Here is a 115343-nt window from a genome sequence, read left to right as displayed (position 1 = left end):
TTTTTAATTCACGTTAACTGGCCGGCACATACTGAAATTTATCATCCTTATTTGCGGGGAGCTCAAAATTTGCGCCCGGATAGGAATTTAGCGGTGGCGGTGGCTGGGGAAATTTAGACTTGGCGATTGTGAATGTCGATCGCCCCGACAACTCAAAAAGTCAAACACTCGTAGACTCACGGGCCCCCAGAAACCGGGTTTTTTCCTCAGAAGACGCCCTACAGCCGACGAAAACCGCAAAAACCCGGTTTCTGGGATTTTGTCGCCCCGACAACTCAAAAAAGGCTCTCGTCGGATTTGACTCTCTTTCTTGTTGACAAATTGCAGGTTAAATGAGGATGTTTTATGAATAGAACAAACTTACTATCTCGAATCTCGATCGATCCCAATATCGGCTATGGTAAACCCTGCATTCGGGGACATCAAATCTGGGTTTCTGTGATTCTAGATTGCCTAGCTAGTGGCTCGACTATTGAGGAAATAATTCAGCAGTATCCTAGTATAGGGCGAGAGGATATTCTTGCTTGTATTGCCTATGGTGCTGAAATAATTGAGCGAAATAGCGAACCTCACCAGTTAGTAAGTCTCAAGCCCGATCGAGTGATTTATGCCGAGTTTTCAGAAATGGCAAACGATCTAGAATATCAAGCAGAAGCTTTGGCAATTTGTCAAGAATTTGAGACAGCCGACTGGGAAGCATTGCTAATAGGTGAGTCGGAATATGAGACGCGGTGAAGTTTATGATGCTGATTTTGAACCTGTTCAAGGTTCAGAGCAAGGAGGGACTCGCCCAGCGATTATTGTTAGCAACGATTCGATAAATGCGTCGAGTCAAGTTGTGCTTGTGGTTCCTTGTACCACTTATCGCCCACCACGCCGCATTTATCGGAGTCAGGTACTGATAATTGCTCCTGATGGAGGATTCGATCGAGACTCAATAGCACTTGGAGAGCAAGTTCGCGCTTTGGCGAAAAGTCGCCTTTTACGTAAACGCGGGACACTTTCTGAGTCTACTGTGGTGCAATTGGATAGCGCTTTGTCGATCGCCTTGGATTTATCTAATCAATAGACTTGGCGCCTGTGAAAGTCGATCGCCCCGACAACTCCAAAAGTCAAACATTCCTAGACTCACGGGTTCTGAGAAACCGGGTTTTTTCCTCAGAAGATGCCTTACAGCCGACGGAAACCCCAAAAACCCGGTTTCTGGGATTTTGTCGCCCCGACAACTCAAAAAAGGCTCTCGTCGGATTTTACTCTCAAGGGGTTGACAAGTTGCAGGTTAAGGTGTATGGTGAGTTTGCGAGTTGCAAAGCTCGATCGCTCCAGAACGTTGAAAATTGCATAGTTTTTTTTTGGATCTGCGGCTAGTTTCAGTGTCGCAGATCGGCAATCGACGCACCTCGGGCGATCGGCAAAACCCTGATTTTTTCGTTGGGGTGCGTCGATTACTCTGATACCAAGGGTTACGGCTTGCAAGCAACTGAGCTTATTGCAGGTTTTAGGGTCTTATTGACAGGTAAAAAATGGTGCGTCGATTTGAGGCTTGAAACCCTTTCTGGGTAAGGCTCCCTGGCCGAAGAGTCTCCTTTACCACTTCCCCGCGAGGGGATTGAAACGCCTGCATTGACACCTTAAGTCTACAGAAAGACCAGTCTCCTTTACCACTTCCCCGCGAGGGGATTGAAACATTTTTGCAACGCACCCTGAAGTTTTTTAAACTTGTCTCCTTTACCACTTCCCCGCGAGGGGATTGAAACACATGCTAGACTAGGTAACTAGAACTAGATGTCTAGTCTCCTTTACCACTTCCCCGCGAGGGGATTGAAACGCTCATTCTCGAGCCCATGCTGGGCACCCTCTTCAGGTCTCCTTTACCACTTCCCCGCGAGGGGATTGAAACCTCATTGCATCCTCTATAGATTCAATAGTTTCGTTTGAGTCTCCTTTACCACTTCCCCGCGAGGGGATTGAAACTGTTCGTTTACCACGGAGCAGTGATTTGTATCACTCGGTTTGACCGAGTAAAGTCTCCTTTACCACTTCCCCGCGAGGGGATTGAAACAATTGTTCGTCGCGGTTTAGCTGCTACTTTGTGTACTGTGGTGTCTCCTTTACCACTTCCCCGCGAGGGGATTGAAACGCTTAGAAAAACTTGAGTAACTAATGCTGCTTCAGTCTCCTTTACCACTTCCCCGCGAGGGGATTGAAACTTAAACTGTTCAAAGCTTAGGTTGGCTTGATTGGCAAGATGTCTCCTTTACCACTTCCCCGCGAGGGGATTGAAACCAGTGAGTAAAATATCATGAGCGTTGGTGTCGGCATTATGTCTCCTTTACCACTTCCCCGCGAGGGGATTGAAACGCAAGGACTTCCCCTCACCCTCGGTTCCGTAAACTGTCTCCTTTACCACTTCCCCGCGAGGGGATTGAAACTCTGTTCCTGGTACCTAAATAGCGAAAGTGCTATGGTCTCCTTTACCACTTCCCCGCGAGGGGATTGAAACTTAACGCTCAGACTGTTGTTAACAACAACGGTTCTGCTCCTGTGTCTCCTTTACCACTTCCCCGCGAGGGGATTGAAACAGCTTGGAGGTCTTCCTTCAAAGTGGCTGGCACAATTGGGTCTCCTTTACCACTTCCCCGCGAGGGGATTGAAACTTCCAAGCGGCAAGCCATCGTACTCTTGTTGGCAGCCAAGAGTCTCCTTTACCACTTCCCCGCGAGGGGATTGAAACAGTATAGCCCCACCGATTTATATCAGTTAAGCTTTGCGTCTCCTTTACCACTTCCCCGCGAGGGGATTGAAACCCTTGTATAACTCGAAAGTGAGCTTCGCAAGGTATTGTCTCCTTTACCACTTCCCCGCGAGGGGATTGAAACTTCACACAATTCGACCATAGTTTTCGTTTTTAGTAGTGTCTCCTTTACCACTTCCCCGCGAGGGGATTGAAACTTCTTCTTACCCAAATTATTCAGAGCTACAATATTGTAGTCTCCTTTACCACTTCCCCGCGAGGGGATTGAAACAAAAAGCTAATTCTTATGCGGCGGCGTTCTTTGGTCTCCTTTACCACTTCCCCGCGAGGGGATTGAAACATTTTGTCATATTCTACATACCTTGGTTATTTGACCGTCTCCTTTACCACTTCCCCGCGAGGGGATTGAAACGCTTGTGTTGGGGTGCAAGGATTTAAATCCGGTGCAGTCTCCTTTACCACTTCCCCGCGAGGGGATTGAAACGGTTATAAATGGGGTAATTTGGAAACTAGACGATACCGTCTCCTTTACCACTTCCCCGCGAGGGGATTGAAACTTCAAATTGCTGGGTCTCGTGACTCCAAAAAGTCTCCTTTACCACTTCCCCGCGAGGGGATTGAAACTTTAAGCCTCTCCATATCTTCCTGTTTGATTCCCTCGTCTCCTTTACCACTTCCCCGCGAGGGGATTGAAACTTTTTTTGCCATCGCTACCAGTGCCCGACATGATTGCGTCTCCTTTACCACTTCCCCGCGAGGGGATTGAAACGTACCATTGTCCTTCATAACTTTGAAGATAAAGTATTGTCTCCTTTACCACTTCCCCGCGAGGGGATTGAAACGTTACAGTATAATCTAAAGATTTATACCATTTCAGTTGTCTCCTTTACCACTTCCCCGCGAGGGGATTGAAACCTTGTGTTAGCTCCTCGAATTTTTTCTGCTGAGTCTATCTCGTCTCCTTTACCACTTCCCCGCGAGGGGATTGAAACATTCCTAGAGATAGGATACCGCTGAATAAAGCTGGATTAATGTCTCCTTTACCACTTCCCCGCGAGGGGATTGAAACCATTATTCCGGCTGCGTTTGGCGAGTAACCAGTTTCGTGTCTCCTTTACCACTTCCCCGCGAGGGGATTGAAACACTGTTGGGGCCTTCCGACCCTGCCATACAGATCATCGTCTCCTTTACCACTTCCCCGCGAGGGGATTGAAACGGTCTGTGTAACTCTCTACTATTGTAAAAGCGGCTAAGTCTCCTTTACCACTTCCCCGCGAGGGGATTGAAACTTTACCGAAGGCACGGCATGTCTGCGAAGTATTGACAGTCTCCTTTACCACTTCCCCGCGAGGGGATTGAAACTTTTTCCTGAGACACACATATTGTCTCCATCTTCCCATTCTCGTCTCCTTTACCACTTCCCCGCGAGGGGATTGAAACATTACGCGAATCTCCGCCGTCTTTATTGCTGCTGAGAGAGTCTCCTTTACCACTTCCCCGCGAGGGGATTGAAACCTCTAAACCATTGACACTAATAGTCTTAAACATTCCGTCTCCTTTACCACTTCCCCGCGAGGGGATTGAAACTTTTGGCTTGATGCCTTGCACCATATATTTCCTTGGAAATGTCTCCTTTACCACTTCCCCGCGAGGGGATTGAAACACTTATCACCTACTGGGTCTATTTGTTTTTTGTTTCTTGTCTCCTTTACCACTTCCCCGCGAGGGGATTGAAACTTACTAGCTAGGAGCTTGTAAAATAGGGAAGTTTTGAGTCTCCTTTACCACTTCCCCGCGAGGGGATTGAAACTAAAATTACCACCATCTTTCAAGTACATTTGAGCTTGGTCTCCTTTACCACTTCCCCGCGAGGGGATTGAAACTACTTGAGCTGCATTGCTTCCCAGTTCTGTTGCAAGTGTCTCCTTTACCACTTCCCCGCGAGGGGATTGAAACATTTCGGTATCGGTTTGGATATTCCGATCAGTCGCAATGGTCTCCTTTACCACTTCCCCGCGAGGGGATTGAAACTTGCGGATGTACCAAGAAATAAAGCCATGATCGTTTCGTCTCCTTTACCACTTCCCCGCGAGGGGATTGAAACCACATCTGCTGGAAATTTTTCCATTTCTTTGCAACGCCAGAATTTATGCACTCCGACGAAAGAAACCGGGTTTTTTACCGAATCTGTGGACTACAACCACATAATTTTCGTAAAAAAACCCGGTTTCTGGGCCCCTACTTAGCTTCTTTACCACTTCCCCAAGAGGGGATTGATATCAAATCCCGTGGCATCGGAATTAATCTTACCCACAGTCAGGAGACGGCAGTACCTTTCGTCGTGTCAACTTAAGGTAAAACCGATAGTCCGTCAGGGGTTGAAACCCCTCCCTCAAAGTGAAAGTCCTCTAAAAGAGGACTAATGAGTTCTTCAGTCCTCTTTTAGAGGACTTTAGCTATGAGACAGGGAATTCATTCCCTGGCGGAGTGCCGGGTGGGAGGAGTGGCGGCAGCGCCTTTGGTAGTGTCAACTTAAGGTAAAACCGATAGTCCGTCAGGGGTTGAAACCCCTGCCTCAAAGTGAAAGTCCTCTCAAAGAGGACTAATGAGTTCTTCAGTCCTCTTTGAGAGGACTTTAGCTATGAGACAGGGAATTCATTCCCTGGCGGAGTGCCGGGTGGGAGGAGTGGCGGACTAAAAGCTTAAGTTGACACCACCAAAGGCAGTGTCGTTTCCCTACTCAAACCATTACCCCCAATTGCATTTGCCTTCTTCCTTCTGCCATACAAAAAAAACCCGGCCTCTCAAAGAAACCGGGTTTTTTGTCAATCAGACGCTTTCTTGTGATGCAGCCTAATCCCTAAAAAAATGTCATATATAAAACTCCAAAAGTCCTTTTTCCCTTCCAATATTCCCAAAGTTTGAGGAGAACCTTTCTCATCCAACAGCGGCTTGACAGCCTCATAAGCAGGCTTGTAATTGTACCAAGGAATAGAAGGCCACAAGTGATGAATCAGATGATAATTCTGCCCCAAAATCAAGATATTTAGAATAGGACTAGGATATACTCTGGCATTTTTCCAACGATCGCGATCGTGAAACGGACGGTGCGGCAAATAATCAAAAAATAACCCCAACGCCAACCCCACCACCAAAGCCGGAGAAAACCAAAAATTCAGGACGTAACCTAAATGGTCGTACTGAATCGAGATATAGACGATCGCGATCACAAACAAACGGCTGAGAAACCATTCCAATAATTCGTATTTCCGCCACAGCTTGCGCTTAAAAAAGAAAATCTCGTGGTAAAAAAACCTCGCAGCAATCAACCACAAAGGCCCGCCGGTCGAAACATAATGGTCTGGATCGTTATCTGGGTCATTAACGTGGGCGTGATGCTGCATATGTACCCGCGTAAACACCGGGAAAGCAAAACCCAACATCAGCGCGCTACCGTGTCCCAAAATAGCATTGATCGTCCGATCGCGATGGGCTGCATTATGAGACGCATCGTGAATCACAGTTCCAGCCATGTGCAAAGCCAACACGTTCAGCGAAAAACAGCACCACTGCGGCCATCCCCAGCACCAGAAACCCAAGTTAGAAATCACGAGAATCGCTACTGAACTCAAAAACAGCAGCAGTGTCGGATTAAAGTCACCGGGAGGACTCAGAAACTCTTTCGGCACTGTCAGCGGCCGTCCTGCCTCCGACATCTTTGTTAGCACTCCATAATATTTCACACTTGCGTAGTATAAGATACAAGCCTCTAAATAGTAAACTTTTGTGAAATAACTGTATCTAATCTCGATCGCCCGTCGTCTGCATATAAATCAGAGTTTGTTGCTTGGCAAGCTTACCGATGTTACATTCGCACAACGCTCTTGGGAAACCAACAAAAATGAATGGGTATATCTGTATATTTGTCAAGGCCTAAATCTAAAGTTATTTTGAAGAAAAGCCGATCGAACAGAAAAGATTACCGATCGGTAAAAAGTCAGATATTCTATATATTGTTCAATACCTACTTTTTTGACGACTATCAAAATTTTTAAGACTTCAGACTAGCGTCATTGCTTGTAGTGCAAAGAAGAAACGTTAGCCGAAATTTAAACAAGAAATCCACCTGCCTCCCCAGAACACCGCTGATGCAATTGCCAAAAGCCCTACGCCGGACTAAAATCGTCGCCACCATTGGCCCAGCAACTTCCGACCCACAAGTGCTGCGCCAGCTTATAGAAGCAGGTGCCACAACTTTGCGACTCAACTTTTCCCACGGAACAGAAGAAGACCACCAGCGCAGCATTCGCTTAATCCGGCAAACATCCTTTGAACTCAACCAGCCGGTAGCCATCCTCCAAGACCTCCAAGGCCCGAAAATTCGTTTAGGGCGCTTTGAGACAGGCTCTATAGTTGTCAAAAACGGCGATCCTTTCATTCTCACCAGCCGCCAAGTTCCCGGCACCGAGCTCATTTCTTCCGTCACCTACGACCCCCTAGCAGACGAAGTTCCAGAGGGAGCAGTGATTCTGCTAGACGACGGCAAAGTGGAAATGCTGGTGGAAAAAGTAGACCGCGCGGCGCGGGAATTGTACTGCCGCGTCGTCGTCGGCGGGCCGCTTTCCAACAACAAAGGCGTGAATTTTCCGGGAGTTTACCTGTCAATTAAAGCGCTGACAGATAAAGACCGCAAAGATTTAATGTTCGGCCTCGACCAAGGTGTCGATTGGGTGGCCCTGAGCTTTGTGCGAAATCCCCAAGATGTGCTCGAAATTAAAGAGCTCATTGCTAGTGCGGGCAAGCAAGTACCGGTGATTGCCAAGATCGAAAAGCACGAGGCGATCGAACAAATGGAGGAAATTCTCACCCTTTGCAACGGCGTGATGGTCGCCCGCGGCGATTTGGGAGTGGAACTACCCGCCGAAGACGTGCCGATTTTGCAAAAGCGGCTGATTGCTACGTCCAACCGCCTGGGTATTCCGGTAATTACCGCTACCCAGATGCTCGACAGCATGGTCAACAATCCCCGTCCCACCCGCGCCGAGATTTCCGACGTGGCCAACGCGATTCTGGACGGAACTGATGCAGTGATGCTGTCCAATGAAACTGCTGTCGGCAAGTTCCCCGTCGAAGCGGTGGCGACGATGGCAAGAATTGCGGTGCGGATGGAGAGGGAAGGAATTAAGCGGAATATTAGGAATGTAGAAGATATTGGTCGATCGATCCCCAACGGCATCAGCCAAGCAGTCAGCCAAATTTCCGAACAGTTGAACGCGGCCGCCATCATGACGCTGACCAAAACCGGCGCTACAGCCCGAAATGTCTCGAAGTTCCGACCGAAAACTCCGATTTTGGCAGTTACTCCTCACGTAGACGTAGCCCGACAACTGCAATTAGTATGGGGAGTAAAACCCTTGCTGGTGCTGGATTTGCCCTCCACAGGCCAGACATTTCACTCTGCCATGACAGTCGCCCAGGAAAAAGAGTTAGTGTGCGACGGAGATTTAGTGGTGATGACCGCCGGTACTCTGCAAGGGGTTGCCGGATCGACGGATTTGATCAAAGTTGAAGTAGTGACAGCAGTTTTAGGCAAAGGCACCGGTGTCGGTTTGGGATCGGTGAGTGGCCTAGCCAGGGTTGCTCGCACTGCTGCGGATGTAGGCAATTTCCACCCTGGAGAAATTTTGGTAGTGGAACACACAAGCGTCGCTTTTGTGGAGATGATTCGGAAAGCCGCAGGTGTGGTAACGGAGGAGGACAGTTTGACTTCTCACGCCGCGATTATCGGTTTGCGCTTGGGCGTGCCAGTCATGGTGGGCGTAAAGAATGCGACGCGGGTAATTCGGGACGGAACTATGCTGACGCTGGATATGCAGCGGGGTTTAGTTTATTCTGGGGCCAGAGGTGGCTCAACTGACACGGAAGTGACAGTTTAACTGTTGGTGAGCTAGGAGTTGTGGAATTTTGAATTAAATTCTACAACTCGTTGCTTTTTTCGCTTAGGTTGTGCTATAATTCAAAATTGTCTGTGCCGATGTAGCTCAGGGGTAGAGTATTCGATTCGTAATCGAACGGTCGTGGGTTCAAATCCCACCATCGGCTTTAGGGTTTGTCGAGTGTCAAATTATTTGTCTGCGTTGACAGATTGTTGTACTTATTGACAAATTAATACGATCGCTCAGCTTGGGCTGAGGGGAAGTTTGTTGTGCAGGTGTGGTTAGATGTGATTTATGGGCGATCGCGTGAGAGAGTAAAGGAGTAGGGTGCGATCGCTCCAAATGGTAGAGCTTGATATGGAGAGGGCGATCGTATGACTGAAAACAGGTGAGCCTGTGATTCCGGTATGGTTATATCAGATACAGCATTTGGCAAGTAGGTTAGCAGGGGAGAACGAGAGTGCTATTGCCCTATTGCCTCTGTTGGGAGTGCTATTGCCTCTGTTGGAATAGTGCGCCTTGTCAGAGATACCAGGCTAGAGATACCAGAAAAAAATTTAGCTTTTAAGCCTTTCTCAGGTTAAGATTAAGAAACAATAAAAGCCACTATCTAGAAAAATGCCTCTCGCACCACCCCCAAAAGCAAAAGCCACTATCCGCTTGATGGGTCAGGAAATGGAGAATTGTGAAGTCCCCATCGAAATTTTAGTGCGTGTTCTAGGTGGATTGCAACAAATTATTTACCTACTCGCTACTGTCGAAGAAAAAGGGACAGTGAAACAACGATTTAAAGTGCCTTTGGAAATGCAGCAGCGTTATGCTTTACGTGCTAGCATTCCTCAACCTGGAAGCTATACCCTTCCAATTGTGCTGAACTCAGGTTTTAATAGTCACTTGGGCAATTATACAGAAATTATGGAAAAACTGGAGTATTTTTTTTCCAGTTTAATCCATTCAAACTTTAAGCAAATTCAGGATATTTTCCCAGATTCAAAACTCAGGAATAGAGCTTTATTAGAAAGTAAAAGAATCCTACCAAAAGCCGGAGAAAATTGGAGTTTAGGATTTTCACGACCTGATAGACCTGAATTAAATCTCACCAACGGATCTACCGCTTATATCAATGGCTGGCTCAATCAAGAATCCTCTGAAGATACTGTAATGACAGTCACAGGAGAACTAATTCGCATTGACTTTGATAAACGCACGGTAGTTTTAAAGTATCCACCTACTCACCAGGAAATCGAATGTTTTTACCTGGAAGAGTTAGAAGATTCAATGATTGAAAATCGTCGCCAGCTAATGCAGGTAACAGGTCAGTTTACTTTGGATGCTGAGGGTCATCCTACTAAACTAACAGATGTTACCAGAATAGAACCCGTAGAACTATCTCCCATTATTTTGCGAGAAATTTCCTGGTTGGAGAGAAAGCTTATTTGCAAAAATCCCCTAAGACTGACCCCTAAAATGGATGAAGATACCAGTCAATTATTTGTGGTTGAAGAACCTAACATAGGGATTCACGTTTTTGCTTATACTCGTGATGATTTAATTTATGAAATTAATGAACAAATTGTGATGATGTGGGATGAATATGCCAAAGCGAGTGTTGAGGATCTAGCCTCAGATGCTCAACATTTAAGAAAGCAGTTACTCAACCAAATTGAAGAGGTCTAGAATGCCACGCCCGAAATCAAAAGTTGAGTCTGGATTATTAAAAAAGGGATTTCAAGAGTCAGAAGGAGATCATCATTATTTCATTTACTTTACCCAAGATGGCAAAAAAACACGAGCAAGGACTAAAACAAGCCATACAAAGAAGATGAAGGATATTCCCGATAGTCTTTTGGGGGAGATGGCAAAACAGTGTTATTTAGCAAAGCAACAATTTTTAGATTTGATTGATTGTCCACTGACTCAAGAAGACTATGAAAAAATTCTCCAAGCCAAAGGAATTATAAATACTTCTGATACTTCACCATTTCCCCAAACTCCAGAAAACAATGCTGACACTGGCCATCCACCCAAAGGGCCGACACCTTAAACCGCGCCCCACAATGAGGACACTCCGATCGCAACCTTAACCCCTGCTTTTCGCACCCCTGCGTTTGCTGAAACTGCAACTCAATCTTGTGACAAGGGGACTCGGCATAACACGCCCCACATAACCTTGGAGGCTCCAACTTCCCCAACCCAGTCGGCGTTAACTCACTCGCCCGCCGAAACCACCCCAAAAGAGGACTTACATTCCTGACTAGAAACCGGGCATCGTATTACTTTGGGGGCCGGGGGAGGCGAAAACTCAGGGGACTGAGGATTTGATTGAGAGTTCGCAGTTGTTCAGCAGTACCCAAACAAATCAGCATATCTCCTCCTTCGATCGCAGTTTCTCCAGTAGGCCCCACAATCAAAGTTCCGCCAGCGCGCCGGACTGCTAAAACCAAGGCCCCCGATTGCGATCGCAACTTGGCATTTCTCAAAGTTTGCCCGACGTAGACACAACTATTGGGATCGACCAAAAATTCCTCCATGTAAAAAGAACTATCGGTGCCCGTCAAAACACCGTCTAAAAAATCCATAACTTGAGGCCGCAAAGCCGCCGCCGCCATGCGTTTTCCCCCGGTAATGTAGGGGGATACGACTGCATCGGCGCCGCCCCGCTGCAACTTCTTTACCGCTTCTTCTGTGGTGGCGCGGGCGATCGCCCGTACCTTCGGATTCAGAGTTTTCGCCGACATGACAGTGTATAAATTCTCGGCATCCGAAGGCAAAGCTGCTACTATGCAAATTGCGCGATCGATCCCCACATTCACCAAAGTTTCGTCCAAAGTCGCGTCTCCTTGCACAGCCGTGTACCCCAGTGCCAAAGCTGCCTCAACCGACTGCACCGCTGAATCTATCACCACAAAAGAGATATATTCGGCCTGAAATTCCAAGGCAATTTGGCGGCCAGTGCGCCCAAAACCGCAGAGAATGTAATGCCCGATCAAAGAATCTACCAATCGTCGCTGCTGCCTAATTCTTGCTCCTTCTTGAAAATATCCTTCAATCAGCGCTTCTGTAAAGCGGTTGACGATGAAACCAATCACAATCACGCCCATCAAAATCAGGCATATAGTAAACATTCGCCCGCGTTTGCCGAGGGGGTGAAGTTCACCGTAGCCCACAGTTGCTAGGGTAAAGACTGTCATGTAAGCCGCATCTAGCAAAGGCCATTTTTCCATCTGCCAATACCAGAGAGTACCCGTGCATACAATGCCCCCAAGGGCGATGACTCCGTTTCTTAAGTCTTTTTGCAGGCGCTGGTATTTTTGTTCTAGAGTTGAATACACCGATCGGGCTGACCTATTACCTATTACCTGCTACCAATTTTAACGATATCAGCCCTAGACGCAGGGGCGGTCAAAAAGCCAGTTTCTGCCTAGATACTTTGCTGCCAAACTCAAGATTTTGACTCTTAACCCGGTTTTTTTTGCGTGAGTTCGGACTGAGTTCCAATCCCATCGCAGAGGTGGCGATTGTTTTGATTTGCGATCGGATTTGTCTGCAAATAATTGCGGACTCCATTACAACCCTGCTGCAATAAATCGTCAAGATTAAAATTCCACAGCATCACCGTACCGTCAGCACTAGCACTAGCGATCGCTTTGCCGTCTGGACTAAAACTCGCACTCCAAACAGCATCCTTGTTACCTTTTAAAGTTTTGAGCAACGTACCGTCAATGTTCCACAGCCTCAGCATTTTGTCTGTGCTTGCAGATAGCAAAATTTGGCTGTCTGGACTAAAGCTGATATTTGTCACTCCACTTGTATGCTTTAAAATACTTAGCGGTGTGCCGTCTTTGCTCCAAATTCTCGCAGTTCCCCCAGCACTTGCAGCCGCCAGCATGGCTCCGTCTGGACTGAAAGTTACACTCATAATTTTATCACTTTCCATCTGTAAAGTTCGGAGCAATTTGATATCGGTGCTGGCTTCGATTGACTGCTGTTTTTGCAACTTTTCCGTAACCTTTCTCAAACTCCAAAGTTTAACAGTGCCATCAGTACCAGCCACAGCAATTATCTGACCGTCTGGGCTAAAACTCGAGCTGGTTATCCAACCTCGCTCCACTTGAAAAGTTGACAATTCTTCACCGCTGATTTTCCAGAGTTTAACAGTGCCATCGGCACTGGCAGAAGCAATAATATTACCATCTGGACTCAAAGAGACGCTTGTTATTTGAGCGCTATGTCCTTTAAAATTGTGGATCAATGTGCCATTTTTTTGCCAAATTTTTACAGTTTGGTCGTCGCTTGCTGAGACAATAATCTGACTGCTAGGATTGAAGATGGCCCTGATAATTTTATCCGTATGCCCTGTTAATGTTGCTTGCAAAGTTCCATTAGTTTGCCAAAGTTTGATATAATTATCATCGGTAGCAGTCACAATTGTTTGACTGTCGGGACTGAAACTCGCGAAAGCAAGGGTACTGGCTTGAGTCTGCAAGCGGCGGCGTTCCCGAAAGTTGTAAACTGCCTGTTCGAGGGCGATCGCCACTCGCATCTGAATATCTGAACTCACTCCGAGCGATCGTTTCATTTCTGTAACAGCTCTGATGCTTTCTAGCAGAGCTTCCTCTTTTTTATCCGCAGCAAATAGCGTTTCTGATAGCAAACTGAGAGTGAGAATTTTGTTGTTTCTTTCTTCGATTGACGGTTTTACCCAAAAAGTTACTATCAGGATTGATATTAGTATGACTGCGGCTCCTGTAACTGTTTGCACTCTCAGTTGTTGCTCGCGCCAAAGTTTAACTGCAATCGCTTTTTTCTGCTTTTGTGCTTCGCTTAGTTCCTCTAGTAACTTTTTTTCGCGGCGCAGTTGTTCAATTTCAGTTTGAGTTTGTTTTTCGCGATCGCGCAATTTGGCAAATTCCGCTTCTTGACTCGCACCTAAAAATTGATAATCTTGGGTGCTCAAGCTTTTATTAGCCGCCCACTGTCGGGCATCTTCCAGTGCTTGACCGCGCAACAAGCGAGATTCGTCTTGACAATTTGTAGCTATCCATGCTGTTAGGGATTCAGCATAGGGGCGCAAGTCGCCGAGTGCTTTTTCTAGCCAGTCGTGGCTGAATATAGCTGCGTAAATGCGGTTGGATACGGTTAATTTTCCGGCTCGTTTTACTACTAATCCGCTCAGCCGCAATTCTGTTTGTTCGGGAGTATCATCCGCGCAGATTCCCCCACCACCTTTTAACAAGGGTAATTCGGGCATTTTATCGCCCCAGATTAAGGGGGGTTGGGGGGGATCGCAGGGTGGCAATATTTTTTGATATAGTCCTAATAACCTACTGGCGTGGTGCTGACTCCTGAGAAGGCGATCGCGAATTGTTTTGATGTGTACTGGTTCATCGGACGATTCCCAATTATCAATAATATGTGATTGCACTATCTCGCTAATTAATAATTGATTTGTAGTAAAATTTTCGGTTTTGCTTTCATCCGTTGAGTCTGATATAATAGACGCCAAAGCTAAGCTTTTTACATGGTGCAGAATCAGCTTGCAAAGCTTTTGAGTCAGAAATGGCTGCCCTCCAGTCCAATCCAAAATCTCTTTTAAAACCTCTTGAGGATTGTCTACTTTTCCCTCAAATCCCTTTGCTAAAGGCAGAGCTTCCTGTAATGTAAAACCGTGCAATTCAATTGCTAAACCGATATTAAAAGGCGTGCGAGTTGCATCGGTAATTAAATCCGATGGCGTAGCTACTCCCAGCAAAGCAAATGTAATGCGCTGGTATTCTGAATTGTGAGCGCGTTTATTGTAGCAACATCTAATTAATGCAAAGAAATCGTCTAGCGGTTCTTGGAAACTCAGAACGCTATCAATTTCATCAATAAAAATGACCAGGTTTTGAGAAATTTTGACCAGCAGCAATTCTTCAATTAACTCTCCTAAGCGCTGCACCGGCGACATCAACTCTCTCTCCCGCCACCAAGCCATAAACTCGACTGGGTTAAACAGGTTGAAGCTGCACAATAGCTTGTAAGCGACGCCGCCGTACCACTTATCTAGAGAGACTTGCTGGTTGCCAATGTCCGAAAGGTCGATCGTAGCACAGGCAATGCCATCAGCCGAGAGTTTTTGTACAGTTCGCACCAGCAAACTGGATTTGCCCATTTGTCGGGAATTGAGCACGTAACAAAACTCTCCAGCTTTGAGGGCTTGATAAAGTTCTGAGTCAGCTTGTCGCACTACATAAGTAGGTGCATTTTGCGGGAGACTGCCGCCGATTTGATATTGGTAATCCACTGTCATTATCTAGCCTCTAGTCATAAGTTTGTGGCATTTCAATGGTGCCTGGAGCACAAGCAATTTTACCATTTTGATAAGTTGGTTCTGGTGGTTTGATTGTACCAGGAGAATCAGATCGGCACAATATAGATGTGGTCGTTATTTTATTTTTAGAAGCATTTGACTCAACTTTTGTAGCAGGAATTACAAAAACTGCACCGACAAAGCTTTTAAGATCTTTATGCTTTGAGACTCCATAATTAAATGTTGCTTTGTTTGTTGTAGGGTGGGAATATTTGTAATTTTCTGTCTCGGTTTTAATATTGCGAATTCTTAAAGCCTTAACAGAAGAGCTAAAAACACTTTTTTCGGCAAAATAGGCTTGCTGACGTTTGTTGATTAAGCTAATATAATCTCTGGGTTCCCATTGCTTGTTGTTCCTAAGCTTAACCTGAAAGGATGGCACAGCTACCGAAGCCAATACTCCAATCACGATTAAAATCGCTAAGCATCCACCAACATTCGATGCAAGGCTAGCTGATTTATAATTTTGTTGACTCATAGTTTTGTATCCTCTCTGTTTGTAGTAAAAACTTTAGTCCGGTAAATTTCAATTGAATGCCGACTTTATATTAGTAATCGACAGTCATTATATTGCGTATAGTTAGATTACTGGGGTCATTGTTTTGTACCTTTACCACAAGCAATTTTACCATTTTTATAGGTTGGTATCGATGGTTTAATTGTACCGGGAGAATCTGATTGGCACAAGATGGTTATGGTTATTATTTCATCTTTAAGGGCATTGGAAACCACTTTTTTAGCATGAACTACAAAGACACCGCCAACACAGCTTTTCAAGTCTTTTGTCTTAGATAATCCATAATTAAATGCTGTTTTTTTAGTAGCTATAACTGAATATTTGCCGTTTGCTGTTTCTGTTTTAATGCGAATTTCTAAAGCCTTAACAGAAGTGGCAAAAGCACCTTTTTCTGCAAAGTGAGCCTGCTGAGCTCTGTTCATTGCATTAACATAGTGTTGGGGTTCCGAACCCTTTGCCTTCCCAGCCTGCTTCAGAAATGATGGCAGAGTGATCGCGCCAATGACTCCAATGCCCATTAAAAGCAATAAGCATCCGCAACCATTAGGTGAAATGCTAGCTGATTTAGAATCTTGTTGGCTCATAGTTTTGTATCCTCCCTGTTTGTAGTAAAGACTTTAGTCCGGTAAATCTCAATTGAAAGCCGATTTAATCTTGTAATCGACTGTCATTATATTGCATATAGTTAGTTTGGTGAGACCATTGGTCTTGTGCCTTTACCGCAAGCAGTTTTACCATTTTCATAGGTGGGTTCCGCTGGTTGAATGCTACCGGGAAAATCAGCTTCGCAGAATATGAACGTTGTAGTTATTTCCTCTTTAGTAGCATTGGGAACAAAGTTTTTTGACGGAACAATAAAAACACCGCTGACATAACTTTTTAATTCGTTTTCCTTTGCTACTGCATAATTAAATGCTGCTTTCTTAGTGGCGCGAATTGAATACTTGAAAACTTTTGTCTCTGTTTTAATGCCAATTCCCAAAGCGTTAATAGAAGTGGAAAAAGCATTTTTTTCGGCAAAATAGGCTTGCTGACCTCGGCTCATTGATCTAACATACTGTATCCCTTCCATTTTCTTATATTTACATCCCTTGCAACCACCCAGAAATGATGGCAGAGCGATCGCGCCAATTACTACAATGCCCATTAAAAGCAATAAGCATCCGCAACCATTAGGTGAAAGGCTAGCTGATTTAGAATCTTGTTGACTCATAGTTTTGTATCCTCCCTGTTTGTAGTAAAGACTTTACTCCGGTAAATCTCAATTGAAGGCCGATTTGAGCTTGGTAATCGACTGTCATTATATTGCGTATAGTTAGATTATTTGGACAGTTGTGTTGTGCCTTTCCCACAAGCAATTTTACCATTTTCATAGGTGGGTTCCGCTGGTTTAATTGTACCGGGAGAATCAGCTTCGCACAATATAGACGTTGTAGTTATTTCCTCTTTAGCAGCATTTGGCTCAAAGTTTTTAGCAGGAACTAGAAAGACACCGCCCACATAAGTTTTTAAGTCGTTTTTCTTGGATACTCCATAATTAAATGCTGCTTTCTTAGTGACCCGAATTGAATATTTGAAATTGGTTGTCTCTGTTTTAATGCCAAGTCCTAAAGCATCAACAGAAGTAGCAAAAGCACTTTTTTCTATAAATAGAGCTTTCTGTGCGTGATTCATTGAGCTAAGATACTGTTTTGCTTCAAATGTCCTAGTCTTATCTTGCGGGCCAGCAATAAATAATGGCAGAGCGATCGCGCCAATTACTACAATGCCCATTAAAAGCAGTAAGCATCCGCAACCGTTATAAGTTGAATTGCTCATACTTGATTCTTGATGTTTAGTCATGGTGTTGTCTCCTTAAATGGTATATACAAGGCGAATTAAATTCGGCGAGGCCGAGCCTCTGGAACTGCGTTACCAGGATCTTCCTGGTAACGAGGAAAAGGAGGAAATACTAATCTCTAAGCTCGCAGCTTTTGTACTTCTTTCCGGTCAATGGATGTGGGCTGAACCACTTTACTGCCGATCGCAAAATCGCGCAATTCCACTCTCGTAAACTTCACACCCCAAGGATCTGTCGCTGTATCCAACTCCTCTACTAAAGCATTATTGATTTCATGGCGAGCCGTGTAAAGTTCCTCCAGAGATAATGTCGCAATGTGAGTCCGAATTGAAAGAATCAGCATATTTAACATCGCTTCCTTGAGATTCTGCACTTTGTAGGAAGCTTTTTCTAAGTCAATTATTCGCCAGTAAACAATAAACTCAACGGTGATGGCAAGGCGATCGCGCGTCGTGCATTCTTGCGGTGGCAAGTTTAAAATTTGCTCGCGCAGAGTTTGTTTATAGGCGACTGTTTCGACAAAGGGAATCAGAAATGTCAAACCAGGTTCGAGTTTCTTGCGATCGTACTTCCCGAAAATTTCAACTAAAGCCTCATCTCCTTGACGGACGATTTTGACGCTGCTGGCTAAGGATACTCCGGTGATTGCAAACAACACCATCAAAAAATACTGATACATAATGAATCTCCTGGTAATTTTAAGCTGTGAACTAAAGAGGAATTGAGGTTGCGGCTAAGATTTAGCCGTTGATGTGAATTAATCTGTCAGGTACAACAATCAGCGTGTTTCCTTCGCGGCGCAAAACGTAAACTTTTTGTCGGGGTGCGATCGCCCCTTGGGAATCTTCATTGCGAGCTTTCCACGAAGCCCCTTCATAAATCACCATTCCGGTTTCTCCGGGGAAAATCTCGGAGATAGTTGTCGCTTCGGTTGCTTCGGGAATTACAAATTTTTTGCGGACAATAAAAATTGGTCGAATCCAAATACTCAGCGCGAGGGCTATTCCCATCCAGTAGAAAATTTGCCAGTCAAAATCTTCATACATTATGTTCGCCCAACTAAACTGAAATGCTACAGATCCTCTCCACAAAATAAAGGATTCAATTAAAGCCGAAGCTCCCATCATTAGCACGTAAAACCTGTATTTCTGGGGCTGAGTTTTGATGATTAATAACTCGATCGCACTAAGCACAACTCCCAGCAGCAGCCAGAATAGGGGCGGGGTGAAGGCGAAACCGGGTTGATTAGTGGCTGAGGCCAGCGACCAAATTAGGATAGAATGCACAATGCTTTTACCTCGTTGCGATGTAGCTCAACCTTGTTATTTCTAATCTAATCAGGTGGCTATTTGAGTTGGCGACTGAGTTATTGGAAAATTCATCGACTTTTCATCGACTTTTCATCGACTTGAGGCGCGGTTGGCATTTATGATGGTTTCAGTGTTTTGATTGTGATAAGCAATGCCACGATCGCTAAGGGTGCGCGAAGAGTGCATTCGCGCAGTTAAATCCTGTCTCCTGAGAAATGGCTTTCCGAGTCAGAAAATTCTGGCTGAGGATTTAGGGATGGCCCAATCTACTGTCAGCCATTTTCTGAATGGCAAACCTGTGGATTATGCCAATTTCATCGAAATTTGTCGCGGATTGGGCCAGGAATGGCGCGATATAGCCGATTTTGACGCGAATTCAGAGCCAGAGGAGGTAGTGCTGGTGAGGGCAAAAGTGGCGCTCGTCTTCGAGGGCTTTCCTTCGGATCGCTTCGCTAACGCCAACGCCCGATCGACCTCAAACACCACCCTTTCTCAGCAGTTACACCAAGCTTTGAGTGTGGGAGGCCACGAAGTCTTTTTTATTAACAACAGCAGCGACTCAGCCTCATATTTAAAGCGTTGCGATTATTTGCTGTTGCTGATTTCGGAAGAATCGGCCGCTAGCGAAATGGTATTGGAACAAGTGCAGCTAGCCAAAGAATTGCACAATTTAACTGGTCATAAACCCGCAATTTTACCGATTTTACTTGAATTAAATACACCGCTTTCTTTTGATTTACTGAGCTATTTAGCAGGAATTCAGCCCTGGCTGTGGCGCGGTGTTGGCGACTCATTTAAGTTAATATCACAAATTTTAACCATTATCAAAGAAGGTCGCACATCGTTAACTGCCGACCATGAATTAGCTGTAGAATGGAAAGAAATTACTAGCATCAAACAGTCAATAATTCAACCCCTGCCAGCAGCGCCGCCAGAATTGCCGGGAGGACAAGTTGAACTCACTTCTTGTTTTTATATCGATCGCCCTCCGATCGAATCGCGCTGTTACGAGACGATCGCCCAACCGGGAGCACTGATCCGCATCAAAGCACCCAGACAAATGGGCAAAACTTCCTTAATGGCGAGGATTTTGCATCATGCAGAACAGCAAGGTTCTCGCACGGTAGCGCTGAGTTTTCAGCTAGCAAATCGGAAAATATTCGCTAATTCAGATACATTCTTGCAGTGGTTTTGTGCTAGCCTCGGTCAAGAGTTAGGAATGCTGGAGCAGTTGCCCAAGTGTTGGGAATTAGCCGATTTGATTGGCAGCAATCAGTGCTGCAAGGCTTATTTTGAACAGTATTTGCTGTCAGAATCCTCAAAACCTCTGACGTTAGGCTTGGATGAGAGCGATCGCCTGTTTGAATCCCCGGAAATTGCTGATGATTTTTTTGGCTTATTGCGAGCTTTGCATGAAGAAGCAAAACGGCGCGATATTTGGAAAAAGTTTCGTTTGATTGTGGTGCATTCGACGGAAGTTTATATCCCGCTGGATGTGAATAAATCGCCGTTTAATGTGGGTTTACCGATTGAATTGCCAGAGTTTAATTCTCAGCAAGTGCAAAATTTGGCAAAGCGGCACGGATTGAATTGGAGTGGGAATGAAGTTGGAGACTTGATGGGGTTAGTGGGCGGAAATCCTTATTTAGTGCGGCTAGGAATGTATCATATTTCACGTCAAGATGTGACTTTAGATCGGTTAGTGAAAGAATCTGCAACTGAAGCGGGAATTTACAGCGATCATTTGCGGCGACATTTATGGAATTTAGAGAAATATTCGGAATTAATGGAGGCGATGAGAGAGATTGTGAGTGTTTCCCAGCCAGTTAGATTGAGGTCAGAATTGGGGTTTAAGTTAAATAGTATGGGGTTGGTGAAATTGGATGGAAATCATTGCATTCCGAGATGTCGGTTGTATCAGGAGTATTTTGGCGATCGGCTTGACTGCAAATAATCCCTATTTACCCGATCGCCAAATCCACACTAACTACAAATTCGGGAAAAGCCAGGGGCGCAACTTCGTCGCCCCGCCAAAACCTCAGCATTAAACTGTAACCGTTAACCGTTGGCTGGCGGTAAACTTCCAAGCAGTTTTCCTGTAAATTTACTATCCAGACTTCCTGAATTCCCGATCGAGCGTAAATAGGAAGTTTCACGTCTGTGTCATAATCTATTGAAGTGTCAGCTACTTCTATTAACAGTAAAACTTCGGATGGGACAGGATGGGCAGTTGAATAGTAATCGGCGCGAGGTTGCAGCAATACTAAATCGGGTTGCGGTTCGGTTCGCTGGCTGACTTGAATGGGGTTTTGTACAGTCACAATCGCCCTTTCTTCTGGAAGCCGGCAAAAGAGTCGGGTAATGCGGTTAACACAACCTGCGTGACGAGTTCCAATTGCGGCCATTTGAACAAGTTCTCCTTCTATCAATTCTACGCGATCGCCCTCTGAAAGAATACCAGCTTTACCCATCAGATGGTATTCTTCTACGGTGAAAAGTCTTTTGAGCAACTGCACTGCCATAACTTACCGTTCCTCTAATTATTTCTTCGATTATAGTCACACGCCCTATTAAATGCCAGTGATGTCTAAAGTCGATGAGAAGTCGATGAAAAGTCAGTCGAGTTCTCAAATAGCCTGGTGATTTAATAGAGATAGAGTAGAAGCAAGGCACAATATGCGAGGTTTGCATACCCCGCCGCACTCAGTGATATATTCAGTTTAACCTCAATGAGGCATTTACCTGAAACCTGAATATTGTCGCGCCTCTCCTCCAATCCTTACTCGCTGGACAACTAATCGGCTAACACATTTGAAGAACAACCATGCAGCTTAAGACAAACCCTCAACTCGATGCACTCGATAAAAAAGCGGAATCTTCAGAAAAAAATATTCTCCCTGACAAAAAACGTAAGTCATGGGTAGGAACTTTACTGAGAATCACTTTTATTTATTTTCCTCTGGGCAGCATAATAGTTGGTGCGCTCGCCCTCCCTTCTTTTGTCGGTTGTGGTGGCAAGGCGAAGCAATCAGAAGGTAAACAATATGTTAGCTCAATGAACAAAGGTCAACAAGCAATATACGCCGAGGAGGGCGCATTTTCCAATTCCGTTAATGCCCTAGGCCTCGGCATTAAAACTCAGACAACCAACTATAACTATTCAACCATATCTACCAAAAATTCTGCGTTTAGTTATGCTGTAGCCCGCAGCAATAATCTTCGTAGCTATGTCGGGGCTGTATTTTTAGTACCTGTTTCCAAAGCAGCTAACAAAGAGAAGACTACTGTATCCATTCTGTGTGCAGCAAATTCTCCTGGAAATACCCAACCGCCTGCTCCTATCCTTCAGAATGGTAATCCTGTCTGCGCTGCTGGTAGTAGCGATGTGCTTAAGTAAATATCGACATTAATCAGAATCTCATGTTACCTGAAATTGTCAAAGGCTTCATCATCTTAGCTTGCATCTTCATTCCCCTCGAAAGAATCTTTTCCTTGCACAAGCAAAAGATATTTCGTTTCGGATGGGAAACCGATGCCACATATTTTTTTATCGGTCACTTTATTGGTAGATTAGGCGCTATTGTTGTGACCGTAATTTTGTCGCTAATGACTAATTTACTCAACCCGGAATTGCAAAGCAAAGTAGCCTCTCAACCTGTCTGGTTGCAGTTGGCAGAAGCAGTTATAGTTTCAGATATGGCATATTATATCGCTCACAGACTACTGCATGAAGTACCCTGGCTTTGGCAATTTCATGCAGTCCATCACAGCATTGAACACATGGACTGGTTAGCAGCAGTGCGGGTGCATCCCTGCGAGCAACTATTTACTCAGATTTGCAAAATTATGCCTCTTTACTGGTTGGGATTTACCAAGGAGAGTTTGGTGGCTTATGCTCTTTATTCGGCGGCGATCGCTTTCTTAATTCATTCTAATATTAAATTAAAATTTGGCATCCTAAAATGGTTCATAGCCACCCCACAATTTCATCACTGGCATCACAGTAAAATTCCCGGAATAAACAACAAAAACTTTGCTGTTCAGTTGCCACTGTTAGATTTGCTATTTGGCACTATCTATATGCCAGCGAAAAAAATGCCTCATAAATATGGAATCTCTGATTCTATACCTGCTGGATATGTCGGACAAATTTTCTATCCATTTTCAAGGATGATTAAAAATGCTAGATAAAAATGCAAAACCAGGTATTAATCGCTATTCTCGCTTTTTGCTGGTAATTCTGGGTTTTGGCTTGACGAGTGTTGCTTCTCTGGGTGCAGTTGCCCTATTTCATCACATGGATATCCTAACTTTTATCGCCAGTTTAAATACGAAACAAGTAAGTGTTACCCAATTGCAGCAGGGTAAGTTGAAACCAGTGATTTTGATCGATGTGCGATCGCCAGAAGAATACGCGGAAGATCGCATCGGAGAAAGTCCCCTGGTTCCCATAATCGATATTGAGATGGGGTTCGGTGTCAAGCAGATTCAATCCATTGTCAAAGCTAGGGTTAAATCAGAGCGAACTCAGCCGATAATTGTACTTTATTGTGCCAGAGGGGGGCGATCGGTTAAAGCATACAAACAGTTGGAAAAAGTCGCTCGGTATTCCCAAGAATCTGCGGGAAATGAGACTAATAAGATTAAGGATATTAGCCTGAATGTTGTTGTCCTTTCAGGAGGTATCAAAGCGTGGCGGGAAGCAGTGCCGGCTGCAAAAGATGCTCAGATATTAGCTCCAATTACTTTGGGGAGTTTGATAAAGTCTCCGTCAGTCACCATGCTTTCGGAATGAATCGGGGCAGTTGTGACCAAATTGATTTCTATAAAATCTCTATCAATGGAAGGGTGTATGCGGCTGACAGATTCGCTATGTTGAAAGTAATTAGCCAGAATCCTCAGCAATCTGCAACGGTTGGCTGTTTGGGCAGGCAGCACAATAATCAAAGTCATAACATAAGTTGATTCCATGCAAAACACGGCAGATTTACTCCCCAAAATAGACTCGCCGAGTCTTCCCAAAAAGCAACCCGCACCCCCAAATTACGAAGCAGCCGATCGCCAATTTGTCAATTTGCTAGAAGTCGAGGATTTAGACAAGACGGTGGCGGCAAAACCGTTACTTGTCAGCGATTTTGAAAGCGCGATCGCCTATGCAATTCAAGCAGCTTACCAACAGGAACCGGGCGATGAGGCCGCTCACCGCTTCTTGCAGCGCGTACTTTACCGTATCAACCGCCTCAACTTGTTTTGGTACGACGATTTGCGCCGCTACAATAACGAACGATCGCACTATTTGCGTTCCGTGCGCGATCGCATTGAGGAACCTTGGCAGCAGTGGGAAATCGCGCAAATCGACGTTGCAGCGCTGCAAAAATTGCCGGATGTCAAGCAAGCGCTGCGCGATCGCGCGGCCGCCGATGTCGATCCTCCTTTGAACGAGAGCGATCGCTATTTGCGGGAACAGATGACTGAGGAGGGATACAAACACCTACTGGCGATCGCCTCCTTCGACGGTTTAGTGGAAGCCAGCCGTGTTTCTCGCATCATCGGCGGTGCCGGCAACGAAATTCAGTGTACCCTTACGCGAGTGCTGATCGAAGAATACGGTGGCGGTCGCCTCCCCCGCAAGCATTCGACCTTTTTTGCTCAAATGCTGGCCGAATTCGGGATGAGTACAGAACCGGAAGCGTACTTCGATTTAGTGCCTTGGCAAGTGCTCGCAAGCATTAATCACAACTTTCTGCTGACGGAACGCAAGCGCCATTTTCTGCGCTACAACGGCGGACTCACTTATTTTGAGGTGGCGGGGCCTGTGGCTTACCGCAATTATCTAGCCGCCGCCCAGCGTCTGGGCCTCTCGCAGGCTGCGATGGGTTATTGGGAACTGCACATCAAAGAAGATGAGCGTCACGGCCGCTGGATGTTGGATGAAGTGGCGATCCCGCTGGTTGATAGATACCCGCAGGAGGCGTGGGAACTGGTGTTGGGGTACGATCAGGAGAAGTCGATCGGCGATCGGGCTGGGGCTGCTGTAGTGCGATCGATCCAAGCCACAGAACACAATTAACAGCTATATCCTAGGGTACGTCAGAGACTGATGCACCCTAGATATTGCAACGTTCTCAATAATCCTTTTAGGAACAGGCAAGATGCCTGTTCCACAAGAAATACACTCTTTGTGGAACAGGCATCTTGCCTGTTGCTGACAATGGTAGAACAGGCAAGATGCCTGTTCCACAAGAAATACAATCTTTGTGGAACAGGCATCTTGCCTGTTGCTGACAATGGTGCAACATCCCAGATGCACCTACCAGGCCTATATTTTAGAATGCTGTCATTAACTTAATGAGCTCGATCGACAAATCTCTTTGCGACTTTTGGTGCTTCTTAAACAAAACTCCAGCCAGCAGATAGATGTTTTCCGAATAAAAAGCCATTCCCTGTTCTCTGAGAGTGGCGATCGCGCTTTTCACCTTGGGTTCCGAGCTATAATAGCCAAAATTTAAAGGTGCAATTTCAAAATTCGCAACCGAGTAGCCTCGATCCAAGGCATAATCGATCAAACCCACAGGATTAGAATAGCTAGAAACCATCAGCAAAACTTCGTCGCTGCCCAAAGACAAAAGTTTCTTAGCAATTGTCGAACCATCACTCCCGCCGTGCAACAGTGGCTGGTAAATCTTATCATCCACCGCCGGCAAGTAAGGCGGATTTGAGATGACACAATCCGCCGACTCGTATAAAGGCGAATCAAAAAAAGAGCAATTGTTGACTGTGTATCGTTCGCTCAGTTCATATTGCTTAATTTGAGACTGAGCAATTTTCCAAGCTACATTATTTAGCTCAAATCCCTGTATTGTCCCATCAAAATCACTTCTCAGCAAAGACTTAATAACAGGACTTCCCTCTCCTGAACCAAACTCTACGATAAGTCGAGAATTGTCACTAGCATTTAACACTAAACTTTCCAAGCAGTGCGCGTAAAAATCCGATTCTTCCGGGCAGTGGAATACCTGTTTCAGAGGATGGGATGAAGTGAGCATAAATTCTGTAACAAAGTTGACTATTTTTAAAGTATCGAATAAGTAATATTCCAGCCATCTGTCCCAAGAGCTATTTTATCAACTTGTACAATCTATCTCTTCCTGTTTTACCTGGTGCGATCGAATAACTCTTACTGCCGGCAGATTAGCCAATTAACTAGATTAATCCGATTGACAGATTGCAATTAGAGCGATTGCTGGTGAGATAGTACCTAAGCAAATAATTGTAAATCTTAATAGTGTCAGATATGACCTTTTTTAATTATTCAGTTCCCCCTCTGCGCCGGAAACAGATTAACATCGAGCTTCAGGATTTAGAAGGGCTTTGGCAGGTTCAGTTTCCCCTTGGCAAAGATCGATTTTATTCACAATTTTATACTTGTCTCGATCGAACTTGCTTGCTGTGGAGCTTGCTGTTAATAGCCATGTTCGGCACAGCACAATTTTTGTCTGTGAGTTGGATGCTGCAAGCCGGTTTGTGGTCAGCCCTCAGCCTCGTAGGTACAGCAGCAATGGTAAGCATGACATACTCTTGGGTCAAAATAGAACGCCTGATTTGGGTGCTTTACGGTTGGGTAATACTAATGTTATTAGGATTGCTGCTGACCGATTTAGCAATTTTTCTCAGTTGGGGAAAAGTATTGGCGAATCTCTGTCCCCTGTGGTTGGGAATGAGCGGAATTGGGTATTTGGGGACGGGATTCGCAGTGCGATCGCGCGCGCTTTTAGCGGCAAGTTTATTTCACCTGTTGGGAATATTAATTTTACCTTACACGGGGGGTTGGCTTTTCCTATTTACGGGAGCCATAATGGTATTTAGCTTGCTCGTTTTAGCCGAATTGCAATGGGATATGCGCCAGCCTATTAACAGGCTCGATTAACCTCTGTACCACCGCCATTCCAACAGCTATCAACGTCAAGCATGAACCACAAGTGATGAGTAGATTGCTAATGACTGATGCTCTCATGCCCGCTAGAATAACGTCACTGCGATTGGTGGGTAGTGAGGATGCTTCGTTCTCATCAAAACTTGAGGAATGAAGCCCTCACTACACAGCGAATAGGGGTTATGTTAGCGGACACGATATTACTAATGGCTGATAACTAATTGCCACCAGACTGTACTGATTTGCGGGTTTGGTTAGTATCGTCGCCCTTGTGATGCCACGTGCCACCTTCTTGAACATATTCAGATTTTACACTGTTCCAAGCAACGCTAGTAGCACCATCTGCGCTCATTCCATCTTCGCTAGCGCTCTTAAAAGCAGCCTGAAAAATTTGTTTAGCTCCTTGGGGGAGTTCTTGTGCTTCCGAAGGTAAGGTGTCAAATTGTTGTTCTGGCATAATGACCTCTAATTATTAAACATAAATGTAATCTTATATACGAGAAGCAACTACTTTCCTCTCTCTAAAAGCAAGTTTTAAACCGCATTTTTCTCATTCTAAGGACAGATGTAATATTAAATTTATTCTGCTCCGAGAAGGCAATGGGCTTGCGGTTGCTGGTTGGGCAGGATTTGGGTAATTTCCTTGCTCAAACATCGATTAATCTGATTTCGGCTTGTTAACTTGCGAACTTAGAAAAAGCAATTAACATTAGATAGCGAATTCTGGCAATAATTCGATACAGCATAGTTAAAGTCCGCTTGGGAAAGGTGTTAGAGAACAAGCGCTCTCTGGCATAGTTTTCGCTTGACTATATCAGAGTTTAGCCGATCGCACTCACAAGCAATTCTGACGACTGCGCCACCGCTGGTTAATTTAATCTCGCGCGGGCAAGACTCGGATATCCCTCAGTTCGCCTTGCTGTTTGAGGCAACTCAAATTCCAGTCAAAAGCCTTGCTGTTGCGGGATTGCAGACGCTCTGGGACTATGATCGGTCGATCGGGCGTTTTGAGATAATTTAGTTTCGGGGAAAGTTTGAACGGTATTCTGCCAGTACCCAAATTGCCAGCAGCAAGTTAAGGAAAAATAGCGATCAAAAAATTTTTAAACTAACTCATCTGGCGGAGTGCTAAGCCAAAATTGATGGTGATAAAATCAATAATTTCTGGCTCAAAGCACCTGCATCCGGGGAAAATTTATAGGAAGAAGCGGCCGCTTGTCTCAGAAACCGGGTTGATGCTTATATGTCTCGTTACTCAACCCAAAATTTTTCAGATCAACCCGCTTTTTATCCCCCGTACACAAATTTTGAGTGAGCTAGTCGGCCGCTCAATCAAATTTCATCCACCACCTGAAATAAAAAGCCATTTTGTCAAATATTCCTAAAGATGAATGGCGAACTTGAACGATACCTAATAGCTTATAAACTGTTAACGCGGCGGTGTAATTACTCAGGGAAAAATAATCTAGGGAACGGGACTAAATTTGCTCCCTTACCTTCATTATTCCGCAGCTATGATTAGAAAATTTGCACGTTACGCTGTCAATTTGACCCTCCGGTGTTGGCATCACAAGCGATCGCAGCACTCTATGCAAAAGCAAGCATTACCATGAAATCTTCTAAATTGTTGAAAGTTGTTTTAGCAAGCGCTTGTACTTTAGGTTTAGCAACGGTTTCCTTAGCAGTGCCTGCTTCAGCCCAGTCGGGCGGTGCTGGCGGCGGTGCTGGCGGCGGTGCCGGCACAGGCACAAGCGGTACAAGCGGTACAACCGGTACCGGTACAACTGGCACGGGTACAAGCGGTACGACAGGCACAAGCGGTACAACGGGTACAAGCGGTACGACAGGCACAAGCGGTACAACGGGTACGACTGGCACGGATACAACGGGTACAAGCGGTACGAGTGGCACCGGTACAAGCGGTACAACGGGTACGAGTGGCACCGGTACAACGGGTACAACGGGTACGACTGGCACGGATACAAGCGGTACAACGGGTACAAGCGGCACGGGTACAACGGGTACAACGGGTACAACCGGTACGAGTGGCACCGGTACAACGGGTACAACGGGTACAACGGGTACGACTGGCACGGGTACAAGCGGTACAACCGATACCACTGGCACCGGCACAAGCGGTACAAGCGGTACGAGTGGCACCGATACAACCGGTACAAGCGGTACAAGCGGTACGACTGGCACGGGTACAAGCGGTACAACCGATACGACTGGCACGGGTACAACTGGTACAACGGGTACGACTGGCACGGGTACAAGCGGTACAACCGATACGACTGGTACAACTGGTACAACCGATACGACTGGCACCGGCACAACTGGTACAACTGGTACGACAGGCACCGGCACAACGGGTACAACCGGTACAACCGATACCACATCGACGCCGGCTGATACTAATTCTGGAGTTTTGAGTGCTCGGCGCGATAGCCCCAACAATTTCGGGTGGCTGGGTGCCTTGGGCGCCTTTGGTTTGATCAACTTGTTTCGGAAAGGCAGTACACCATCCCATCGGTAGTTTCGGGCGATTCCCTACGGGATAGTTTCGCACGCGCGGACTTTTGAAAACAACTTAGAGGCTTAGAAATTCATGACTTCACTCAATCGCAAAAGTTTGTTCAAAAAATTGGTAACAGTTGCCGGAATTGCCGGCGTTAGTTCCTTGATAGCTGTGCCGGGATTCGCAGAATTAAACCGCCAGATTAACGGCTTCAACCAGTCGGGCGATCGAGTTTTTGAGCTTGCTGATAACGACTTAAACGATCCTAATTCTCCGGGCCCTCCTGTTACAGATCCAAACAACAACGACAATCCCGGCCGTTCTCCCAACACTCCAACTACTCCCACCAACAACACTCCCGGTCGTTCTCCAAATACCCCCACCAACAACACTCCCGGCCGTTCTCCAAATACCCCCATCAACAACACTCCCGGTCGTTCTCCCAACAGTCCAACAGGTGGCGAAACTTCGCCTAATTCTCTCAGCAGCAGAGACAGAACCTTTGTCATGCAAGCAGGTCAACTTAGTATGATGGAAGTAGAGCTCGGCAGATTGGCAGTGCAGCGCGGTTCTAGTGCTGGCGTGAAACAGTACGGGCAAGAAATGGTTGAGGAACACACTCAAGCAAATAAAGAATTGATGCAGTTAGTAATGCAAAAGCAGGTTGAATTGCCAACGGAGATGAGTACCCAGAACACCGCTTTGATGGAGCGACTTTCGGGACTCTCTGGTACAAGTTTTGACACTGCTTACAAGCAGGCTATGATCGAGAGCCACAATCAGGCTATTGCTTTGTTTCAGGCACAATCTCAACAGGGACAAGATCCCGACTTGAAGGCTTGGGCCACCCAGAAGTTGCCGAACCTTCAAGCGCACTTACAAATGGTTAACCAAATGTTGGCAGATACCAGCCAGCCCAAATAGGAGGTAGAGGAGGTAGAGTCCGATCGCCTAAAACACGATCGGACTCTCCCTTTGCTGACCCGATAGGGAACAGCAATAAATTCTTTTAAACCCTATAATTTTTGAGAACAATGGAAGATTTTCTCCGCAACTTGTTGGGCAGCAATATTACAGCGACGTGGCTGTTGTTAATCGTAGGTTTTTGCTGGCTTGCTTACATACCCGGTCGCCTGAGAAATTAAAAATTATCCATTAAAACTTCAAAATTAACTAGCTAGGCGCAAATAAACCATACGGTTGAACAGACTAAGTTATAGCGTGCCTCAGAGCCTCAGATTTTCTACGATATTTCATGCCATATCTCCGGCGCACCCTACAATTTAGTCTAAATTAATTATTTTTTAACAGACAGGCGTTTGATCGCCCGATCGCCGAAACAAGCAAGTGCGATCGATCGCACTTGCTTCACCGCCGATTTATTCAAACAACACAAAATTAATTAATCCTCAGTGTCCACAAAAACACTCACAGCCGCCACAGCGATTAGCATTTCATCATTTTTATCATTCAGAGAGGCGATCGCCCTTCCTGGCACAATCATGCCCCCTTGCTCCACAATCAGAGTTTTGCTGCCGAAAGGGAGCACCGCCAACACCTCCTGTTCCCGCACCTGTTCCGGGTAAGGAACAGCCACCTTAACCTCAACAATCATCTGATTGGGGTCAGTCAAACCCGCCACTTCCCAGACGCCTAGGAGAGCATTATGGGCGATCGCATTTCGTACAGCCCTTGCACAGGCTACAGTCGGTTCCTGCCCGTGCTGGTCTATACCCATCCCCATTTCAATGATGAAACATTTACGTGCCATTGTTGCCCCTTGGTTGATTTTTGTTTGTAGTCGTTAGCGAAGCCCGCCCCTACGGGGGCTACGCCAACGAAGAGGATCGCACTTTTTCCCAAAACAATTATCAACCAAACAGACGGCTCTTGATTTTATTTTATAAATTGATATCACAACAAAAGAATAATACCAGTCTTCAAAAACAATCCAACTGTAGGCAAGCTTCAAACCCTTATGAAATGAGTCCTTCTCAATCTCAAATCTCAAATGGTATAACTTATGGTAATATAACCAAATTCAGCTTTCCTCGCGGACTGCCAAACTCATCGCCAGCTTGAATCATGGATAGTTTTCTACCAATTGCCTACTTTCAAAACCAATTTCTCCCATTTACCGACGCCAAAATTTCCATAGCAACCCACGCACTGCACTACGGAACCGGAGTTTTAGGCGGGTTGCGGGGAATTCCCGACCCCCAAAATGCCGATCGAATCTTGCTATTTAGATTAGACCGCCACTGTCAAAGATTAAGTCAAAGTGCCAGCTTCCTTCACTGCGATTTACCAGCCAGCAAAATCCAACAAATAATTATTGATTTTGTCCAGAAAAACCAACCAACAAAATCATTTTATATCCGCCCTTTTATCTACACATCCAGTTTAGGAATTGCCCCCCGACTGCACAACGTAGAAACCGACTTTTTTGTCTACGGATTAGAACTTTCAGACTATTTGCCCAAAGAAGGAGTCAACTGTAGAATTAGCTCTTGGTATCGGCAAGAAGACCGCAGTTTGCCCTTAAGAGGTAAAATTAGCGGCGCTTACATCACCTCAGCTTTAGCTAAAACCGAAGCAGTAGAATCCGGCTTCGACGAAGCAATTATGATGAACACTCAGGGAAAAGTCAGCGAAGCTTCAGGAATGAACATATTTGTCGCCAGAAACGGTAAATTAGTTACTCCCGGTTTCGAGCAAGATATTCTCGAAGGAATTACCAGAGACAGCGTAATCACAATCGCCAGAGACTTAGGAATTGAAGTCATAGAAAGACCCGTTGATAGATCGGAACTGTTGATTGCAGACGAGATTTTCCTCTGCGGAACCGCCGCGAAGATTACGCCAATTAAGCGAGTAGAAAACTATCAATTGCCCACAAACCGACCCATCACCGAAAAGATTTTGGACAAACTAACCGGGATTATCGAAAATCGCGACAGCAAGTATCAAGACTGGGTATTTCCGATTGATCTTAATTAACCGTTTGTAGTGAGGAGTTCAGTCCTTCTTTTAAGGACTAAATTCCTCACTACAAACCATCAACTGGACTGCCGTGTCCTTACACCCGTCTGCTCTATTTCATCGGCTTAAAAACTTCTATATCGACGCTCCAGAATTAACTACATCGATAATTAAGAAATGCTATGGAAGCTCGAGAATTTTACGAACAAGGATTCGACCTCGGTCGCAGGGGGCTGTACGAGGAAGCAGTTGCAGCTTTTACTCAAGCAATAAATCTCAATCCTGACTTTGTAGAAGCTTACATGATTCGTGCTACTGCTCGAAGTGGAACAGGAGATTTACAGGGGGGAATTGAAGATTTTGAGAAAGCTATGGATATCTACAGGGCTAGAGGACAATCGCAAATAGCTGATATGCTTTTAGTCCCCTGGAGTGCGCTGCACAATGAAATTAGGTTTAAGGACTAAAGTCCTTACTACAAACTAAAGTTCACTCACACAAAGCAGCCGCGTGAAATTGAATATGATCGTCGATAAAACTAGCTATAAAATAATAGCTGTGATCGTAACCTTCCTGCATTCTTAAATTCAGCGGCTGTCCCGCTTTCGCACAAGCTTCCGCGAACACTTCCGGCAACAACTGCCCATCAGCGAGATACGAATCAGCCGTGCCGCAGTCAATCAGAATCGGACGGTTGTATCGAGCCTCAAGCACCAATTCGCTAGCATCCCAAGCCTTCCACATCTCTTTGTCGCCACCGAGGTACTGCCCGAATATTTTTTGTCCCCAAGGGCAGCGCATTGGCGCGGAAATAGGCGCAAAAGCGGAAACTGAAAGATAGCGAGATCCATTTTTCAACGCGCAAATTAACGCCCCGTGTCCGCCCATTGAATGACCGAAAATTCCCTGTTTTTCCGGTATCGCTGGAAAATTTTCGGCGATTAAATTCGGCAATTCATCAACCACATAACTGTACATTCGATAGTGAGAATTCCAAGGTGCGGCTGTCGCATCAACATAAAAACCCGCACCACTTCCTAAATCCCAATCGTCGTCTTCCCCAGGGATGCCAGTATGGCGCGGGCTAGTGTCGGGCGCAACCAGCATTAACCCATATTTTGCCGCAAATTGCTGCGCCCCCGCTTTTGCCATAAAGTTCTCTTCTGTGCAGGTTAAACCTGATAGAAAATACAAAACTGGTACGGGTTGAGATAAAGCTTGCGGTGGCTGATAAACTGCGAATTTCATCTCGCTGTTGCAGGTTGAGGATTGATGGCTGTAAAAGCCGAGTTTGCCAAGGAAACTTTTCTGTTCTTTGTGCAGTTTTAGGGAGTCTGATATCATGTTAATTCTATTTCATTTTTGAATTAGATTTTTTTTAACCGCAGAGGGCGCAGAGGGCGCAGAGGAAGAGAGAAGAGAGAAAGATTTTTGTTCAAAATGTCAAAACTGTGCGAATTACTTCGCCTTTGTGCATCAAATCAAAGGCTTCATTGATTTTGTCGATCGGCATTACCTGAGTTACCAGACTGTCAATATCAATTTTACCGTCCATGTACCAATCAACAATCTTAGGCACATCAGTTCTGCCTTTTGCCCCGCCAAAAGCCGTGCCTTTCCAAACCCTGCCAGTTACTAGCTGAAACGGGCGGGTACTAATTTCTTGACCGGCTCCCGCTACCCCGACAATTACGCTCACGCCCCAACCTTTGTGGCAGCATTCTAAAGCTTGGCGCATCACATTAATGTTGCCGATACATTCAAAACTGTAATCAGCTCCACCTTTGGTTAAATCTACCAAATAAGGCACTAAATCGCCTTCCACTTCGCGGGGATTGACAAAGTGAGTCATGCCGAATTTTTCCGCCATCTCTCGCTTGTCGGGATTCAAGTCTACGCCGACAATCATGTTAGCTCCCACCATGCGAGCCGCTTGAATTACATTCAAACCCACGCCGCCCAAACCGAAAACTACCACATTAGAACCAGGCTCTACTTTCGCAGTATTGATGACAGCGCCGATGCCAGTTGTTACGCCGCAGCCGATTAAACAAACTTTATCAAAAGGAGCATCTTCGCGAATTTTTGCTACCGCAATTTCTGGCAATACTGTATAATTAGCAAAGGTAGAAGTTCCCATGTAATGGTATAGTTTCTGCCCATCTATGGAAAATCGGCTCGTGCCGTCGGGCATCACTCCCTGGCCTTGAGTTACGCGAATTGCTTGACAGAGATTAGTTTTGCGGCTCAAACAATATTCGCAGTTGCGGCATTCGGGAATGTAGAGAGGAATTACCCGATCGCCCACTTTGACACTCGTGACTCCCGGCCCAACTTCTGCGACAATCCCGGCTCCCTCGTGGCCTAAAATAGCCGGAAACAAACCTTCTGGATCTGCACCGGAAAGAGTGTAAGCGTCAGTGTGACAAACACCGGTGGCTTTAATTTCCACCAACACCTCTCCAGCGCGCGGCCCATCTAGATCAACCGTTTCAATGCTCAAAGGTTTGCCGGCACTGCGAGCAACTGCTGCTTTTACTTTCATGCTTTCTCCCTGCGATCTATTTGTCAAGTGACCAGTCAATATGTATTGTATTACTTAAGACGAAAATAGCAACAAATCTATGACAAAATTAATTGTAATTACCGGAATCAGTCGCGGTCTAGGTCTTGCCATGACCGAAAAGTTTATTGAATTGGGACATACAGTTTTGGGATGCGCCCGTTCTTCCGAAGCGGTGGAAAAACTCAACCAAAAATATAGTGCGCCCCACCATTTTACTTGTTTGGATGTCACCAACGACGATCGAGTAAAAGCTTGGGCAACAGAAATGCTGGCAAAAAATGATCCGCCAGATTTGTTAATTAATAATGCAGGCGTAGCTAATCATCTCGCGCCTCTTTGGAATATCAGCCACGAAGAATTTTCCCAGGTAATTGATGTTAACATTAAAGGTACGGCTAATGTAATTCGCCACTTTGTCCCGGCAATGATTGCTCGAAAAAACGGCATAATTGTCAACTTTAGTTCTGGTTGGGGAAGGTCAACTTCGCCGGAAGTCGCGCCCTATTGCGCTTCCAAGTGGGCAATAGAAGGACTTACCCGATCGCTCGCTCAAGAATTGCCCGCAGGTATGGCAGCAGTTCCTGTGAATCCGGGGATAATTCACACAGATATGCTGGACATTTGTTTCGGAGAAGATGCGGCAAATTACCCGTCAGTCAAAGCATGGGTGCAAAAAGCAGTTCCTTTCTTACTAAAATTAAAAGCTTCCGATAACGGAATGCCGCTGACTGTTCCTGGATAATACAGCAACCCTTACAGCATTTGCGAACATCTCTCTTTTCTTCTCCTCTGCGCCCTCAGCGCTCTCTGCGGTTCATAAAAAAATCTCAAAAATGAAATAAAATGGCTATATTCCCAAATCACAACTCTTTCCCCAAATAGCCACAGTGAACTTGCCGCTAACCTCCCCCTCGCAAACCGAAACCCGCAAAGCAGACCACCTGCGGATTTGCCTCGAAGAAGACGTACAATTTCGCGAAACTACCAGCGGCCTCGAACGCTACCGTTTTGAACACTGCTGTTTGCCAGAACTCGATCGCACCGAAATCGATTTAACCTCAACATTTCTCGGCAAAAAACTAGCCGTTCCCCTGCTAATTTCCTCAATGACCGGCGGCACAGAATTAGCCCAGACAATCAATTATCGCCTCGCCGATGTCGCTCAAGAATACAAACTGGCAATGGGAGTTGGTTCCCAGCGAATTATTGTAGAAAATCCTGAACTAGCTCCTACATTTGCCGTCCGTCGCCGCGCTCCCGATATTCTACTGTTCGCCAATATCGGAGCCGTTCAATTAAACTACAATTACGGTTTGGAAGAGTGCCAAAAAATTGTTGATCTTTTAGAAGCAGATGCCCTAATTTTGCACCTCAATCCGCTGCAAGAGTGCGTCCAAACCGAAGGCGATACTAACTTTAAAGGACTGCTCGATAAAATTGCCAAATTGTGCGATCAATTACCAGTACCAGTTATTGCTAAAGAAGTCGGCAACGGTATTTCAGGAAAAATGGCCAAGAAATTGCTCGCCGCCGGGGTAGGTGCGATCGACATTGCCGGGGCCGGAGGCACTTCTTGGGCGAAAATAGAAGGAGAGCGAGCTAAAGATAGCAAGCAGCGAAGGTTAGGCGCAACCTTTGCCGACTGGGGAATACCGACAGCCGAGTGCATTGTCAGCACCCGCGCCGTAGCGCCGGATGTTCCTCTGATTGCCTCTGGAGGCTTGCAGAATGGGTTGGATGCAGCGAAGGCTCTCGCCCTTGGCGCGGATATTGCGGGACTGGCGCGGCCGTTTCTACAAGCTGCAGCGGAATCGGAATCAGCAGCAGGCGTTCTAGCTGAGGTTTTAATTGCAGAAATCGCCACCGTGATGTTCTGTACGGGCTGCGGTAATTTGGATGAGTTAAAACATTCTGGGGTTTTGGGCAGTTGCCAAAATACGTAGGTTTGTCTAGGTTTTCTAAGAATTTGACGAAAACCAACAAGAATTGTTATAAACTGGAAAAACGCTTGATTAGTGCGGGTTGCTAAAGCTTACTGGGTGTGAAAACCACAGAAAAACACTTGGCACAAACTAATCATCAAAAAACCAAATATTTCAAGTCCTCTGCTAATCAATGCAGTCTCTAACTGGGAAGATTAGGTCAACCTGAGCAATCAGGAAGCTTATAGCACTTAGTCTAGGCTAAACATAGACCGCTAAGTTTGATTTACAGATTTCTGTAGGTCTTTAGAAGCGGTTTTGGAAAGGTTAAGATAAAAGTGAGTCAGTTGGCAGTTGGCAGTTGTTAGTTGGCAGTTGGCAGTTGGCAGTTGTTAGTTGGCAGTTGTTAGTTGGCAGTTGTTAGTTGGCAGTTGTTAGTTGGCAGTTGTTAGTTGGCAGTTGGCAGTTGGCAGTTGGCAGTTGTTAGTTGGCATTAGTCAACAGGTAACAGTTAACAGTTAACAGAGGCTTGTAGGGTGCGTCAGTTAGAACACTTACGCTTACAAGGGAAAAACTTCTGTACTGACGCACCCTACTATCGTCTTTTAAATGCCGAACAGCTTAGTCAACAGTTAACAGTTAACAGTCAACAGTCAACAGTCAACAGTTAACAATTACCAATTACCAATAATCTAATGAAAGATTTCCTAAAATATACCTGTGCAAGTTTACTGGGAACCTTCCTAGGAATGTTGCTGCTGGGCAGCATCGGATTGGGGGGACTGGTACTGCTAATTGCTATGGCGGCATCGTCGTCCAAAGATTCGGGCCCGCAAGTTAAAGATAAGTCTGTATTGGTATTAGACCTTTCTTTAAATATCACCGACAGCAAACCGAGCCGTAGCACTGGCGCGGCGATTGAAGAAGTGCTTTCGGAAGATTCCGGCGATACAGTGACGCTGCGGACTGTTTTAGACTCGATCGAATATGCGAAAAAAGACCCGAAAATCGTTGGCATTTATCTCGAAGGCAGCTCGGATTCGAGCAGCAGCGGGTTTGCCAATCTCAAAGAAGTTCGAGGGGCATTGCAGCGTTTCCGAGATGCCAAAAAACCCATTTTTGCTTACCAAATGGACTGGAATGAACGAGATTATTACCTCGGTTCCGTTGCTAATACAATTGCAGTCAATCCTTACGGCGCTTTGGAACTCAACGGTTTTAGTAGTCAGGCAATGTTTTTCACCGGTGCTTTGGAAAAATACGGCCTGGGAGTGCAAGTGACTCGCGTCGGCAAATACAAGTCAGCCGTTGAGCCGTTTTTGCTTACAAAAATGAGTCCCGAAAATCGCCAGCAAACTCAAAAGTTGCTCGGAGATATGTGGGGAGAATACCTGCAAACTGTCGCCCCGAGTCGCAAAGTGACTGTTCCGCAACTGCAAGCGCTTGCAGATAATGGCGGAACTTTGATGGCTGACGAAGCTCTCAAAAGCAAGTTAGTTGATAAAGTTGTATACTTTGACGAAATATCGACCGAACTCAAAAAACTCACAGGAACAGATGGCGAAAACAAATCTTTCAAGCAAATTAGTTTGAAAAACTACGCGAAAATTGCTGAGGATAAAAACTCAACTGATGCTAACAAGAAAAACCAAGTTGCTATACTTTACGCTGAAGGAGAGATTGTAGACGGCGAAGGGGGCCCGACTCAAGTAGGAGGCGATCGCATTGCTCAAGAAATGCGGAAAATTAGAGAAGATAACGACGTAAAAGCAGTGGTTTTGCGCGTCAACAGTCCCGGAGGCAGCGCGACGGCGGCCGAAGTCATTGCACGCGAAGTGATGCTGACGGGGAAAAAGAAACCAGTTATTGTTTCAATGGGCAATTTGGCAGCATCCGGCGGCTATTGGATTTCGATGGGTTCCAACCGCATTTTTGCCGAACCCAATACGATTACCGGTTCTATTGGCGTTTTTGGAATGCTTTTCAACGCCGAAAAGTTGGCCGCTAACAACGGCCTAACTTGGGACGTGGTGAAAACCGGCCGCTTTGCGGATACTACCACGGTTTCCCGTCCGAAAAATCCTCAAGAATTGGCGAATATTCAGAGGATAGTCGATCGCATTTACGATCGATTTATTACTAAAGTCGCCAACTCCCGCAAACTGCCGAAAAACAAGGTACAAGAAATTGCTCAAGGCAGGGTGTGGTCTGGTACGGCCGCGAAACAGTTGGGTTTAGTCGATGAAATTGGCGGGCTTGAAGATGCTGTCAGAGAGGCGGCGAAGCAAGCTAAACTCGGCGACGATTGGAAGGTGGAAGAATATCCCAAACGCCGCACTTTGGAGGAGCGAATTTTGGAAAAAATTTCCGGCGTTCACGTTTTGAAACCAGCCGCCAAACTCGACCCGCTAACGGCCGAATTTAAGAAAATGCAAGATGAATTGGCTGTGATCAAGTCGATGAACGACCCGCAGGGGGTTTATGTTCGCTTGCCTTTCACTTTGCGGATTGATTAATTGATACCAAGTCCGGGCTTTTTACCCCTTTATTCTTAGTCCCCCTCTGTTGAGACGAAAGTTTTGCTCTTGAACCGTTGCAAGCGCTGAGTCTGATAGGGGTTTTTAACCCGGGTTTGGTAAAAGTAGGCTGACCAAGAATTTCTTGATGGTACAGCCCCCGGATTTATCCGTGGAATCAATCCAAAATCGAAAATCGAAAATCCTCAAGCCCCCGCATTTATCCGTGGGCTCGCCTCTAAAATCTAAAATCTAAAATCTAAAATCGATTGACGCAGCCTACAAACAAATGATAAACCCGGTTTCTCGAAGAAACCGGGTTTATGAATACCCTAAAAGTCGATCGACTGGGAATTGGCAATATTTATTATGCTGCACGCTGAGTTAACAATCCCCAGACGAAAAGTAGAACGATCGCACCGACGACTGCAAAAGCTATGCTGGGTAGGCTAATTACTCCGAAGGATGCTCCCCCGCTCGTCCCCAATAAGACTTGACCTAGATAACCTCCCACTAGCGCGCCCAAAATTCCTAAACCTGTTGTTGCCAGAAAACCGCCGCCTTGAGTTCCCGGATAAATGGCTTTGGCGATCGCACCGGCAATCAGTCCTAAAACGATCCAAGCAATAATTCCCATTTCTCTTTCTCCTGAATACTTAAACTTTTCTCGTCCCTTGTCTTATGTTCTTAGAATAACAACCGCTATCGGGGACTTACCTCTACCGCAGGGAGGAACCGAAAGTGGTAGGATTTCTCATGAATCGTCGGAGTTTGAGGCTGTTTAATATCTCAAAAGAGTTAACCCACTTTTTCGAGGCAAGAAAGGTACTTATGCTCAAAGCAAAAGGGAAATAGGAGAATCTTTTCTGGGATTTTTTGTGTTTTGGTAGTTAAAAAAATTACAATATTTCTGTGAAATGAGGAAAGTTTGCGCCCGATGAATCTGACTCTGTGCATGATTGTGAAGAATGAAGAGGCAACACTGTCGCGGACTTTGGACAGCGTTAAGGGTGTTGTTGACGAAATGGTGGTGGTGGATACGGGATCGGGCGATCGCACCCGTGAAATTGCCAGAGAATCCGGGGCGAGGGTTTATGACTTTGAATGGTGCGACGACTTCGCAGTGGCGCGCAATGAGTGTCTGAAGCACGCCCAGGGCGACTGGATTTTGGTATTAGATGCCGATGAGGTTTTGGTACCGGAGATTCTACCTCAAATAAAGCAGGCCATTGCGAGCGATCGGCTGCTGCTAATCAATCTCATCCGTCAAGAAATCGGTGCCTCTCAATCTCCCTATTCCCTAGTGTCGCGCTTATTTCGCAATCGCCTCGACATCCGCTTTTCTCGCCCTTACCACGCAATGGTAGACGACAGCGTGGCTGAGATTTTGCAGAGGGAACCAAAATGGACAATAGCTTCTCTCCCCGATGTGGCGATTTGGCACTCTGGTTATCAAAAAGATGCGATCGCAGCAAAAGGTAAATTCCAAAAAGCTCAAGCAGCAATGGAACGCTATCTCGCTTATTATCCCAACGATGCTTATGCTTGTAGCAAATTAGGCGCTTTGTATGTAGAAACCGGGCAAATTGGGCGGGGAATTAATTTATTAACCAAAGGCTTGACTGCGGAGACCATTAATGATTCTATTCTTTACGAACTCAACTATCATTTGGGAATTGCTTATCGCCAGCAGCAGCAATTTGTTAAAGCAAAAGAACACTATCAAGCGGCAATTAATACAGATGTGTTCCCGCCGCTAAAGTTGGGCGCTTACAATAATTTGGGCAATTTGCTCAAAGATGAAGGAGATTTGAAGTCTGCTGAAAAAGCTTACAAAGCAGCTTTAAAAATTGACCCTAATTTTGGAACAGGTCACTACAATTTGGGACTGACGCTGAAGGCAGCCGGAAATTTAGCAGATGCGATCGCCTATTACCGACAAGCGATAAAAATCGATCCCGAACACGCGGAAGCTCATCAAAACTTGGCAGTAGCCTTGCTGAAAATTGGCAAAATGCCAGAGAGTTTAGCAGAATTCAAAAGAGCGATCGCCCTTCACGAACAGCGCCGCCCCTTTGAAGCAGAACGCCTGCGCCGGGGACTGCAAGAAATGGGTTTACTTTAAGCTTGTTACCAAATAATTTGTAGGGGCAATCCGACCCCTACTCCCCGTGGTTGCCCCTCGAACCGGACGGGGTAAGCACGGGGGCATTACCCCTACAAACTGTAAAAATTACCAGCAAAATCAAGCAATTATCTCTACTTTGCCACTATCCAAATCGTAGCGGCCCCCAACAACTTTAAGCTTGCCCGCTTTGACTGCTTTAGCTAAAATAGGCGAGGAGGATTGTAACTTATTTACATTCATTTTCACATTAGCTCTGACGGCGTTATCCCAGGCATCGCCTTTTTGACCTTTGGTCGAATCAACTGCGGGTTTAATCGCGGCCACCAAAGTGCTAATGTGACCAGGCACAGCTTTGCCATCTAAAGCTGCTTTGACAGCACCGCAGCGTTCGTGACCCAGAATTACTAATAGTGGCACGCCTAATTCTAAGGCGGCATATTCTATATTACCGAGAACCACATCGTCGAGAAAATTGCCAGCTACTCGGATATCAAATAAATCCCCCAATCCTTGGTCGAAAATAATTTCGGGAGTAACGCGCGAGTCAGAACAAGCCAGGATGGTTGCAAACGGATGTTGACCCTTTGCTACTTCTACAACTCGCGATCGAGCTTGGTCGGGAAATGTCCGTTTTTGCTGAAGGTAGCGTTGATTACCCGCCATCAATTTCTTAAGAGCACTGTTAGGAGTAATGTCAGTAGGAGTAATGTCAGAGATTGCCTCGGCCTTTGCTGCTTCGGCTTGTAAAAACGCAGGTGCAAAGCTTGCCGCCAGCATCCCTGCACCAGCCCTCAACATTAAATTGCGTCGCGAAATCATGCTTCTACTTTCGCTTTCATTCATTGTTTGTAACTCGGTTCAATTTTTTCTATTTTATACCATAATATCTACCACAAGCTCAGTCAGACTTCTGGGATTTTTCTTTGCAAGCTGCTCCCGCACAATGTAAACTTCAAAAAAGTGGCCCATTTTTATTTCATTCCTATTTTATTTAGTAAAGTCAACGGCGGTCATCCTTCTGCGGACAGGGATGCTAGAATGTATCTAAAACGACTATTTTTTATCAATGGCTCGAAATGTCCTACGTCGCCAGCATTCATATCTATCCGGTCAAGTCCCTTGACGGCATAGCTGTCAGTCAAGCAACTATTCTTGCCAGCGGAGCTCTAGAAGGCGATCGCTCTTTTGCAATCTGCGATGCAGCAGGAGAATTGGTTAGCACTAAGCACAACAGCGGAGTCCGTTTTCTACGGTTATCCTTTGACATCAAAAAGAGAATTGCCGGCCTGAAAATTCAAGGCACCGAACAAGAAATATTTTTTCATGTAGATAGAGAACGCTTGGCAATAGAATCTTGGTTGAGCAACTACTTCGGTTTCCCTGTCAAGTTAATTGAAAACTTGCTGACAGGTTTTCCCGACAATACCGCTGCACCAGGGCCAAGCATTATCAGTACCGAAACAATTGCCGAAGTTGCATCTTGGTTTCCGAGAGTTTGCGTTAACGAGATGCGCCATCGCTTGCGAGCTAATATTGAAATAGGAGATGTCCCGGCTTTTTGGGAAGATCAACTTTTACCACAAGCCGATGAAATTGTTAGGTTGAAAATAGGGACTGTAATATTTGAAGCTATTAATCCCGCTCAGCCATTTATCCTATCTACGCGAAATTATGGGGCGAAAGCAGGCGATCTCAATTTTAAAAATATACTAACAGCCAAGCAGAAGGAAATTATGCCTGACTTGGTAAAAAAAGGGCATTTAAATCACTTTAGTCGGCTGATAGTTAACACGCGACTCGCACCTCAAGCACCAGAAAAAATATTACACATAGGAGACGAAGTTGCCCTTCTCCGCGTCAGCAACTCTCTATTGAATACCCTTTCTGATTAGTTGTATGGTACGAATCGGATCAAGCCGGCGGCAACTCCAAAGTAAGTTGACCTAAAACACCAGTTCTAAAATCGTTTAACATCTGCCGCGCCGTTCGTTCGACATCTCCTTTATACCTGTCTTTTGCTACCTCGTGCAGATAATCTTCACCATTACTAGAGGCTGCATCTAATTTATACCTGGATTTGAAACCAGATATTGATATCAAAGTCTCATCAGTCGCCTCCAGCCCTCGCAGCAAATCTACCATAGCTGCTGCTACTACCTGATTGTCGTAAGCTGCTTCGCCAATATCTTCGCAAATAGCTAATTTTATGGCATTTTCTTGATTGTTAATTCGGGTTGGGATCACTCCGGGGGCATCTAATAATTCAATTTCGTCAGAAATGCGAATCCATCGCAGCGATTTAGTTACTCCAGCTCTGCGGGCACTGTCTACCACTCTCCGCCCTAACAGCCGATTAATTAAAGCAGATTTTCCCACATTGGGAAATCCCATTACCACTGCCCGGACTGGACGGGGCAGCATACCTCGATCGAACCTTCTTTTATTTAGCTGCACCCCAGCATTCTGCACCGCATCCGCCACAGCGTCTACTCCGTGACCGTGCTCGGCATTAGTAAAATACGCCGTTTCCCCCTGGGCCTCAAACCATGTTTCCCACGCCTCGCGCGTTCGAGGCGTAATCATATCCATGCGGTTGACGACCAAGACTCGCGGCTTGCCGCCCACCCAACTCGGCATTTGGGGGTGATAAGTAGCCAATGGAATGCGGGCATCTCGGACTTCGAGCACCACATCTACCCGCTTTAGCTGTTCTTTTAATGCCCGTTCAGCTTTGGCAATGTGACCGGGATACCAGTGAATTTTCATAATAGGAAGGAAGAAGGAAGAAGGAAGAAGCAAGAAGGAAGAGGGAAGAAGCAAGAAATAATCAGGGAACGGATGAGTGTAACGGATTTAAGGGCACGAAGGAAGGATGGAATCAGGAAAATGGCAGAAGTAAGCTGTTGGGCATCTAACTTACACTACTGGAAATAAGTAATAAGAAAGAGTTTTCCTTCTTCCTTCTTCCTTCTTCCTTCTTCCTTCTTCCTTCCTTCCTTAAGGCACAATCAAAACTGCACAAGGAGACAGATTGATTACCCGACTGGTAACGCTGTCAGACGCCCCATCATCGGTTAAACCCATCCCCCGACAGCCCATCACAATCAAATCGGCCCCAATTTCGTCAGCCACATCGCAAATCGTGAAAGCAGGTTTGCCTTCCCGTTCGATAATTTCAGCTTCAATTCCCTGCTGGGAAAACATCGATTGGGCCTCAGAAAGAAGTTTGGCGACTGCTTCGGGGGAAGTCATCACCTCGCGCGCGGGGGCGTCGGCCTCCTCGGCTGGGGGCTCGACTACCGAGAGAATAACTAAACGAGCACCGTAGGTTTTTACGATATTGACCACCTTTTCGGCAGCTTCGCGGGCTTCTCGGCTTTGATCTACAGGAAATAAGACTGTCTTGAACATACTGCACATCTCCGGGACACGGACTCCGATAAAATGTTTAGGTTAAGCCAATCAGTGCCGTTTGTTCCATCTTCCGTTTTTTGTACGGGCGCGGTTGAATGCGTCCGAGGCCGGGGTGCAAGTTACCAGTGCCGCCATTTCAACGGAATTCGACAAAAACACACATATTAGGAGGTTAATCCTGTGACAAAAAAAACTGTAGCAAATTTATCGGCATCGGACTTATCGGGCAAACGGGTATTGGTGCGGGCGGACTTTAACGTGCCGCTCGACAACGGCAATATCACCGATGATACTCGCATCCGGGCGGCTCTGCCGACAATTCAAGATTTAGCGTCCAAGGGCGCTAAGGTGATTTTGTGCAGCCACTTCGGCCGTCCCAAGGGTGTGACGGAGAAGTTGCGCTTGACGCCGGTTGCTGTGCGCCTGTCGGAATTGTTGGGCAAAGAGGTCAAAAAGACTGACGACTGCATCGGTGATGAAGTAGCTGCTACAGTCGCGGCGATGCAAGATGGCGATGTGCTGTTGCTGGAAAATGTCCGCTTCTACCCAGAGGAGGAGGCAAACGACCCAGAATTTGCTAAGAAGTTAGCTTCTGTGGCCGATTTGTATGTCAATGATGCTTTTGGTACGGCTCACCGGGCTCACGCTTCTACTGAGGGCGTTACTAAGTATCTGAGTCCTTCTGTGGCTGGGTTTTTGATGGAGAAGGAACTGCAATATCTCGGCAGTGCGATCGACAATCCTCAGCGTCCTTTAGCTGCTATAATCGGCGGTTCTAAGGTTTCCAGCAAGATTGGAGTCATTGAAAAACTGCTCGAAAAGTGCGACAAATTGCTGTTGGGGGGTGGCATGGTTTTCACCTTCTACAAAGCTCGCGGCTTGAACGTGGGCAAGTCTTTGGTGGAAGAGGACAAGCTGGAATTGGCTAAGTCTTTGGAAGCTAAGGCGAAGGAACGGGGAGTTACTTTTCTGTTACCTACTGATGTGGTAGTTGCTGACAAGTTTGATGCGGCGGCTAACACTCAAACTGTTCCTGTAGAAAGCATCCCCGACGGTTGGATGGGTTTGGATATCGGCCCGGATTCAGTAAAAACTTTCCAAGATGCTTTGGCCGATTGCAAAACGGTAATCTGGAACGGGCCGATGGGCGTGTTTGAGATGGAGAAGTTTGCTGTAGGAACTGAAGGTATCGCTCATTCTTTGGCTGGACTTACTAAAACTGGTACTACCACAATTATCGGTGGTGGTGACTCGGTGGCGGCTGTGGAACAGTTGAATTTAGGTGAACAAATGAGCCACATTTCTACTGGTGGTGGTGCTAGTTTGGAGCTGCTAGAAGGTAAGGAATTGCCTGGTGTTGCTGCTTTAGATGAAGCTTAATTAAGTTAAGTAGGGCGGGCTTTGCCCGCCTTGCTGGAAGCTGGTCTATATCCTTGGCTGCGAATCATTTTTTTGAATATTTACCGCAGAGGGCGCAGAGAACGCAGAGCAAGAGGAAAGAGAGAGGGATATGGGTTTCAAGTCTATAGTTTGCTAGTATAATTTGTTTGAAGTAGCAGTGAGGTTTGTTTGTGAAACTTAAACTCTTGGCAACTGTAACGGCAAGTTTAGCTTTGTTTGGGCTGGCAGCTCCCGTTAAGGCTCAAAATCCAGATCATGTTAGGCAATTGCTGGAAACTAAAGAGTGCGAAGGCTGTGACTTGAGAAATGCTGATTTGTTCAAGGCTAGCTTGTACAGAGCTAATTTAAGAGGAGCGGATTTAAGCGGAGCAAATCTCTATGAAGCTAATTTGCTAGAAGCGGATTTAAGTGATGCTAATTTGGCAAATGCTAACTTAGTTAATGCCGAGATGTATGGTGCTGAATTGAATGGTGCTAATCTGCGAAATGCGGATTTGTCTAATGCTTTTTTGGGGCGGGCGAATCTGACGAGTGCGGATTTGCGCGGTGCTAAACTTTTTAATGCGAATCTGGGCGAAGCTTATCTGTTGCAAGCTAATTTGTCTAATGCAGATTTGAGACGTTCGCTGCTGTTTAGAGTTAATTTGAATCGTGCGAATTTAAGCGGAGCGGATATGTCTTTCGCGGATGTGCGCGATACTAATTTGCAGAATGCTATTTTGTCAAATACTAGGCTTCCTGGGGCTCAATTGGCGGGGACAAATATTGATGCGGCGAATAACGTGCGGCAGGCTGATTTGGAACGTGCCAACTTGCGAGGTACGAATTTGGGGCCGGGGGTTTGCGTGATAACGAATTTTCCTTATTGTGTTTTGAATGTGGAAGAAAAATTTTAGACTCTAGTTCCCAGATTCATCTGTGGAGTAAATCTAAAATCTAAAATCTAAAATCTAAAATCCCCTGGCTGGCGCACCCTAGGTTGAACTCGGAGCTAAGTTTGAGGTGGTTTGTATCCTCTTTCTAGGGCAAATCTCACAAGCTGGGCCCGATTTTCTAACTGTAATTTGCTGAAAATGCTGCCTAAATGAGCTTGCACAGTCCGGGGGCTAATAAACAGTCGATCGCTAATTTGTTTGTTAGTATAACCCTGGATCACTTCCCAAAAAACTCTTTCCTCGGCTGGTGTTAAAGGCAAAGGTCCAGGTGGTGGCACTACTGGCACAAATTGTGGTTCCACCGCCCTACCGCTAGAAGTTTGAAGCAGTCGGACAATCTCGGCGTGAATGCGGTGAGAGCGCTCTAACTGCGCCTTTACCTTAGCTAAAATTTCTTCAGACTGAAAAGGTTTTACCAGATAATCGTCACCGCCGATCGCATGACCTTCAACTTTTGACTCCAACTCGCCTTGACCCGACAAAAATATAAAGGGGACTAACTGTCCCAAACGGGTAGTTCGCAAACGGCGACAAAACTCAAACCCGTCCATTTCCGGCATCATGACATCTGAAATTACCAAATCTGGGGGGGCATTTTCAAAAATCGAGAGCGCCTCAACCCCTGAATTAGCGCATTCCACCCGATATCCTTGACTTTCCAAGTACATTGCTAAGACTGTTTGACAGTCTGCTTCGTCGTCAACCACTAATATTCTTTCCATGACAGGCTTGCACCAATTCCAGTTGGACAGTTCTTGAAACTGCCAGTCCCAAAGTAGGAACTTAATTGAGTTTACCTCCTGCCACTTGATAAAGGCTCGCAATTTCAAGACGGCACACTTTCTCAAATCGTCCAATTAGCGGCGCCTAGCGCCTAAAAGGGGAAGCAGTAGAGCAATATGGGGAACAATATCCTTCTTTGATTCGCCTATCATCAAAAGCTACAACTTTTTAGGAGGTAGCGTCAACTTTTATGCAGAAAATAGAAGCTAAAAGAAAGAATTTTATCCTATAAAACAGAAATTTTGGTGACACTTACACTATACCTAGACCCGACATTGAAAGGTTTTTAGATTTTTCTGGTTCGGACACAGGTACAAAAGGGACAACGCGACCTGGTGCTGCTGCGGGCGGCGCGAACAAACTCGGGTCGGCAACCAACATACTTTCAATTATCGCTGCTGGTTCGGGGCGGCTGAACAGATACCCCTGCATGATATCGCACTGATGTTGTTTCAAAAAATCTAGTTCGGCTTCTGTTTCCACTCCCTCAGCAATTACGGTCATATTCAAACTGTGACCCAGTAAAATTACTGCTGTAGTAATAGCAGCATTTTGAGTATCTTCGTTGGCATTACGGACGAAAATTCGATCGATCTTTAAACTGTCAAAAGCAAATTGCTTGAGATATCCTAAAGTAGCGTAACCGGTGCCGAAGTCGTCAATCGCAATCCGAATTCCTAGAGCTTTAAGTTGGTTTAAAGTAGCGCCTGCTACTGTCGCATTTTCCACCAAAGCGCTTTCGGTCATTTCTAATTCTAAATTAGCAGGCTCCAAGCCTGTAGTTTCCAATATTTGCACGATTCGCGCCTTGAGTTCCGGGTCGGACAACTGCCGCGCCGACAAGTTTACTGATATTGTAAAGGGCGAAAACCCCGCAGCCAGCCAACTAGCGGCTTGGGCGCAAGCTGAAAGCAGTACCCACTCGCCAATCTGAATAATTAAACCTGTTTCTTCTGCTAAGGGAATAAATTCTCCGGGAGAAATTATTCCTCGATCGGGATTTTGCCAGCGCACTAAAGCTTCAGCGCCGATAACTTGGCCGGTAGCAATATTCACTTGCGGCTGATAGTATACCTGAAACTCACCTTGTGCCAAAGCGTGGCGCAGCAAAGCTTCGAGAGCAAACTTTTCAGGAGAGAGAGTCGTAACCTTGGTGGAGTCGTTAACTAAATCTTTGAGTCTGGCTTCTGCTTGGTGAAGCGCGAGTGTCAGCGGTTGAGTAATAGTTTGCCGTTTCAAGACGCGAGAAGCAATGGCTCCCAGCAATTCAGCTTTGGTAAACGGCTTTGTCAGGTAATCGTCTGCCCCCAATTCCATCCCCCGACGAAAATCGGTTTTGTCACTTTGAGCCGTGAGGAAAATAAATGGAATTGTTGCAGCTAGCGAGTTTTGCCGCAGAGTCCGCAACACGTCATAACCGTCGAGTTCCGGCATCTGCACATCGCACAAAATTAAATCAGGTATCTCCGAAAGTGCCATCTGCACCCCAGCTCGACCGTTTTCGGCAGCAATGACCCGGTAGCTGTGAGATTCCAGGAGTTGCAGAAGAGTTTCCCGGATTAATTCGTCGTCCTCAATTACCAAAATTTTGAGCATGATACTTAGATAACAGATGCCACTTTATATCTGAACCTGACTAACTCTAGCATACTCAAACTAGCAAATTAATAATTCAGCTAATTAGCCAATAAACCATTAGCCAAATGGCTGAATACTTCCCCTCGGTTCTTAAGTCACAATCAAAGAACTGCCCAAATTGGGAAGATTTCGATCTCTTTCAAGAGCAGAAGACTGCTGCGCCCGACTCGTTTGATAAACTTTTATTACAAAATACCCAATATTTCTCATAAAAAAAAATAGCCAAGAGTTTCAATGCGCCGAGGGGGGAAATTACTCAGGCTATCACTTATATAATGTCCGGTTAATTGTTCATAATTAGTCCGTGTTTTTACTGAGAATTAGAGTTTTCGCTCAATGGATGAATCAGGACGCTGCGTTCTGATTCATCCAAAAAAGGATACTTGCTTTCAGACAACAGTCGTGGAGAGAGAAAAATTTTAGATTAAGGTTCAATCTGCCAGATTCATCGGTGAAGTAAATCTAACATCTAAAATCGACTAACGGAAAACTTAATTATGGTTCTATAGCAATCATTGCCGGAGTCGTAATTTTTTTACCCCACCCCAACCCTCAGAGCGGCTTCGGGGAGGGAGTAAGAAATTCACACATGATGCGAGGATTGCTATATAACCGGAAATCCTATTATGCACTGCCTTAATTCACAGGCTTAGTGGAATTCGCGCAAAACTTGGAATCTACAATTGCAGAAGTGATACGGACATGGTGCATGGATGAGGACGGAATTATCTGGTCTTGCGGAACTACCACGGTCTTTTTACAAACCAGCTCGCTACTGCCTACAGAGGCAAAGTTCCAAGCATAAAATTCGGGAGTGCTGACTGTCGCATTGGCCGGATGTAAACCTAGTGCAGTCACTAATACTAATCCAAAAGTCACTAAAGCTACGATCGCGAATCTCAGCATATTCTTTGTTTGAACAGGAAAACTTACCTGATCGGTATTACCTTATTATTACGCGGGTGGATAGAGAGCGTCAATCGATTTTAGATTTTAGATTTTAGATTAAAGAATTGAAGCATTGACTTGCGCGAGAGAAATTCGGGGGTTCCTTTATCGGATACAGGTTTTTTATTTCTGGGTCCTGAGTCTGCTTTCGGAATGAATCCGGGGGCTTGTATCCTGGATGCTTGATTGTCAATAGCAGTTATTCCGCCGTCAGATTCAACTGGTAAGCGATCGGCTCAGATGCTTGAGAAACTACCACGAATTCATAAAAGCCAGTATCATCCAGCAATCCAGACCAACTAAGCCCCTCTGCATCTTCCAGCAAAGCTCGCGCGCCTTTTGTCCGCCCTGGAGAATAAATTGACAGCAGAGTTGATTTGCGCGGGGCTTGCAAATTCACGCGCAAAGTTTGATTTTGAGCGAACCTGGCAATGTAAGCTTTCCCTTCTCCGGGTTTGAGATTGCCTGTGAGGCGTTTGCTGTTCGATAGGCGGTCAAATTCAACGCTTTCGACAGTTGCTCCAGCTTGTAAGGCTTCGAGTTCGTCGGCGGTAATTGCTTGCCAAATTTGTCCGATCGGCAAACCAATGATATTGCGATCGCGCGGCTGTTGTGGAAACCAATAAAAAAACCTAGCATCAGCCAAATCGTAGAGAGCCCGACTGCTCAAATTCAGCTTGTTAACCTCAGTTTTCCAGCGATCGATATCAGTGGTGTCGTAAGTGCCCAACCGCGCTCTAGCGTCGCTGCTGAGATTTTCCAGCTTATCGAGCAACTCGTCGCCGATTTTCTGCCACCTTTCGCGCCATTGGCGATCTTCCTCGCCTTCTTTTAACAATCGTCCCCCCAATTCCGGGTATTTGGCATAGAAAGTCTCGTCTACAAGGTTGACGTAACCGTTATAGAATCGATCGTCAATTTTGAGCTTTACAAAGCGATCTTGCAAAGCATCTTCTTGCTCCTGCTTCGGGCTTGAAGGCTGGGGAACTTTCTGCACTTTTGATTGCAGATTTAACAAAGAATTGCCCGCAAACCAGCCAACTCCCCCCATACTTGAAAGCACCGCCACCACAAACAAAGCCATTTTCCAAGCAGGCATCTTTTGCTGATTGCCAATAGCAGCAACTCGCACCGGAGTTCCCGGCAGTTTTGGCGTGGGGGCGGGCACGGGTATAGGCGAGAGATCCGGCGGCTGCGTGGGCGCAAAATACCCTGGCTGCAGGGCTGGCGGCAAAGGCTGCAAAGGCGGATTGCCGGAGAGAGCGAGCATTACCTCGCGAGCCGAGGAGTAACGCTGGCTCGGCTGTTGAGCAAGCATTTTATCCAGCACCAGGGACAAATTGGGAGACAGAGAACATTCCGCCCGCCAGTTCCAATTCAGCGTCTGGCTGTCGAGCAACTGATGCGGTTCCTTCCCAGTCAGCAACACCAAAACCGTGGCCGCCAGAGCGTACAAATCGCTGTGGGGAGAGACGATTCCCATCTGCATCTGTTCGACGGGAGCGTAGCCGAGCTTGCCGATGCGAGTCGCGGGGGCGAGAGTGCCATTAGCCTCAGCGAAAAGAGACTCTACGGTGGCGGCGACTTGTTTTACTCCGCCGAAGTCGATGAGCACGGGCATCCCGTCAGAACTCCGCAGAATCAGGTTGTCCGGGGAGATGTCGCGGTGAATCACTCCTAGAGAGTGAATGTATTCGAGCAGGGGCAAAATCTGCTGCAGCAATTGATTGATTTCTGCTTCTATGAACCGCAAACCCTGACGCTTGCGGGCGTCGAGCAGAAAGCGGTAGGTTTGACCGGGCACGTAGTCTTGGACGAGAAATAGGTAGCCTCGATCGCTGATACTGACGCGGAAGAGTTCGCGAAAGCGCGGGATTTGATTGTGTTGCAGCTTGTAGAGCACTCCTGCTTCGCGCTCGAACAGTTCCTCGGATTTTTGTAAAGCGTAACTTCCATGTACTTGGGGCGCAAATTCTTTTAAAACGCAGGGTTCGTTAAATCGGTGGGTGTCTTCAGCGAGGTAGGTGCGCCCGAAGCCTCCGTGTCCCAATTCGCGGACGATGCGGTAGTGGTTGTTGAGAGTTATGCCGGGGTAGATGGGATTGTTCATTGGAACTTGCTGCGTCGGATTTTCACGCTTGACTGAGACTGGGAGTTTTGGGCGATCGCTGAATTAATCTTGCCATAGTGTTTGACACTCCCACCCCTGAAGGGGATGAGATTCTTTAGGAATTTCGCCCTAAATATCCCAGAGAGACAATTGCTTGTACTCTGGGTTCTCGCCCACACGCCGTTTGCCTTTTTGGGGCAGCGTATTATCTGACGAGCGTTCGTACATTCCGACATTAAAAAGTGTCGTTTGTACTGGTTTCGGCGAGTCCCGCCGTACCTTTTTCTTGACAATATTTAACCCGTAGGTTTCTATTGCCTTAGTTTTCACATTCTTAGCAGCTTGTAAATTAGCATCATCAATATGTCCGCAATTAGTGCAAATAAACTTTTCACCCTTGCGACTATTTTTATCAACTTGTCTACATTTACTACAAGTTTGACTGGTATATTTGGGGTTAATTTTATACAATTTCTTGCCTAGCTTCGCAGCCAAATATTCAAGTTTTTGAGTTAAACCATACCAACTTGCATCAGCAATAGAACGATTCAATCCTCGTTTAGCTGATTGACCATTAGATAAAAATCTACCAGCCTCAGACTTAACTGGTTTGCACCGTTTAATCATGTTTTTGACTGGTAAATCTTCCACCGTAACAGCATCAGCTTTTTTAACAATTCGATTAGCCACATCCCATTGATAAGATTCTCGTCGCTGTTGAATCCTGTTATGTAATTTACTCACCCTGAGTTGAGCTTTACTGCGATTCTTGCTTCCCTTTTGCTTGCGACTAACCCGCCTTTGTCTAATTTTCATTAAACGCTTAGTTTTTTTATTAGTAGCAAAACGCGGGTTGTCAATACTACTTCCATCAGACAAGTAAACCAATTTTCCTAATCCCATATCACAGCCAGTAATGGTTTTAATTTCACTGTCTGGGATTATTGGAAAATCTGGTACTGTCTTGTTTTCAATTCTAACTGAAACGTACCAACCATCAGCTTTCTGTCTAACTGTAACCGTCTTGATTTCAAATCCATCTGGAAGAGAACGCGAATTATAAAAACGCATCCATCCGATTTTAGGCAAATAGATTTTATTACCCTTGATTTTAATCCTTCCTGGTTTGTAACTAAAGGATTTAAAATCGTGACGACGTTTAAATTTGGGAAACCCAGCACCCTTGAAAAACTTATTAAAAGATTCGTTAACTCGAACTGTTATTAACTGTAAAACCCCAATATCAATCTCTTGATACCAGGGTCTAGCATCTTTTAATTCTTGCAGGTTTGCATCTTGCATCAAAACTACCGTGCGTTTAGGAGATCGATCTTTCTCCCCTTTTTTCTTGGCTTTGCCACCACCACCTTTCCAGGGGTTAGCTAATTGCGTCCCCTTAACTAAACTGCAAGTCAAAGGTGTGATTTCAGCTTGTGTTTTCAAATCGGAATAGCTACCGCAAATAAATTGCTGATGCCAGCCATCAACACGGTCGCGCCAACACCAGTTGTAATTAGCTCGTAACATATCGAGCCATCCCGATAGTTTTTTAAGCTGTTGATTATTGGGGCGCAACTTATACTTGTAACTCAAAATCAATTCGCTCACCTCCTGAAGTTATTTTATCGTATATTGTAGATATTAACGACTTAACGACAGCTTCATATGCAAGACAAATGCAGACGCATCCCGACCCCTTCAGGGGTGGGCTTGCGGCGCGGTCAAACTCTGTCAGTGTTGATTAGTCGATCGGCAGCTTGGCTATCCCCTGTGGCTATTGTTAAAAAAGCAGTTTCGTGCTATAGAAGTTTATCGACTGCGCCATATTTTCGATTCGATCGACCTCAAAATGTGTTCAAATTTTTAGCGTCCAGCCCAATGTGCGATCGGGTGTTAGCGCTACTAATTGAATTTTGAGCGATCGAGGTGCCAAATACCCATTTTAAGGAGCAAATCATGCAGCCAGAACAGCGTCAGCGAGCAATGGGGGCGTTTGAAGAGTTTTTGAGGGCGCCGCTTGAGGAACGATTGCAACACCAACAGAATCGAGTTGCCGAATCCAGGGCGATCGCGCTTTTTCAAAAAGTCGCGGCCACAGTACCAGCTTACCAGACTTTCCTAGCTGCACTTAACATCAATCCCGCCTCAATTCAAACCTTTGAAGACTTCCAAAAATTGCCGCTAATTACCAAAGAGAATTATTTACGCTGTCACCCGCTACCTCAGTTGTGTCACCAGGGCAAATTAGAAACTTGCGATTTCATTGCTGTTTCATCGGGTTCGACAGGAAACCCGACATTTTGGCCGCGTTTTATCAGCGACGAGTTGCAAATTGCCGCTCGTTTTGAACAAATATTTCACGACAGTTTTTACGCCGACAATCGCTCAACTTTAGCTGTGATTTGCTTTCCGTTGGGAACTTGGGTAGGCGGAATGTACACGGCAAATTGCTGCCGCTATCTAGCGAGTAAGGGTTATCCAGTTACAGTTGTGACGCCTGGGAATAATAAGACTGAAATATTCCGAGTTGTGCAGGAACTTGGGGAGCATTTTGAGCAAGTAGTTTTGTTGGGATATCCGCCATTTATCAAGGATGTGATTGATAGCGGAATTGCTGGGGGTGTGGAGTGGCAAAAATATCGAATTAAGATGGTGTTTGCTGGGGAAGTGTTTAGCGAAGAATGGCGGAGTTTGGTGAGCGATCGCACTAATTCTGACAATCTATATTACAACTCTGCGAGCCTTTACGGTACTGCGGATGCGGGCGTTTTGGGCAACGAGACACCGCTGAGCATTTGTATCCGTCGCTTTTTAGCAAAGAATCCCGAAGCAGCACGCAATTTATTCGGGGAATCGCGGTTGCCAACGCTGGTGCAGTACGATCCGAAAAGCCGCTTTTTTGAAGTGAATAATGACGGCACGCTGTTATTTTCGGGCGACAACGGCATCCCGCTAATACGCTATCACATCTCCGATAACGGCGGTTTAATTTGTTACGAAGCAATGCTTAATTTTTTGGCTGAATGGGGATTTAACCCTGTGGCACGTTTGCAGCAAGCAGCAGGTATGAAAGTTTCTGATTTCCCCAGAGGGATTCGCTGCTTGCCCTTTGTCTATGTATTTGGGCGATCGCACTTTACCGTTTCCTACTTCGGTGCTAACATTTACCCGGAAAATGTCACCGTAGGTTTAGAAGTTCCCACGATTCGGGAATGGGTGACGGGAAAATTTGTACTGCAAGTCAGGGAGGATTCGGAGCAAAATCGGTTTTTATCGGTGGTTGTGGAATTAGCAGCGGGGGTGGAGGGCGACGAGGAGATGAAACAGGCGATCGCATCTTCAATTCTCGCGCAATTGCTGCGGCTAAACAGCGAATTTGCTAATTATGTGCCGCCAGAATATCAGTTACCTGTGGTGACATTAACTGCGATGGGCGATGCGGAGTATTTTCCGATTGGGGTGAAGCATCGATACACGCGACAGTAAGTAGTTTGAATTGATGAGTTATCAGTGTTCAAAAGTCTTGTGTTATTCTATAATTAGGGTGACATTTGATGGTTCAGCTTAGAAGAGAATATGCCAGCAAAAGACATCTACCACAATACTGTCAGAACAGCCCTGGAAAAGGACGGGTGGACGATAACAAACGATCCGCTACCCTTAAAAGTTGGTAAACGTACTCTCAGTGTTGATTTAGGTGCAGAAAAACTATTTGCTGCCGAAAAGCAAGGTCGCAAAATTGCTGTAGAAGTTAAAAGTTTTGTGAGTGCTTCACCAGTTCATGACTTAGAACAAGCTGTTGGACAGTATATTATTTACGAAGATATTCTACAGCGAGCGGAACCTGAACGGATAATATATCTGGCAATTCGTGCAGAAGTTTATGCAGAAATATTTTCTGAACCTATCGGGCAGATTTTGTTAGAGAACAAGAGATTTAAACTAATAGTTTTTGATTCATTAAAGGAGACAATTGTCAGATGGATAGACTAGATGAATATCGCCAAATTGTTCGCAATGTTTTAGATAGTTATGCCCAGATTTCTTACGGACACGGAGAAATTAAAAGCAGCGTTATTGTTGACAGCGAACAAAACAATTTTTTACTAATGCACGATGGCTGGCAAGGGCCTAAAAGAATTCACGATTGTATCGTTCATGTGGAAATTATCGACGGCAAAATCTGGATTCAACAAGATGGTATAGAAACGGGAATTACCGCAGAACTTGTAGAATTAGGAGTGCCTAAAGACAAGATAGTTTTAGGGTTTCATCCGTATCATGTTCGGCAACATACGGGATATGCGATCGCCTAAACCAACTTACTCTACAGGAAAATTGAATGAAAGGACGATCGCTAAATTGTATCGGGATCAATATTTAATTCTCGCAGTTTCGCGGCCAGGCGATCGGCTCGTTGAGCTTCTTGTCCGGCTCGTTGAGCTTCTTGTCCGGCTCGTTGAGTCTCCGTTTCTGCAACCTCTTGAGGAGTAGGGACAAGCTCTCCTTCTGCTGTAAAGAAACGCAATTTTCCGCCACAAATTCCGAGACTCAAGTCGAGCTGCTGACTCCGCAGATGCCCGAATTCGTTTGGTGCGATTGCTTCATATTCCCCGTCAACTAAATGAAACCCAGCTAATTCTAAAGTTTCTGGATCAAACCAAAAGTAGTCGTGAGTGCGAAAAGTATCTTGATAGAGTTGTTTCTTAAAGTTTTTGTCTATATCCGCTGTTTTGGGAGACAGGATTTCAACGATGATATTGGGGTACTTTCCCTCTTCATCCCAAACTACCCAGCTTTTCCGAGTTTTGCGTTCAGTTCCGAGTACAACACAAAAGTCGGAGCCTCGGAAGTCCTTCGATTTGAGTTGCTTGGAACAGTAATAAATGGTTAGATTTCCAGCAGCATAGAAATTGTTTCTATCTCGCCACAGCCATTCTAGGCCTTGGAGGAGTAGGATTATTTGTCGCAGATGCAGTTCTGTTTCTACGGAATGTTCATCACTCTCTAAATCGCCGGGAGGAAAGATAAAGTTTTCCGGTATCTCTTGTTCTAGTATTTCTTGGGTAGTAGCTAATTCTGCGGTTGCGGACATGGCTGCGTAGTGAGGAGTAAGAGGTTGTGTGTCTATTTTAGCAAGCTTTTCATATCTCTGCCGAGGACTATTGTGAAAGCCCGATCGCACTTTTTGCCCAAAAATGCGATCGAAGACCGAATAATTAGTCTTTAACTATTAGCAACTATCGTTTTATTGACCGTCAGTTTGTCTGAGAGCTGCCAGGATTTCCGGTCGTTTCATGCGCGCGTAGCCCCGCACTTTCCTGTCTTTGCCGATCGCCTTCAACCGTCTCAGCGAAAGACTTTCGTAGTCTTCCTCTGGGGACGGAAACGGCAACTCCAACTGCAACTGCGGTAACTGAGGTTTCTGCTGTGCTTTCGACTGCTTCTTTGGCTGCGTTTTTGACTGCTTCTTCGGCGGTGCCTCTGGCTGTCTTTCTGAGTGAGTCGCTGTGGCTCCCAGTTGGCGGCGGAGCGTTTCAATTTGATTTTTCAGGTCATTTTCTACGTTTTCAATGGTGTCGGAAACAAACTGATTAATTGTTTGGACTGTGCGTTCTAATTTTATTGACAGCAGTTTTTCCAGTTCATCCAACTGTCTCAAAGCACCTTCTAGATTTACCTCCGAAGTAACAGCCGATGTTGGCGGACGGTTGCTGCTCGATTGTTCAATTTTTTTAGCCATTTTATCTACCTTTTCCTGAAATGCTTTTTCCACTTGTTCGAGCAAATGCTTAATCTGTTCTATTTGGTTACGCTCAAAGTTCTGCTCAGTGAGAGCGTTTACGTGTTTTTTTAGCAGGTCTTCATTTTTTTTAACAGATTGTTCTATTTGTTTAGTTAGACTATCTACCTTTTTTTGAAATGATAGCTCAAATTGTTGCAGTAGAGTCTCAATTTGTGCTGTTTTATGAGTCGGTTGCGGAGCTAAATGTTCCATTTCTGCTTGAGCAACAGCTACCTCCTCGTCGGTCATTTCAAATACCCAAGCCCACATTTGCTCGATGCCGAGTTCTTTAGCAAGAATACACCAATCTGAGCCGCAGACAACTTCATATTCTTCTTCGTTGCTGTAAGCTTCAGTGGGGCGCACAATTAAAGGAATCAAGTTGCTGCCCTGCTCGATCAGACTCCTCCTGAGAGCTTCGCGGCGTTCGCGAGGAATTTCGCCCCGCTGAGGCTCTGGTACTGCTATTTGGGAAGTGTAAATCTGACTGTGACTAATTGGCTTAATCCGCAAATATTCAACTATTCGGTTTTGATCGGACGATCGATCCATCTTGTTATAAGTCCCCTTTTCTCATTAAAATCTGGTGTGTAGGTATTTATGTATATCTACGCGGCTTCCCGTGGGGTGACATCCCTGGTGATGGCGTCCCGCCCTCGCCCGTGCTACGGCAAAAGTTACTGCAATTCCTAAAAAAAGCGACTGTGATGAGTTTAACTGGCTGTGGGACACCAATGATCCACTGCTTTACTCATCTTTACTTTTTTTGGAGTAGAGACTCACTGAGTCAAAGTTGCGAGTAGCCGCAGGAGTTGCGAGTTATGAGTATTTTTGCCACTTGTCAATTATTTTAATCATTGTTTTGTCGGTTAACCCTTTAACACGTTCCACCACATTTGCAAATGAGACAAACGGCCGCACTTCTCGCTCTTTGAGTATTATTTGGATTACTGGAAGCTTCAAGCCAGCATCTTTCAAATTAGCCGACAGTTGATTTTTCTCTAAAGTATTGAGTGCTTCCAACAGCGACATTGATTCGGAAGTTACGTTTTCAAATTCTGGTATCCTCTCTACCACCACTTGTTTTTCGGGTGGCGACTCTGCTTTCAACTCATTAATTCTGTTTGCTAACCCAGCTTCAACTAACAGAGGTACTTGTTGTAAGATTCGGTTTTCAAGTTCTTGTATACTCTGCGCTAAAACTTGTTGTTCACGGGCGTACTCGGCTTTTAATTCATTGATTTGACTTGCAAACAGGGCTTCAATATTTGTTAGTCGCTGTTCTAAACTAGATGAATCTTCGGTAGTTTCATTTTCACCTAAATTAGGAACTTCGACCACAGAAACAGGGTTTGTTATTGAATCTGCGGGCGGCGACGAAGTATTTTCGTACAAAAACCCGGTTTCTGGGAGTTCAACTAAATTCTCAGGGATTGCGGTTTTTCTAAGAATTTCAAGTTGTTTGAGGAGAAGTTCTTCATTTTCTTCTTCCAGGATGAATGCTCCGATTGTCTCGCCTTTGGGACCATCTATTTCCTTTGCTCTCGCCGCTGCGTAGTATTCAAAATTTCCGTCTACTATTTCGTAAGCATCCATACCGTTTCGGCGGACAATTATCGGATTAATCAATCCTCCTGACTCTAAAATCAGTCTGGCTAATTTCTCCAACTCAGCCTCGGAAAAATTGGAACGTGGCACTGCGGATGTAATTTTTTTAACTGCAACCAGTGACGGAGATAATTTTTTCATTAGTTTTTACCTATTTTTTCCAAAACTTCGAGTGCTAGCATTTCAAATTCTTGGGAGGCGATGCAATCAGGCTTAAAGTCTAGCACTGAAATCGGATCGGCGATTTCCATATTTCCCACGATTTGAAATTGTTCTGCACACTTTGCTAAATCGTCTCTCTCGTAAATTACGCTGTCCATGATTTCAAAGCCGTAGCGTTTGGGAATTGCCTCCCTCCGCTTGGGCAAACTGTACTGTACAAATTTAACATTAGTTGAAATTTTGCAAGGGAGGACGCCTAAAACTTCTAGTGGTTTCTTGCCAATTTGTTTTTTGAATCCGTTAACTTTTTTGATAAAGTCCTTGACATTAATCAGTCCTTGATTGGCAAAAGGTTTTAAGTCAGAAGGAATAATTAAATAATCCGCCGCAATTAGAGCAACTCTCGCATAAAAATTCAAAGATGGCGGCGTATCGATCAGTACAATATCATATTTATCCTGTACTTCTGCTAGTTTCTGAATTAAAATCATGCGGCTGTAATCTAGTTGATTGAGTTCCGTTTCATATTGCATTAAATCAATATGGGAAGGAATCACATCAATTTCGGGATGGCAAAAATTAGACTTGCGAGCTACTTGTGCAATCGAGAAAAAGTCTTCTGATTGCAAAACTTGAAGAATATTATTATCTTTCAAATCGTCTTGTTCTTCATCCTCAAATTTTACTAAACCCGTCGCAAAGGTTGTATTAGCCTGACTGTCTAAGTCTATCACCAAGACTCTCTTACCTTTCTTGCTCAGCGCAGCAGCTAAATTGACTACTGTTGTAGTTTTGCCAACGCCGCCTTTATTGTGGTAAACTGCAATGATTTTCATCGTATTTTGAGTTGTTGGGATAACGGTTACATCGGATTTAACTTGAGGCTTAACTGGATTATTTTCAGGTATTTGTTGTGGTTCAGAGATTTGACTTGGCTCAGGTTCTGCGGGGGCGGGATTGTTGGGCTGTACTGGGACTTCGCTCATTAACTCAGGACTAACCAAATTAATTTTACTATCTTCCAGTTTGAGATTATCGGGATTTTTTATAAAATTTAAACTATCTCTGCCAATTAAAGCGATAATTTCATCAATTCTATTTTCAATGTCTTGTCCAGCACACTTAAAGACTAGCTCAATATCATCGGCGATTCTTTCGTAAATTCTAATTTCTTTACCGTTAGTTATTAGTCCGTAGCGGATGCTCAAACTTGTTAAATAGCGAGTTAGTTTTCGCCGGTGGCGGTCTAAATTTTCCTTCGGATGTTTAGCCTCCATGACTACACTCATCGGTGAGTCTGTCTCGATGACTATGGGGATAACTTGGGTGGCAAATGAGAGGAAGTCGAGACGAATATTCCCAAATGCTATTTCTTGGTGCCAAGTGTCGGGCGTATAGCCTAACTTTGGCAGCAGATAGCTGACAATGAGTTTGCTTTCTACTTCGCTTTCGTTGCGACAGTTATTGGGATTGAAAGTCATTCGATTTTAGATTTTAGATTTTAGATTTTAGATGGGGAATGACTGATTTAATAATGGTACGGATTGTGATATTGACAGTAGGGCAATACGGTTCAGTTAAAAATATTTATTCCGGGCGAGATCCCCCTAAATCCCCCTTAAGAAGGGGGACTTTGAGTAAGTTCTTGTCCCCCCCTTTTTAAGGGGGGCTAGGGGGGATCGAGCTTAACTGAACCGTATTGGACAGTAGGGCGCGCATTCCGTCCCTGACAAAGGCTACGGATTGTAATATTGAAAAACCCGGTTGTGTTTGACAAACCGGGTTTTTTAGGGATTTATCCCGTTTCAAACTTACTTTGTTTGAGCGTTAAATTCTTGCAATGTCTGATAGCCGCCAGCGGGATTGTATAGGTGACAGTTGTCGGCAATCCGCTTCATTAAAGACCAAGAAAATTCTGTTTCGTAGAGATGATCTTGCCAATTTTCCTTTAAGCTGCTGTGGGCGAGGCGCAAATTGTACCAGGGAATAGCAGTTGAAAGGTGGTGGGGAACGTGCACGTTAATGTCGTGGCACAGAAACTCTACCCAGCGGGGATAATCGCAGTGAACTGTTCCCGATAGTTGCGCTTGGGCTTCGTTCCATTCTTCGGGTTCTTTAAAGGAAATATCTGGGGCGGTGTGGTGGACGATCGTAAAAGTGCTCATCCAGAAATGGTAAACCAGCCAGGGCATCAACCAAAATTTGACAAATCCCCAAATGCCTGTGGTTGCAATTAAAATCGGGAATCCGATCGCAGCACCGATTAAAACTACAAAAACTGAAAACCGCACTTGTTCTTGTTGCTGTTTGCCTTTGAAGCGCCACCACATAAAGTGTACTTTTGCCCAGTGGGCGATCGAGCCAATCCACCACATCCGACCGAATATTAAACTATAAGCTATTTGTAAAGCCTTGGGCGCGGCAGCGTAGTCTTCTGCTGTCATCGGCTGCCAAGCATTATCCTCACCAAGTTTATTGGTGTGCTTGTGGTGGTAATTGTGCCCGTGTCGCCATGCGTGAAACGGATAAATTAACGGCAGAAATGCAATATGTCCGACTAAATCGTTTACCCAGCGGCGGTTAGCAAATGACCGGTGCCCGCAGTCGTGGCCGATCACAAAAAAACCGGTTAATCCGGTTCCTGTGAAAATCCACATTAGGGGCAGTAGATACCAAGGCGATACTGCTAAGCCCAAGTAACCGACAGCAACTAGCAAAACGTTGACGATGACTTTTGTCCAAGCTTTGCGGGGGTTTTTGACGAATACTTCCCGCGGCAGGGTTTTGAGAATATCTTTGAGGCGCAGGTTGGAGGTGTCACTTGCGGATGTCAAATTTAGTGGTTTTTCGATCGATGCTGTCATAAACTGATTTCGATTCTCCGTATGCCATGAGCATGGCTTAACAAAATTAGCGCATAAAAAAGCGCAGTAAAAGGTCAGCTCGTTGCCAGCAAGCAGCAGACGAGTTGAGCTGTAGGCAAGCGCGTTTTAGCAAATGCTAGCGATCGCTATCCGCAGTTAGGAATTTCTAGCACTTTTGGCAAAAAACACTGCGGGTAGCAAAACATTCGTTTTTATAACACAGGGGCAGGACAATTAGCATTAGGCGCTATTGTCTGCTAATTGCTCTTGCTGCCAGAAACCGGGTCGAGAGCCGACAAGCCAGCGATCGAGCGTTGCTGTTTGAGGCTTTGCACTTCCAGCAGCAAGGATTCGATTTCTGCTTGCAAGTGCAGGAACTTAACTTGCTGATCGGCTTGGTAGGGGCACTTCACCAAATCTACTTTGCGGGCAAAACTGGTCGATAGGGTAGAAGAACTAGCCATTTCGGGGTTGCTCGCGGCGACTTGAGGCCGGGAAAGAGTGGATGAATTATTTGACATTAGTAATTGAGTAGACATATCTACACATTCACACCATTAAGTTACTTTAACCTGAACCGATCGTATTAAACATCAAATTAACCGATCGAGCTAAAATTAGTGTAAATTCCTTGGCCATTGCCTAAAACCATTGACATCGTGACCCTGATTCTACCTGCTACTGACTCTACTGCTAACTCTGCTGCCCGCGCCGCCGAGCCGAAACGCTACGGCTGGCCCGGCTTGATCGAAGCTTATCGCCCCTACCTGCCGGTGACGGAAACCACGCCGGTAGTGACCCTCCAAGAGGGCAATACTCCCCTGATTCCAGCACCTGCGATCGCCTCTCTCATCGGTCGAGACGTGCGCGTCTTAGTGAAATACGACGGCCTCAACCCCACTGGTAGTTTCAAAGACCGGGGGATGACAATGGCGATTTCCAAGGCGAAGGAAGCTGGTGCCGAAGCTGTAATTTGCGCCAGTACCGGCAATACTTCGGCCTCGGCGGCCGCCTACGCCAGACGCGGGGGGATGCGAGCTTTCGTGTTAATTCCCGAAGGTTACGTGGCTTTGGGCAAGCTGGCGCAAGCTTTGCTTTACGGTGCGGAAGTAATTTCGATTGGGGGAAATTTCGATCGCGCCTTAGAAATTGTCCGCGAAATGGCTGTCAATTATCCGGTGACATTGGTCAACTCCGTCAATCCTTACCGCTTGGAAGGTCAGAAAACCGGCGCTTTTGAAGTGGTGGACGCTTTGGGCGATGCCCCCGACTGGCTCTGCATTCCCGTCGGAAATGCGGGAAACATCACAGCATACTGGATGGGTTTTTGTCAATACCACCAAGCCAAAAAATGTTCGCGCTTGCCGCAGATGATGGGCTTTCAAGCAGCCGGGGCTGCGCCTTTGGTAACGGGCCAAGCAGTGGCGAACCCAGAAACCCTGGCGACGGCAATTCGGATCGGCAACCCTGCTAGCTGGAAACAGGCGATCGCAGCTTCCGAAGCCAGCCGTGGCAGTTTTGCTGCCGTCACCGACGCCGAAATTCTCGACGCTTACCGTTTGTTAGCATCACAGGAAGGAATTTTCTGCGAACCGGCGAGTGCAGCTTCTGTGGCGGGTTTGCTGAAGGTAAAAGACCAAGTTCCGACTGGGGCGACGGTAGTTTGCGTGCTGACTGGTAACGGTTTGAAAGACCCGGATACCGCAATTAATCACAGCAACAATCAATTTAAAAGCGGCATTGCTCCGACTTTGGATGCAGTAGCTGGGGCGATGGGATTTTAGAAGAAGGAAGAAGGAAGAGGGAAGAAGGAAGAAGGAAGATAGATACAGGCAAGATGCCTGTTCCACTCTTAGTTAAAATCTCTTGTGGGGAGTAGGGGTTGGGCATCTTGCCCGCCCATAAGCCCATCGAAACAGGCAAGATGCCTGTTCCACTTTTAGTTAAAATCTCTTGTGGGATGGGCATCTTGCCCGCCCGTAAACCAATCGAAACAGGCAAGATGCCTGTTCCACTTTTAGTTAAAATCTCTTGTGGGATGGGCATCTTGCCCGCCCCTAAACGCGACATCCTACATTTTCTCCTGAGATATCCATGCACCCCAAAAATCAGGATGAGATAACAATTTATGATGGGAGTTAGTATCAATAAACTCCTGTGATATCACTTTTTTCTCAATAAACTCAGCCAGAAACTTTTGTCATTATATTATGACTAGCCCTACTGCAACCCTGTTAATTTCCTGTCCCGATCGCAAAGGGCTTGTTGCCTTACTTGCCAATTTTATCGCCTCCCACAACGGCAATATCATCCACGCGGATCACCATACAGATTTTACCGCCGGATTATTTCTGAGCAGGCTAGAATGGCAATTAGATGATTTTGACTTAACCACCGAACAAATAACACCTGCTTTTAGTGAAATTGCCAAGGACTTACAAGCCAACTGGCAATTGCATTTCTCTCATAAAATTCGACGCATCGCAATCTGGGTCAGCCGTCAAGATCATTGTTTATTAGACTTGATTTGGCGACAACAATCTCAAGAAATCAGAGGTGAAATCCCCCTGATTATCAGCAACCATGAAAATTTAAAGCCTCTTGCCGCACAATACGGTATCGACTTTGAGTATATTCCCATTACTAAAGACAATAAAGCTATTCAAGAAGCACAACAGTTAGAACTTCTTAAAAAATATAAGATTGATTTAGTAGTTTTGGCTAAATATATGCAAATTTTGGGTCAAGACTTTATCAGAAAATTTCCCAATGTGATTAATATTCACCATTCATTTTTACCCGCGTTTGTGGGTGCAAATCCCTACGAAAGGGCTTATGAAAGAGGGGTGAAAATTATCGGTGCAACAGCCCACTATGTTACACCGGATTTAGATGCTGGCCCGATTATCGAACAAGATGTTGTGCGCGTGACTCACCGCGATGAAGTCTCTGATTTGATTCGCAAAGGTAAAGATTTAGAAAGGGTTGTTTTAGCAAGGGCGGTGCGATATCATTTACAAAATCGTGTTTTAGTTTACGGCAATCGGACTGTGGTTTTTGCTTGAAAATTAGGCATCATATCAATCCTGGTTTGTTACTTTTTTCATAACTCGGTGAGTGATATCAATTCCAGCGGCACGATCGCAGTGCAGCGAATCCCAAAGTTTTCTCAACTTGATATTTTTCATTAATTGTGATGCTGTTAAGATTGGGAGCATCTCATATTTGTAAAAACACTTCTTCTGGCTCCTTCCTTCTTCCTTCTGACTCTTTTCTCCTGGCTCCTGACTCCTGACTCCTAACTCCAATTTCTAGCTAGGCTGCTTTCATTGAGATGCTCCCGTTAAGATTTTCCGTTGTCGTCTTGTTGCGATCGCCCTTGGGTAAATTTTCGCAAAGAGCGGCCCATACGACGAGGTTTCGGAACATTACTTTTGCCTGCGGGCCATCCTTCGCGCTGCTGGGAGCGATCGCCATCGGTTTCTTCGGTTTGGTCATGAAACAAAATTTGTCGCGTCGGATAAGGCAAATCGATGCCGTTTTCCACAAGCTTTTTTTTAATAGCACAAATTACCTTGTCGCGCGATCGCATATCGTCAATGCGGCGCGGCGGAGCAATCCACCACCGAACGCGGATCTTGACGGTACTTTCTGCTAGCTCAAGCACCAGCACATCGGGTGCAGGATCTTTCAACACCTCCTTTATGCTGTACAATGCTTCCAGCATTAACTGCTTGGCGCAATCAATATCGTCGCCGTAACCAATACTAAAATCGTATTCCGTGCGCCGTTTATCGAAAGCGGTATTCACTGTCACCGAATTCGTAAACAATTCGGCATTGGGAATGACAATCCGGCGACCATCATAAGTTAGCATTGTTGTAGCGCGCGTCTCAATATTTTCTACCGTTCCCTCAAAGTTTTTAAACACAATCTGGTCATCGATTCGGAACGGTTCCGTCAACAGAATTAGGATACCGGCTAAGAAGTTTTGCAAGATATCGCGAAAGGCAAAACCAATCGCCACCCCGCTAATTCCCAGCAGTTGCACCAAATCGCCAGCTTTCAATGTGGGAATTACAATCGAAAGAGAAATAAACAGACCAACTAGAACGATCGCACTCTGGGCTAACCGTCCTAACACCAGCCCCAAATTCCGAGCTTGGTGGTGGTGGCGGGTAACTCGCCTGACAACTCTCTTAATTTGCCTACCCACAAAGTAAAAAATTGCAAAGACAATTAACGCCAGCACAATATTAGGCAGCATGATCATAAAGCCGTCGATCATGCTCTGAATCTTTTTCCAGACTATGGATATCTCTGCCTTCATGAAGTTTCCTCGTGCATCAGTCGTTGTCGATAGTAGTAGAATCTAGCTCGATTAAGTTCTATCTAAAGACTGTAGGTTGGTACGACGCAAGGAAGATATTTTGGCAGTCCTCAAAATTTTGAATGCAGATTATAGGTTGGGATATAGTACAGTTACATCGATTAGTAGACCATCCGTAGATGCGGAATAATATCAACTCAGCCCTTCATCGGAATTATTCATCTCTCTTCCCTTCCTCTGTATCCTCTGCGTCCTCTGTGGTTTAATCATTCCGATATAAGCGGAATTGAATATCCTAAAGAAGCTGATAAATTAATGCCCCTTAATTGCAGGAAAAGCAACAACGCATCGGTGACTAAATCCCACCGGCTAAGGGGACTCGCCATGCCGACAATTCCTGAATTTGTAACTCCTAATTCCCAAAGGGCGGTAAATCGAGTAACTGATTTTTAGAAGGTGGAAGTTGGGCGGGATTTTTGCCTGGGGCAGAAGTTTGGCGGATTTCCAGAGCAGTTTCGCCAGGATTTGCAGTGCGAGTAGGTACTATTTCTAAAGAATATACTGTCTCCGTTTTTGCAGGGGCAGGATTTTGGGCTTTCGTGAGCAAGTCAACCGCATCTCCGAGGGCGCTAGTTAAATTTTTGCTAGTTTCGGCGTGACGGGCCTCTTCTTGTTTGAGGGCTTGAGTTAGTTGTTTAACTTGTTCGATCGCCCGATCGCGCTCTTGAAGAACTTCTGCTAACTTAGCTTTAAGTTCGCCTACTGTTTGCAGTTGTTCGACTTCCTGCTGGCGAGCAACTCCAGCATCGTCGCCTTCGGGCACAAGGGGGGAAAAATTTTGTAATTGCTCTATTTGTGCTTCCAGAGAAGCGATGGTTTGCTGAGTTAATTTAGCATCATTCCGCCGCTGCTCGGCTTCGGTATTGTATAGTTGGCGCCACTGAGCGGCACTTTCACCGGCCTCATCTCGATCGCGCGAAACTTCTGTTAACTGCTGTTGCAGCCGCTTGATTTCATCTAACCACTGTCTGACATCCTGAGCCATAATATTGATTTTAGATTTTAGATTTTAGATTTTAGATTTTAGATGGGGGAATTGGGAATTGGCAATTGCGAGTTGATAATGCCTTAATTAATTAACGACTTGTGTACCTCATCTTTCGCCCCATTGCCTGTGCGCTATGAACATTTTTTACTGGTTGCGCTACCTGATTTTAGCTTTGTTTCAGGCATTTTTGAGGCTGCTTCGAGCACTCAAACGGAAATTTGGGGGATTTTGGCTGTTTTGTCGGTGTTTGACTTGGGGCACACTCAAGGAAGTCGGCGCGAAGGCGGGAGAACAGCGCTTGCCGGGACTATCTGCAGAAATGGCCTACAATTCTATGCTGGCGCTGTTTCCGGGGCTGTTGGCTATCTTATCTGCGATCGCTATCTTTGAACCTTTGCAGTCAACACTTTATCAAATCGCCCGTCTTTTGGGCGAAGTTATACCCGATGACGTGCGGAAGTTGATTGGTGGCTTAATCAAAGAAATTCTGTTAACTCGCAGTAAAGGGCTGTTTTCTGTGAGCTTTCTTGGGGCGATTTGGGCATTTTCTGGAGTAATGAGCGCGGCGATGGCTGCACTCGATCGCATCCATGAAATTCCGAGCGATCGAACTAGACCATTTTGGAAAGCAAAACTTATTTCTCTGGCGCTGAGTATCGGTACAATTATACTATTAATTCTGGCATCGGGAGTAGTATTTGTCAGCGACTTAATTGTGCAAGCTATTGCCCGCCAGAGTTGCCTGCTGGAGTCCGTTGCCAATTGCGATTTAAAAGATGTTCAAAATTGCTTGCTACTCGTCGGCAATTGCCCTTTAGAGTCCCAACTGTTAGGTGTTTGGCGGCTGTGGCGGTGGCCGATTTCTTTGGGAATTGTATCACTTGCCTTTGCCTTTGTTTACCGCTACGGGCCTAGCCGCCGTCAACCAGATATTCCTATTTTGTCTGGAGCTGTTTTTGCTGCTATTTTGTGGGCGCTCTTTTCAGCTTTATTTCGGTTTTATGTTTTGCATTTGGGCAATTACACTTGGACTTACGGCACGATCGGAACTTTTATTGTGTTGCTGCTGTGGCTCGATCTTTCTTCTTTGGTGATGCTGATCGGCGCTCAGTTAAATGTAACAGTGGGAAAGGCAATGAAACTAAAATAACGGGCATTGGGCATTGGGCATTGGGCATTGGGCATTGGGCATTGGGCATTGGGCATTTGTTATTTGTTATTTGTTATGACAACAGTGAACAGTGAACAGTGAACAGTGAACAGTCAAAAAACTATTATTAATTACCGGATGCCGGCTTACCTGCGGAGTAAAGTGCTGAGGATACCCGCAACAAAAGACAACAAAATAAGTATCCAGATCACACCACCGGGAATGAATGTCAAGATACCAACACCTCTGAGAATCCAAACTAGGAGGGTGAGGCCCAGGATAGTCAAAAAGATGCGGGTAGATAGCCGCATTTGAAATCTAGGAGAATTAGTCATGTTGAATGTTAAAGTTTTGTCTGGATCAATGATAGCTGTTTTATTGGCGATCGGCAGTTACCTCACCTTAATTTCGGTTCCGGGTTCCGCTATTGCGCCTAGGGGTGCAAATAAGCTGGGGGAAACGGCAAATGCTGCTCAAAAAACACCTGCTGCAAGCTTAACAATTTCCGATCGCACAATTGGAGCGGCGAAGGTGGGGATGACTTTCGGACAATTGAAAAAGACTCTGGGTTCCACGGCGCAGTTTAAGGTAGAGTCTCCTTTTATGGTAGACTTTGATGCTGTGGCTGTCAGCCGATCGGGAAAAGTGCAATATCGGATTATCTACGCTGCGGGTACAAAGCTAAAAGATACGGATGTCATTGAACTTTTGATGACTGAAAATTCTAATTATAAAACAGTTCAGGGCGTCGGCCCAGGAATGACTCTGAAACAAGCCGAGGCTATTTACGGCAAGGCTACTTTATCTTATAACGTGGATAATGAAATGAGAGAAGGGGTTGTATTTGCCAAGCAACCCACTAGAAACATTATGTTTGTTCCCAAGGCTGATGGGAAACAATTTGCGGGAGTTTATGGCCCTGGTAAAGGGGGGTTTTATCAGACTAATAAGTATCAGCCGAATGCTGTAATTAAGTCTGTGATGGTGCGGAATTGAATTAGCAGGAGTTACGCAGGCACGCTGCATATACCGTGCCTGCGTAACTGCCCTAGTAGCGGTTTAAACCGCCGAGCTAGGGGTAATAAACCAGAATTTGCTGTAAATCCCCAGAAATAAATACAACTAACAGAAGTGGATATTGTCAGCATTTTTACCTATGAATATCGCTCGTAAAAACAGAGAATGTTCTCTTATAAAAAAACCTCAATTTTGTTTAATCACCACCAAAGTAATATCATCAAAAACCTTCTGATCGCCAATATACTGCCGCACATCATCAATCACAGCTTCCCGAATTTCTTGGGCAGAGCGGTGACGATTTTCAACCACCACTTGCCACAACCTTTCTAATCCGTACAGCGCTTTATTAATATCTATAGCTTCCGGAATTCCATCAGTATAAAGCACCACCACATCCCCAGGATTTAACTGCACTTCTGTTTGAGCAATAAAGTCGCCAATCTCTTCTACTAAGCCAATGGGAAAGCCTAAATCCATAGTGTCTATGCACTCCAATTTCCCATCAGCGCGCACCACAATCATTTCCTCATGTTGTCCGCTTAATTTCAGGACACCTCCGGCATAGTCTAAGATAGCTAGAGACATATTTCTAGAGGAGTCCATGCGCTGGAGATTATCATAAAGAGTCTGGTTGAGGACATCCAAAAACTTCACTGGATCTGTTTCGTTCATTTTCTGAAGCGTCCTGACCGCCGTTTGTGCCATAATCATCAACACGCCACTTTCTAAACCATGTCCCGTGACATCGCCAATGGTAATTTTTACTTTGCCATCTTGTTGCAATACATCGTAGTAATCGCCGCCAACTTCGTCAGCAGCTTTCATGAAACCAGCTATTTCTAAGCCTTCAATTGCCTCTAATTCTGACGGTTTTGGCAACACCATTTGTTGCAGTTGTTTGACAATATCGAGTTCTGCACTCATGCGAACATTGTCTGCTTTTAATTTCTGATTCAGGGTGCTAATTTCTTGATTCGCTTCAGCTAGTTGAGCCGTGCGTTCTTGAACTTTATCTTCTAAAGTGCGATATAGCAGGGCATTTTCAATGGAAATCGCAGCTTGAGAAGAGAGGACTTTGAGAATTTCTAGGCGATCGCGCGTAAAAGCTCCCGTAGTCAGATTATTTTCTAGATATAGAATGCCGATCAGTTTACCTTGATTAATAATAGGAGCGCATAAGACTGACTTAGGCTGATTTTTTATCATATAGGGTTCGCTAATAAATACACCTTCTTTCGTAGCCTCTGATAGCACTATATCTTCCAGAGTTCTTTCGACATATTTAAACATTCCCACTGGCATATCGTCGCCGGCTTCAACAGCAATAGATTGCAAAACTTTCACCTTGGGGGGATCGAATTGACCAGTCGCTTCAATAGTTAACTTGCCATTATTTGATAAAATCAGTAAACCTGTTTGTGCGCCTCCATTCTCCAGCAAAATCTTCATTAATTTTGCTAATAATTTGTCAAGGACAATTGCACCAGCAAGAACTTGGGAAGCTTTGATAACTGTGGACAAGTCTATATTGGAACTTCCTCCAGTTGTTGAAGAAGCTGTGCCAATAGCAGTAGTCTGCAAATCAGTTTGTTTCTGGGCAGATACCTTGGGTAGCAACTGCGGATATTTCTCCTCCAAATCCTCTACTTTACGCTTAGCCCCCCAAAGTTGGTAGCCATAATGCGCTTTTTTCATATAAAGTTTGGCAATTTCCTCTTTGCCTTTACCTAGCCAGAACTTAGCTGCCAGTTCATTGCCTAAAGCTTCATTCTGAATATACTCATTTTCATGAGCTGAAGCAATGGCGCGATCGTACAAGTCCCATATTAATTCTATTTCTTTACCAGTAATGCGAGCAACTTCCGCTTCTACCAGTAGATATTTGTGCAGGAAGTTTTCAGGACAGTTATCTGCCCAAATTTTCATCTTCTGTTGATTGACTTTTAAAATTTCCTCATATTCCTGCTGTTGCGAGTTGGTAGCAGTTGGGTAAAGAGCCGTTAAAATTAAAGAATAGTACATATAATGGTCGGCTTGACTGGGTATACCTGTAATAAAAACGATAATTTCATCGCTTTTTATTGCGGTTTTCAGAGCATTTTTATAATCTCCATATAAAAAGAAAATTTGTGTTTTAAATAGGTTATACGGCACTATTCCCGTCATAAATTTTTTTTCTTCCCAGATTTGGAGGCACTGATATTCATCAAACTTTTCATCGCTAAAAGAAAATTTGTCCAGGGTTAATCCCTGTAAATTAAAGATAAAATACTGATATAATTGCTGACTACCAACCAAAGCAGAATTTTTAATTTGCTTGTTAAACTCAAGATATTTGTTAGACTCATCAAGAATACTGTCAAAGTTTTCCCCAGCTATAATTCTTTGGAGAACCAAATGGTAAGAAGTATAAGCCGCCCAAATATCTCTAATTTCTACACCTATTTGGTAGCCATTTCTAAGAATAGGAATACCTTTTTTAAGATGGCTTCGCCAGGGATTAATATGACCACCGAAGATATCGAGAACTTTGCAAGATAAACTAGCATTATTAAACTGCTCGGCCAGCTTCATGCCTAATTGACCCCATTCATAACCAACCTTATAATCAACTAATCTTGCAGCTCCCATAACTCCCCAGTAAGCATATCCATGAGCTGAGTGCTCGGAGTTGCCGTGTGCAATAGAAAGATTGACCATTTTGAGTGAGACCAAAGCACACAAGTCTTGGTTAGTAAAATAAGTAGGTCCATTAAGATTTTCTAAAAGCTTCATACAGGCTATTATTTCTGAGTTAATCATCTTTGGTGCATCAATTAGCTCGGCTATCTTGATTCTTTCGAGACTAACTCTGTATAACTGTAAATCTAATTCAAATTCTGACAAAATTTCTGCTTTATTAGCGATCGGCAAACTGACTCCCAAAGTTTTTAAGGTGTCTGAAGCTATTTGTATAGCTTCTAAATATTTGCCTGTATAATCATAAAAAATTACGCGCATATTCTGAATTGCTGCTCGTTCTAAATTAGAGTGAGCCTGAGTTAATATCAAATCAAATAACTCTTCTGCCTTTTCAAAGTTACCGCATAAATATTCACATTCAGACCGTTGTCGATATAAACTAAATGTCAAATCATAATGCTCTTGCCAAGCATCTCCCGGCAACATCTCTATTCCCGTAGTAAAATATTGCTCTAAAGCAGCGGCATAAGCCGTTGAAGCTTTGGCTTTTCTCCCCGCTTCCAAGTTCAATCGTGCTAATTCCACCCGTTCTGCTTCATCAGTTATCAATTCCCCAGCTAAGTTTAAATGATCGACTATTTCAAATATTTTTTCCGGTAGTTGCTCAGCAGATACATTCGCTAGCAACAGCCGCCCAATTTGAAGATGAACCGCTTTTTTCTGATTGTCATCAATCAGAGCATAAGCCGCTTGTTGTACCCGGTCATGCAGAAATTTATAATCTTGAATTAATAGGTTTTCATCTAAGTCTGATGTGGGCAAGATGAATCCGGTCTGAACGGCCACAACTAAGTCAGAAAAAATTACCTCTTTGCGTTTTTCACTAACGATCGCAAGAGTGTTTAAGTAAAAAGAAGCACCTATACAAGATGCTAAACGTAAAACCTGCTGTGTGAGCGTCGGCAGTTTCTTTAACTTGCCTATCATCAATTCTACAACATTATCGGTAATATTTTGTGCCTCAATTTTGTCAATATTCCACTGCCAACTCTGCTCCGGGAAATCAAAAATTATCAGGTTTTCCGCGTACAGAGTTTGGAGAAACTGATTGACAAAGAATGGATTACCACCTGTTTTCCTCATTACCAATTCTGCCAAGGGTTTTACCGAATCAGGGTCCCTATATAATGTATCGGCAATCAGTTGGCTAATATTTTCTATTTCTAAAGGTGCTAAGGTAATATAATTGATAGTGGCTCCATCTTTGAGCAATCCATCCAGCGTCATCATCAAGGGGTGCGTCTGGCTCACTTCGTTATCCCGATAGGCTCCAATTAAAAACAGATATTGCATATCTGCATCTGTCATCATCAGTTCAATTAGCTTGAGTGTCGCGGAGTCTGCCCACTGTAAATCATCGAGAAATATGACTAAGGGATGCTCTTTTGTGCAAAAGGCTCGGATGAAGTTACTGAAGACAATATTAAACCGATTTTGCGAATCGCTCGCCCCTAATTCTGGCACGGGTGGCTGTGCGCCGACAATCAGTTCTACTTCGGGAATTACATCAATAATCACCTGACCATTAACACCAAAAGCACCTCTAAGTTTTTCGCGCCATTGTTGAAGTTGTGCTTCACTTTCAGTTAATAGTTGCCGCACCAATCCCTTAAAGGCTGTGACAACAGCCGAGTAAGGAATACTCTTTTGAAATTGGTCAAATTTGCCTGCGGTGAAATAGCCGTGCAGTCGGGTATTTGGTTTGTGAATTTCGGCTACTAGGGATGATTTGCCAATGCCAGAATAACCCGCTACTAACATCATTTCTATTTGGGATTGGGAATTGTCCGCTACTCGCTCAAAAGCTGTCAGTAAGGCTTCAACTTCCGCCTCGCGCCCGTAGAGCTTTTGGGGAATTTGAAACTGGTCGGAAATATCTTGAGTACCCAGAGAGAAATCTGCTATACTTCCTTTTGTTTGTAACTGTTGCAAACATTCTGCTAAATCAATTCTGATTCCAAAAGCACTTTGGTATCGATCCTCAGCCGTTTTTGCCATCAGTTTCATCACGATATCTGACACGGGTTTGGGAATTTCTGGATTAATTATATTGGTTGCTACCGGTACTTTGGCGATATGACAATGCACTAATTCTAGGGCATCATTTGTGGGGAAAGGGAGTTGTCCCGTTAGTAACTCATAGAAAGTGACGCCGAGGGAGTAAAAGTCGGTGCGGTAATCTAGGGAACGATTCATTCTTCCCGTTTGCTCTGGTGAAATATAAGCTAAAGTACCTTCTAAAACATTGGGATTTTTCAGGGTGGGGTTTTCGCGATTTAAGGCTGTAGAAATACCAAAATCAATAATTTTGAGTTGCCCGGTTTCTGGGTTTAAAATAATATTCGTGGGGTTAATATCTTTATGGACAATATTTTCAGCATGAATACTGCCTAAAATCTCAGCCGTTTTAATAGCAATGCTAAGAAATTCCAGTAGGGGCAATGCGTGCGTGCCTGCTTCCCTACGCTCATTGATCAACAGTTTTAAAGATGACGCGCCAAAATCCTCAAGGATAATGACTAAAGTCCGCTGATAGGGTTTTAATTCATAAGCCTTAATCACCCCATCGAGATTCAAATTGCGAGTAATTTCATATTCTTGTTTATAGCGAACCAGTTCCGAAGGTGTAGGATAGTCTTCTTTGAGGAATTTGAGGATAACGGGTTGGTTATCGAGTTGTCGCAAAGCCCGATAAACCGTGGAGTTGATACTGTCGTAAATTTGAGTGAGAATCTGGTAGCCGTCAATGTTAATCATTTTTGATTTCTTTTGAGTAAGGTGTAAGGGGAGTATTTCCAAACTGCTAAGATGGAAATACTCCCAAAACTCTTGCCTTAAAAACTTTAATGGGGAACTATCGCAGGCAAGATACTGCGCTATATCTGAATACTTTTCCTCTGCGGCATCAATTTTACTGTATCTTCTTTGCCTAATCTCCCTCCCCGATCGCGAAGTTAAGCGATTGAGGTTTAGGCCAAGCATCATTCTCCCCAATAATTGCCTGGTTGCTGGCGATGATATTCCTGGCTGCACTGCTGTTGCAGAATTGCCCAGGCCTTGCATTCCTGCCCTCGTAGTCGCTTCCATACACCCAGAATTGAAACTATTATCGATCGAATCGCCTGTTAAGTAGAGGTTATTGAACCCGCGAGGGCGATTATCCCACCTGGAGCCATCGGCGCGGAGACGAAACTGCTAAAAGCGTTGTTCTCCTTGCTAATCTTGGTGTTTTGCCCCAAAGCAGTAAATACAATGTAACCTTTTTGGGGGCAGCCCGCTCAGGAGTGCGATCGACCTATTTACGCCATCCTACCAGTTGGCGATCGGCAATAAACCTAGTTTATTGGTAATCATTCTTACCGTTGACGGTGAACTTGCGGCAGTGTTGGTGCCCATTCGAGATGCTGATATGGAAACAGTCAGCCTCAGCTTGAATCCTAATTTTATCGCTATGTTACAAGAATCGAGGGCAAGACTGAAAACAGAAGGTGGAATTTCGCTCGAACAACTCAAACAAGAATTGTCAGAATTGCTATGACCAGAATTAGGAGCGATCGCACTTATCAAAAAAAGTGTGATCGCCAACTTGAGCTAACAGAAACTAGCGGAAAAATTACAATCTATAACGCGCTAGTGAGGATATTGTCAGGGATCTCGCGCAATGCCTCCAAACGATTACTTTCCCCCTTTAAATCGAACACAACCTCAAACTTAACGTGCGGTATAGTTTGTCGCAAAAACTGAAAATGGCCGTCTGCGTCAGAACGACTGCGGAAGCGGGCAACAATTATCCATTGCTCAGAGGGTAACAAACGGGCGATCGCCCAACAGTGCAAGCGGTCTTTATAAGTCATAATTGAATACACTCCATTGCTATTTTTGGAGCCAGAGCCAGCCCGGAACCTTGGACAGTAAGGGGCTGGCTTCTGACTTTTTAGGGTCTGAACCCTATATACACTTATAGCATCATTTGATGTTATTAGATGCAAATGACATAAAAAGATATAAAATGATGTTAGAGTGTAAAATTAAAGACAATTGAAGTAAAACCGTGCCCACCTATGCCTTCACGAATGCGAGTCACAGTTACACTGCCAGAAGACGTTCATCAAGCCTTGTCCGAATGGGCCGAAGAAGAAGATAGAACCCTTGCAAACCTTCTCTCCCATGTCGCAGCTAAAGCAGTCAGAGATCGCCAAGACGAGAAAAAAGATAAATCAGAAAGCGATCGCCCTTAAGCGATGGCCACGGCGTAAGATGGAGTTTGTTGAAATGTTTTGCAGTACAACGAATGGCTTCACGGGGACGAGTTACCGCATACTTGCCAGAAGAGATTCAAAAAGCTCTCGAAGAATGGGCAGAAGAAGACAGCAGATCCGTTAGCAGTTTGGCAACGTACCTGCTGACGAAATCTGTTCGAGAACGCCAAGAACAGAAAAAAGATAAATCAGAAAGCGATCGCCCTTAAGAACGATCGCCCGCAATCTCATCCGCGTCTATCCGCCTCTATCAGCCTAAATCTGCGGTTAAACTCACATCGGGTACCAAGGTCAGCAACAGGCAAGATGCCTGTTCCACAAGAAAAATTATTTCTTGTGGGGAGTAGGGGTTGGGCACGCGAGCCCGCCCATAAAAAGCTTATTGAAAATGGTGCAGCATCTGCGGTAAAAAAAAAGAACCATCGCCTAAAAAAAATAAGGTGGGCCGCAGCCCACCCTACTCAAATTATTTAGCAGTCACCAACTGCGCCGGCAGCCGCTTAAACGCCAACCTTTCATTCTCGATATCCACAAAAATGGTATCACCATCAGCAAAATCTCCCCGCAAAATACCCTTCGCCATTTGCGTTTCCAACTCGCGCTGAATTCCCCGCTTCAAAGGCCGCGCACCGTAAACCGGATCGTAACCAATTTCTGCTAAGAAGTCGATCGCAGATTCCGACAATTTCAGAGACATTTTGCGATCGGCTAACCGTTTTTCCAAGCGCTTAACTTGCAACAGCACAATCTGCCGCAGTTCGGCCTTACTCAAACCGTGGAAGATAATCATCTCATCAATCCGGTTCAAGAATTCCGGGCGGAAAGTTCCCCGCATCGCTTCCATCACCCGACTCCGCATTTGTTCGTTATCTCCCGCCACATCTAAGATGTATTGAGAGCCGACATTCGATGTCATAATAATCACAGAATTCTTAAAGTCTACTGTGTGACCTTGAGCATCGGTAACGCGGCCGTCATCCAGAATTTGCAGCATGATGTTGAATACATCCGGGTGCGCTTTCTCGATTTCATCGAATAGAATCACGGAGTAAGGACGGCGGCGCACAGCCTCAGTTAATTGTCCACCTTCATCGTAGCCGACGTATCCCGGAGGCGCACCAATTAATCGGGAAACCGCGTGTTTCTCCATGTATTCCGACATATCAATTCGCACGATCGCTTCTTCGGTGTCGAACAAATAAGACGCTAATGCTTTGGCTAATTCGGTTTTGCCAACACCCGTGGGGCCGAGGAAGATAAAACTCGCAACCGGACGATTTGGATCGGCTAAACCTGCGCGCGATCGCTGAATTGCATCTGCAACAGCCGTCACCGCTTCATCCTGTCCAATTACCCGCTTGTGCAATTCATCTTCCAAGTGCAGAAGTTTCTGCATTTCCGATTCAACCAACTTGCTGATCGGAATTCCCGTCCACTTGGAAATAATCTCGGCAATGTCACCTTCTGTAACTTCTTCCCGCAGCAAAGTTTTACCTGTGGTTTGAGTTGCTGAAAGTTGAGCTTCTGCTTCTTGCAATTGTTTTTGCAATTCAGTTAACTTGCTATATTTCAACTCAGCAGCGCGGTTAAGGTCATATTTTAATTCAGCTTGCTGAATTTCAATATTCACCTTATCAATCTGTTCTTTAATCTTTTGAATGCTGCCGATAACACCTTTTTCCGATTGCCACTGGGCATTCAAAGCGCTTTGCTGTTCCTTGAGGTTTGCTAAGTCTTTTTCCAGTCTTTCCAAGCGTTCGATCGAAGCAGCATTACTTTCTTTTTGCAGCGACAGTCTTTCCATTTCTAGCTGCAAAATCCTGCGATCGATTTCGTCTAGTTCTTCCGGCTTGGAGGTAATCTCCATTTTGAGTTTAGCGGCTGCTTCGTCCACTAAGTCAATGGCTTTGTCTGGAAGGAAGCGATCGCTAATATATCGAGTAGACAAAGTAGCCGCCGCCACTAAGGCGCTGTCAGAAATTTTAACGCCGTGGTGAACTTCATACCGTTCTTTCAAGCCCCGCAAAATCGAGACTGTATCTTCAACTGTTGGTTGGTCAACATAAACTTGTTGAAAACGGCGTTCTAGTGCCGCATCTTTTTCGAGGTACTTGCGATATTCGTCGAGAGTTGTAGCGCCGATACAGCGCAATTCTCCCCTCGCTAACATGGGTTTAAGTAAGTTGCCCGCATCCATCGATCCTTGAGTTGCACCGGCACCGACAACGGTGTGAATTTCATCGATAAATAAGATGACTTTGCCGTTGCTGTCCATCACTTCTTTGAGCACCGCTTTCAAGCGTTCTTCAAATTCTCCCCGGAATTTTGCCCCGGCAATTAACGCGCCCATATCTAAGCTAATTAATTGTCTGTCTTTGAGAGATTGCGGCACATCTCCGGTGATAATTCGCTGGGCGAGTCCTTCGGCGATCGCAGTTTTGCCGACTCCCGGTTCCCCAATCAATACCGGGTTATTCTTGGTGCGACGGCTCAAAATTTGAATCGTGCGGCGGATTTCGTCATCGCGTCCGATTACCGGATCGAGTTTGCCTTGACGCGCGGCTTCTGTCAAATCTCGGCCGTATTTTTCCAGCGCTTCGTATTTGCCTTCTGGATTTTGATCAGTCACTTTGTTGTTCCCCCGGACTTGGGTAATGATATCTTTGAGCTTAGCTTCAGATAGTTTAAATTCTTGTAGTAGATTTTTGCCGAAGCGATCGTCCTTAACGTAACCTAGTATCAAATGCTCGACCGAAATAAATTCATCGCCGTACTCTTTGCGATAAGTTTCAGCGCGATCGAGCAAAGTGTCGAGAGAACGACCTAGATAAACGTTGCCACCGCTTCCAGTAATTTTGGGCTGGCGACTGATAAACTCATCAGTGCGATCGCGCAATTTTGCTACAGAAACTCCCGCTTTGTTAAATAAGCTGCTAGCCAGTCCCGATTCTTGTTCCAGCAAAGCTTTCATCAAATGTTCGCTTTCTAGCTGCTGCTGCTGACCTGCTTTGACGATTTCGGGGGTGCGGGCGAGGGCTTCCCAGGCTTTTTCGGTAAATTGGTTTGGATTATTCGGTTGCATAAATTTTAATTCCCTGCATTAAAAATGATGATTGCTGTAGAGGCAATTGCTCGATCGCCCGTACAATTGTCATTGTAGGGAGTTGCGGAGAGGGGGCGGATCGGTGTTCCCCTATCTTGAGATAGGTATTTCCGTCCTGTGTAGCAGTTTCTCGCAAGGAAAAGCAAACTGCCGCGCCTAAAAGTTGGACTCTTGGATAGGACTGAGATGTTGCACCATTGTCAATAAGCTTTTTATGAACAGGCATCTTGCCTGTTCTTGAGAATAGTGCAAGATGTGAGATAAGACCAACTCTCACATTAAAAATGCTTTCTAGTGCCACTTGAAAAAACTGCACATTCTTAAACAGTCTCCTGCTGCGGAAAATGGAGAAACACTCATTTGACATACTCCCGGGCCTTCAGGCGAGGGGATTCTAAGCTCAAACAGCAATTGCAGGCATAGCCTGTCTAACATCACCTAACTTAACGGTTGATGCCCCACCAAGGAAAACAAGCAAGTTATTTTTAGCTGCATTTTCGTCTCTGTCGTTCACCTTTTGACAGGACGGGCAGCGCCATTCACGAACCGACAGATCCAACTCTTTCAGAACGTGTCCACAATGAGAACAAGTCTTGCTAGACGGATACCAACGGTCGATGAAAACTACTTGTTTTCCTTTCTTTTTGGCAACCCATTCGAGGATTTGGAGAAATTCGCCAAATGCAAGGTCTGAGATTTTACGCCCCCAAAGTCGTTGCATTCCTTTTAGATTCAAAGTCTCAAAGCACAGCACGTCAAACTTATCAGTTAGTTCGTGAGCTAATTTCCAGAACCAATCAGAGCGACGATTCACTACGTCCTCGTGTTTGCGAACTAGATTGAGTCTTGCTCTTTCCCGGTTTGCTGAGCCTTTTCGTTTTTTGGAATGCTGACGATTTGCTTTCTTGATAGCGCTGAGGGATTGTTTTAGGAATTGCGGTGATTCGATTTTTGTTCCATCAGAGCAAGTGAGAAACGTTTTTAATCCGAAATCAAAGCCAGCGATTCTACTCGTCTCGACTTTCATTGCAGGTTCTTCAACGCTGTCAACGACCACAACCATGAACAACTCTCCGTCTGTCGTGCGTTTAATGGTTAACGTCTTAACCTTCCCTTCTATCTCTCTGGAATTCCAATATTGATAAACGCGATTCCCAATCTTAATTCGATTGCCGCCTAATAATTTGTAGCCAGCTTGCTTGAGAGTGAACGATTTGTATCTGCGAACTTTCTTGAATCCGGGAGGTCTAACTCCTTTCTTGTGATGCTTAAAGAACAGTTGATAGGCTTTCTCAATGCGTTGACAGATATCCTGTACAGCCTGAGATCCAACCTGTTGCCAGAATGCTTTACGCTTTCTGAGTTTGGCGATATGACTTTGAAGTGTGCTGCAATTCAAGTGCTTACCCCACATCCGGTAGTACCGTTTGTGAAGTGCAATGCAATGGTTATAAATCACTCCGGCGGCATTGATGCTTCGCTTGAGGTGTCTATTCCGCTTGCTTTGATATAGCTTGAACTTCAATGTTTTCATGCTAATTATGATATCATAACGGGTAGCAGTTAGGTAGCCAAATGATTAAAGAAAGATTAAGCATTCGGATTGTCGTGAGTCGGCTAGAGAAGTTGCGGAGAATTGCCAAACAGAAAGAAAAAACAATGACCCAACTTGTAGAGGACTGGATTGATACACTTAAAGAGGAAAAGCCGTCCTTCTAGGACGGGGCTTTAGACCAAATTTTTCGGTAAATAGGAGAGAGGACTTGAGAAGCGTCACAGTCCTATAGCGAAACCCGAAGCGTTATTGTTTTACTCATCAATAACAGCCGCTATAACTCTCACACATGGAAAAGATAGCTATGAAAATTGTACCTTTAATTTCGTTAGGAATTATAGCAAGTGCCGCGATCGCACTAGCCCCTGAAGCTTTGGCAAGTACCTGGCGTGCCGCACACCGGATGTCTGGTTTTTCCGCCGACAGCAATTACTACTTGTATCTAGAAAGTTCCAGAGATACAGGCGCGGGAATTCCCAAAGCAGAATTGCAAATTGTCCAAGTTGCTGCAAATTCCTGCATCAGAAATGGGTGTATCGAAACTAAATATGGCGAGCCCGACTCCAATAAAAGCACTAAAATGGCAGAAGATGACTTGCTTAAAAAAAGTTGGAATAGCAGGCAAACTTTGAAGTTAACTCCTCCTCAAGCTGGAACTAAACTGAACATTATTTCTCGTACTCCCGGAGCCAATGGAAGCGAGACAGTCGCCGTCAAAGTCAATACAGCAAAGCCTTTACAAATTCGCCTAGAACAGCGGCAAAAAAATGCTTCGGCTGGCAGAGAAAGCGCGGCCATGCGTCTTGTAATTAATCATAACGGTCGGCAGCGTGTCCTCGGAACGCTGAACAATTTTCAAGATTGGGTGTTCTCTTATTCAATCCGAGAAGTTCGTTTGTCTCCGAACGGGCGCAATGTCGTTGTGCTGGTGGACAAGACAGAACGCACTTTTGAAGGAGTCTTGAAAACTACTGTTGTACAAGGCTTTGTTCTTTAGGCTTGCTATATTCCCAGGTTTTGACCTGGGAATTATCAAAACTTACGCAGAACCCCTATATGTAAGGTTCACACGGCGCAGCTACAGATAGAGTCTGTGGGTTAGTCCGGGTCTGGTTGTTAATTATTCTTTATTGTGATAATTGATATATCAATACATTTTAAAATTTTCCTCTTCCTTCCTCCCTCTTTCTTTTTCCTGGAATATCTGCCTCCTGACTATTGACGAATGCTCGAATAATTAATCCGTATATCCGTGTCAAAATCCATATCTTGCCTGACCGAAAGCATCCAGGATACAAGCCCCCGAATTTATCCGTGGGGTCAATGCTTCAATTCTAAAATCTAAAATCTAAAATCTAAAATCGATTGACTTCATGCCTGCATCACAACCCGTTCCGGGAGACTGACAATAAAAGTTGAACCTTTACCGTCCTCGCTTTCAACGCTAATTTCGCCGCCAAGAATTTGACACAAACGCTGGCTAATTGTCAATCCCAAACCCGTGCCTCCATACTTGCGGGTAGTCGAAGCATCAGCTTGGGTAAAAGGTTTAAATATCTGCTCTAATTGCTCGTTTGTCATGCCGATGCCGGTGTCGCTGACTCGAAACATTACAACTTGAGAAGTGTAGCTTGAACCAGAGTGAATATCATTATTTTTATTTTGTTTGGTCGGTCTTGATTTTTCAATTTTAATTCTTTCCACGCCGATAGTAATGACGCCTTTTTCGGTAAACTTGGCAGCATTGCTGAGCAAATTGAGGAGAATTTGCCGCACTTTCGGTTGGTCGGCGTACATTGTGCCGAGTTCGCCTTTGGTTTTCAGTGCTAAAGAATTGCCTTTTTTTTCTACTAGCGGTTGAGCCGTAGTCATCACTTCTTCAATCATGGTCGCCACGTCGAAGTTTTCCAAATAAAGGGTGACGTGACCGGCTTCTATTTTGGAAATGTCGAGGATGTCGCTGATCATATCCAGCAGGTGTTTGCCTGCGGTTTGAATTTTTTCTAAGTCGGGGAGAAAGTCTTCTGAACCGGAATCTTGGGCATCTTCTTGCAGCATTTCGCTGTAGTTAATGATGGCGTTGAGGGGGGTGCGTAGTTCGTGGCTCATGTTGGCAAGAAATGCACTTTTCGAGCGGTTGGCAGCTTCGGCTGCTACTTTTGCTTCGTGCAATTCTTCTGTGTATTCGGCTACTCTTTGGATTAGTTCGTTGAGGGAAATTGCTAGCCTTCCCACTTCGTCGGAAGTCGTGACGGGTACTTGCAGGTCAAAGTTAGATTCTTCTGTCACTCGCTGAGCGATGAGGGTGGTGGCTTCTAAGGAGCGAGCGATCGCCCCGCTGGTGTATGCTGCTAGAATTGCTGCGATCGCACCTGATATCAAGAGAGAGCCAACGAGAATGAGAGTTCCGAGTTTTTCGGCATTTTCGTAGGTTCTCAATGCCTCGTCTGCTTTCTCGCGAAAGTTGACGGCCAGTTGAGCTGAATCCTCGGAAAACTGTTTGAGTTTCAAAGCAGTTTCGCCCGCCACAAAATTGTTCAAGTTCCGCCCCAAAGCCTGCTGCTGTTGCGGATTCAAAGCAGATAATTTGGCAGCCGCCAACAATTTTTGTACTTGTTGAAAGTATGATTCTACGGTTTTGCCGTTGGTTTGAGCGAACTGTTGAAGCAGTTCGTAGTCTTTGGCAACCTCGGCATTCTTCGTCGGCGGTAGGGTTTGCAGTTGTTCGAGGATGCCGCTCATCTGAGCAACGCGAGTCAGGAATTCCGAGCGTTGGCGATCGAAAATTTGCGGTTGGGCAGTCAGACTCGCGAGCTCTTGCTGCTGAATTCTGACCTCCTGCACCGTGTTGTTGAGGTTTGTCAGGATTTCCGCTTTATCTCGGTCGAGCGCTAGTTTTTCTCTAACTTGCTGTTTGTGATAGGATTCTACTCCCCGTCCCGCCACAGCACCCAAAACGGCAATACTAATGACCAAGGCGTATCCGCAGCCGATTTTCTGCCTGATACCTAAGCGGCCCAACAGACTTTTCAACCCTATTTGAGGACGGTTCTGCAGTTGATTTTTCAAAGCTAAGGTTAAAGACATGGGCAATGTACTCGTCACCTTTGAGAGGCACCATCTATATTCTAATTGATGCCTGCCCGAGGGTAAATAAAGTTCTGGCTTCAAGCCAGCTTTCGGCAGTTATTGGGCCTTTGCAGGGTTCCACAGCTCGATCGGCTTGAGAGTTTGCAGGAATTATGCGTAACAAATTATAGCAGAAGGAATAACGCTCTTCGGCTGCCTTCGGCTCTTTTCCCTTCGGCGATGCGATCGGGCAAGTCGCGGTTCCTGAGCGAAGTCGAAGGGCAGGGCAAGTCACTCAGAGTAAAAATAAGCAAAAAGGAAGAACCTGTCAATCGATTTTAGATTTTAGATTTTAGATTTTAGATTTTAGATTGAAGCCTTGACCCCACGGATGAATCCGGGGGCTTCTATCCTGGATGCTTTCGGTCAAAGGCATGGTTTCAGATAATTCAAGTAATTAAGAACCTACTCACCGTCGGGCGTGGTTGCGATATAAGTCGCGAGTTATAAGTTGCAAGTTATGAGTTAGATTTCTGATTGAAAACTCTACTCTACTCGCAACCCACAACTCTATCCCTGTTCCTCTACTGGCAAAGTCGAAATTGTGCTATCTCCGCAGGAATTCTTGAAGCATTAGGTACGCTAGCACTTGCCGGAACGAAGATTCCCAGGCCGTAACTGCAACCCTCCGCCGTCGTGCATTCCCCAGGCTTAGCACTGATTTGATATTCGCCTTGGGATGGGGGAGTAAAAGAGATTGACGCCAGTTCGCCTGTTTTTTGACTCACAGCGATTTCCTGACCGCTGGCATCCTTGAGAGATAAGTTTAAATCCTGGCAATTTCCGTCGCAAGTGGCAACAAAAACATACTCCACATTAGGATGCAGTGTTGCTCTAAAAGGAGATGAAACTTGCTTGCGAACTTGGCCCAGCAACGGCACAAATACTAATTTTTGACCGTTGCCTTTCCGCTGGTCAACTTCTGTTTTCAAGCGACAAACAACCGTTTTTTGGTCGTTGGTCAGTTCTTGAGCAATAGCATTTCCTACGATTGCAGTACCGAGGAGCAGAGCCATGCCGGAAATAACCAGATGTTTGAAATTCATTGATGTCCCTTAAGGTTAATTTTTTGCTAATTGATTGGATTTGCACAAAGAATCTATCGGTAGGGTACGTCTCGGCGCGCCTTACTGCGACAGGTAGTGTCTAATTTAGCAGGCCTGATGCAGCACTGTCTATTTACAAAGGCAATTGATGAATTGTCCCTCTATACAATCGAGATTCTGCTAGTAGACTACCAATTGCCATCTCTGACTCCATCGGGATCGACTTTGAGCTTTTTAATTTGTGCTTGAGGAATGTCAACAGATGTATCGTCTTGCTGCGGTGCAAATCCCTGATTTTCGTCCATCTCTTTGACAGACTTGACTTGAGAAAGGATACTTGAGGGTGCGACAGAGCCTTTTTGTTCGTCGTAAAGGTCGAACCAAGGAAGATTGTATTGACTGTAAGTTTTGGCAGTAACTGGCGTGTTTGGCGGCTCTTTACCAGTGATTTCCCGATACATCATGCTATTAACAATGTGGACGTATACTCTGCCGAAATTTGTCTCGTCCCAGGTGTTGATACCGTAACTATCGGGATAAATTTCTTGTTTCATTTTACCACCTGCTGCTAATCCCATTTCCGCACCACCAAATGTGGCACAAGCCATAGGTGCAAAATCACTAAAGCCTCTACCTCTCAGTAATTTTGAGGGCGGCGGTTCTTCTGGAAATAACCCTGGTTTCGGATCGAATACAATGATTTGAATGCCGCCAAATTCTTCTTTACCAGTTACTTGTCCTTCGACAGTGTAACCCATACCGAGAGGCATAGCAACAAATTGGCGGATGTAACCTTCACCAGCATTGATACCATCTAACCAGGGTTGAGCGGGACAAATGACATAATCTTGGTCATCAGCTTGCAGTTTTTGCTGCCAAGGTTTGCCTGAAACGGCATTGATTTTACCAACAGCAATTTTAACAGCATTGGGCCGCCAATCAACGCCTCTAAAATAAATCCACAAAGCTTCCCGTTGATACATGGGAATAAACACGCCCCCGTGTTCTTTCCAAGTTTCAGGTACTGTAGAAATGTAGTCATCAACTTTGCAGACTGGAAACTTGCCTAATCCCGGCGGTAAGGGATAGGTTTTACCGTCGTCGGGTATCCGCAAAGTGCGTTCAAAATTCAGGGAGAAGTGTTTACCGAAACAGATAGCGTTGTTTTTTACGGTGATTTCTAACATGGGGATTCTTAGATAAAGAACAATTACCAGAAAATCAAAATTTCGCTCATTTGCCGTTCTGTCTAAATTGCCAAGCTGGCACAAACTTGGAATCACCCCAAACGCCGCGGCGATTTTTCTTAGCTTCGGCTTCTGCTTGTTCCAGAATACTTGCACTCGGACAGTTTTTCAAGTAAGGACGGTAAACCATTGCTAATCCTTCGCGGGTCAAGACTTCTTGGGCAAATGTACCATTTGGCAAGCGAACTTCGCTAACTTGGCGGCCGTAGCGGTCAGTATCAGTGACGGTCAAAACAACGCGACCGCCCCCTTGTTTGACTAGCTGCTGCATTCTTTGGTGCGCTAGATTTCCCCACTTAAATTGATTTTTTTTTGCTACTGCTTTGCTATTTTTCTCAGCATTTGTGTGCGCGACTTCCGGTGCATCTACACAGGCAAAACGCACTTTTATATCTTTCCCGGCGGCATCACTGGCGACAAGGGTGTCGCCGTCGCTAACTCGCTTGACAGCATAGTTGTTGGGCGCTAACTTTTGTGGACACCCGAATAGTAGCAATAGCAGAGCAACTGCACTTAAGGTTTTTATTTTTGGGAAAATGGCGATTTTAAGTTGGCTCATATTTCTGTGTTTTATTTAGTTTCCATCCAATTTTGCCCAGCGTGGATGTCAACTATCAGCGGTACGCTAAGTGGCAGAGCATTTTCCATCGCACTTCTAATTTTCGGCTGCAATTCTTCCCATTCATCGGGAGGGACTTCAAAGATTAATTCATCGTGAACTTGCAGCAGCAGCCGCGCCTGATAGTTTTGCAAAATTTTGTGTACTTCAATCATGGCAAGTTTAATGATATCAGCACTGGAACCTTGAATGGGAGCGTTGGCTGCCGCCCGCAAAGATTGGGCGTCATCTCTGCTGACAGATTTAAGTCGATCGGAGTGAATGTCTTGGGGATTGCGGCCTTTTAAGTCGCGGAGGCTTTCGCTCTCGAAGTTTAAGTAACGGCGGCGGCCGAGTATTGTGGTAACGTATCCGAGGGCGATCGCCTCTTTTTTTACTTTCTCCAAATATTCAAAAACTTTACTGTAACGCTCGTTAAATCGGCGAATAAATTCCTTGCCATCTGCTGAAGTTTTACCCATCGATTTGCCAAACTTGATCGCCCCCATACCATAAACTACCCCAAAATTAATCGTTTTCCCAAACCGTCTTTCGTCGGGAGTTATTTCTTCCTTTTCAAACAACAGTTGAGCCGTCACGGTATGCACATCTCGATTATTTTGATAAGCTTCAATTAACACAGGTTCTTGACTCAAATGAGCCAAAATTCGCAGTTCAATTTGAGAATAGTCAGCCGACACCATCAGCCAACCTGCTTCGGGTAAAAAAGCTTTGCGAATTTGCCGCGAAAACTCGGTGCGGATGGGAATATTTTGTAAATTTGGATTGGAAGAAGAAAGCCTTCCCGTACCCGTTGCAGTTTGGTTGAAATCTGTATGCACTCGCCCGGTATCCGCACGCACTAACTGCGGCAAAGCATCGACATAAGTTGATTTCAACTTGGATAATGTTCGGTGTTCTAATAAATCGTCTACAATCGGGTGGTCTCCTTGCAATTTATCCAATACGGCGGCGTCTGTAGAGTATCCCGTCTTTGTTTTGCGAGACTTTTTCTGAAACTCATCCGGGATTTTTTCTAACAAGATTTCGCTGAGTTGTTTCGGGGAACCTAAATTAAACTTTCTCCCCGCTGCTTGATAAGTTTTTTCTTCTATTTCTTTTAAGCTCTTTTCTAGCTGTTGCGATACTTCTTGCAGATACGCTGAATCAATGCGAATTCCGCAATATTCCATTTCTGCTAAAACTGGTTCTAGGGGCTGTTCTACTTCCAGCAATAACCCCTCCAAAGTTTTTTTGGGAAAGCTAGTTTTATCAGCTTCCTTCAATTCTTCTCTAAGTTTACCTACTAACTGAAATGTAGTGTAAACATCCATGCCGCAGTAGTCGGCTACTTCTTCAATGCTGATGTCAGCAATTGTTTGGTTTTTTGCTGGTACTAATTCCCTGTAAGTTTGCGGAGTAAATTTTAAGTCTTTTAAGTGTTTTCTTATCAGTTCGCTGAGGCTGTGGCTGGTTTCAGGATTGAGTACGTAACTGGCTAGCATGGTGTCGAAGACGACTCCTGCTAGTTTAATTCCTTGACAGCGCAGGATCGATCGATCGAACTTAGCATTTTGCAGCGCCTTGGGATAATTCTCGCTTTCCAAAATCGGACGCAAAGCATTTAAAACTGTGGCTTTGTCCAAGTTTGCGCCCGTTTTGTGTCCGGTTGGGATATAAGCTACATCTTGTTCACCGGTTCCCCAACAGCAGCCAATTCCGACTAATTCGGCGTCTCGCGGTTCGATGGCGGTAGTTTCGGTATCCCACGCCACGGGTGAGGCTTTGTCGGTGAAGGTTTGCAGCAGTTGGACTAATTCGTTTAACTGTTCGGTTGTTTCAATTATTCGGGGTTTAATTGGCGGTTTTTTCTGTTGCTGAGCGGCTTTTTTTCTCTCCCTATCTGCGTTAGTTTCTTCGAGAGTATAGAAATCTACATCTTCTGCTGAATTTTCAAAAGTTTGAGTTGAGGTGGGGTGGGCATCTTGCCCGCCCTGTTTCAAGGGCTTTTCTACACCCTCCACTGGCTCTTTTACACCCTCCAATGGCTGTTCTAGGGTGTTTTCCGACGAGGCCGAGCCTCTGGATATGCGTTCCCGGGCAGAGCCTGGGAACGAGGATTCTTCGGGTTTTTCCTTCTCTTCAACGCCGCCGAAGCGCTTTTGAATTTGTTTAACTTTGCTTAAAAATGTCTTGAATTCCAACTTTTCCAGCATGGGAATCAAGGCTGATTCGTCAAAACCTATAAGCTGGCAATTTTCTAAGTTGATTTCTAATGGCACGTCTTGGACAATTGTCGCCATGCGCTGAGAATGATAAGCAGCTTCTTTGCCTTCTTCTAGCTTTTTCTTAGTTGCTCCTTTAATCTCGTCGATGGCTGCATAAATTCCATCGAGGGAATTGTAAGCTTCCAGCAATTGCAGGGCGGTTTTGTCGCCGATGCCTTTGACTCCGGGGATGTTGTCGGATTTGTCGCCGCACAAAGCTTTGTAATCTATTACTTGTTCGGGCAAAATACCGAGTTTGGCTTTGACTTCTTCCGGGCCGTATTCTTGGGATTTGCCTTTGCCCGATCGCCTGAGTTCATCCGTACTCAAATACAATACGCTAATTTGTTTTTCGGTTTCTACTAATTGAAACAAATCTCGATCGCCCGTGAGGATTTTGACCTGATAACCGGCCGCGCTGGCTTTGTTTGCCAAAGTTCCTAAAACATCGTCCGCCTCGTAGCCGGGAGCAGTTATTGCAGGTAAATTCAAATAGGTGAGGAGTTCTTGCAGGTTTTTGATATCCGGCTTAAAATCTTCCGGTGTTTCGGCTCGACCGGCTTTGTAGGTGTCGTCTGCTTCGTGGCGAAAAGTGGGCGTGGCGAGGTCAAAGGCGATCGCCATGTACTGGGGGTCGTGGGCCGCCATTACTTCCAGCAGCGACTTGAGAAAGCCAAAACAGACGCTGGTGGGAATGCCTGTTGTCGTTCGCAAGCCTCCGTCTCGACTTTTGGCAAAGGCGAAGTAGGAGCGAAAGGCCAGAGAGTGGCCGTCAACTAAGATGAAGATGGGAGCTTGATTTGCCGACACAGACACAAATACCGATCGCACGAAAGGATTTTCTCATTGTACTCAGTTGTCCGCCTGCATTGATCGACCCTAGGGATGGCCCGCAGACTTGAGGACGCTTGACACTCGATCGGATCTCGGCTTACTGTGCAGCTTGGCTGAGAATAGTAGAAGATGGTGAAATACCTAACACTAACCTTGCGGTGAGCGTGTAGGCTTCGTGTCTCATTTGCCGTTGCTCTGTTGGGGATATCCATTGCTGAATATTCGTCACTCAAGACGATCCAAGTCTTACACAGCATCTCTGGCTTTGCAGCCTTTATCCCTTCGTAGGGAACCCACGCAGAAACCCTGTTTCCCAAGGCAAAAAACTATTCCGTATGACAAACTTGGATTGTATTTCAAATTAGGACGTATCCCAATAACCAGCGGTCTGTCTTTTCCCCCTTTCTCTCGCAGTTATCCTTGGTAAGCATACTACTGCTACTGTGACCTGTTGTTTGCAGCCGAGTGGGTGGGTCGCAACCACTTATATCTTACCATCTTTTTGTGAGAAATCAGGAAATTTTTGATTATTTCATAGACCTTGCGAAAGCTTATATCCCAACGCCCAATTGAGTACAATTACAGCGTGGGACTTACGCCAATTGAGTTAAGTACGATTCCCTACGGGATAGCTTCGCTTCACCCGAATTTACAAACACCTGCCCGAAGCCTATGGCTGACATTAATCGATGCTACGAAATCCTCGAAATTGAGCCGGGAAGTTCCCTAGAAGAAATTAAGCGCGCTTACAGGGATTTAGCGTTTGTGTGGCATCCCGATCGGTTTGCCCACAACGATCGCCTGCAACAAAAAGCTCACCAAAGATTAACAGAAATTAATGAAGCTTACCAGGAGTTGGTGTTGTTTTTGAGTCAGCCTGAATCGAGGTCGATCGAAAAACAGTTTCAGCAGCCACCGCCCCCTGCGCCGGAAAAGCCGCTGAGAAGGCGTTCTGCAAAATCAGCGGCCAGGCCTGGTTCCCAGCGCCGTCAAACCCGCCCAAAAGCCGCCTCCAAAAAATTTCTTACTCAAAAAAACTCTTCAAGCAAGAAACGATTTACCACTCACAATAGCCCAGCGTGGCGGGGCACAAAGCAACCAGGGCGAATCGTTGCGAGGAAAGCAGGGCCATCTCAAAACTATCGAAAGCTTACTTCGAGAAGGAAAACAGAATTTTCAACTCAATACTCAAAACCACGAATCCCGCCGAGGGAAGTGCGGCCATCTCAACACTATTCAAGCTTCCCCTGGTGGCCGCTGGCAATCGCTGTGGCGAGTTACGCTTTGACCGGTTGGATTTTGACGAAATCAGCGGCCCCGCTGTGGATGTGGGCTTTAATCTGCGGTGCAGATTGGCTGTGGGCTGCGATTTTGCTGGCGGAGGGTTCGGCAATGCCTAGAGTGTGGCTGGCGGCGTTAGTTTTGGCTGGGGCGGTAGGGGGGTCGATCGCTGGTTTTCAGGCGGGAGGAAGGGTCACAGGGGCTGCTTGGGCAGCAGTTGGGGCTGGTTTGGGGGCGATCGCCAGTTCCGAGGCCCAGTATCGGGCTGTGGCCGCTGTTTTGGCTGTAGGGGGAGTGGTGGCAGTGGTGGGATTGATGGCGGGAACGCATTCTGGGAATTGGGTTAAGGCGTTGGTGGCGGCCGTGTGTTGGGCGATTGTCGGCTTGATGTGCGGGCTGGCGACGGAACTAGGCGTGAATTCTGGCGGCCCCGTCGGGCTCTCTGGTGCGATCGGGCTGGGGATTGGGGCGTGGGCGGGGGTTTTTGCTGGGGCGGGTTCGGGGGATCTCGTCCAAGCTTTGGCTATCGCCGGGTCTAAGACTGTTTATGGGGCTTGGGCTGCGATCGGCATTATTGCTGGAGTTGTGGCGCGGATGGTAGCTGCAGAAAGGTTGAGCCACAACGGCAGCGGGCTTTATACGTTTATCCTGTTGGTGGCTACTTCCGGTTTTGGGCTGTGGCTGGGAAGTTGGTTGGGCGATCGTATCTTTTGAATTAGTCAGTTGGCAGTTGTCAGTTGTCAGTTGTCAGTTGTCAGTTGTCAGTTGTCAGTTGTCAACAGTTAACGGTCAACAGCCAACAGTCAACACTCAACAATTCGGGAGGATTGCAACCGGAATTCATGTAAATCCCAGCACTTATCGCTTTTCAGCAGCGCTTCAAACTCAGCCCTTGGCAAAGCTGGGCTGAAAAGATGGCCTTGAATTTCGTCACATTCGTACTCGCACAAAAAATCAAGTTCTTGCTCATTTTCTACCCCCTCAGCCACCACCGTCATGTTCATGCAGTGTGCCATTTGAATAATCGCTATTGTGATCGCTGCATTTTGGCGATCGTCTGCAATGTTGCGAATAAAACTCTGGTCTATTTTAATCGCATCAAACGGAAAGCGTTTGGGATAACTCAAAGAAGAATATCCCATTCCAAAATCATCAATTGCTATCCTAATCCCCTGCTCTTTCCACACCGTAAAAGCTTTAGCTGCTGCAATTTCGTCTTGCAAAACAAGACTTTCCGTCAGTTCTAATTCCAAACACTTGGGATCGATATCGGTTTCTGTTAATATCTCCCTGACTCTTTCCGTGAAATTTTTGCGCTCGAATTGACGGGCTGACACGTTAACTGCCACTCGTAGGGGCGGTAAACCTGCTCTTTGCCATGTTTTAGTTTGCCTGCAAGCAGTCTCTAATACCCATTCACCCAACGGCGCAATCAAGCCCATTTCTTCAGCCATTGGAATAAATTCCCCAGGAGAAACTCGCCCCCGTTCTGGATGATTCCAGCGGACTAAAGCTTCAGCACCAATAATTTTACCTGTTTTAATTTCTATTTGCGGCTGATAGTATATTTCAAACTCTGAGCTTTTTAAAGCATGGCGCAGCGAAGTTTCTTGAAGAAGTGTATTGATGAAATGATTAGCCTTTTTGGGCGTATAAAAATTATAATTATTCCCGCCTTTCTGCTGAGATTGATACATTGCTATATAAGCATTTTTCAGCATTTCATCTCCGTCGATGCCGTCTCCGGGATACAAGCAGATCCCCATACTAGCCGTGACATAGACTTCGCAATCTTTGATAATCATACCTTGGGATACAATATCTAAAATGTTTTGAGCAATCTTAGCCACATCCTGTTTTTCTGCAACTGGTTTAAGAATCAGCGCGAATTCGGCTGCTTCCAAACGAGCAACAATATTAATGTTTTCCATGCAGTTAGTTAGCCGCTGGGCGATGCTGCAAAGCACCGAGTCGCCGATATCGTGTCCCCAGGTACTGTTAATGCGGTTGATTTTATCTAAGCTAAGCGTGACAACTGGAACGACTCCTGACAATTCTTTTTGACCATCTAATACTCGACTTAACTTTTCTCGCAAAAATGAACGATTCGGCAGGTTGGTTAAGCTGTCATACTGATGTCGGTAGAGTGCCAGTTGAATAGTTGTGTGCAAGTTTTTTTCTTCAAATGGCTTGACAATATAGCCGAACGGTTTTGTACTATTGACTCGTCGCAAAGTAGTTTCATCGGCATAAGCTGTCAGATAAACTACCGGAATTTGAAAGCGCAAGCGAATTTCTTCTGCTGCTGTAATGCCGTCGATTTCTCCTTGCAGATTAACATCCATTAAAACTAAATCCGGGCGGAACTTGGCGGCCGATTCAATCGCTTCTTCTCCAGAATAGACCATGCCAGTTATTCTATATCCTAGAGATATCAAACTGTCGGAAATGTCTTCCGCAATGATGCTCTCGTCTTCAACTATCAGAATTTTTTTGTTTGACACTAATTTTTCTCCTCCGAGTGCAATTTGGGTTGACAAAAGGTTATTCTAAAAGTCGTGCCCGCAGTTTCTAACAGTTCTATTTCCCCTCGGATTTGCTTGACTAAAGACCCGACAAGTCGCAAACCCAAGGTTCGGGCTTTGCGATAATCTAAGTCTTGAGGAAAACCAATTCCGCTGTCGCTCACGGTTAGCACGCAAACTCTGTTATTATCTAAAGTGAAATCTATGTTAATTTTACCTTTAACTTGTCCTTTAAAGGCATATTTGAGGGCGTTTGTCACCAGCTCGTTGATAATTAACCCGCAGGGAACGGCCGTATCAATATTGAGAGAACACGGCGCAATATTTGTTTGCAAGTTGACGCCTTCTGCATGATTTTCATAAGCTTGGAATAAATTGTGGCCGAGATTTTGGATATATTCAGCAAAGTCAATGTTTGACAAGTCTTTGGATTGATACAATTGTTCGTGAACCAGGGCCATTGATCTGACTCGGTTTTGACTTTCTTTTAACATTTCACTAACGTGGCTGTCTTGGATGTAGCGTGACTGAAGTTTGAGCAAACTGGAAATAACTTGGAGGTTGTTTTTGACGCGGTGGTGAATTTCTTTGAGGAGAACTTCTTTTTCTGCGAGGGATGCTTTGATGCCATCTTCGTCGCGCTTGCGATCTGTAATATCCCGCACTACTGCTTGAATTACTTTTCGTCCGTTAATTTCCATTGCATTTAACAGCACTTCAGCGGGAAATTCTGAACCATCGAGTCGTTTTTGTACCCAGTCAAAGCGACAGCTACCTGTTTGCATTGCTGTCGATATTCTCTGTATTGCTAGACTGGATGAGTCTTGTCCGCTAGGCTGAAATTGTGGGGAAAAGTCGCTCAGTTTCTTGCCGTAAAATTCTTTGGTGTTGCTACAGCCAAATATTTTTAAGGTAGCGGGGTTGCAGTCAAAAAATTCCTTTTCGTCAAGCAACATTACTGCGTCGCTGGTGGCTTCATAAAGGCTACGAAATTTGTGTTCTGATTCTTGCAGCGAGCAGATCAATTGGTTTTTGAGAGCTTCTGCACGCTTGCGGTCGGTAATGTCTATTCCTACAGAAACTGCTGCGGTTCCCTGATGATATTTCTGAGCTACTATCAAATAGTTGCGGACGAAACCGTTAATTTCTATTTCTATTTCTTGGCAGGTTTGCTGAGATGAACTGTTAAAAAAAATTCGGATCAGTTCTCCGAAAGTCGAGCCTTTGTCGAGAAAGTTGATTTCTTGACCGACAAAGCTTTCAGGAGACAGGTTGAATGAGGTTGCTAAGTGCTGGTTGACTCCAATATACCGCAAATCGGAACTGATCCAAGAAATCAGTCCGGGTACGGCATCCAAGACGGCGCGAAGTTGGTCTGTAGCTTCTTGGAGTGCTTGTTCCGATCGCTTGCGATCGCTAATATCTGTCGCCGTTCCGCACAAGCCTAAAATAGCGCCGTTTTCAGCTTGGTTGACGATGCTGTTGACGCGCAGGTGGACGGGAGTACCGTCTTTGCGAAGGTGTACTGTTTCGTAAGGAGAATTAGCGCTTTGTGGCTGAATTTTGGTTTTTGCTAAAAGTTGGGCAAATATTTCTCTTGGTCTATTTTCTTGATCGGGAACTAAAAAATCGGTGAAGCGCCGTCCGATCATTTCTGGCGGTTCGTAACCGTAGATGCGTTTGGCGGCGGAATTGACAAATGTCAAGAGGCCTTCAATATCGATCGACCAAATCAATTCTTGGGAGGTTTCTACGAGGTTGCGGTACTTTTTTTCGCTTTCGGCAAGTGCTGCATTGAAGACTGCCGTTTGCTGCTGAAGTCTGTCTTCTAATTCTTGATTTGCGGTTTCCAGAGTGGCGATGGACTGCTCGCGCTCGGTAATTTCAGTAGAAACACCAACTGCCCCAACCACTTCGCCGTTTCCATCTCGCAGGGCTGCCGATCGAATTTCGTGAATACAATGCCCCTGTCGGGCATTCCAAGTGCGATCGTTTCCTGCTATTACCTCAGCAATATTTTCTAAGATATCTGGCTGGCTGCTGTAAACTTCACCAATCGACAGCCCGACAGTTGCACCGGGTTTGAGTCCCAAATTTTCTAATCCTTTCCCTGCTGCAAGGGTTAACTTGCCGTCTCTGTCTGTTGCCCACAGGAAAACGGGGGCACAACGGACGGCGGCCTGAAGGGTTTCGTTGGCTTGTTTGAGCCGATCGATTTCTGCGTGAAGCAGATCCTGGGTGGTGTTTAATTCTACCCTTAGTCGATCGGCTTTTTGCTGCCAACTGGCAGCAGTGTCGCACATTTCTGGGAGATTGCGGGAACGACAGATGGATTGGTTGCAGTGTGACATGGTTACTCTAGGGCGCACTGTATATTTAACCTCAGCCTATCTTTTAAGCATAAACTTTTTAAGTCAAATATTACAATTAGCAGGAATACTCCTCCGACCAAGATGCGATATATTAAAGCTACTTTAAAGGATTCAGAAATTGAGGCTCGCTCAGGCTTTCCGGCGACTGTTCACAAATTGATAATAAGCTGAATAAGGCCGATTCGTCGGTATTTATACGGTCACTATTTGTAGTAATGCAAAAAGAAGTTCCGCAATCCTCGGCTTGCACAAGAAGTGGATTGTAAATTTATTATATTTGTTTGCGTAGATTCACGCACCGAGGAATCTAGAATCGGGAAAATAGAAATATAGGCAGCGCCTGAATGGTTAGGAGGTACTTAATTTGTGAAAATCATGAAGTCGATTCCCTCTTCTTTCTGCCTTCTGCCTTCTGCCCTATGCCCTATGCCCTATGCCCTATGCCCTATGCCCTATGCCCTATGCCCTATTTCTTCCATCCGCTACATCTTGTACAGTGATCGTTGCCGAACTTCCTTCAATTAATTCCCCAAATTTTGACAGTTTTGTCTAAGCTGCCACTGATAATAGTTTCACCATCGCTGCTAAAAGTAAGACAAGTAACAGAGTTTTGATGTCCGTTGAGAGTGTGAATATTTTCGCCCGTACTGGCATTCCAAAATTTGATATTACCATCGGCACTAGCACTGACAACAGTGAGTCCGTCGGGACTAAAGGCGATCGCATTTATCGAGTTAAAATGCCCTGCCAAAGTGATGGAACTATCTGGATTCGATAGCTGTCGCAGTTGAATATTTCTGTCCCAGCCGCCAGTAGCCAAAGTCTGCCCGTCTGGGCTGAAAGCCAGACAATTCGAGTAACCCTTAATTGTTTGGGAGCATTCTCTGCTGCGGAGGTTCCACAGTTTAATTGTACCGTCAGAACTGCTGCTAGCAAGAGTTTGTGCGATCGGGCTAAAAGCAAGACTAACAATTCCTGCTTTATGAGCTCCCCAAGTTAAAAGACTGCCAAAAGTACAGATTAACTTTCCCGTCTCTAAATTCCAAATTTTGATTGTAGTATCTGCCGAACCTGTGGCGATAACTTGACTGTCTGGACTGATAACAATTGCGCTAATTTCCCCTTCATGTCCGAGGGAATTATGCCGCAATTCTCCTCCTTGCCAAATTTCGATCGCACGATGTTTCGGAGTATTTCTGCTTCTCACAAAAACTTCGCTTTCTTGGCAAAGGACAAAAGTTTCTTGAGCGCGGGGATACTTGTCAACAGTATAGAGTATTTCTCCTGTATCTACATCGCAAATTCTAATTATTTTCCCGTGCAAACTCGCCGTGCGATCGCCTCCGGGACTAATCGCAACATTTGTCCCAGTTTTCACACTGCGGATGCAGTCAAAAAGCTTGTAAGGCACGAAGTCTTTTAAAGCTTGGCGCACTAGAGGTTCTGTCCTCGATCGCAAAATTAAATAAGCAACTCGCTGCACTTCTGCTGCGGGGTCAAGCAGCGCGTCAATTGCTAAATTTAAGCCAGCGCCTCCGTATTTAGGAGCGTCTTTAACAGCGGCAATCCGAGCCTCGATACTAGGACTGTTGAAGCGCTGCTTGACTCCGGCGATGCCTCCCAAAACAGCGGCGGCGATCGGGATTTGACTTTGGCCGCCGAGGACGGCATCATATTCTCTGGGCTGGTTAGAATTGTCGGCCATCATACGATTTTAGATTTTAGATTTTGGATTTTAGATTTGAAGAATTGGAGGATTGAAGAAAGCGAACTCACGCACGGATAAATCGGGGCAATTGTTATCGGATACTATGTTTTTAATTTCTGCACAGATGAATCCGGGGGCTTGTACCCTGGCTGCTTTCTGTGACGCTAAAACCGGGTTTAAGAGCACAATTTCTAACTTCTTGACTCTTGCTGTTTATGCTATTATAATCAAATCAGCGTTTTACACAAAAATCCGAAAGTGATATGTCACACTTCACAACTATCAAGGTTCAGATCAAGAACGGCGAACTGCTGCATCAAGTGTTGGAAGAGTTGGGTTATCAAGTAGAGTCCAATGTGCAGGTACGGGGTTATCGGGGTGACAAAACTAATGCCGAGTACGTGATTCGGCAATCCAATGGTTACGATTTGGGTTTTCGCCGCAGCGGAGAGGATTACGAATTGGTGGCGGATTTTTGGGGCGCTCGAATTAATCAGCAGGAATTTATCAATTCAATTAGTCAAAAATACGCGCGGAAAAGTTTGATGGCGGCGGTGCAGTCAGAGGGTTTTCATGTTGAAGAAGAGGAAACTTTGGCAGATGGAACGCTGAGAGTTGTAGTGGGCCGATGGGTTTAAGACTCGCCCTGGATTAACTCGTTTTTAGGTATCAAGAGGAATCACCATGTGGCGATCGCCGATCGTACTAATTATCCTGGCGCTTGTAGTTGGCATTGTTGGGGCGATCGCCCTTGGAGCATACCGCTGGCATCTCGGTACCAAGGAACTGCGAGCCAATCTGGAAGCTGCACGAAGGCCGATTAAACCTCTCACATTTGATGCGCGGGAAATCGCCGATTTACCCCAGCCCGTGCAGCGCTACTTTCGCGCGGTGATCGAGGATGGACAACCGTTAATTGCAGCAGCGCGGGTTTCCCACGAAGGCACATTTAACATGAGCGAAACCGCAGAAAAATGGAGTGCCTTCACCTCAACTCAACTCGTAATTACTCAGCGCCCTGGCTTTGACTGGGACGGGCGAATTGCCATGATGCCCGGTATCAATGCGTTTGTTCATGATGCCTACATTTCTGGCGAAGGCATCCTCCATGCGGCGCTGCTTGGGCTGGTGACTCTGGCGGATATCCGCGGCACTCCAGAAGCGGCACTTGGGGAACTGATGCGCTTTTTCGCGGAGGCGGCTTGGTATCCGACGAGACTGCTGCCGAGTCAGGGTGTTCGCTGGGAGGCTCTTGACAATTCTTCGGCCAGAGCAACGCTACAGGATGGCGACACCGCTGTTTCCCTGGATTTCCGCTTTGATGAAGCAGGGCTAATCGCCACTGTCCGCGCCGAGGCCCGCGCCCGTACAGTTAACGGGGGGCTGCTGTTTGCGCCCTGGCAAGGCCGTTTCTGGGACTACGAATTGCGAGACGCTATGCGGATTCCGCTCTCCGGTGAGGTGGCGTGGCAACTGCCTGATGGCTCGCTATTTCCCTACTGGCGCGGCCGCATCACGAATGTTGCCTATGAGTTTGCACGATGATTCTATAGCAATCCTAAATGATTCAGATAAATTTGTAGGGGTAGTGCCCCCGTGCCTACCCCCTATCTATCGGGCAACCACGGGGAGTAGGGGTCGGATTGCCCCTACAATAATTATGCAAATGATTTAGGATTGCTATAGTTTGTGTTGTCGGTTGCGTCTGAGATTTTCTCCCCTCTTTCATGGGAACAATTTGATCGTTGGAGTACACAGGTAAACGGCTATTAGCAAAAAAAGTTAATTACCCATGAACATTTCAGAACTCAAGACAGCAGTAAGGGAACTTCCAGAAAATGAACTCGCAGAGTTTCTCGAATGGCTTGATGAGTTCCAAGCAGCTCTCGCCGATCGCCAGTGGATCGAGGGTGTACGAGTTAAGATAGATGCTGCTGTTGCCATGTCCGAACATACTCCACCGATTGATGGCGAAACCTTTATTGCAGGGATTTGCGATAAACGTTTCCCAAAATAGCTTGGAGGCTGGGTTATTACTTTCATCGCAAGATGGAGGCAATTTTATTCTTCTTCTTCATCGAAGAAATCAGATTCATTCGCCGCCTTCTTGTCACTATTTGACTCTTCAACTGTGCTGGTATTTTGATGGATATTTTCCAATAAATCCGCCTGTTTTAACAAGTGTCTGAGTAATCCAACTTTTAAAGATTTATTACCGTGAATTGGCACGGAAATTCGGATTGAGCTTCCCGCTTTCCCTAGATGTGGTGACTGCCTTGAACTCTTAATAATATCCACTCATTACGTTCTAGCAGCTTTGCTAACTCTTTGCCAGACATGGAGTTCATATCGCAATCTCCATAATTTTGTCTCGCTCATTTGTCTCGATGGATTCAATATCTACACGCTTGGCAACCTTCGATTGCTTCATAGAGGTTTTGCAGCAGTTCCTCGAAGGTTTCTCCCTCTGTTGCACAACCAGGAATAGCAGGAACTTCTGCCCAGTATCCGCCTTCTTCTGCTTCGTGAATGATAATTTTGATTTTCAATTGATTCTCCTAATTTATTCTCAAAATTTCCCTCTTCATTACTGTAGCAGACTTTACTCCTCCAAGTCCACCTGTTTAACCTGCTCTAAAGGTATATCTAGCGCTTCTGCAATTTGCTCATCGCTCAAGCCAAACTGCCGTAATTTATCAATTGTTTCAATCTTAGTTTGATTTTTGCTTTCCTCCTGCAAGTCGGGAGTTTCCGGCTGACTTTCATCTGGGGTAGGAGTAGAGGGATTAGGGCAATTATTGACGTAGCTAATTCTGTTATTTTGAAAATTATTATTTTTGCCAAGATTTATATTCTGATTTATCTGCCTTTCTAGGACGGATTCAAGATTACTTTTTTTAACGGGTTCCCCAAACACTTCAGATAACATTTGCAAAAGCTCGTGGCTGGCTTTCTTAACGTGCTGGGAACTATAACCATAAGTTTCTGCAACGTCAGCATATTTTTTATTTTTCAGTATTCCCGCGATAATCTTCCGCTGCAAGTTGTTTAGATGTTTGCCTGTCTTGGCGCAGACAGCTTCATCGACAAATTGCAATATCTGAGGACTGTCCATAGGTGGGATGGTGAGATAGGTATGGTTACTATACCAAACTTTTTCCAACTTTTTCCAACTTTTTGGGCCTCGCATCCGAATTTTAGGAAGTTCCCACTTTTTCCAACTTTTTTGGCTTTACAGGGTTGGTGCGATCGGTCTACTGTAGGAACAGTGTTTTAATATTCAATCTCAAATTGTAACTCTGTAAGTCGCCCAAAAATCTGCTACTTCACCATTTTGTAGGATTTGGGTAGAGTCTGTGAGCAATATACATTTAGCGAGTAAACAGTATTGATGCAACCAAATTTTTTGACTGACTCACCTCTAAGCCAACAGCCATTATTTGAGTTAAAAAATGTTACATTTAGCTATGCTAACAGCCAGAATCAGCTTTTAGATAATGTTTCATTAAGCTTGTTTCCGGGTGAGAATATTGGTCTGATTGGAGAAAATGGCTGCGGTAAATCTACAATTATCAAACTATTGCTAGGATTATGCTTTCCTAACAACGGAACAGTAAATTTATTTGGAAGGAAAGTTTTATGGGGCAATAATTATCCCCAGCTAGGCTACATAGGTGATCCCTCTTATTACCCTGGAGAGTTAGGCTTGCCAACGGGGATTTTAGTTAAAGAGCTTGTGCAAATTTTTAAGTCTCTATGCCAGCCAGAAAAGGAGCTAAAAGACTTATCTTACCGGGAAATTGAAGAACGGCTACAGATTCCTAGCTTTTATGAATCTGATGTTAGCAAGCTATCCAAAGGACAACGGATTAGACTGATGGCATTTTTAGCTTTGGCTAAGAAACCACAGTTATTAATTGCAGATGAAGCAACAGAAGGATTAGACAAAGAAGGTAAAAAAATTGTATTGTCAGAAGTTCAACGACTTGCTAATTGTCATCAAGCAGGGATTTTATGGATTTCTCATCGGCGGGATGAAGTCGCTAGGTTAACCGATAAAGTTTATGAGCTATTTCAAGGTAAATTACATGAACAAGAGCGCCAAGGTTTTGATTGTCAAATAGAGACTGATTCTATTAACGCCGAGGCTCAAAAATATTTTAATCTCTCAAAAGATGGGGCTTTTCAAGCTTTGGAAGAAATCTTTACAGATTCATCAATCCATAAATTCCAGATGACAGGGCTTCTCCCAAAGAGGGAAAACTTATGATTAATTTAAACAAGGCATGGGTGATAGTTAAGCCAGAAATTATAAAATTGCTCAACTCATATCATTGGCTAATTTTATTAGGAGTAGGAATAATTATTGCCACACTACCTTTTGGCTGGTATCAAGAACAACTAACATTTTTTAATATCCCTTTAGAGGGATATCAAGGAGCCAGAGAAACAGTCTATATAAATCTTCTCCATGAATTGTTTTCATGGGCTTGGATTTGTATAGCCTTTTATCTATTTTCTGGGTTACTGTTACCCTTGGGAGATAGTTTTTCAGTAAGCCACTTACTCTGGCTGCGGCTTACTCCTTGCTCTCCTTGGGAGATTGCTGCTGCTAGAGCAATTAGGGTAATTGCTTATGGAGTTTGGCTTGGTGCTTTAGCGCTAATTTGGGTGTTAGTAACTTCCCTATATCATCATATTTACCCTGCCAATTTACTTTTAGATGTTTTGGGTTTAGTTAGTTATATCATATTCGCCGGAGGTATGATTGCACTCTTAGATTTTGACCTAGCATTTGACTACTTTTCAAAAATGGTAATCGCCGTTGTTGCTTTATTTTTTCCGTCTCTGCTAGACTTGGTAAAATTAGGTATAGATAGCTTAATAGATGCTCAATATGCTAGATTTTTTCCTTTCACGCATCCCTTTGCTAGAGTTACGTCAGAGAATTTATATCATTTTGGAGTAGCAGGTCTTTTAGGCTTGTTTTTCCTCGGCTTCCATATATTCAGTAAACTGAAATATCGAACAGTAAAAAACTAGGCTATTGAGATAATCACAGTACAAGGAGCTAATTATCATGCAATACAAAAAACAGAGAAAAACAAGTTGGTGGCTCATCCTTCTATTTATCCCTCTGCTAGTTGGGTGTAACCCTGTTACTACTGAACTGTTCTTAAAATTAGAGGTTTATGTAGGAGATGCTTTACTTAGAACAGTAGTTGGACCAACGATAGAAATTATTTTTGACAAAGTAATCTCTTATATATCACCTCATGTCAAACCTTATCCTGATAATCCCTTGAGAGGACGCTATACTGGTGATTTAATCTTCAAAAAAGAGAGTCCAAATTGTAAAGATGCCCATACAGAAAAACAACCTGAAATGGTGAGGGAATCACTTAAGGATCAATGGAAGACGATACCCCAAGTTCAAGATAGAACGAAGCATTTTTTTGAGGATAATTGTTAAACCCCACAAATTAATGACAATTTCTATCCAATTCCACATAATTTAATCAAACAGGAGGCAATAAACATGAAAAAGAGGCTTTTAAAAATTCTTAGTGTAGGATTTATGGTTTTGAGTGTCTTTTTTTTCGCATTTGGCTTGATAAAGTTAGCTCGCGCCCAAGAACCACCAAAAGCTCCAACTATAGAAAGTGGGATTCCTGGTGTTGAAGTAGTTCAGCCTTTGCCAATAAATACTAATCAGGCTCAATATATTATTGTCAGTTCTCTAGCCACTCTAGGGTTAGGAGTTGCGGGGTTTGTAGTTTCTTCGAGAATAACTGAAGCGAGTCAAAATGGAGAAGCACAAGACTAGGCAGAAATAATCGCGGGTATCCAACGTGGGCTAATCGCCTCTCTCTCGGCTTCTAAATCCGACAATAAATCAGTCAAACTCACATTTTCATTTTCCATAATCGTTGCCATCCGCTCGATTAGTTGGGGAGCTTGAGGTTGTTTGGGAGCAACTACAATTAGATTACCTATTTGGAGTAGCACCAGCATATCTCCCTGATTAACATTGAGAGAATCTTGTAATAACTGGGGAATGCTAATTTCCCCTCCCTGTCCTAGAATAATCGGGAATTGTTTAATTTCTACATCCGTTTCTTGTGAAGTTATTGTCACGACTTTAACCTCAGCCTTTAGTGTTAAGTTTCTAAGACTTTTTATTATAGCAATTTTTGGGCATTTTTTGCCAAGCTCCCCTGGAAGTTGCAATTACTACGTTAACCTGCTACCGTTAACATAGACGCATCGTAGGAAAACAACCGATCGCACTAACAGAATTACTCTCTATCATTAGACAACTATCTGCGATCGAGAAACGAGAGTTAATCCGCATTCTAATGGCGGAAGAGGATATCAGTGATGAACAGGTGTGGAAGGATCAATTTGAAGCGACAACAGACGCTCAGTGGGATAGTCTAGCTGAGATAGTACGTCAGGAAATCGCTGCTGGCGATATTACCCCTCTAACTGAAATTTTCCCTCAAAGTCATATCGACCTTCTGATACAATTAAGACAGCGAACGTTGAGGTTGCCATGACATTAGTAGTTGTAGCTGAACCTGCACCCCTGCAAACTAATGCTGACGGTGTGGTGCGAGTGGGTAAAACTCGCGTGACTTTGGATACCGTGATTGCAGTGTTTAAGCAGGGAAGTACAGCAGAGGAAATAGTTTATCGTTATCCGTCACTGAGGTTGGCAGATGTGTATGCCGCGATCGCTTTTTACCTCAATCACCAGCAGGAAGTCGAAACGTATTTGCAGCAAAGACAGCAACAAGCACAAGAGATTCGCAAAATGAATGAGGCAAGGTTTGATCCGCAGGGATTGCGTGACAGATTGCTGGCCCGCAAGGCAGAGAAATCGGCATGAAATTCCTAGCTGATGAAAACTTTGACAATACAATTGTTAGAGGTTTGATGCGTCGCAAATCAGACATTGACATTGTGCGCGTCCAAGACGTTGGCTTATCCGGTGAAGATGACCCAACAGTGCTGGAATGGGCGGCCGAAGAAGATCGGATATTACTAACCCATGATGTTGCTACGATTACCCGCTATGCCTATGAACGTATGGCGGCAGGTAAGTCAATGCCAGGAGTTTTTGAAATTACCTTCGATGCACCCATTGGTCGAGTTATTGAGGATATTCTAATCCTTCTGGAGTGCAGTCTTGAGGGAGAATTGGCAGGACAAATTCAGTATCTTCCTTTATGATGAGTTGCAACCGTTTAATTTAGCTTTGCCGCACTAAAAGCCCGATCGCCCTTTCCCAAAAAACCCTACCTCAAAAACAACTTATAAGCCGGATTCTGACTCTCATCCCCATACTGATAGCCCAGCGTATCCAAAAAAGCCTGCCACTCCTGCATCTCATCGGGCGGGACTTGAATTCCCACCACAATTCGCCCGTAATCTGCGCCATTATTTCGATAGTGAAAAACGCTGATATTCCAGTTAGGGCTCATCGAACCGACAAACTTCATCAACGCACCCGGACGTTCGGGAAATTCAAAGCGATAAAACAATTCATGATTGGCCAGCATCGAACGCCCGCCCACCATATGCCGCACGTGCAATTTCGTTAATTCATCATCAGTTAAATCCAAAGTCTTGAAGCCACAACCTTCAAAACTTGCCGCTATCTTCACCGCATCGGCCCGGTTTTGAATTTGTACACCGATAAAAATATGTGCCTCTTTCTCATCCGCAATTCGATAGCTAAATTCAGTTAAATTGCGCTTTCCAAGACATTCGCAAAACTTGCGGAGACTGCCAGCTTGTTCGGGAATTGTGACTGCAAAAATGGCTTCGCGACGTTCACCAAACTCGGCTCTTTCTGCTACAAAACGCAGCCGATCGAAATTCATGTTCGCGCCGCAAGCAACAGCAATTAATGTTTCTCCTGCGATTTGTTCCCGTTCCACGTAAGCTTTCGCACCTGCGATCGCCAAAGCGCCAGCAGGTTCTAAGATCGATCGCGTATCTTCAAAAACATCCTTAATCGCCGCGCAAACATCATCCGTATGCACCAAAATAATCTCATCCACATACTCCTGACACAACCGAAAAGTTTCCTCCCCAACTTCCCGCACAGCAACGCCGTCAGCAAATAAACCCACCTGCGACAAACGCACCCGTTTACCGGCTTTCAGCGATTGATTCATTGCATCGGAATCCACTGGTTCGACGCCAATAATCTTAATTTCCGGCCGCAACCGCTTGACATAAGCCCCAATTCCCGAAATCAATCCACCGCCACCAATTGCCACAAAAATCGCGTGAATTGGTTTTTGATGTTGCCGCAGAATTTCCATGCCGATCGTACCCTGTCCAGCAATCACGTAGGGGTCATCAAAAGGGTGAATAAAAGTCATACCTTTTTGGGCCTCTAATTGGCGCGCAAAAGCGTAAGCATCATCGTAAGCATCCCCATGCAAGACTACCTCTCCACCACGGGCTATCACCGCATTTACCTTCACCTGCGGCGTCGTTACGGGCATGACTATGATCGCGCGAGTTCCCAGGTGGCGGGCGGCGAGGGCGACTCCTTGGGCGTGGTTGCCGGCGGAAGCTGCAATGACACCTTGTGCTAGCAAATCCGGCGACAGTTGCGCCATTTTGTTGTACGCACCCCGCAGCTTGAAGGAAAACACCGACTGCATATCCTCTCGCTTCAGCAAAAGTTTATTGTTGAGCCGTGCTGATAGATTCGGGGCTACTTCTAGGGCTGTTTCTTGAGCAACATCGTAGACGCGGGCGGTGAGGATTTGTACCAGGTAATCGCAAAGCATGGGGTTAGCAGGTTGGTTGATGCCGGATGGTGGGATAATTGTAGGGCACTTGTGTTAGTATTTTGCGGGTAATTGGCGATCGCAAGTTTTCAATAATAACTTTTCGCTTTGGAACATAAGGAGCCTGAAGACTATGAATAATAATTCGTTTTTGCCGTTTCCCCGGTTAGAAAATCCGGTTTGTGAGCGGTATTATAGCAGTTCTCAATAAAATGAGGTATGCCCTATGCCCTATGCCCTATGCCCTAGATCCGAGAGAACCTCATCTTACTGAGAAAGGCTATAGTCCGTAATCCTTGATTTAGTATGTAAATTCATGAACGTACAAATTACAGATTTGCGTGCGGTTGACGAGACCAAAATTCAACAGGTAGCTAAATTAATAGTTGAAGGTTTTAAAGAGCATTGGCCCGATGCTTGGCCCGATCTAAAATCTTCTTTGCAAGAAGTGCAAGAATCTTTGGCAGCCGATCGCATCAGTCGAATTGCTGTCGGCGACAGCAATCAAGTTTTGGGATGGATTGGTGGGATTAAACAGTATGACGGTAATGTTTGGGAACTGCACCCGCTGGTAGTGAGAACAGAATTTCGCGGACAAGGAATTGGTCGATCGCTCGTAGCTGATTTGGCAGCAGAAGCTAAAAACCGGGGAGGGCTAGTGCTGTGGGTGGGTACCGACGACGAAGACAATCAAACCACTCTTTCAGGCATCAATCTTTATCCTAACGTTTGGGAACACATCGCCAAAATTAGAAATTTGCGCGGTCATCCCTACGAATTTTATCAAAAAATGGGTTTTGCGATCGTGGGAGTAATGCCCGACGCGAACGGAATTGGCAAGCCAGATATTTTCATGGCAAAGCGGTTGTAAAGTTTAATGTAGGTTCTAAATTTACTAACTGGTAGCTTGCCAATCCAACACTTAGCAAAAATAGTGGTTGAAAGTTTCCCAGAAAATCGGTCTAGTCTGGACGTGCGAACCCCGTTCGAGGGTCACTAATAAACAAACCCAGAACTAACGAATCCATCACCGTATCCCAGACAGGAGTCAAACGTTCAGCATCGTCAACCCAGTAATCAAAAGTAATCAAACACTGAACATTAGAACCCAATCCAATACAGATTCGCGAATAAGCTTCCCGCTGTTCTGGAGGGTCGATAAACTTAAATTCAGTCCAAACAACGCGGGCAGTTTGCCGCTTCAATTGGATAATTTCCCCAAAAGCGATCGGATTTCGGGTATCATCTTCAACCACCTTCTGTAATAGCGGCACCAGCGGAAAATCTGCCCAGTTATTAGGTGGTAGCAAATTAAACGAAACCTCCAAACGACAATCATCATCCGGCGGCTTTTTATCCGTAAATCGGAACGAATTAGTATCCGGTTCAAAATGCCAATCTTCCGGGACATCAAAGCGGACTGCACCTCTTCCTGCTACAAAAATTCGAGTTCCCGGCTTTGACTTCCAATTATGGTTTTCTTTGAGTTCTAGAGTTTCCTTGAGCCATTCTTGCTTTTTGCGCTTAGACATAAACAGAACACCAAATTGCTGCTAATGTGTAGTTTTAGACCTTGCAAACACATTTTAACTCTATTTGGCTCGCCCTTCGCTCAAATATAACAATCCTTACAAAAATTATGAATTCCTCTCTTCTCTATTCCTCTGTGTTCTCTGCGCCTCTGCGGTAAAAAAGAATTCCTTTCACAATTAGCTAACTTTTATTTTTCACTCTTGGGAATCACATACCTAATTCCGCCTTTATTCCCAGCCGCATCGCCATTGTAACGGGGGATAACATGAATAGCCGCGTGACTGCGACTTTGACCAGCCTGTTTATTAATATTGATTCCCACATTAAAACCGTCTGGCTGAAACTCTTTACTTAACATTTCTTGCACCTTATTAGCCATAAACCAGCAAGCCGATTGCTCTCGAAACGGCAGTTCAAAATAATTAGCAACGTGACGCTTGGGGATGATTAAAACATGACCTTTGCTGGCGGGATAACCGTCAAACATCGCATAAGCTGTTGCTGATTCAGTTAGCAAAGTTAGGTTTTTATACGGATTGCAGAATATGCAGTTATTAGTAGAATTTCTTTGATGGTTGTAATGCACGTATTTGTAAATTTCGCAAGACTCATCTAGGTGAACTGGCTTAAATGGAAGTTTGACGATGCACTGATATGTAGGTTTTTTGTGGACATAATGTTCTCGAAAGCCTTCTTTTTTGATATCCCTTCTCACCGCAAAATACGCATTCCCTCCCGGTTTCAATAGGTGCGACACTTCCATCAGAACATTAGCTTGTTCTTCAGGAAACAAAACATTCAAAACATAAAAGCAAATGATTGTGTCGAATTTATCTTCGGGGAATTCCGGGAAATAATAAGGGTCATAACCCGTAATATCGAAGCCTTTTTGCTGCAACAATCTAACATCGCTGCCCAAGCCGCACCCAAAATCTAAAACTTTGCCTTGCAGCAAGTTTTTATCCAATAAAAATCTTGCCGGAAAGGACAGGGAAATTCTTTCCATTGCCGTCAGGTGGCTGAATTTATTTTGTTGCTTTTTCATGGCGGCATAAATTTGATTTCAATCGTTGTTTTTAGTTTTTGCGTAAAGGTTTTGTTAAAATCCCGAGAATTTTGTCAACTTCGTTAATATAATAATCATTCAAGTCAATAAAAGCTGTTTGATTTACCAATTTGAGAAACTTCCAAGCATTTCCCGTGGTAACACCTCCGTAAATCGCCTCAATTTCATCATTTTGCTGTTGATTGAATCGCTGGGCTCCCAACATTTCAGCAATACACTGTCCTAATCCGTTTTTGATGTTTTCATTTTTGGCTTCTACTAAGGTGACAACTGGTGTTCGGATTTCGTACAAATCGCTGGATGCGGTGAGGATATAATCGCAGTACCCGTTAAGTCCACTTTCTGGGTCTGCATTAAATTCAGTGCCGGAAAAAAAGCCGATTTGGAAGTTTAAAATGCGCCGTACTTCTAATAATACGGGAGCAATAATTAACTCGGATCGAGCTTTTTCAGTATTGATAGCATTGGCGAGAGGGATATATTCTGCTAGGGTTGTTTTGAGATATTCGCTAGGTGCAATTGATTCTACATCTGCAAACAAAACTGTTTTTTCATTAACAGTGAGGTTAAATGCTGCACGCACTTTGGTGATGGTAGTAAATTCACTATATGACATTTTTAAAGTCCTTAAATTAAATAAAAATTAGCGATGATACTTGAGATTTTACCATTATTGCAGTTTGGCGATCGCCCCTTTTTCCACCAACACCTTACCAGTCACCAAATCCCGCACCGTCGCCAACAAAACCCGCTTCTCATCCACCTCAAAACTCACCGAAACCCTGTCAATTCCCAATACCCCAGGCGGATTCAAATGCGCTACGCAAACCTGCTGGTGGTGGCTTTCCAGAGAGCGAAAATCTGTTGTTTTGTTGAGCAAGCTGCTCATCATTTGCCCTTTTTCGTTAAAAATAACCTCTGCTTGTGATACCTCCGCAACTTCCCCAATATCTAACCGAATTTCCCTTTGCCCTTCAATTGCCACTTGCAGCGTCAACTCTTCGGAACTTTGACAGGGATACTTCATTTCCTTGCTAAATATCGGCGAATAAGCATAAGCTTTAGCATAAGGTTCCCAGAGGCGAATTGCATAGCTGTGGCGCAAATAATCGTCAACACTCGCTAATTGTGTCAACGCTAAAGCACCGTGCGCCACGGCTTCAAACGGCTTGTCTCTTTGGACTTTTTGCCGCCCAAAATACGAAACCACTAAATTAGATACAGCCGGAATTAAAGAAGTTCCTCCTACCAGCAAAACCTGTTCGATATCTGCTTTACCGATACCTTTTCCCTGTGCAATAATCAGCACTTCATCTAAACTTTCCCGCAACTGTTCTAACAACTGCCTAGATTCCAGAATTTCCTCAAGCTTGTCTCGGTTTAGCTGCAACTCGTAAGACATAAATTTTTCATCGTCAAACCAACTTTCCTTAGCCTCATTAACTTGAGAAAGTTGAATTTTTAATTTTTCCGCTATTTCTAATAAATTTTGCCAGCCAACTGGGCCGACTTCTGCCCGCGACGAACCAATTTGCCGCAAATAATCTTCGACAATCCAGATGTCAATATCTTCGCCGCCTACATAAGCATCGGATTTTGCCAACACTTCGGCACGCACCCCCCCCAGCCCCCCCTTGTCAAGGGGGGGAGCAAGATTTCTCTCCCCCTGGTTAAGGGGGGAAGCGAGCTTTTTCTCCCCCTGGTTAAGGGGGGGAGCGAGATTTCTCCCCCCCTTGGTAAGGGGGGGTAAGGGGGGGGTTACAGCGGTACGAACTAAACTTAAATCTAAAGTTCCGCCGCCAAAATCAACTACTAAAACTAGAGAGCCGGGGCGTTTTACTGCATATCCCAGGGCGGCGGCTGTGGATTCATCTATTACCTGAACTTCCGCAACTCCCAAACTTTCTCCTAAGTCGCGAAACCAATCTAGATATCGCTCAAATGCTCCAACGGGGACTGTAAAAATTACTTTTTCTGCCTGTACATTTTGTATATATAACTGTTTCCAAATACTTGTGATAAACTGTTCTGCTACTGATTCGGGTGTGTAGGTTTCGCCCTCGATATTGCGGGGTGGCGGTTGAAAGTCAGCAGCTAAATTGCGTTTAAAAGCTTTGAAAAAACGGTCGGGCTGGGATTGTCCCAAACGCTGTGATCGCACTTTTTCTCCCAACACCAACTCTCCGGCCTTGTTCACAAAGACTAAAGTCGGCACTACAGAGATTTCTCGCACATCTCCTGTCGAATTCTTCGTTTTAAAAATGCGGGACATCTCGCCCAATCTCAAAGTTTCTGGTGTTTGCGTATCCGGGTTAAGAATGCAGACAACCGTATTGCTGGTGCCGAAGTCAATGGCAACTGTAGTCATGTTGATTTAAAATTTAAAATTTAATTTTTCATTCCCGCTGGCAGGGTGCGACTAACTTTAGCAGGAGTAAGAATTCGTTCTCCCTCCCGATAGCCGACAAACCGAATATAAACTAATTCTCCTTCTCTTATATCCTCAACATCCGGCTGGTGCAACTGCGGATTGTAAGCAGTTTGTTCCCACGCAGAACCGATTGTTTGAAAATCCCAGCTTGATAACAGGTTTTCTAAGGGAGTAAACAAAGCTGAGAGATTTTTGGCTGGCATATCCGGCTTGGCTTCTGCCATTTTGCGGGCGGCGGGATAGTTGGTTAACAAAGTTTGCAACTGTTCAAAGGTAGCGCGGCGAAAATCGGCAGTTAGTTGAGCTTTTTGCTGCTGCAATTCTTCTCGCAGCCGGAAACACTGCTGCCTTAATTCTTCAATTTCGGTGGGATTAGTTGTGATTGTAGCCGATATTGGCAGCGCGCTCAAAGTGCGATCGAACTCTTGAAAATTCAAATTCAGCACTGTTGCCAGCCGCCTCAGTTGGTTTACCGTGAGTTTTCCCACGTCTCCCTGCCGCACTAAACGTACCCCGTAGCGACTTAAGCCTGCTTTTTCGCCTAAGTCTTGCCAATCGAGAATGTCTAGCTGATTCATGCGTTCCCGCAGAATTGTATCGTACTTAAACTCGATCGCATCTCCCGCCTCAGATGCAGCATAAAGGTACACTAAAATTAGAAAAATGCCCCCGATAGCCAGCGCGAAGCTGAAGGCAGGCACTGTTGTTACATCAACTGTTGCACCGAGGAGATAGAACATTGTTAATTTTTCTAAACTTGTTTTAAAGTCTGCGTTTGTTCAACGGTCAAGTTTTCTTCGCCTTGATAGTATTCTGGCAGCAAGTCTTGAGATTCTACTTTTCCGAGGGCTTTTTCAATTCCGGCGGTGGTTTCGGTGCAACTAGAACCGGTGGCGTTGAGGACGGTTTCGGTAATTTTGCCGTCTTTGCCGATGCGGTATTCTATTTGGCGGTATTCGGCCATAATTCTTCCTCTTGGTTTAATGCGTGAGTGTTGACTGTTGAGTGTTGAGTTATATTATAGATTCTATTTACCAATTATTCTAATGAATTTTTGTAGCGACAATGCAACCGGGGTTTCGCCGGAGATTATGGCGGCGATTGCAGCGGCTAATTGCGGTGCTGTGATGTCTTACGGAGATGATGAATATACACAGCGTTTGCAAGTTAAATTTTCGGATTTGTTCGAGACATCGGTGACTGTTTTTCCGGTAGCAACCGGTTCTGCTGCTAATGCTCTGGCCCTGGCGGTTGTTACTCCTCCTTACGGCGCTGTTTACTGTCATGCGGAATCTCATATTAATCTAGATGAATGCGGCGCGCCGGAGTTTTTTACAGGCGGTGCAAAGTTAGTTACAGTAACAGGAAATCATGGTAAAATAGAGGCAGAGACTTTAGGAAAAATACTCGATCGCGCGGGTGCAGGTGTCGTCCATCACGTACAGCCTGCAGCCGTCAGCATCACTCAAGCAACAGAAGCCGGCACAGTCTACAATCCAGCGGAAATTTCCCACATTTCGGAAGTAGTTCGCGCTCACAATTTGCACCTGCACATGGATGGAGCTCGCTTTGCCAATTCTGTCGCGAGTCTAGGCTGTTCTCCTGCTGATGTCACTTGGCGAGCCGGCGTAGATATTCTCTCGTTTGGAGCAACAAAAAACGGCGCAATGGCTGCGGAAGCTGTGGTATTTTTTAATCAAGAATTAGCAAAGACTTTCCCTTTTTACCGCAAGCGCAGCGGGCATCTTTTCTCAAAAATGCGGTTTTTGTCGGCGCAGTTGGAAGCGTATATAACGGATGATTTGTGGCTGAAGAATGCGGCTCATGCAAATAATATGGCAGCAAAATTAGCCGAAGGTTTGGCGGGAGTTGAGGGAGCGAAGTTTTGCCATCGAGTTGAAGCCAACGAGATTTTTATTCAACTTCCCGAATCGGTAATTACAGCGGTTTTAGCTGAGGGCTTTCTGTTTTATCGGTGGGATGAATGTACTGTTAGACTGGTAACGGCTTTTAATACTTTGGAAGCGGATGTTATTGCTTTCGTGGAAGCGGTTAAACGACATCAATGATTAAAATGTAGGGGCGGGTTTTACAAATAATACCGGCCAGCTATGAACAATCTAAGAAACCCGCCCCCACCTCACAAATAATCCACATCAACCTTGATTTATATATTAAATGCAAAAAATAGGCGCGGGGATTTCTCGTTGGGTGGGGGCGGGTTTGAGAGATTGTTGGTTATTTACAATTATTGTTTGTGAAACCCGCCCCTACATTTTAAATGCGAAAAATAGGCGCGGGGATTTCTCGTTGGGTGGGGGCGGGTTTGAGAGATTGTTGGTTATTTACAATTATTGTTTGTG

105 protein-coding genes, 1 tRNA gene, 1 pseudogene and 1 CRISPR repeat array (1 of these 108 running past the window's edge) are annotated in these 115343 nt (G+C 45.1%); of the genes and pseudogenes, 50 read left to right on the top strand and 57 right to left on the bottom strand.

Annotation, left to right across the window (positions count from 1 at the left end; all coding sequences use genetic code 11):
- The 3 genes from aroH to QUB04_RS00555 all read left to right on the top strand — a co-directional run.
- On the top strand, positions 1 to 117 hold the end of the coding sequence (aroH, locus tag QUB04_RS00565) for a chorismate mutase (protein WP_333279922.1). 291 nt of this gene lie to the left of the window's left edge; the window shows 117 of its 408 coding nt (coding positions 292–408); its start codon lies beyond the left edge, outside the window; the stop codon is at positions 115 to 117.
- A 228-nt stretch (positions 118 to 345) separates the two neighbouring features.
- Entirely contained in the window at positions 346 to 735 is a 390-nt protein-coding gene (locus tag QUB04_RS00560; protein ID WP_333279920.1) for a DUF433 domain-containing protein, read from the top strand.
- On the top strand, positions 722 to 1069 hold the full coding sequence (locus tag QUB04_RS00555) for a type II toxin-antitoxin system PemK/MazF family toxin (RefSeq protein WP_333279918.1): 348 nt from the start codon (positions 722 to 724) through the stop codon (positions 1067 to 1069). Before QUB04_RS00560 ends, QUB04_RS00555 begins: the two co-directional genes overlap by 14 nt.
- Before the next feature lie 511 nt (positions 1070 to 1580).
- Positions 1581 to 4859: direct repeats of the CRISPR family, unit length 36 nt; unit sequence GTCTCCTTTACCACTTCCCCGCGAGGGGATTGAAAC.
- Between the two features lie 721 nt (positions 4860 to 5580).
- Here the strand turns inward: QUB04_RS00555 and crtR are convergent.
- Positions 5581 to 6471, bottom strand: coding sequence for a beta-carotene hydroxylase (gene crtR, locus QUB04_RS00550; protein ID WP_333279916.1), 891 nt, complete (start codon positions 6469 to 6471; stop codon positions 5581 to 5583).
- A 432-nt stretch (positions 6472 to 6903) separates the two neighbouring features.
- Between crtR and pyk the strand changes: the two genes are divergently transcribed.
- The 4 genes from pyk to QUB04_RS00530 all read left to right on the top strand — a co-directional run bounded on the left by pyk (position 6904) and on the right by QUB04_RS00530 (position 10735).
- Positions 6904 to 8691 carry a pyruvate kinase gene (gene pyk, locus QUB04_RS00545; protein ID WP_333279914.1) on the top strand — a complete coding sequence of 596 codons (1788 nt, stop codon included), beginning with the start codon at positions 6904 to 6906 and terminating at the stop codon, positions 8689 to 8691.
- Between the two features lie 94 nt (positions 8692 to 8785).
- Positions 8786 to 8857 (top strand) — tRNA-Thr (locus QUB04_RS00540).
- Between the two features lie 452 nt (positions 8858 to 9309).
- The gene (locus tag QUB04_RS00535) at positions 9310 to 10368 is read left to right on the top strand and encodes a hypothetical protein (RefSeq protein ID WP_333279912.1); all 1059 of its coding nucleotides are present in this window, start codon (positions 9310 to 9312) and stop codon (positions 10366 to 10368) included.
- Between the two features lies 1 nt (position 10369).
- Positions 10370 to 10735 carry a hypothetical protein gene (locus QUB04_RS00530; RefSeq protein WP_333279910.1) on the top strand — a complete coding sequence of 122 codons (366 nt, stop codon included), beginning with the start codon at positions 10370 to 10372 and terminating at the stop codon, positions 10733 to 10735.
- 229 nt (positions 10736 to 10964) lie between these two features.
- Here QUB04_RS00530 and QUB04_RS00525 read toward each other — a convergent pair whose 3' ends face one another.
- The 8 genes from QUB04_RS00525 to QUB04_RS00490 form a co-directional block, all read right to left on the bottom strand.
- The gene (locus QUB04_RS00525) at positions 10965 to 12023 is read right to left on the bottom strand and encodes a potassium channel protein (protein ID WP_333279908.1); all 1059 of its coding nucleotides are present in this window, start codon (positions 12021 to 12023) and stop codon (positions 10965 to 10967) included.
- Positions 12024 to 12148: 125 nt separating this feature from the next.
- On the bottom strand, positions 12149 to 14983 hold the full coding sequence (locus QUB04_RS00520) for an LpqB family beta-propeller domain-containing protein (RefSeq protein WP_333279906.1): 2835 nt from the start codon (positions 14981 to 14983) through the stop codon (positions 12149 to 12151).
- Between the two features lie 10 nt (positions 14984 to 14993).
- Positions 14994 to 15521, bottom strand: a complete 528-nt coding sequence (locus QUB04_RS00515; protein ID WP_333279904.1) for a type IV pilin-like G/H family protein — start codon at positions 15519 to 15521, stop codon at positions 14994 to 14996.
- 116 nt (positions 15522 to 15637) lie between these two features.
- Positions 15638 to 16144 (bottom strand): type IV pilin-like G/H family protein, encoded by a 507-nt coding sequence (locus QUB04_RS00510; protein ID WP_333279902.1) that lies wholly within the window; start codon positions 16142 to 16144, stop codon positions 15638 to 15640.
- Between the two features lie 101 nt (positions 16145 to 16245).
- Positions 16246 to 16773 (bottom strand): type IV pilin-like G/H family protein, encoded by a 528-nt coding sequence (locus QUB04_RS00505; protein WP_333279900.1) that lies wholly within the window; start codon positions 16771 to 16773, stop codon positions 16246 to 16248.
- Between the two features lie 107 nt (positions 16774 to 16880).
- Complete coding sequence (locus QUB04_RS00500) at positions 16881 to 17402, bottom strand: type IV pilin-like G/H family protein (RefSeq protein WP_333279898.1); 522 nt, start codon at positions 17400 to 17402, stop codon at positions 16881 to 16883.
- A 116-nt stretch (positions 17403 to 17518) separates the two neighbouring features.
- On the bottom strand, positions 17519 to 18079 hold the full coding sequence (locus QUB04_RS00495) for an SPFH domain-containing protein (protein ID WP_333037403.1): 561 nt from the start codon (positions 18077 to 18079) through the stop codon (positions 17519 to 17521).
- Between the two features lie 61 nt (positions 18080 to 18140).
- Positions 18141 to 18686 carry an NfeD family protein gene (locus QUB04_RS00490; protein ID WP_333279895.1) on the bottom strand — a complete coding sequence of 182 codons (546 nt, stop codon included), beginning with the start codon at positions 18684 to 18686 and terminating at the stop codon, positions 18141 to 18143.
- A 175-nt stretch (positions 18687 to 18861) separates the two neighbouring features.
- On the opposite strand from QUB04_RS00490, the gene QUB04_RS00485 reads away from it, so the two are divergent.
- The gene (locus tag QUB04_RS00485) at positions 18862 to 20664 is read left to right on the top strand and encodes an AAA-like domain-containing protein (protein ID WP_333279893.1); all 1803 of its coding nucleotides are present in this window, start codon (positions 18862 to 18864) and stop codon (positions 20662 to 20664) included.
- 7 nt (positions 20665 to 20671) lie between these two features.
- On the opposite strand, the gene QUB04_RS00480 is transcribed toward QUB04_RS00485, so the two are convergent.
- The gene (locus tag QUB04_RS00480) at positions 20672 to 21232 is read right to left on the bottom strand and encodes a Uma2 family endonuclease (RefSeq protein WP_333279892.1); all 561 of its coding nucleotides are present in this window, start codon (positions 21230 to 21232) and stop codon (positions 20672 to 20674) included.
- A gap of 302 nt (positions 21233 to 21534) precedes the next feature.
- Here QUB04_RS00480 and QUB04_RS00475 point away from each other — a divergent pair, with 302 nt between their 5' ends.
- The 4 genes from QUB04_RS00475 (at position 21535) to QUB04_RS00460 (ending at position 24780) form a co-directional block, all read left to right on the top strand.
- Entirely contained in the window at positions 21535 to 22107 is a 573-nt protein-coding gene (locus tag QUB04_RS00475; protein WP_333279890.1) for a type IV pilin-like G/H family protein, read from the top strand.
- A gap of 23 nt (positions 22108 to 22130) precedes the next feature.
- Positions 22131 to 22901 (top strand): sterol desaturase family protein, encoded by a 771-nt coding sequence (locus tag QUB04_RS00470; protein WP_333279887.1) that lies wholly within the window; start codon positions 22131 to 22133, stop codon positions 22899 to 22901.
- Positions 22891 to 23505 (top strand): rhodanese-like domain-containing protein, encoded by a 615-nt coding sequence (locus QUB04_RS00465; protein WP_333279885.1) that lies wholly within the window; start codon positions 22891 to 22893, stop codon positions 23503 to 23505. The genes QUB04_RS00470 and QUB04_RS00465 overlap by 11 nt, the downstream gene beginning before the upstream one ends.
- A 174-nt stretch (positions 23506 to 23679) precedes the next feature.
- Entirely contained in the window at positions 23680 to 24780 is a 1101-nt protein-coding gene (locus tag QUB04_RS00460) for an iron-containing redox enzyme family protein (protein WP_333279883.1), read from the top strand.
- 256 nt (positions 24781 to 25036) lie between these two features.
- On the opposite strand, the gene QUB04_RS00455 is transcribed toward QUB04_RS00460, so the two are convergent.
- Positions 25037 to 25756 carry an SAM-dependent methyltransferase gene (locus tag QUB04_RS00455; RefSeq protein ID WP_333279881.1) on the bottom strand — a complete coding sequence of 240 codons (720 nt, stop codon included), beginning with the start codon at positions 25754 to 25756 and terminating at the stop codon, positions 25037 to 25039.
- A 248-nt stretch (positions 25757 to 26004) separates the two neighbouring features.
- Between QUB04_RS00455 and QUB04_RS00450 the strand changes: the two genes are divergently transcribed.
- On the top strand, positions 26005 to 26637 hold the full coding sequence (locus tag QUB04_RS00450; RefSeq protein WP_333279879.1) for a hypothetical protein: 633 nt from the start codon (positions 26005 to 26007) through the stop codon (positions 26635 to 26637).
- 223 nt (positions 26638 to 26860) lie between these two features.
- Here the strand turns inward: QUB04_RS00450 and QUB04_RS00445 are convergent, their stop codons facing one another.
- Positions 26861 to 27100, bottom strand: coding sequence for a ChaB family protein (locus QUB04_RS00445; RefSeq protein WP_333144661.1), 240 nt, complete (start codon positions 27098 to 27100; stop codon positions 26861 to 26863).
- Positions 27101 to 27448: 348 nt separating this feature from the next.
- On the opposite strand from QUB04_RS00445, the gene QUB04_RS00440 reads away from it, so the two are divergent.
- From QUB04_RS00440 to QUB04_RS00430, 3 genes are all read left to right on the top strand, one after another.
- Entirely contained in the window at positions 27449 to 27664 is a 216-nt protein-coding gene (locus tag QUB04_RS00440) for a hypothetical protein (protein ID WP_333279877.1), read from the top strand.
- A gap of 537 nt (positions 27665 to 28201) precedes the next feature.
- A complete protein-coding gene (locus QUB04_RS00435; protein ID WP_333279875.1) occupies positions 28202 to 29179 on the top strand; it encodes a hypothetical protein in 978 nt (325 codons plus the stop codon).
- A gap of 72 nt (positions 29180 to 29251) precedes the next feature.
- The gene (locus QUB04_RS00430) at positions 29252 to 30085 is read left to right on the top strand and encodes a DUF4142 domain-containing protein (RefSeq protein ID WP_333279873.1); all 834 of its coding nucleotides are present in this window, start codon (positions 29252 to 29254) and stop codon (positions 30083 to 30085) included.
- Positions 30086 to 30563: 478 nt separating this feature from the next.
- On the opposite strand, the gene QUB04_RS00425 is transcribed toward QUB04_RS00430, so the two are convergent.
- Positions 30564 to 30932 carry a Lin0512 family protein gene (locus QUB04_RS00425; RefSeq protein WP_333168719.1) on the bottom strand — a complete coding sequence of 123 codons (369 nt, stop codon included), beginning with the start codon at positions 30930 to 30932 and terminating at the stop codon, positions 30564 to 30566.
- 314 nt (positions 30933 to 31246) lie between these two features.
- Between QUB04_RS00425 and QUB04_RS00420 the strand changes: the two genes are divergently transcribed.
- On the top strand, positions 31247 to 32161 hold the full coding sequence (locus QUB04_RS00420) for a branched-chain amino acid transaminase (protein ID WP_333279871.1): 915 nt from the start codon (positions 31247 to 31249) through the stop codon (positions 32159 to 32161).
- Positions 32162 to 32325: 164 nt separating this feature from the next.
- Positions 32326 to 32610, top strand: a complete 285-nt coding sequence (locus QUB04_RS00415) for a tetratricopeptide repeat protein (RefSeq protein ID WP_332984688.1) — start codon at positions 32326 to 32328, stop codon at positions 32608 to 32610.
- Between the two features lie 22 nt (positions 32611 to 32632).
- On the opposite strand, the gene fghA is transcribed toward QUB04_RS00415, so the two are convergent.
- Both fghA and QUB04_RS00405 read right to left on the bottom strand, forming a co-directional pair.
- Positions 32633 to 33487 (bottom strand): S-formylglutathione hydrolase, encoded by an 855-nt coding sequence (gene fghA, locus QUB04_RS00410; RefSeq protein WP_333279869.1) that lies wholly within the window; start codon positions 33485 to 33487, stop codon positions 32633 to 32635.
- Positions 33488 to 33578: 91 nt separating this feature from the next.
- Positions 33579 to 34688 carry an S-(hydroxymethyl)glutathione dehydrogenase/class III alcohol dehydrogenase gene (locus QUB04_RS00405; protein WP_333279867.1) on the bottom strand — a complete coding sequence of 370 codons (1110 nt, stop codon included), beginning with the start codon at positions 34686 to 34688 and terminating at the stop codon, positions 33579 to 33581.
- 79 nt (positions 34689 to 34767) lie between these two features.
- On the opposite strand from QUB04_RS00405, the gene QUB04_RS00400 reads away from it, so the two are divergent.
- The 3 genes from QUB04_RS00400 (at position 34768) to sppA (ending at position 39147) form a co-directional block, all read left to right on the top strand.
- Entirely contained in the window at positions 34768 to 35451 is a 684-nt protein-coding gene (locus QUB04_RS00400) for an SDR family NAD(P)-dependent oxidoreductase (protein ID WP_333279865.1), read from the top strand.
- Positions 35452 to 35596: 145 nt separating this feature from the next.
- Complete coding sequence (gene fni / locus QUB04_RS00395; RefSeq protein WP_333279863.1) at positions 35597 to 36652, top strand: type 2 isopentenyl-diphosphate Delta-isomerase; 1056 nt, start codon at positions 35597 to 35599, stop codon at positions 36650 to 36652.
- 674 nt (positions 36653 to 37326) lie between these two features.
- Complete coding sequence (gene sppA, locus QUB04_RS00390; protein WP_333279860.1) at positions 37327 to 39147, top strand: signal peptide peptidase SppA; 1821 nt, start codon at positions 37327 to 37329, stop codon at positions 39145 to 39147.
- 367 nt (positions 39148 to 39514) lie between these two features.
- Here the strand turns inward: sppA and QUB04_RS00385 are convergent, their stop codons facing one another.
- Entirely contained in the window at positions 39515 to 39784 is a 270-nt protein-coding gene (locus tag QUB04_RS00385; RefSeq protein ID WP_333279858.1) for a GlsB/YeaQ/YmgE family stress response membrane protein, read from the bottom strand.
- A gap of 300 nt (positions 39785 to 40084) precedes the next feature.
- On the opposite strand from QUB04_RS00385, the gene QUB04_RS00380 reads away from it, so the two are divergent.
- Entirely contained in the window at positions 40085 to 41272 is a 1188-nt protein-coding gene (locus tag QUB04_RS00380) for a tetratricopeptide repeat protein (RefSeq protein ID WP_333279856.1), read from the top strand.
- Positions 41273 to 41392: 120 nt separating this feature from the next.
- Here the strand turns inward: QUB04_RS00380 and QUB04_RS00375 are convergent, their stop codons facing one another.
- Positions 41393 to 42118: a carbonic anhydrase gene (locus tag QUB04_RS00375; RefSeq protein WP_333279854.1), complete on the bottom strand. Its 726-nt coding sequence runs from the start codon at positions 42116 to 42118 to the stop codon at positions 41393 to 41395.
- A 233-nt stretch (positions 42119 to 42351) separates the two neighbouring features.
- On the opposite strand from QUB04_RS00375, the gene QUB04_RS00370 reads away from it, so the two are divergent.
- The gene (locus QUB04_RS00370; RefSeq protein ID WP_333279852.1) at positions 42352 to 43167 is read left to right on the top strand and encodes an MOSC N-terminal beta barrel domain-containing protein; all 816 of its coding nucleotides are present in this window, start codon (positions 42352 to 42354) and stop codon (positions 43165 to 43167) included.
- A 19-nt stretch (positions 43168 to 43186) separates the two neighbouring features.
- Here QUB04_RS00370 and ylqF read toward each other — a convergent pair whose 3' ends face one another.
- Complete coding sequence (gene ylqF / locus QUB04_RS00365) at positions 43187 to 44041, bottom strand: ribosome biogenesis GTPase YlqF (protein ID WP_333279850.1); 855 nt, start codon at positions 44039 to 44041, stop codon at positions 43187 to 43189.
- On the opposite strand from ylqF, the gene QUB04_RS00360 reads away from it, so the two are divergent.
- On the top strand, positions 44030 to 44209 hold the full coding sequence (locus QUB04_RS00360; RefSeq protein ID WP_333279848.1) for a hypothetical protein: 180 nt from the start codon (positions 44030 to 44032) through the stop codon (positions 44207 to 44209). The two genes, ylqF and QUB04_RS00360, sit on opposite strands and share 12 nt — an antisense overlap.
- Positions 44210 to 44272: 63 nt before the next feature.
- On the opposite strand, the gene QUB04_RS00355 is transcribed toward QUB04_RS00360, so the two are convergent.
- The gene (locus tag QUB04_RS00355; RefSeq protein ID WP_333107288.1) at positions 44273 to 44686 is read right to left on the bottom strand and encodes a universal stress protein; all 414 of its coding nucleotides are present in this window, start codon (positions 44684 to 44686) and stop codon (positions 44273 to 44275) included.
- 183 nt (positions 44687 to 44869) lie between these two features.
- Between QUB04_RS00355 and QUB04_RS00350 the strand changes: the two genes are divergently transcribed.
- Positions 44870 to 46069: a phosphoglycerate kinase gene (locus QUB04_RS00350; RefSeq protein ID WP_333144677.1), complete on the top strand. Its 1200-nt coding sequence runs from the start codon at positions 44870 to 44872 to the stop codon at positions 46067 to 46069.
- A gap of 191 nt (positions 46070 to 46260) precedes the next feature.
- Complete coding sequence (locus QUB04_RS00345) at positions 46261 to 46986, top strand: pentapeptide repeat-containing protein (protein WP_333279846.1); 726 nt, start codon at positions 46261 to 46263, stop codon at positions 46984 to 46986.
- A 95-nt stretch (positions 46987 to 47081) separates the two neighbouring features.
- Here the strand turns inward: QUB04_RS00345 and QUB04_RS00340 are convergent, their stop codons facing one another.
- The 5 genes and pseudogenes from QUB04_RS00340 to QUB04_RS00320 form a co-directional block, all read right to left on the bottom strand.
- A complete protein-coding gene (locus tag QUB04_RS00340) occupies positions 47082 to 47855 on the bottom strand; it encodes a response regulator (protein ID WP_445301025.1) in 774 nt (257 codons plus the stop codon).
- Positions 47856 to 48060: 205 nt separating this feature from the next.
- Positions 48061 to 49404 carry an EAL domain-containing response regulator gene (locus QUB04_RS00335; RefSeq protein WP_333279844.1) on the bottom strand — a complete coding sequence of 448 codons (1344 nt, stop codon included), beginning with the start codon at positions 49402 to 49404 and terminating at the stop codon, positions 48061 to 48063.
- A gap of 1189 nt (positions 49405 to 50593) precedes the next feature.
- On the bottom strand, positions 50594 to 52504 hold the full coding sequence (locus tag QUB04_RS00330; protein ID WP_333279842.1) for a serine/threonine-protein kinase: 1911 nt from the start codon (positions 52502 to 52504) through the stop codon (positions 50594 to 50596).
- Positions 52505 to 52633: 129 nt separating this feature from the next.
- Complete coding sequence (locus tag QUB04_RS00325) at positions 52634 to 53806, bottom strand: transposase (protein WP_333280190.1); 1173 nt, start codon at positions 53804 to 53806, stop codon at positions 52634 to 52636.
- A gap of 183 nt (positions 53807 to 53989) precedes the next feature.
- Positions 53990 to 54112, bottom strand: a pseudogene (locus QUB04_RS00320) (helix-turn-helix domain-containing protein); the annotation flags it as partial.
- A gap of 348 nt (positions 54113 to 54460) precedes the next feature.
- On the opposite strand from QUB04_RS00320, the gene QUB04_RS00315 reads away from it, so the two are divergent.
- The 3 genes from QUB04_RS00315 (at position 54461) to QUB04_RS00305 (ending at position 56820) form a co-directional block, all read left to right on the top strand.
- Positions 54461 to 55990 carry a phenylacetate--CoA ligase family protein gene (locus tag QUB04_RS00315; protein WP_333279840.1) on the top strand — a complete coding sequence of 510 codons (1530 nt, stop codon included), beginning with the start codon at positions 54461 to 54463 and terminating at the stop codon, positions 55988 to 55990.
- A gap of 90 nt (positions 55991 to 56080) precedes the next feature.
- Entirely contained in the window at positions 56081 to 56497 is a 417-nt protein-coding gene (locus QUB04_RS00310; protein WP_333279838.1) for an element excision factor XisH family protein, read from the top strand.
- Positions 56485 to 56820 carry a XisI protein gene (locus tag QUB04_RS00305; protein ID WP_333279836.1) on the top strand — a complete coding sequence of 112 codons (336 nt, stop codon included), beginning with the start codon at positions 56485 to 56487 and terminating at the stop codon, positions 56818 to 56820. Before QUB04_RS00310 ends, QUB04_RS00305 begins: the two co-directional genes overlap by 13 nt.
- A gap of 41 nt (positions 56821 to 56861) precedes the next feature.
- On the opposite strand, the gene QUB04_RS00300 is transcribed toward QUB04_RS00305, so the two are convergent.
- The 6 genes from QUB04_RS00300 to QUB04_RS00275 form a co-directional block, all read right to left on the bottom strand.
- A complete protein-coding gene (locus QUB04_RS00300; protein ID WP_333279834.1) occupies positions 56862 to 57599 on the bottom strand; it encodes a Uma2 family endonuclease in 738 nt (245 codons plus the stop codon).
- A 153-nt stretch (positions 57600 to 57752) separates the two neighbouring features.
- The gene (locus QUB04_RS00295; protein WP_333279832.1) at positions 57753 to 58841 is read right to left on the bottom strand and encodes a Rho termination factor (modular protein); all 1089 of its coding nucleotides are present in this window, start codon (positions 58839 to 58841) and stop codon (positions 57753 to 57755) included.
- Positions 58842 to 59108: 267 nt separating this feature from the next.
- Positions 59109 to 60038: a ParB N-terminal domain-containing protein gene (locus QUB04_RS00290; RefSeq protein WP_333279830.1), complete on the bottom strand. Its 930-nt coding sequence runs from the start codon at positions 60036 to 60038 to the stop codon at positions 59109 to 59111.
- The gene (locus tag QUB04_RS00285) at positions 60038 to 61540 is read right to left on the bottom strand and encodes an AAA family ATPase (protein ID WP_333279828.1); all 1503 of its coding nucleotides are present in this window, start codon (positions 61538 to 61540) and stop codon (positions 60038 to 60040) included. The genes QUB04_RS00290 and QUB04_RS00285 overlap by 1 nt, the downstream gene beginning before the upstream one ends.
- Positions 61541 to 61870: 330 nt before the next feature.
- Positions 61871 to 62923 (bottom strand): fatty acid desaturase, encoded by a 1053-nt coding sequence (locus QUB04_RS00280; protein ID WP_333279826.1) that lies wholly within the window; start codon positions 62921 to 62923, stop codon positions 61871 to 61873.
- Positions 62924 to 63180: 257 nt separating this feature from the next.
- A complete protein-coding gene (locus QUB04_RS00275; RefSeq protein WP_333279824.1) occupies positions 63181 to 63462 on the bottom strand; it encodes a hypothetical protein in 282 nt (93 codons plus the stop codon).
- A gap of 120 nt (positions 63463 to 63582) precedes the next feature.
- Here QUB04_RS00275 and thrC point away from each other — a divergent pair, with 120 nt between their 5' ends.
- Together thrC and purU are read left to right on the top strand one after the other, a co-directional pair.
- Positions 63583 to 64707 carry a threonine synthase gene (gene thrC, locus QUB04_RS00270; protein ID WP_445301026.1) on the top strand — a complete coding sequence of 375 codons (1125 nt, stop codon included), beginning with the start codon at positions 63583 to 63585 and terminating at the stop codon, positions 64705 to 64707.
- A 426-nt stretch (positions 64708 to 65133) separates the two neighbouring features.
- Positions 65134 to 65988: a formyltetrahydrofolate deformylase gene (gene purU, locus QUB04_RS00265; protein ID WP_333279821.1), complete on the top strand. Its 855-nt coding sequence runs from the start codon at positions 65134 to 65136 to the stop codon at positions 65986 to 65988.
- Positions 65989 to 66003: 15 nt separating this feature from the next.
- Here purU and QUB04_RS00260 read toward each other — a convergent pair whose 3' ends face one another.
- From QUB04_RS00260 to QUB04_RS00250, 3 genes are all read right to left on the bottom strand, one after another.
- A complete protein-coding gene (locus tag QUB04_RS00260) occupies positions 66004 to 66231 on the bottom strand; it encodes a hypothetical protein (RefSeq protein ID WP_333279819.1) in 228 nt (75 codons plus the stop codon).
- Positions 66232 to 66266: 35 nt separating this feature from the next.
- The gene (locus QUB04_RS00255) at positions 66267 to 67253 is read right to left on the bottom strand and encodes a mechanosensitive ion channel family protein (protein WP_333279817.1); all 987 of its coding nucleotides are present in this window, start codon (positions 67251 to 67253) and stop codon (positions 66267 to 66269) included.
- 412 nt (positions 67254 to 67665) lie between these two features.
- Entirely contained in the window at positions 67666 to 68298 is a 633-nt protein-coding gene (locus QUB04_RS00250) for a hypothetical protein (protein WP_333279815.1), read from the bottom strand.
- A gap of 136 nt (positions 68299 to 68434) precedes the next feature.
- On the opposite strand from QUB04_RS00250, the gene QUB04_RS00245 reads away from it, so the two are divergent.
- On the top strand, positions 68435 to 69451 hold the full coding sequence (locus tag QUB04_RS00245; RefSeq protein ID WP_333279813.1) for a YihY/virulence factor BrkB family protein: 1017 nt from the start codon (positions 68435 to 68437) through the stop codon (positions 69449 to 69451).
- A gap of 333 nt (positions 69452 to 69784) precedes the next feature.
- Positions 69785 to 70447, top strand: coding sequence for a hypothetical protein (locus QUB04_RS00240; protein WP_333279811.1), 663 nt, complete (start codon positions 69785 to 69787; stop codon positions 70445 to 70447).
- A 207-nt stretch (positions 70448 to 70654) separates the two neighbouring features.
- On the opposite strand, the gene QUB04_RS00235 is transcribed toward QUB04_RS00240, so the two are convergent.
- Complete coding sequence (locus QUB04_RS00235) at positions 70655 to 75970, bottom strand: AAA family ATPase (protein WP_333279809.1); 5316 nt, start codon at positions 75968 to 75970, stop codon at positions 70655 to 70657.
- Positions 75971 to 76556: 586 nt separating this feature from the next.
- On the opposite strand from QUB04_RS00235, the gene QUB04_RS00230 reads away from it, so the two are divergent.
- Positions 76557 to 76751 carry a hypothetical protein gene (locus tag QUB04_RS00230; RefSeq protein ID WP_333279806.1) on the top strand — a complete coding sequence of 65 codons (195 nt, stop codon included), beginning with the start codon at positions 76557 to 76559 and terminating at the stop codon, positions 76749 to 76751.
- An 82-nt stretch (positions 76752 to 76833) separates the two neighbouring features.
- Here QUB04_RS00230 and QUB04_RS00225 read toward each other — a convergent pair whose 3' ends face one another.
- Complete coding sequence (locus QUB04_RS00225; RefSeq protein WP_333279804.1) at positions 76834 to 77067, bottom strand: hypothetical protein; 234 nt, start codon at positions 77065 to 77067, stop codon at positions 76834 to 76836.
- 207 nt (positions 77068 to 77274) lie between these two features.
- Here QUB04_RS00225 and QUB04_RS00220 point away from each other — a divergent pair, with 207 nt between their 5' ends.
- Entirely contained in the window at positions 77275 to 77451 is a 177-nt protein-coding gene (locus tag QUB04_RS00220; RefSeq protein ID WP_333124348.1) for a ribbon-helix-helix domain-containing protein, read from the top strand.
- 53 nt (positions 77452 to 77504) lie between these two features.
- Positions 77505 to 77681 (top strand): ribbon-helix-helix domain-containing protein, encoded by a 177-nt coding sequence (locus tag QUB04_RS00215; RefSeq protein WP_096829277.1) that lies wholly within the window; start codon positions 77505 to 77507, stop codon positions 77679 to 77681.
- Positions 77682 to 77938: 257 nt separating this feature from the next.
- On the opposite strand, the gene clpB is transcribed toward QUB04_RS00215, so the two are convergent.
- The 3 genes from clpB to QUB04_RS00200 form a co-directional block, all read right to left on the bottom strand.
- Positions 77939 to 80554, bottom strand: coding sequence for an ATP-dependent chaperone ClpB (clpB, locus tag QUB04_RS00210; RefSeq protein ID WP_333142609.1), 2616 nt, complete (start codon positions 80552 to 80554; stop codon positions 77939 to 77941).
- Positions 80541 to 80801: a hypothetical protein gene (locus QUB04_RS00205; protein WP_333279802.1), complete on the bottom strand. Its 261-nt coding sequence runs from the start codon at positions 80799 to 80801 to the stop codon at positions 80541 to 80543. Before QUB04_RS00205 ends, clpB begins: the two co-directional genes overlap by 14 nt.
- 174 nt (positions 80802 to 80975) lie before the next feature.
- The gene (locus QUB04_RS00200; protein WP_333279800.1) at positions 80976 to 82109 is read right to left on the bottom strand and encodes an RNA-guided endonuclease TnpB family protein; all 1134 of its coding nucleotides are present in this window, start codon (positions 82107 to 82109) and stop codon (positions 80976 to 80978) included.
- A gap of 41 nt (positions 82110 to 82150) precedes the next feature.
- Here QUB04_RS00200 and QUB04_RS00195 point away from each other — a divergent pair, with 41 nt between their 5' ends.
- Positions 82151 to 82294 carry a hypothetical protein gene (locus tag QUB04_RS00195; protein ID WP_333279798.1) on the top strand — a complete coding sequence of 48 codons (144 nt, stop codon included), beginning with the start codon at positions 82151 to 82153 and terminating at the stop codon, positions 82292 to 82294.
- A gap of 140 nt (positions 82295 to 82434) precedes the next feature.
- The gene (locus QUB04_RS00190; protein ID WP_333279796.1) at positions 82435 to 83127 is read left to right on the top strand and encodes a DUF2259 domain-containing protein; all 693 of its coding nucleotides are present in this window, start codon (positions 82435 to 82437) and stop codon (positions 83125 to 83127) included.
- 374 nt (positions 83128 to 83501) lie between these two features.
- On the opposite strand, the gene QUB04_RS00185 is transcribed toward QUB04_RS00190, so the two are convergent.
- From QUB04_RS00185 to polA, 5 genes are all read right to left on the bottom strand, one after another.
- The gene (locus QUB04_RS00185) at positions 83502 to 85217 is read right to left on the bottom strand and encodes an ATP-binding protein (protein ID WP_333279794.1); all 1716 of its coding nucleotides are present in this window, start codon (positions 85215 to 85217) and stop codon (positions 83502 to 83504) included.
- Positions 85218 to 85783: 566 nt separating this feature from the next.
- A complete protein-coding gene (locus QUB04_RS00180; protein ID WP_333279792.1) occupies positions 85784 to 86305 on the bottom strand; it encodes a hypothetical protein in 522 nt (173 codons plus the stop codon).
- A gap of 188 nt (positions 86306 to 86493) precedes the next feature.
- Positions 86494 to 87492: a hypothetical protein gene (locus QUB04_RS00175; RefSeq protein WP_333279790.1), complete on the bottom strand. Its 999-nt coding sequence runs from the start codon at positions 87490 to 87492 to the stop codon at positions 86494 to 86496.
- A 46-nt stretch (positions 87493 to 87538) separates the two neighbouring features.
- Positions 87539 to 88111, bottom strand: coding sequence for a thermonuclease family protein (locus tag QUB04_RS00170; protein ID WP_333279788.1), 573 nt, complete (start codon positions 88109 to 88111; stop codon positions 87539 to 87541).
- An 11-nt stretch (positions 88112 to 88122) separates the two neighbouring features.
- Positions 88123 to 91248, bottom strand: coding sequence for a DNA polymerase I (gene polA, locus QUB04_RS00165; protein WP_333279786.1), 3126 nt, complete (start codon positions 91246 to 91248; stop codon positions 88123 to 88125).
- A gap of 675 nt (positions 91249 to 91923) precedes the next feature.
- Here polA and QUB04_RS00160 point away from each other — a divergent pair.
- Positions 91924 to 93246 (top strand): J domain-containing protein, encoded by a 1323-nt coding sequence (locus QUB04_RS00160; protein WP_333279783.1) that lies wholly within the window; start codon positions 91924 to 91926, stop codon positions 93244 to 93246.
- An 89-nt stretch (positions 93247 to 93335) separates the two neighbouring features.
- Here QUB04_RS00160 and QUB04_RS00155 read toward each other — a convergent pair whose 3' ends face one another.
- The 3 genes from QUB04_RS00155 to QUB04_RS00145 all read right to left on the bottom strand — a co-directional run bounded on the left by QUB04_RS00155 (position 93336) and on the right by QUB04_RS00145 (position 99137).
- Positions 93336 to 95036, bottom strand: coding sequence for an EAL domain-containing protein (locus tag QUB04_RS00155; protein ID WP_333279782.1), 1701 nt, complete (start codon positions 95034 to 95036; stop codon positions 93336 to 93338).
- A complete protein-coding gene (locus tag QUB04_RS00150; protein ID WP_333279780.1) occupies positions 95036 to 97408 on the bottom strand; it encodes a PAS domain S-box protein in 2373 nt (790 codons plus the stop codon). Before QUB04_RS00150 ends, QUB04_RS00155 begins: the two co-directional genes overlap by 1 nt.
- A gap of 538 nt (positions 97409 to 97946) precedes the next feature.
- Positions 97947 to 99137, bottom strand: a complete 1191-nt coding sequence (locus QUB04_RS00145) for a WD40 repeat domain-containing protein (RefSeq protein ID WP_333279778.1) — start codon at positions 99135 to 99137, stop codon at positions 97947 to 97949.
- A 263-nt stretch (positions 99138 to 99400) separates the two neighbouring features.
- Here QUB04_RS00145 and QUB04_RS00140 point away from each other — a divergent pair, with 263 nt between their 5' ends.
- From QUB04_RS00140 to QUB04_RS00130, 3 genes are all read left to right on the top strand, one after another.
- Entirely contained in the window at positions 99401 to 99775 is a 375-nt protein-coding gene (locus QUB04_RS00140; RefSeq protein WP_190743059.1) for a DUF1257 domain-containing protein, read from the top strand.
- 46 nt (positions 99776 to 99821) lie between these two features.
- Positions 99822 to 100682, top strand: coding sequence for a DUF6920 family protein (locus QUB04_RS00135; protein WP_333279776.1), 861 nt, complete (start codon positions 99822 to 99824; stop codon positions 100680 to 100682).
- A gap of 247 nt (positions 100683 to 100929) precedes the next feature.
- Entirely contained in the window at positions 100930 to 101154 is a 225-nt protein-coding gene (locus QUB04_RS00130; protein WP_333279774.1) for a hypothetical protein, read from the top strand.
- A 44-nt stretch (positions 101155 to 101198) separates the two neighbouring features.
- Here QUB04_RS00130 and QUB04_RS00125 read toward each other — a convergent pair whose 3' ends face one another.
- The 3 genes from QUB04_RS00125 to QUB04_RS00115 form a co-directional block, all read right to left on the bottom strand.
- Positions 101199 to 101435 carry a type II toxin-antitoxin system HicA family toxin gene (locus QUB04_RS00125; RefSeq protein ID WP_333279772.1) on the bottom strand — a complete coding sequence of 79 codons (237 nt, stop codon included), beginning with the start codon at positions 101433 to 101435 and terminating at the stop codon, positions 101199 to 101201.
- Between the two features lie 95 nt (positions 101436 to 101530).
- Complete coding sequence (locus tag QUB04_RS00120) at positions 101531 to 101686, bottom strand: type II toxin-antitoxin system HicB family antitoxin (RefSeq protein WP_333391067.1); 156 nt, start codon at positions 101684 to 101686, stop codon at positions 101531 to 101533.
- A 53-nt stretch (positions 101687 to 101739) separates the two neighbouring features.
- Complete coding sequence (locus QUB04_RS00115) at positions 101740 to 102252, bottom strand: hypothetical protein (RefSeq protein WP_333280185.1); 513 nt, start codon at positions 102250 to 102252, stop codon at positions 101740 to 101742.
- Between the two features lie 276 nt (positions 102253 to 102528).
- Here QUB04_RS00115 and QUB04_RS00110 point away from each other — a divergent pair, with 276 nt between their 5' ends.
- The 4 genes from QUB04_RS00110 to QUB04_RS00095 all read left to right on the top strand — a co-directional run bounded on the left by QUB04_RS00110 (position 102529) and on the right by QUB04_RS00095 (position 104964).
- Positions 102529 to 103407, top strand: coding sequence for an ABC transporter ATP-binding protein (locus QUB04_RS00110; RefSeq protein WP_333280183.1), 879 nt, complete (start codon positions 102529 to 102531; stop codon positions 103405 to 103407).
- Positions 103404 to 104180 (top strand): hypothetical protein, encoded by a 777-nt coding sequence (locus QUB04_RS00105; RefSeq protein WP_333279770.1) that lies wholly within the window; start codon positions 103404 to 103406, stop codon positions 104178 to 104180. Before QUB04_RS00110 ends, QUB04_RS00105 begins: the two co-directional genes overlap by 4 nt.
- Before the next feature lie 37 nt (positions 104181 to 104217).
- A complete protein-coding gene (locus QUB04_RS00100; protein ID WP_333279768.1) occupies positions 104218 to 104610 on the top strand; it encodes a hypothetical protein in 393 nt (130 codons plus the stop codon).
- A gap of 66 nt (positions 104611 to 104676) precedes the next feature.
- Positions 104677 to 104964, top strand: a complete 288-nt coding sequence (locus tag QUB04_RS00095) for a hypothetical protein (protein WP_333279764.1) — start codon at positions 104677 to 104679, stop codon at positions 104962 to 104964.
- On the opposite strand, the gene QUB04_RS00090 is transcribed toward QUB04_RS00095, so the two are convergent.
- Positions 104961 to 105275: a hypothetical protein gene (locus QUB04_RS00090; protein ID WP_333279762.1), complete on the bottom strand. Its 315-nt coding sequence runs from the start codon at positions 105273 to 105275 to the stop codon at positions 104961 to 104963. The genes QUB04_RS00095 and QUB04_RS00090 overlap by 4 nt on opposite strands.
- A gap of 418 nt (positions 105276 to 105693) precedes the next feature.
- Between QUB04_RS00090 and QUB04_RS00085 the strand changes: the two genes are divergently transcribed.
- Together QUB04_RS00085 and QUB04_RS00080 are read left to right on the top strand one after the other, a co-directional pair.
- Complete coding sequence (locus tag QUB04_RS00085) at positions 105694 to 106029, top strand: DUF433 domain-containing protein (RefSeq protein WP_333279760.1); 336 nt, start codon at positions 105694 to 105696, stop codon at positions 106027 to 106029.
- Positions 106026 to 106373, top strand: a complete 348-nt coding sequence (locus QUB04_RS00080; protein WP_333052757.1) for a DUF5615 family PIN-like protein — start codon at positions 106026 to 106028, stop codon at positions 106371 to 106373. Before QUB04_RS00085 ends, QUB04_RS00080 begins: the two co-directional genes overlap by 4 nt.
- Positions 106374 to 106438: 65 nt before the next feature.
- On the opposite strand, the gene ilvA is transcribed toward QUB04_RS00080, so the two are convergent.
- Positions 106439 to 107971, bottom strand: a complete 1533-nt coding sequence (gene ilvA, locus QUB04_RS00075) for a threonine ammonia-lyase, biosynthetic (RefSeq protein ID WP_333280181.1) — start codon at positions 107969 to 107971, stop codon at positions 106439 to 106441.
- Positions 107972 to 108266: 295 nt separating this feature from the next.
- On the opposite strand from ilvA, the gene QUB04_RS00070 reads away from it, so the two are divergent.
- On the top strand, positions 108267 to 108821 hold the full coding sequence (locus tag QUB04_RS00070; protein WP_333279758.1) for a GNAT family N-acetyltransferase: 555 nt from the start codon (positions 108267 to 108269) through the stop codon (positions 108819 to 108821).
- Between the two features lie 91 nt (positions 108822 to 108912).
- Here the strand turns inward: QUB04_RS00070 and QUB04_RS00065 are convergent, their stop codons facing one another.
- The 6 genes from QUB04_RS00065 to QUB04_RS00040 form a co-directional block, all read right to left on the bottom strand.
- On the bottom strand, positions 108913 to 109482 hold the full coding sequence (locus QUB04_RS00065; protein ID WP_015177425.1) for a hypothetical protein: 570 nt from the start codon (positions 109480 to 109482) through the stop codon (positions 108913 to 108915).
- Between the two features lie 188 nt (positions 109483 to 109670).
- The gene (locus QUB04_RS00060) at positions 109671 to 110528 is read right to left on the bottom strand and encodes a bifunctional class I SAM-dependent methyltransferase/HIT family protein (protein WP_333279756.1); all 858 of its coding nucleotides are present in this window, start codon (positions 110526 to 110528) and stop codon (positions 109671 to 109673) included.
- A 31-nt stretch (positions 110529 to 110559) separates the two neighbouring features.
- On the bottom strand, positions 110560 to 111165 hold the full coding sequence (locus QUB04_RS00055; protein ID WP_333279754.1) for a hypothetical protein: 606 nt from the start codon (positions 111163 to 111165) through the stop codon (positions 110560 to 110562).
- A gap of 54 nt (positions 111166 to 111219) precedes the next feature.
- Positions 111220 to 112917 (bottom strand): Hsp70 family protein, encoded by a 1698-nt coding sequence (locus QUB04_RS00050; RefSeq protein ID WP_333279752.1) that lies wholly within the window; start codon positions 112915 to 112917, stop codon positions 111220 to 111222.
- A 20-nt stretch (positions 112918 to 112937) separates the two neighbouring features.
- Positions 112938 to 113720, bottom strand: coding sequence for an XRE family transcriptional regulator (locus QUB04_RS00045; RefSeq protein ID WP_333279750.1), 783 nt, complete (start codon positions 113718 to 113720; stop codon positions 112938 to 112940).
- An 11-nt stretch (positions 113721 to 113731) separates the two neighbouring features.
- Positions 113732 to 113944 (bottom strand): DUF2997 domain-containing protein, encoded by a 213-nt coding sequence (locus QUB04_RS00040; RefSeq protein WP_190662874.1) that lies wholly within the window; start codon positions 113942 to 113944, stop codon positions 113732 to 113734.
- 82 nt (positions 113945 to 114026) lie between these two features.
- Between QUB04_RS00040 and QUB04_RS00035 the strand changes: the two genes are divergently transcribed.
- Complete coding sequence (locus tag QUB04_RS00035) at positions 114027 to 115049, top strand: low specificity L-threonine aldolase (RefSeq protein WP_333279747.1); 1023 nt, start codon at positions 114027 to 114029, stop codon at positions 115047 to 115049.
- Positions 115050 to 115343: the final 294 nt, after the last annotated feature.

This window comes from Microcoleus sp. D2_18a_B4, from assembly GCF_036702475.1.
GTDB lineage: Bacteria > Cyanobacteriota > Cyanobacteriia > Cyanobacteriales > Microcoleaceae > Microcoleus.
The sequence above is the reverse complement of the archived record's forward strand: the minus strand, read 5'-3'. Positions and strand labels throughout refer to the sequence as shown.

Coding starts and splice junctions, on each gene's coding strand:
- QUB04_RS00100 (WP_333279768.1), top strand. CDS start 104,218: ATGCAATACAAAAAACAGAGAAAAACAAGTTGGTGGCTCATCCTTCTA.
- QUB04_RS00200 (WP_333279800.1), bottom strand. CDS start 82,109: ATGAAAACATTGAAGTTCAAGCTATATCAAAGCAAGCGGAATAGACAC.
- QUB04_RS00380 (WP_333279856.1), top strand. CDS start 40,085: ATGAATCTGACTCTGTGCATGATTGTGAAGAATGAAGAGGCAACACTG.
- QUB04_RS00035 (WP_333279747.1), top strand. CDS start 114,027: ATGAATTTTTGTAGCGACAATGCAACCGGGGTTTCGCCGGAGATTATG.
- QUB04_RS00235 (WP_333279809.1), bottom strand. CDS start 75,970: ATGATTAACATTGACGGCTACCAGATTCTCACTCAAATTTACGACAGT.
- QUB04_RS00280 (WP_333279826.1), bottom strand. CDS start 62,923: ATGACAGCATCGATCGAAAAACCACTAAATTTGACATCCGCAAGTGAC.
- QUB04_RS00500 (WP_333279898.1), bottom strand. CDS start 17,402: ATGACTAAACATCAAGAATCAAGTATGAGCAATTCAACTTATAACGGT.
- QUB04_RS00295 (WP_333279832.1), bottom strand. CDS start 58,841: ATGGATCGATCGTCCGATCAAAACCGAATAGTTGAATATTTGCGGATT.
- QUB04_RS00485 (WP_333279893.1), top strand. CDS start 18,862: ATGCCACGATCGCTAAGGGTGCGCGAAGAGTGCATTCGCGCAGTTAAA.
- QUB04_RS00080 (WP_333052757.1), top strand. CDS start 106,026: ATGAAATTCCTAGCTGATGAAAACTTTGACAATACAATTGTTAGAGGT.
- QUB04_RS00170 (WP_333279788.1), bottom strand. CDS start 88,111: ATGAGCCAACTTAAAATCGCCATTTTCCCAAAAATAAAAACCTTAAGT.
- QUB04_RS00370 (WP_333279852.1), top strand. CDS start 42,352: ATGTCCTACGTCGCCAGCATTCATATCTATCCGGTCAAGTCCCTTGAC.
- QUB04_RS00115 (WP_333280185.1), bottom strand. CDS start 102,252: ATGGACAGTCCTCAGATATTGCAATTTGTCGATGAAGCTGTCTGCGCC.
- QUB04_RS00450 (WP_333279879.1), top strand. CDS start 26,005: ATGACCTTTTTTAATTATTCAGTTCCCCCTCTGCGCCGGAAACAGATT.
- QUB04_RS00425 (WP_333168719.1), bottom strand. CDS start 30,932: ATGGCACGTAAATGTTTCATCATTGAAATGGGGATGGGTATAGACCAG.
- QUB04_RS00130 (WP_333279774.1), top strand. CDS start 100,930: ATGAACATTTCAGAACTCAAGACAGCAGTAAGGGAACTTCCAGAAAAT.
- ylqF (WP_333279850.1), bottom strand. CDS start 44,041: ATGAAAATTCACTGGTATCCCGGTCACATTGCCAAAGCTGAACGGGCA.
- QUB04_RS00175 (WP_333279790.1), bottom strand. CDS start 87,492: ATGTTAGAAATCACCGTAAAAAACAACGCTATCTGTTTCGGTAAACAC.
- QUB04_RS00190 (WP_333279796.1), top strand. CDS start 82,435: ATGAAAATTGTACCTTTAATTTCGTTAGGAATTATAGCAAGTGCCGCG.
- QUB04_RS00250 (WP_333279815.1), bottom strand. CDS start 68,298: ATGGCTCAGGATGTCAGACAGTGGTTAGATGAAATCAAGCGGCTGCAA.
- QUB04_RS00515 (WP_333279904.1), bottom strand. CDS start 15,521: ATGAGTCAACAAAATTATAAATCAGCTAGCCTTGCATCGAATGTTGGT.
- QUB04_RS00315 (WP_333279840.1), top strand. CDS start 54,461: ATGCAGCCAGAACAGCGTCAGCGAGCAATGGGGGCGTTTGAAGAGTTT.
- QUB04_RS00150 (WP_333279780.1), bottom strand. CDS start 97,408: ATGTCACACTGCAACCAATCCATCTGTCGTTCCCGCAATCTCCCAGAA.
- QUB04_RS00385 (WP_333279858.1), bottom strand. CDS start 39,784: ATGGGAATTATTGCTTGGATCGTTTTAGGACTGATTGCCGGTGCGATC.
- QUB04_RS00065 (WP_015177425.1), bottom strand. CDS start 109,482: ATGTCTAAGCGCAAAAAGCAAGAATGGCTCAAGGAAACTCTAGAACTC.
- QUB04_RS00225 (WP_333279804.1), bottom strand. CDS start 77,067: ATGACTTATAAAGACCGCTTGCACTGTTGGGCGATCGCCCGTTTGTTA.
- QUB04_RS00460 (WP_333279883.1), top strand. CDS start 23,680: ATGCAAAACACGGCAGATTTACTCCCCAAAATAGACTCGCCGAGTCTT.
- QUB04_RS00535 (WP_333279912.1), top strand. CDS start 9,310: ATGCCTCTCGCACCACCCCCAAAAGCAAAAGCCACTATCCGCTTGATG.
- clpB (WP_333142609.1), bottom strand. CDS start 80,554: ATGCAACCGAATAATCCAAACCAATTTACCGAAAAAGCCTGGGAAGCC.
- QUB04_RS00045 (WP_333279750.1), bottom strand. CDS start 113,720: ATGTTCTATCTCCTCGGTGCAACAGTTGATGTAACAACAGTGCCTGCC.
- QUB04_RS00290 (WP_333279830.1), bottom strand. CDS start 60,038: ATGAAAAAATTATCTCCGTCACTGGTTGCAGTTAAAAAAATTACATCC.
- QUB04_RS00205 (WP_333279802.1), bottom strand. CDS start 80,801: ATGCCTGTTCATAAAAAGCTTATTGACAATGGTGCAACATCTCAGTCC.
- QUB04_RS00070 (WP_333279758.1), top strand. CDS start 108,267: ATGAACGTACAAATTACAGATTTGCGTGCGGTTGACGAGACCAAAATT.
- QUB04_RS00355 (WP_333107288.1), bottom strand. CDS start 44,686: ATGTTCAAGACAGTCTTATTTCCTGTAGATCAAAGCCGAGAAGCCCGC.
- QUB04_RS00475 (WP_333279890.1), top strand. CDS start 21,535: ATGCAGCTTAAGACAAACCCTCAACTCGATGCACTCGATAAAAAAGCG.
- QUB04_RS00195 (WP_333279798.1), top strand. CDS start 82,151: ATGATTAAAGAAAGATTAAGCATTCGGATTGTCGTGAGTCGGCTAGAG.
- QUB04_RS00430 (WP_333279873.1), top strand. CDS start 29,252: ATGACTTCACTCAATCGCAAAAGTTTGTTCAAAAAATTGGTAACAGTT.
- QUB04_RS00040 (WP_190662874.1), bottom strand. CDS start 113,944: ATGGCCGAATACCGCCAAATAGAATACCGCATCGGCAAAGACGGCAAA.
- QUB04_RS00050 (WP_333279752.1), bottom strand. CDS start 112,917: ATGACTACAGTTGCCATTGACTTCGGCACCAGCAATACGGTTGTCTGC.
- QUB04_RS00105 (WP_333279770.1), top strand. CDS start 103,404: ATGATTAATTTAAACAAGGCATGGGTGATAGTTAAGCCAGAAATTATA.
- QUB04_RS00285 (WP_333279828.1), bottom strand. CDS start 61,540: ATGACTTTCAATCCCAATAACTGTCGCAACGAAAGCGAAGTAGAAAGC.
- QUB04_RS00560 (WP_333279920.1), top strand. CDS start 346: ATGAATAGAACAAACTTACTATCTCGAATCTCGATCGATCCCAATATC.
- QUB04_RS00330 (WP_333279842.1), bottom strand. CDS start 52,504: ATGAACAATCCCATCTACCCCGGCATAACTCTCAACAACCACTACCGC.
- fghA (WP_333279869.1), bottom strand. CDS start 33,487: ATGATATCAGACTCCCTAAAACTGCACAAAGAACAGAAAAGTTTCCTT.
- QUB04_RS00110 (WP_333280183.1), top strand. CDS start 102,529: ATGCAACCAAATTTTTTGACTGACTCACCTCTAAGCCAACAGCCATTA.
- QUB04_RS00180 (WP_333279792.1), bottom strand. CDS start 86,305: ATGAATTTCAAACATCTGGTTATTTCCGGCATGGCTCTGCTCCTCGGT.
- QUB04_RS00135 (WP_333279776.1), top strand. CDS start 99,822: ATGTGGCGATCGCCGATCGTACTAATTATCCTGGCGCTTGTAGTTGGC.
- QUB04_RS00245 (WP_333279813.1), top strand. CDS start 68,435: ATGAACATTTTTTACTGGTTGCGCTACCTGATTTTAGCTTTGTTTCAG.
- QUB04_RS00375 (WP_333279854.1), bottom strand. CDS start 42,118: ATGAATGAAAGCGAAAGTAGAAGCATGATTTCGCGACGCAATTTAATG.
- QUB04_RS00275 (WP_333279824.1), bottom strand. CDS start 63,462: ATGTCTACTCAATTACTAATGTCAAATAATTCATCCACTCTTTCCCGG.
- QUB04_RS00300 (WP_333279834.1), bottom strand. CDS start 57,599: ATGTCCGCAACCGCAGAATTAGCTACTACCCAAGAAATACTAGAACAA.
- QUB04_RS00445 (WP_333144661.1), bottom strand. CDS start 27,100: ATGCCAGAACAACAATTTGACACCTTACCTTCGGAAGCACAAGAACTC.
- QUB04_RS00310 (WP_333279838.1), top strand. CDS start 56,081: ATGCCAGCAAAAGACATCTACCACAATACTGTCAGAACAGCCCTGGAA.
- QUB04_RS00335 (WP_333279844.1), bottom strand. CDS start 49,404: ATGCTCAAAATTTTGGTAATTGAGGACGACGAATTAATCCGGGAAACT.
- QUB04_RS00215 (WP_096829277.1), top strand. CDS start 77,505: ATGGCTTCACGGGGACGAGTTACCGCATACTTGCCAGAAGAGATTCAA.
- QUB04_RS00470 (WP_333279887.1), top strand. CDS start 22,131: ATGTTACCTGAAATTGTCAAAGGCTTCATCATCTTAGCTTGCATCTTC.
- QUB04_RS00420 (WP_333279871.1), top strand. CDS start 31,247: ATGGATAGTTTTCTACCAATTGCCTACTTTCAAAACCAATTTCTCCCA.
- sppA (WP_333279860.1), top strand. CDS start 37,327: ATGAAAGATTTCCTAAAATATACCTGTGCAAGTTTACTGGGAACCTTC.
- purU (WP_333279821.1), top strand. CDS start 65,134: ATGACTAGCCCTACTGCAACCCTGTTAATTTCCTGTCCCGATCGCAAA.
- crtR (WP_333279916.1), bottom strand. CDS start 6,471: ATGTCGGAGGCAGGACGGCCGCTGACAGTGCCGAAAGAGTTTCTGAGT.
- QUB04_RS00055 (WP_333279754.1), bottom strand. CDS start 111,165: ATGTCATATAGTGAATTTACTACCATCACCAAAGTGCGTGCAGCATTT.
- QUB04_RS00505 (WP_333279900.1), bottom strand. CDS start 16,773: ATGAGTCAACAAGATTCTAAATCAGCTAGCCTTTCACCTAATGGTTGC.
- QUB04_RS00060 (WP_333279756.1), bottom strand. CDS start 110,528: ATGAAAAAGCAACAAAATAAATTCAGCCACCTGACGGCAATGGAAAGA.
- QUB04_RS00185 (WP_333279794.1), bottom strand. CDS start 85,217: ATGTCTTTAACCTTAGCTTTGAAAAATCAACTGCAGAACCGTCCTCAA.
- QUB04_RS00495 (WP_333037403.1), bottom strand. CDS start 18,079: ATGTATCAGTATTTTTTGATGGTGTTGTTTGCAATCACCGGAGTATCC.
- QUB04_RS00325 (WP_333280190.1), bottom strand. CDS start 53,806: ATGCAAGATGCAAACCTGCAAGAATTAAAAGATGCTAGACCCTGGTAT.
- QUB04_RS00085 (WP_333279760.1), top strand. CDS start 105,694: ATGACATTAGTAGTTGTAGCTGAACCTGCACCCCTGCAAACTAATGCT.
- QUB04_RS00415 (WP_332984688.1), top strand. CDS start 32,326: ATGGAAGCTCGAGAATTTTACGAACAAGGATTCGACCTCGGTCGCAGG.
- QUB04_RS00530 (WP_333279910.1), top strand. CDS start 10,370: ATGCCACGCCCGAAATCAAAAGTTGAGTCTGGATTATTAAAAAAGGGA.
- QUB04_RS00510 (WP_333279902.1), bottom strand. CDS start 16,144: ATGAGCCAACAAGATTCTAAATCAGCTAGCATTTCACCTAATGGTTGC.
- QUB04_RS00555 (WP_333279918.1), top strand. CDS start 722: ATGAGACGCGGTGAAGTTTATGATGCTGATTTTGAACCTGTTCAAGGT.
- QUB04_RS00140 (WP_190743059.1), top strand. CDS start 99,401: ATGTCACACTTCACAACTATCAAGGTTCAGATCAAGAACGGCGAACTG.
- QUB04_RS00160 (WP_333279783.1), top strand. CDS start 91,924: ATGGCTGACATTAATCGATGCTACGAAATCCTCGAAATTGAGCCGGGA.
- QUB04_RS00455 (WP_333279881.1), bottom strand. CDS start 25,756: ATGCTCACTTCATCCCATCCTCTGAAACAGGTATTCCACTGCCCGGAA.
- QUB04_RS00095 (WP_333279764.1), top strand. CDS start 104,677: ATGAAAAAGAGGCTTTTAAAAATTCTTAGTGTAGGATTTATGGTTTTG.
- QUB04_RS00480 (WP_333279892.1), bottom strand. CDS start 21,232: ATGGCAGTGCAGTTGCTCAAAAGACTTTTCACCGTAGAAGAATACCAT.
- QUB04_RS00305 (WP_333279836.1), top strand. CDS start 56,485: ATGGATAGACTAGATGAATATCGCCAAATTGTTCGCAATGTTTTAGAT.
- QUB04_RS00255 (WP_333279817.1), bottom strand. CDS start 67,253: ATGAAGGCAGAGATATCCATAGTCTGGAAAAAGATTCAGAGCATGATC.
- QUB04_RS00240 (WP_333279811.1), top strand. CDS start 69,785: ATGTTGAATGTTAAAGTTTTGTCTGGATCAATGATAGCTGTTTTATTG.
- QUB04_RS00400 (WP_333279865.1), top strand. CDS start 34,768: ATGACAAAATTAATTGTAATTACCGGAATCAGTCGCGGTCTAGGTCTT.
- QUB04_RS00145 (WP_333279778.1), bottom strand. CDS start 99,137: ATGATGGCCGACAATTCTAACCAGCCCAGAGAATATGATGCCGTCCTC.
- QUB04_RS00465 (WP_333279885.1), top strand. CDS start 22,891: ATGCTAGATAAAAATGCAAAACCAGGTATTAATCGCTATTCTCGCTTT.
- QUB04_RS00220 (WP_333124348.1), top strand. CDS start 77,275: ATGCCTTCACGAATGCGAGTCACAGTTACACTGCCAGAAGACGTTCAT.
- pyk (WP_333279914.1), top strand. CDS start 6,904: ATGCAATTGCCAAAAGCCCTACGCCGGACTAAAATCGTCGCCACCATT.
- QUB04_RS00405 (WP_333279867.1), bottom strand. CDS start 34,688: ATGAAAGTAAAAGCAGCAGTTGCTCGCAGTGCCGGCAAACCTTTGAGC.
- QUB04_RS00520 (WP_333279906.1), bottom strand. CDS start 14,983: ATGACAGTGGATTACCAATATCAAATCGGCGGCAGTCTCCCGCAAAAT.